The sequence below is a fragment of the Bradyrhizobium sp. 132 genome (assembly GCF_023074185.1).
Classification (GTDB): Bacteria; Pseudomonadota; Alphaproteobacteria; order Rhizobiales; family Xanthobacteraceae; genus Bradyrhizobium.
In genome coordinates this window covers 1-112,016 of record NZ_JADPKY010000071.1, presented here as the reverse complement: position 1 = coordinate 112,016, position 112,016 = coordinate 1, and the positions used below count along the sequence as shown (strand labels likewise).

General features: G+C 63.9%; 111 protein-coding genes and 3 pseudogenes (1 of these 114 running past the window's edge). 35 read left to right on the top strand and 79 right to left on the bottom strand.

The window, feature by feature from the left end; translation table 11 throughout:
* Together IVA74_RS11690 and IVA74_RS11685 are read right to left on the bottom strand one after the other, a co-directional pair.
* A protein-coding gene (locus tag IVA74_RS11690) for a CoA transferase subunit B (protein WP_247343187.1) crosses the window boundary here: on the bottom strand, nt 1-466 show its 5' portion. It extends 185 nt beyond the left edge of the window; 466 of the gene's 651 nt are visible here — the first part of the coding sequence; its start codon is at nt 464-466; the stop codon falls past the left edge of the window.
* Nucleotides 467-484: 18 nt separating this feature from the next.
* Nucleotides 485-1,192, bottom strand: a complete 708-nt coding sequence (locus tag IVA74_RS11685; RefSeq protein WP_247343184.1) for a CoA transferase subunit A — start codon at nt 1,190-1,192, stop codon at nt 485-487.
* A gap of 272 nt (nt 1,193-1,464) precedes the next feature.
* On the opposite strand from IVA74_RS11685, the gene IVA74_RS11680 reads away from it, so the two are divergent.
* The 4 genes from IVA74_RS11680 to IVA74_RS11665 all read left to right on the top strand — a co-directional run bounded on the left by IVA74_RS11680 (nt 1,465) and on the right by IVA74_RS11665 (nt 6,802).
* Nucleotides 1,465-3,393 carry an AsmA family protein gene (locus IVA74_RS11680; RefSeq protein WP_247343181.1) on the top strand — a complete coding sequence of 643 codons (1,929 nt, stop codon included), beginning with the start codon at nt 1,465-1,467 and terminating at the stop codon, nt 3,391-3,393.
* A 207-nt stretch (nt 3,394-3,600) separates the two neighbouring features.
* A complete protein-coding gene (locus IVA74_RS11675) occupies nt 3,601-4,986 on the top strand; it encodes an ABC transporter substrate-binding protein (protein WP_247343179.1) in 1,386 nt (461 codons plus the stop codon).
* Nucleotides 4,987-5,081: 95 nt separating this feature from the next.
* Nucleotides 5,082-5,954: a sugar ABC transporter permease gene (locus IVA74_RS11670; protein ID WP_247343177.1), complete on the top strand. Its 873-nt coding sequence runs from the start codon at nt 5,082-5,084 to the stop codon at nt 5,952-5,954.
* Complete coding sequence (locus tag IVA74_RS11665) at nt 5,951-6,802, top strand: carbohydrate ABC transporter permease (protein WP_247343175.1); 852 nt, start codon at nt 5,951-5,953, stop codon at nt 6,800-6,802. Before IVA74_RS11670 ends, IVA74_RS11665 begins: the two co-directional genes overlap by 4 nt.
* Nucleotides 6,803-6,850: 48 nt before the next feature.
* Here IVA74_RS11665 and IVA74_RS11660 read toward each other — a convergent pair whose 3' ends face one another.
* The 4 genes from IVA74_RS11660 to IVA74_RS11645 are packed head-to-tail and all read right to left on the bottom strand — an operon-like array spanning nt 6,851 to nt 10,012.
* Nucleotides 6,851-7,093 carry a hypothetical protein gene (locus tag IVA74_RS11660; RefSeq protein WP_247343172.1) on the bottom strand — a complete coding sequence of 81 codons (243 nt, stop codon included), beginning with the start codon at nt 7,091-7,093 and terminating at the stop codon, nt 6,851-6,853.
* An 18-nt stretch (nt 7,094-7,111) separates the two neighbouring features.
* Complete coding sequence (locus IVA74_RS11655) at nt 7,112-7,924, bottom strand: ABC transporter permease subunit (RefSeq protein ID WP_247343170.1); 813 nt, start codon at nt 7,922-7,924, stop codon at nt 7,112-7,114.
* A gap of 4 nt (nt 7,925-7,928) precedes the next feature.
* Nucleotides 7,929-8,843 (bottom strand): ABC transporter permease, encoded by a 915-nt coding sequence (locus tag IVA74_RS11650; RefSeq protein ID WP_247343167.1) that lies wholly within the window; start codon nt 8,841-8,843, stop codon nt 7,929-7,931.
* Nucleotides 8,840-10,012: an ABC transporter ATP-binding protein gene (locus IVA74_RS11645; RefSeq protein ID WP_247343165.1), complete on the bottom strand. Its 1,173-nt coding sequence runs from the start codon at nt 10,010-10,012 to the stop codon at nt 8,840-8,842. Before IVA74_RS11645 ends, IVA74_RS11650 begins: the two co-directional genes overlap by 4 nt.
* Nucleotides 10,013-10,135: 123 nt before the next feature.
* Between IVA74_RS11645 and IVA74_RS11640 the strand changes: the two genes are divergently transcribed.
* Both IVA74_RS11640 and IVA74_RS11635 read left to right on the top strand, forming a co-directional pair.
* Nucleotides 10,136-10,366, top strand: coding sequence for a hypothetical protein (locus tag IVA74_RS11640; RefSeq protein ID WP_247343162.1), 231 nt, complete (start codon nt 10,136-10,138; stop codon nt 10,364-10,366).
* Complete coding sequence (locus tag IVA74_RS11635; RefSeq protein ID WP_247343160.1) at nt 10,363-10,665, top strand: type II toxin-antitoxin system RelE/ParE family toxin; 303 nt, start codon at nt 10,363-10,365, stop codon at nt 10,663-10,665. The genes IVA74_RS11640 and IVA74_RS11635 overlap by 4 nt, the downstream gene beginning before the upstream one ends.
* Here the strand turns inward: IVA74_RS11635 and IVA74_RS11630 are convergent.
* A complete protein-coding gene (locus tag IVA74_RS11630; RefSeq protein WP_247343326.1) occupies nt 10,662-12,122 on the bottom strand; it encodes a glycerol-3-phosphate dehydrogenase in 1,461 nt (486 codons plus the stop codon). The genes IVA74_RS11635 and IVA74_RS11630 overlap by 4 nt on opposite strands.
* A 35-nt stretch (nt 12,123-12,157) precedes the next feature.
* Nucleotides 12,158-14,845: an EAL domain-containing protein gene (locus IVA74_RS11625; protein ID WP_247343157.1), complete on the bottom strand. Its 2,688-nt coding sequence runs from the start codon at nt 14,843-14,845 to the stop codon at nt 12,158-12,160.
* A 202-nt stretch (nt 14,846-15,047) separates the two neighbouring features.
* On the opposite strand from IVA74_RS11625, the gene IVA74_RS11620 reads away from it, so the two are divergent.
* Nucleotides 15,048-16,163 carry an NAD(P)/FAD-dependent oxidoreductase gene (locus IVA74_RS11620; RefSeq protein WP_247343154.1) on the top strand — a complete coding sequence of 372 codons (1,116 nt, stop codon included), beginning with the start codon at nt 15,048-15,050 and terminating at the stop codon, nt 16,161-16,163.
* A 92-nt stretch (nt 16,164-16,255) separates the two neighbouring features.
* On the opposite strand, the gene IVA74_RS11615 is transcribed toward IVA74_RS11620, so the two are convergent.
* On the bottom strand, nt 16,256-16,435 hold the full coding sequence (locus IVA74_RS11615; protein WP_247343151.1) for a DUF465 domain-containing protein: 180 nt from the start codon (nt 16,433-16,435) through the stop codon (nt 16,256-16,258).
* Nucleotides 16,436-16,769: 334 nt separating this feature from the next.
* Here IVA74_RS11615 and IVA74_RS11610 point away from each other — a divergent pair, with 334 nt between their 5' ends.
* From IVA74_RS11610 to IVA74_RS11600, 3 genes are all read left to right on the top strand, one after another.
* A complete protein-coding gene (locus IVA74_RS11610) occupies nt 16,770-16,976 on the top strand; it encodes a DUF465 domain-containing protein (RefSeq protein ID WP_247343148.1) in 207 nt (68 codons plus the stop codon).
* Nucleotides 16,977-17,092: 116 nt separating this feature from the next.
* Nucleotides 17,093-17,311 (top strand): hypothetical protein, encoded by a 219-nt coding sequence (locus tag IVA74_RS11605; protein ID WP_247343144.1) that lies wholly within the window; start codon nt 17,093-17,095, stop codon nt 17,309-17,311.
* Between the two features lie 23 nt (nt 17,312-17,334).
* The gene (locus IVA74_RS11600; protein WP_247343141.1) at nt 17,335-17,586 is read left to right on the top strand and encodes a hypothetical protein; all 252 of its coding nucleotides are present in this window, start codon (nt 17,335-17,337) and stop codon (nt 17,584-17,586) included.
* Nucleotides 17,587-17,588: 2 nt separating this feature from the next.
* Here the strand turns inward: IVA74_RS11600 and IVA74_RS11595 are convergent, their stop codons facing one another.
* The gene (locus IVA74_RS11595) at nt 17,589-18,326 is read right to left on the bottom strand and encodes a GGDEF domain-containing protein (protein ID WP_247343138.1); all 738 of its coding nucleotides are present in this window, start codon (nt 18,324-18,326) and stop codon (nt 17,589-17,591) included.
* A 141-nt stretch (nt 18,327-18,467) separates the two neighbouring features.
* Between IVA74_RS11595 and purE the strand changes: the two genes are divergently transcribed.
* Entirely contained in the window at nt 18,468-18,956 is a 489-nt protein-coding gene (purE, locus tag IVA74_RS11590; RefSeq protein ID WP_247343133.1) for a 5-(carboxyamino)imidazole ribonucleotide mutase, read from the top strand.
* Nucleotides 18,953-20,059 carry a 5-(carboxyamino)imidazole ribonucleotide synthase gene (locus IVA74_RS11585; protein ID WP_247343130.1) on the top strand — a complete coding sequence of 369 codons (1,107 nt, stop codon included), beginning with the start codon at nt 18,953-18,955 and terminating at the stop codon, nt 20,057-20,059. Before purE ends, IVA74_RS11585 begins: the two co-directional genes overlap by 4 nt.
* A 36-nt stretch (nt 20,060-20,095) precedes the next feature.
* Here the strand turns inward: IVA74_RS11585 and aqpZ are convergent, their stop codons facing one another.
* The gene (aqpZ, locus tag IVA74_RS11580; protein WP_247343127.1) at nt 20,096-20,818 is read right to left on the bottom strand and encodes an aquaporin Z; all 723 of its coding nucleotides are present in this window, start codon (nt 20,816-20,818) and stop codon (nt 20,096-20,098) included.
* A 259-nt stretch (nt 20,819-21,077) separates the two neighbouring features.
* On the opposite strand from aqpZ, the gene rpsU reads away from it, so the two are divergent.
* Together rpsU and IVA74_RS11570 are read left to right on the top strand one after the other, a co-directional pair.
* Nucleotides 21,078-21,392, top strand: coding sequence for a 30S ribosomal protein S21 (rpsU, locus tag IVA74_RS11575; protein ID WP_007614218.1), 315 nt, complete (start codon nt 21,078-21,080; stop codon nt 21,390-21,392).
* Nucleotides 21,393-21,517: 125 nt separating this feature from the next.
* A complete protein-coding gene (locus tag IVA74_RS11570; RefSeq protein ID WP_247343125.1) occupies nt 21,518-22,168 on the top strand; it encodes a tetratricopeptide repeat protein in 651 nt (216 codons plus the stop codon).
* A gap of 27 nt (nt 22,169-22,195) precedes the next feature.
* On the opposite strand, the gene IVA74_RS11565 is transcribed toward IVA74_RS11570, so the two are convergent.
* The 12 genes from IVA74_RS11565 to IVA74_RS11510 form a co-directional block, all read right to left on the bottom strand.
* Nucleotides 22,196-23,197 carry a hypothetical protein gene (locus tag IVA74_RS11565; protein ID WP_247343122.1) on the bottom strand — a complete coding sequence of 334 codons (1,002 nt, stop codon included), beginning with the start codon at nt 23,195-23,197 and terminating at the stop codon, nt 22,196-22,198.
* Between the two features lie 92 nt (nt 23,198-23,289).
* Nucleotides 23,290-23,574 carry a cupin domain-containing protein gene (locus IVA74_RS11560; protein ID WP_247343119.1) on the bottom strand — a complete coding sequence of 95 codons (285 nt, stop codon included), beginning with the start codon at nt 23,572-23,574 and terminating at the stop codon, nt 23,290-23,292.
* Between the two features lie 35 nt (nt 23,575-23,609).
* Nucleotides 23,610-24,707 (bottom strand): ionic transporter y4hA, encoded by a 1,098-nt coding sequence (locus tag IVA74_RS11555; protein ID WP_247343116.1) that lies wholly within the window; start codon nt 24,705-24,707, stop codon nt 23,610-23,612.
* A 139-nt stretch (nt 24,708-24,846) separates the two neighbouring features.
* A complete protein-coding gene (locus tag IVA74_RS11550) occupies nt 24,847-26,328 on the bottom strand; it encodes a sodium:proton antiporter (protein WP_247343112.1) in 1,482 nt (493 codons plus the stop codon).
* Nucleotides 26,282-27,079 (bottom strand): alpha/beta hydrolase, encoded by a 798-nt coding sequence (locus IVA74_RS11545; RefSeq protein WP_247343110.1) that lies wholly within the window; start codon nt 27,077-27,079, stop codon nt 26,282-26,284. The genes IVA74_RS11550 and IVA74_RS11545 overlap by 47 nt, the downstream gene beginning before the upstream one ends.
* Before the next feature lie 173 nt (nt 27,080-27,252).
* A complete protein-coding gene (locus tag IVA74_RS11540) occupies nt 27,253-28,653 on the bottom strand; it encodes an NAD(P)(+) transhydrogenase (Re/Si-specific) subunit beta (protein ID WP_247343107.1) in 1,401 nt (466 codons plus the stop codon).
* Between the two features lie 39 nt (nt 28,654-28,692).
* Nucleotides 28,693-29,010 (bottom strand): proton-translocating transhydrogenase family protein, encoded by a 318-nt coding sequence (locus IVA74_RS11535; protein ID WP_247343104.1) that lies wholly within the window; start codon nt 29,008-29,010, stop codon nt 28,693-28,695.
* Nucleotides 29,011-29,021: 11 nt separating this feature from the next.
* On the bottom strand, nt 29,022-30,149 hold the full coding sequence (locus IVA74_RS11530; RefSeq protein ID WP_247343101.1) for a Re/Si-specific NAD(P)(+) transhydrogenase subunit alpha: 1,128 nt from the start codon (nt 30,147-30,149) through the stop codon (nt 29,022-29,024).
* A 137-nt stretch (nt 30,150-30,286) separates the two neighbouring features.
* Nucleotides 30,287-30,439 (bottom strand): aa3-type cytochrome c oxidase subunit IV, encoded by a 153-nt coding sequence (locus IVA74_RS11525; RefSeq protein WP_247343096.1) that lies wholly within the window; start codon nt 30,437-30,439, stop codon nt 30,287-30,289.
* A 96-nt stretch (nt 30,440-30,535) separates the two neighbouring features.
* On the bottom strand, nt 30,536-30,931 hold the full coding sequence (locus tag IVA74_RS11520; protein WP_247343093.1) for a type II toxin-antitoxin system death-on-curing family toxin: 396 nt from the start codon (nt 30,929-30,931) through the stop codon (nt 30,536-30,538).
* Between the two features lie 8 nt (nt 30,932-30,939).
* Nucleotides 30,940-31,164 carry an AbrB family transcriptional regulator gene (locus IVA74_RS11515; protein ID WP_247343091.1) on the bottom strand — a complete coding sequence of 75 codons (225 nt, stop codon included), beginning with the start codon at nt 31,162-31,164 and terminating at the stop codon, nt 30,940-30,942.
* Between the two features lie 95 nt (nt 31,165-31,259).
* Entirely contained in the window at nt 31,260-33,197 is a 1,938-nt protein-coding gene (locus IVA74_RS11510) for a M3 family oligoendopeptidase (protein ID WP_247343088.1), read from the bottom strand.
* Between the two features lie 127 nt (nt 33,198-33,324).
* On the opposite strand from IVA74_RS11510, the gene IVA74_RS11505 reads away from it, so the two are divergent.
* The 3 genes from IVA74_RS11505 (at nt 33,325) to IVA74_RS11495 (ending at nt 39,271) form a co-directional block, all read left to right on the top strand.
* Complete coding sequence (locus IVA74_RS11505; protein ID WP_247343085.1) at nt 33,325-34,821, top strand: sigma-54 dependent transcriptional regulator; 1,497 nt, start codon at nt 33,325-33,327, stop codon at nt 34,819-34,821.
* Nucleotides 34,822-35,168: 347 nt separating this feature from the next.
* Nucleotides 35,169-37,361 carry a L,D-transpeptidase family protein gene (locus IVA74_RS11500; protein WP_247343082.1) on the top strand — a complete coding sequence of 731 codons (2,193 nt, stop codon included), beginning with the start codon at nt 35,169-35,171 and terminating at the stop codon, nt 37,359-37,361.
* Between the two features lie 287 nt (nt 37,362-37,648).
* Nucleotides 37,649-39,271, top strand: a complete 1,623-nt coding sequence (locus IVA74_RS11495; protein WP_247343079.1) for a DUF882 domain-containing protein — start codon at nt 37,649-37,651, stop codon at nt 39,269-39,271.
* A 470-nt stretch (nt 39,272-39,741) separates the two neighbouring features.
* Here the strand turns inward: IVA74_RS11495 and IVA74_RS11490 are convergent, their stop codons facing one another.
* From IVA74_RS11490 to IVA74_RS11475, 4 genes are all read right to left on the bottom strand, one after another.
* Entirely contained in the window at nt 39,742-40,167 is a 426-nt protein-coding gene (locus IVA74_RS11490) for a DUF1801 domain-containing protein (protein ID WP_247343076.1), read from the bottom strand.
* A 47-nt stretch (nt 40,168-40,214) separates the two neighbouring features.
* On the bottom strand, nt 40,215-41,978 hold the full coding sequence (locus IVA74_RS11485) for an adenylate/guanylate cyclase domain-containing protein (protein WP_247343074.1): 1,764 nt from the start codon (nt 41,976-41,978) through the stop codon (nt 40,215-40,217).
* 116 nt (nt 41,979-42,094) lie between these two features.
* The gene (locus IVA74_RS11480; RefSeq protein ID WP_247343070.1) at nt 42,095-42,367 is read right to left on the bottom strand and encodes a DUF2312 domain-containing protein; all 273 of its coding nucleotides are present in this window, start codon (nt 42,365-42,367) and stop codon (nt 42,095-42,097) included.
* Between the two features lie 211 nt (nt 42,368-42,578).
* Complete coding sequence (locus IVA74_RS11475; protein ID WP_247343067.1) at nt 42,579-42,881, bottom strand: DUF1244 domain-containing protein; 303 nt, start codon at nt 42,879-42,881, stop codon at nt 42,579-42,581.
* Between the two features lie 179 nt (nt 42,882-43,060).
* Between IVA74_RS11475 and IVA74_RS11470 the strand changes: the two genes are divergently transcribed.
* Complete coding sequence (locus tag IVA74_RS11470; RefSeq protein ID WP_247343064.1) at nt 43,061-43,654, top strand: DUF1036 domain-containing protein; 594 nt, start codon at nt 43,061-43,063, stop codon at nt 43,652-43,654.
* Entirely contained in the window at nt 43,651-45,087 is a 1,437-nt protein-coding gene (gene pyk, locus IVA74_RS11465) for a pyruvate kinase (protein ID WP_247343062.1), read from the top strand. The genes IVA74_RS11470 and pyk overlap by 4 nt, the downstream gene beginning before the upstream one ends.
* Before the next feature lie 151 nt (nt 45,088-45,238).
* Here pyk and IVA74_RS11460 read toward each other — a convergent pair whose 3' ends face one another.
* A complete protein-coding gene (locus tag IVA74_RS11460; protein WP_247343058.1) occupies nt 45,239-45,919 on the bottom strand; it encodes a TetR family transcriptional regulator in 681 nt (226 codons plus the stop codon).
* Here IVA74_RS11460 and IVA74_RS11455 point away from each other — a divergent pair.
* Both IVA74_RS11455 and IVA74_RS11450 read left to right on the top strand, forming a co-directional pair.
* Nucleotides 45,918-46,235 carry a hypothetical protein gene (locus tag IVA74_RS11455; RefSeq protein WP_247343055.1) on the top strand — a complete coding sequence of 106 codons (318 nt, stop codon included), beginning with the start codon at nt 45,918-45,920 and terminating at the stop codon, nt 46,233-46,235. The two genes, IVA74_RS11460 and IVA74_RS11455, sit on opposite strands and share 2 nt — an antisense overlap.
* The gene (locus tag IVA74_RS11450; RefSeq protein WP_247343052.1) at nt 46,190-47,173 is read left to right on the top strand and encodes a phosphatase PAP2 family protein; all 984 of its coding nucleotides are present in this window, start codon (nt 46,190-46,192) and stop codon (nt 47,171-47,173) included. The genes IVA74_RS11455 and IVA74_RS11450 overlap by 46 nt, the downstream gene beginning before the upstream one ends.
* Nucleotides 47,174-47,406: 233 nt before the next feature.
* Here the strand turns inward: IVA74_RS11450 and IVA74_RS11445 are convergent, their stop codons facing one another.
* The gene (locus IVA74_RS11445) at nt 47,407-47,571 is read right to left on the bottom strand and encodes a Flp family type IVb pilin (protein ID WP_247343049.1); all 165 of its coding nucleotides are present in this window, start codon (nt 47,569-47,571) and stop codon (nt 47,407-47,409) included.
* A 382-nt stretch (nt 47,572-47,953) separates the two neighbouring features.
* Between IVA74_RS11445 and IVA74_RS11440 the strand changes: the two genes are divergently transcribed.
* The gene (locus IVA74_RS11440; RefSeq protein ID WP_247343047.1) at nt 47,954-49,444 is read left to right on the top strand and encodes a hypothetical protein; all 1,491 of its coding nucleotides are present in this window, start codon (nt 47,954-47,956) and stop codon (nt 49,442-49,444) included.
* A 322-nt stretch (nt 49,445-49,766) separates the two neighbouring features.
* On the top strand, nt 49,767-50,873 hold the full coding sequence (locus IVA74_RS11435) for an acyltransferase (RefSeq protein WP_247343044.1): 1,107 nt from the start codon (nt 49,767-49,769) through the stop codon (nt 50,871-50,873).
* Nucleotides 50,874-51,207: 334 nt separating this feature from the next.
* On the opposite strand, the gene ftsH is transcribed toward IVA74_RS11435, so the two are convergent.
* The 10 genes from ftsH to tolQ form a co-directional block, all read right to left on the bottom strand.
* Nucleotides 51,208-53,130, bottom strand: a complete 1,923-nt coding sequence (ftsH, locus tag IVA74_RS11430; RefSeq protein WP_247343042.1) for an ATP-dependent zinc metalloprotease FtsH — start codon at nt 53,128-53,130, stop codon at nt 51,208-51,210.
* A 280-nt stretch (nt 53,131-53,410) separates the two neighbouring features.
* On the bottom strand, nt 53,411-54,496 hold the full coding sequence (tilS, locus tag IVA74_RS11425) for a tRNA lysidine(34) synthetase TilS (RefSeq protein ID WP_247343039.1): 1,086 nt from the start codon (nt 54,494-54,496) through the stop codon (nt 53,411-53,413).
* 76 nt (nt 54,497-54,572) lie between these two features.
* Nucleotides 54,573-55,619 carry a tol-pal system protein YbgF gene (ybgF, locus tag IVA74_RS11420; protein ID WP_247343035.1) on the bottom strand — a complete coding sequence of 349 codons (1,047 nt, stop codon included), beginning with the start codon at nt 55,617-55,619 and terminating at the stop codon, nt 54,573-54,575.
* A 187-nt stretch (nt 55,620-55,806) separates the two neighbouring features.
* A complete protein-coding gene (gene pal, locus IVA74_RS11415) occupies nt 55,807-56,295 on the bottom strand; it encodes a peptidoglycan-associated lipoprotein Pal (protein ID WP_247319754.1) in 489 nt (162 codons plus the stop codon).
* A 262-nt stretch (nt 56,296-56,557) separates the two neighbouring features.
* Nucleotides 56,558-57,322: a hypothetical protein gene (locus IVA74_RS11410; protein ID WP_247343032.1), complete on the bottom strand. Its 765-nt coding sequence runs from the start codon at nt 57,320-57,322 to the stop codon at nt 56,558-56,560.
* Nucleotides 57,323-57,482: 160 nt separating this feature from the next.
* Entirely contained in the window at nt 57,483-59,813 is a 2,331-nt protein-coding gene (locus IVA74_RS11405) for an EAL domain-containing protein (RefSeq protein ID WP_247343029.1), read from the bottom strand.
* Between the two features lie 254 nt (nt 59,814-60,067).
* Nucleotides 60,068-61,432 carry a Tol-Pal system beta propeller repeat protein TolB gene (tolB, locus tag IVA74_RS11400; protein WP_247343025.1) on the bottom strand — a complete coding sequence of 455 codons (1,365 nt, stop codon included), beginning with the start codon at nt 61,430-61,432 and terminating at the stop codon, nt 60,068-60,070.
* Between the two features lie 23 nt (nt 61,433-61,455).
* A complete protein-coding gene (locus tag IVA74_RS11395) occupies nt 61,456-62,415 on the bottom strand; it encodes a protein TolA (protein WP_247343022.1) in 960 nt (319 codons plus the stop codon).
* 3 nt (nt 62,416-62,418) lie between these two features.
* Nucleotides 62,419-62,868, bottom strand: a complete 450-nt coding sequence (gene tolR / locus IVA74_RS11390) for a protein TolR (RefSeq protein ID WP_247343018.1) — start codon at nt 62,866-62,868, stop codon at nt 62,419-62,421.
* Nucleotides 62,869-62,911: 43 nt separating this feature from the next.
* Entirely contained in the window at nt 62,912-63,628 is a 717-nt protein-coding gene (gene tolQ, locus IVA74_RS11385; protein ID WP_247343015.1) for a protein TolQ, read from the bottom strand.
* Between the two features lie 473 nt (nt 63,629-64,101).
* Between tolQ and IVA74_RS11380 the strand changes: the two genes are divergently transcribed.
* Nucleotides 64,102-64,620, top strand: coding sequence for a DUF2231 domain-containing protein (locus IVA74_RS11380; RefSeq protein ID WP_247343012.1), 519 nt, complete (start codon nt 64,102-64,104; stop codon nt 64,618-64,620).
* Between the two features lie 35 nt (nt 64,621-64,655).
* On the opposite strand, the gene IVA74_RS11375 is transcribed toward IVA74_RS11380, so the two are convergent.
* Nucleotides 64,656-65,423, bottom strand: a complete 768-nt coding sequence (locus IVA74_RS11375) for a serine acetyltransferase (protein WP_247343010.1) — start codon at nt 65,421-65,423, stop codon at nt 64,656-64,658.
* Between the two features lie 315 nt (nt 65,424-65,738).
* On the opposite strand from IVA74_RS11375, the gene IVA74_RS11370 reads away from it, so the two are divergent.
* Nucleotides 65,739-66,902 (top strand): acyl-CoA desaturase, encoded by a 1,164-nt coding sequence (locus IVA74_RS11370; RefSeq protein ID WP_247343006.1) that lies wholly within the window; start codon nt 65,739-65,741, stop codon nt 66,900-66,902.
* A 200-nt stretch (nt 66,903-67,102) separates the two neighbouring features.
* Here IVA74_RS11370 and IVA74_RS11365 read toward each other — a convergent pair whose 3' ends face one another.
* The 6 genes from IVA74_RS11365 to IVA74_RS11340 all read right to left on the bottom strand — a co-directional run bounded on the left by IVA74_RS11365 (nt 67,103) and on the right by IVA74_RS11340 (nt 70,293).
* Nucleotides 67,103-67,594 (bottom strand): DUF2852 domain-containing protein, encoded by a 492-nt coding sequence (locus IVA74_RS11365; RefSeq protein ID WP_247343004.1) that lies wholly within the window; start codon nt 67,592-67,594, stop codon nt 67,103-67,105.
* Between the two features lie 120 nt (nt 67,595-67,714).
* Nucleotides 67,715-68,455: a TetR/AcrR family transcriptional regulator gene (locus tag IVA74_RS11360; protein ID WP_247343000.1), complete on the bottom strand. Its 741-nt coding sequence runs from the start codon at nt 68,453-68,455 to the stop codon at nt 67,715-67,717.
* Between the two features lie 88 nt (nt 68,456-68,543).
* Nucleotides 68,544-68,909 (bottom strand): hypothetical protein, encoded by a 366-nt coding sequence (locus tag IVA74_RS11355; protein WP_247342997.1) that lies wholly within the window; start codon nt 68,907-68,909, stop codon nt 68,544-68,546.
* A 59-nt stretch (nt 68,910-68,968) separates the two neighbouring features.
* On the bottom strand, nt 68,969-69,376 hold the full coding sequence (locus IVA74_RS11350) for a YciI family protein (RefSeq protein WP_247342994.1): 408 nt from the start codon (nt 69,374-69,376) through the stop codon (nt 68,969-68,971).
* A 96-nt stretch (nt 69,377-69,472) separates the two neighbouring features.
* A complete protein-coding gene (locus IVA74_RS11345; protein WP_247342992.1) occupies nt 69,473-69,838 on the bottom strand; it encodes a nuclear transport factor 2 family protein in 366 nt (121 codons plus the stop codon).
* Between the two features lie 74 nt (nt 69,839-69,912).
* A complete protein-coding gene (locus IVA74_RS11340; protein WP_247342989.1) occupies nt 69,913-70,293 on the bottom strand; it encodes a cupin domain-containing protein in 381 nt (126 codons plus the stop codon).
* Between the two features lie 93 nt (nt 70,294-70,386).
* Here IVA74_RS11340 and IVA74_RS11335 point away from each other — a divergent pair, with 93 nt between their 5' ends.
* The 3 genes from IVA74_RS11335 (at nt 70,387) to IVA74_RS41165 (ending at nt 72,514) form a co-directional block, all read left to right on the top strand.
* The gene (locus IVA74_RS11335; RefSeq protein WP_247342987.1) at nt 70,387-71,175 is read left to right on the top strand and encodes an SDR family oxidoreductase; all 789 of its coding nucleotides are present in this window, start codon (nt 70,387-70,389) and stop codon (nt 71,173-71,175) included.
* A 25-nt stretch (nt 71,176-71,200) separates the two neighbouring features.
* A complete protein-coding gene (locus tag IVA74_RS11330) occupies nt 71,201-71,638 on the top strand; it encodes a hypothetical protein (protein ID WP_247342984.1) in 438 nt (145 codons plus the stop codon).
* A gap of 522 nt (nt 71,639-72,160) precedes the next feature.
* The gene (locus IVA74_RS41165) at nt 72,161-72,514 is read left to right on the top strand and encodes a hypothetical protein (RefSeq protein ID WP_345946962.1); all 354 of its coding nucleotides are present in this window, start codon (nt 72,161-72,163) and stop codon (nt 72,512-72,514) included.
* A 108-nt stretch (nt 72,515-72,622) separates the two neighbouring features.
* Here the strand turns inward: IVA74_RS41165 and IVA74_RS11325 are convergent, their stop codons facing one another.
* The 4 genes from IVA74_RS11325 to IVA74_RS11310 form a co-directional block, all read right to left on the bottom strand.
* Nucleotides 72,623-73,036 carry a VOC family protein gene (locus IVA74_RS11325; protein WP_247342981.1) on the bottom strand — a complete coding sequence of 138 codons (414 nt, stop codon included), beginning with the start codon at nt 73,034-73,036 and terminating at the stop codon, nt 72,623-72,625.
* Nucleotides 73,037-73,096: 60 nt separating this feature from the next.
* Nucleotides 73,097-73,633, bottom strand: coding sequence for an SRPBCC family protein (locus IVA74_RS11320; protein ID WP_247342979.1), 537 nt, complete (start codon nt 73,631-73,633; stop codon nt 73,097-73,099).
* A gap of 221 nt (nt 73,634-73,854) precedes the next feature.
* On the bottom strand, nt 73,855-75,156 hold the full coding sequence (locus IVA74_RS11315; RefSeq protein WP_247342977.1) for an RNA polymerase sigma factor: 1,302 nt from the start codon (nt 75,154-75,156) through the stop codon (nt 73,855-73,857).
* A complete protein-coding gene (locus tag IVA74_RS11310; RefSeq protein WP_211394665.1) occupies nt 75,153-75,521 on the bottom strand; it encodes a YciI family protein in 369 nt (122 codons plus the stop codon). The genes IVA74_RS11315 and IVA74_RS11310 overlap by 4 nt, the downstream gene beginning before the upstream one ends.
* Nucleotides 75,522-75,665: 144 nt before the next feature.
* On the opposite strand from IVA74_RS11310, the gene IVA74_RS11305 reads away from it, so the two are divergent.
* Both IVA74_RS11305 and IVA74_RS11300 read left to right on the top strand, forming a co-directional pair.
* A complete protein-coding gene (locus IVA74_RS11305) occupies nt 75,666-76,631 on the top strand; it encodes a glyoxylate/hydroxypyruvate reductase A (RefSeq protein ID WP_247342972.1) in 966 nt (321 codons plus the stop codon).
* A 117-nt stretch (nt 76,632-76,748) separates the two neighbouring features.
* Nucleotides 76,749-78,715 (top strand): annotated as a pseudogene (locus IVA74_RS11300) (cache domain-containing protein).
* 32 nt (nt 78,716-78,747) lie between these two features.
* Here IVA74_RS11300 and IVA74_RS11295 read toward each other — a convergent pair.
* Entirely contained in the window at nt 78,748-79,392 is a 645-nt protein-coding gene (locus tag IVA74_RS11295; RefSeq protein ID WP_247342966.1) for a TetR/AcrR family transcriptional regulator, read from the bottom strand.
* Nucleotides 79,393-79,497: 105 nt separating this feature from the next.
* Between IVA74_RS11295 and IVA74_RS11290 the strand changes: the two genes are divergently transcribed.
* Entirely contained in the window at nt 79,498-80,142 is a 645-nt protein-coding gene (locus tag IVA74_RS11290) for a glutathione binding-like protein (RefSeq protein WP_247342962.1), read from the top strand.
* 110 nt (nt 80,143-80,252) lie between these two features.
* Here IVA74_RS11290 and IVA74_RS11285 read toward each other — a convergent pair whose 3' ends face one another.
* The 11 genes from IVA74_RS11285 to IVA74_RS11235 all read right to left on the bottom strand — a co-directional run bounded on the left by IVA74_RS11285 (nt 80,253) and on the right by IVA74_RS11235 (nt 93,679).
* A complete protein-coding gene (locus IVA74_RS11285) occupies nt 80,253-81,020 on the bottom strand; it encodes a transporter substrate-binding domain-containing protein (protein ID WP_247342959.1) in 768 nt (255 codons plus the stop codon).
* A 37-nt stretch (nt 81,021-81,057) separates the two neighbouring features.
* Nucleotides 81,058-81,396, bottom strand: a complete 339-nt coding sequence (locus IVA74_RS11280; protein ID WP_247342956.1) for a cytochrome c — start codon at nt 81,394-81,396, stop codon at nt 81,058-81,060.
* 100 nt (nt 81,397-81,496) lie between these two features.
* Complete coding sequence (locus IVA74_RS11275; RefSeq protein WP_247342953.1) at nt 81,497-83,215, bottom strand: PQQ-binding-like beta-propeller repeat protein; 1,719 nt, start codon at nt 83,213-83,215, stop codon at nt 81,497-81,499.
* Nucleotides 83,216-83,639: 424 nt separating this feature from the next.
* Complete coding sequence (locus IVA74_RS11270) at nt 83,640-84,944, bottom strand: TRAP transporter large permease subunit (protein WP_247342950.1); 1,305 nt, start codon at nt 84,942-84,944, stop codon at nt 83,640-83,642.
* A 31-nt stretch (nt 84,945-84,975) separates the two neighbouring features.
* Nucleotides 84,976-85,569, bottom strand: a complete 594-nt coding sequence (locus IVA74_RS11265) for a TRAP transporter small permease (RefSeq protein ID WP_247342948.1) — start codon at nt 85,567-85,569, stop codon at nt 84,976-84,978.
* A 9-nt stretch (nt 85,570-85,578) separates the two neighbouring features.
* A complete protein-coding gene (locus tag IVA74_RS11260; protein ID WP_247342945.1) occupies nt 85,579-86,577 on the bottom strand; it encodes a TRAP transporter substrate-binding protein in 999 nt (332 codons plus the stop codon).
* A 39-nt stretch (nt 86,578-86,616) separates the two neighbouring features.
* Nucleotides 86,617-88,275, bottom strand: coding sequence for a hydantoinase B/oxoprolinase family protein (locus IVA74_RS11255; RefSeq protein WP_247342941.1), 1,659 nt, complete (start codon nt 88,273-88,275; stop codon nt 86,617-86,619).
* A gap of 2 nt (nt 88,276-88,277) precedes the next feature.
* Entirely contained in the window at nt 88,278-90,362 is a 2,085-nt protein-coding gene (locus IVA74_RS11250; protein WP_247342939.1) for a hydantoinase/oxoprolinase family protein, read from the bottom strand.
* Nucleotides 90,363-90,502: 140 nt separating this feature from the next.
* Nucleotides 90,503-91,309: an NAD-dependent protein deacetylase gene (locus tag IVA74_RS11245; protein ID WP_247342936.1), complete on the bottom strand. Its 807-nt coding sequence runs from the start codon at nt 91,307-91,309 to the stop codon at nt 90,503-90,505.
* A gap of 141 nt (nt 91,310-91,450) precedes the next feature.
* The gene (locus IVA74_RS11240) at nt 91,451-92,287 is read right to left on the bottom strand and encodes an SDR family oxidoreductase (RefSeq protein ID WP_247342933.1); all 837 of its coding nucleotides are present in this window, start codon (nt 92,285-92,287) and stop codon (nt 91,451-91,453) included.
* Nucleotides 92,288-92,359: 72 nt separating this feature from the next.
* On the bottom strand, nt 92,360-93,679 hold the full coding sequence (locus tag IVA74_RS11235; RefSeq protein ID WP_247342929.1) for a solute carrier family 23 protein: 1,320 nt from the start codon (nt 93,677-93,679) through the stop codon (nt 92,360-92,362).
* Between the two features lie 126 nt (nt 93,680-93,805).
* On the opposite strand from IVA74_RS11235, the gene IVA74_RS11230 reads away from it, so the two are divergent.
* Entirely contained in the window at nt 93,806-95,134 is a 1,329-nt protein-coding gene (locus IVA74_RS11230) for a dicarboxylate/amino acid:cation symporter (RefSeq protein WP_247342926.1), read from the top strand.
* A 169-nt stretch (nt 95,135-95,303) separates the two neighbouring features.
* On the opposite strand, the gene IVA74_RS11225 is transcribed toward IVA74_RS11230, so the two are convergent.
* From IVA74_RS11225 to IVA74_RS11180, 10 genes are all read right to left on the bottom strand, one after another.
* On the bottom strand, nt 95,304-96,887 hold the full coding sequence (locus tag IVA74_RS11225) for an ABC-F family ATP-binding cassette domain-containing protein (protein WP_247342923.1): 1,584 nt from the start codon (nt 96,885-96,887) through the stop codon (nt 95,304-95,306).
* Between the two features lie 170 nt (nt 96,888-97,057).
* Nucleotides 97,058-97,405 carry a RidA family protein gene (locus tag IVA74_RS11220; RefSeq protein ID WP_247342921.1) on the bottom strand — a complete coding sequence of 116 codons (348 nt, stop codon included), beginning with the start codon at nt 97,403-97,405 and terminating at the stop codon, nt 97,058-97,060.
* 15 nt (nt 97,406-97,420) lie between these two features.
* Entirely contained in the window at nt 97,421-98,542 is a 1,122-nt protein-coding gene (locus tag IVA74_RS11215; protein ID WP_247342918.1) for an FAD-dependent oxidoreductase, read from the bottom strand.
* On the bottom strand, nt 98,539-99,957 hold the full coding sequence (locus IVA74_RS11210; protein WP_247342915.1) for a (2Fe-2S)-binding protein: 1,419 nt from the start codon (nt 99,955-99,957) through the stop codon (nt 98,539-98,541). The genes IVA74_RS11215 and IVA74_RS11210 overlap by 4 nt, the downstream gene beginning before the upstream one ends.
* A complete protein-coding gene (locus tag IVA74_RS11205; RefSeq protein ID WP_247342913.1) occupies nt 99,954-100,250 on the bottom strand; it encodes a (2Fe-2S)-binding protein in 297 nt (98 codons plus the stop codon). Before IVA74_RS11205 ends, IVA74_RS11210 begins: the two co-directional genes overlap by 4 nt.
* A 19-nt stretch (nt 100,251-100,269) precedes the next feature.
* Nucleotides 100,270-101,406 (bottom strand): FAD-dependent oxidoreductase, encoded by a 1,137-nt coding sequence (locus IVA74_RS11200; protein WP_247342910.1) that lies wholly within the window; start codon nt 101,404-101,406, stop codon nt 100,270-100,272.
* A gap of 8 nt (nt 101,407-101,414) precedes the next feature.
* Nucleotides 101,415-102,221 (bottom strand): ABC transporter permease, encoded by an 807-nt coding sequence (locus IVA74_RS11195; RefSeq protein ID WP_247342907.1) that lies wholly within the window; start codon nt 102,219-102,221, stop codon nt 101,415-101,417.
* Nucleotides 102,218-103,093 (bottom strand): ABC transporter permease, encoded by an 876-nt coding sequence (locus IVA74_RS11190; RefSeq protein WP_247342904.1) that lies wholly within the window; start codon nt 103,091-103,093, stop codon nt 102,218-102,220. Before IVA74_RS11190 ends, IVA74_RS11195 begins: the two co-directional genes overlap by 4 nt.
* Nucleotides 103,090-104,130: an ABC transporter ATP-binding protein gene (locus IVA74_RS11185; protein ID WP_247342901.1), complete on the bottom strand. Its 1,041-nt coding sequence runs from the start codon at nt 104,128-104,130 to the stop codon at nt 103,090-103,092. The genes IVA74_RS11190 and IVA74_RS11185 overlap by 4 nt, the downstream gene beginning before the upstream one ends.
* Nucleotides 104,131-104,153: 23 nt before the next feature.
* Nucleotides 104,154-105,188: an ABC transporter substrate-binding protein gene (locus IVA74_RS11180; protein ID WP_247342899.1), complete on the bottom strand. Its 1,035-nt coding sequence runs from the start codon at nt 105,186-105,188 to the stop codon at nt 104,154-104,156.
* Between the two features lie 274 nt (nt 105,189-105,462).
* On the opposite strand from IVA74_RS11180, the gene IVA74_RS11175 reads away from it, so the two are divergent.
* Complete coding sequence (locus IVA74_RS11175) at nt 105,463-106,380, top strand: LysR substrate-binding domain-containing protein (RefSeq protein WP_247342896.1); 918 nt, start codon at nt 105,463-105,465, stop codon at nt 106,378-106,380.
* Here IVA74_RS11175 and IVA74_RS11170 read toward each other — a convergent pair.
* The 5 genes and pseudogenes from IVA74_RS11170 to IVA74_RS40865 all read right to left on the bottom strand — a co-directional run.
* A pseudogene (locus tag IVA74_RS11170) lies at nt 106,370-106,759 on the bottom strand (amidohydrolase family protein); the annotation flags it as partial. The gene IVA74_RS11175 and the pseudogene IVA74_RS11170 sit on opposite strands and share 11 nt — an antisense overlap.
* Before the next feature lie 145 nt (nt 106,760-106,904).
* Nucleotides 106,905-107,372: a nuclear transport factor 2 family protein gene (locus IVA74_RS11165; protein WP_247342894.1), complete on the bottom strand. Its 468-nt coding sequence runs from the start codon at nt 107,370-107,372 to the stop codon at nt 106,905-106,907.
* Nucleotides 107,373-107,449: 77 nt separating this feature from the next.
* A complete protein-coding gene (locus IVA74_RS11160; protein ID WP_346730944.1) occupies nt 107,450-107,782 on the bottom strand; it encodes a thioesterase family protein in 333 nt (110 codons plus the stop codon).
* A 262-nt stretch (nt 107,783-108,044) separates the two neighbouring features.
* A complete protein-coding gene (locus tag IVA74_RS40870; RefSeq protein ID WP_346730943.1) occupies nt 108,045-108,464 on the bottom strand; it encodes a LysR substrate-binding domain-containing protein in 420 nt (139 codons plus the stop codon).
* 65 nt (nt 108,465-108,529) lie between these two features.
* A pseudogene (locus IVA74_RS40865) lies at nt 108,530-108,904 on the bottom strand (LysR family transcriptional regulator); the annotation flags it as partial.
* A gap of 350 nt (nt 108,905-109,254) precedes the next feature.
* On the opposite strand from IVA74_RS40865, the gene IVA74_RS41160 reads away from it, so the two are divergent.
* Together IVA74_RS41160 and IVA74_RS11150 are read left to right on the top strand one after the other, a co-directional pair.
* Nucleotides 109,255-109,488 carry a DoxX family protein gene (locus IVA74_RS41160; RefSeq protein ID WP_346730942.1) on the top strand — a complete coding sequence of 78 codons (234 nt, stop codon included), beginning with the start codon at nt 109,255-109,257 and terminating at the stop codon, nt 109,486-109,488.
* A 45-nt stretch (nt 109,489-109,533) separates the two neighbouring features.
* Nucleotides 109,534-109,794, top strand: coding sequence for an NmrA family NAD(P)-binding protein (locus IVA74_RS11150; protein WP_247400933.1), 261 nt, complete (start codon nt 109,534-109,536; stop codon nt 109,792-109,794).
* 7 nt (nt 109,795-109,801) lie between these two features.
* Here IVA74_RS11150 and IVA74_RS11145 read toward each other — a convergent pair whose 3' ends face one another.
* A complete protein-coding gene (locus IVA74_RS11145) occupies nt 109,802-110,335 on the bottom strand; it encodes a sigma factor-like helix-turn-helix DNA-binding protein (RefSeq protein WP_247342844.1) in 534 nt (177 codons plus the stop codon).
* Between the two features lie 630 nt (nt 110,336-110,965).
* A partial coding sequence (locus IVA74_RS11140; protein ID WP_247342841.1) for a thioesterase domain-containing protein occupies nt 110,966-112,016 on the bottom strand: 1,051 nt, incomplete at its 5' end.

The following is a 112,016-nucleotide window of genomic DNA, read 5'->3' as shown; positions in this document are numbered from 1 at the left end:
GCTTCAGAAGCTTCGAGCCGTCCTTGGCCGAATGCTCCATCACCACGACGACGCGCTTGACGCCGGCGACGAGATCCATCGCGCCGCCCATGCCCTTGACCATCTTGCCGGGGATCATCCAGTTGGCGAGATCGCCGTTCTGGGCCACCTGCATTGCGCCGAGGATCGACAGGTCCATGTGGCCGCCGCGGATCATGCCGAAAGAGTCAGCGCTCGAGAAATACGAGGTCGAGGGCAGCTCGCTCACGGTCTGCTTGCCGGCGTTGATGAGATCGGCGTCCTCTTCGCCCTCGTACGGGAACGGTCCCATGCCGAGCATGCCGTTCTCGCTCTGCAGGCTGACATCGACGCCATCAGGGATGTAGTTCGAGACCAGCGTCGGGATGCCGATGCCGAGATTGACGTAATAGCCGTCACGCAATTCCTTCGCGGCGCGCGCAGCCATCTGTTCACGGGTCCAGGCCATGTGTATCTCCTGATACGCTTAAGCGGCGGTGCGCGGGCGGGTGTTGCGGAATTCGATGCGCTTCTTGGCCGTTCCGACCTCGACGATGCGCTTTACGAAAAGACCGGGCGTGTGGATGTGGTCGGGATTGAGTTCGCCGGCCGGAACCAGATGCTCGACCTCGGCCACCGTGACTTTGGCGGCGGTTGCCATCATCGGGTTAAAGTTGCGCGCGGTTTTGCGGTAGATGAGGTTGCCGGCGGTGTCGCCCTTCCAGGCGTGGACGATGGCGAGGTCGGCGAACAAGCCGCGCTCCATCAGGTACTTCTGTCCGTCGAATTCCTTCACTTCCTTGCCCTCGGCGATCAGCGTGCCGACGCCGGTTTTGGTGTAGAAGGCCGGAATGCCGGCGCCGCCCGCGCGGATGCGCTCGGCCAGCGTGCCCTGCGGGTTGAATTCGAGTTCCAGCTCACCAGCGAGGAATTGCTGGGCGAACAGCTTGTTCTCGCCGACATAGGACGAGATCATCTTCTTGATCTGCCTGGTTTCGAGCAGGCGGCTAAGCCCGATGCCGTCGACGCCAGCATTGTTGGAGACGACCGTCAGGTCCTTGACGCCGGACTCGCGGATCGCGTCCGACAGCGTCTCGGCAATGCCGCAGAGGCCGAAGCCGCCCGACATGATCATCATGCCGTCTTTCAGAACGCCCTCGAGAGCCGACCTGGCGTCGGGATAGACCTTGTTCATGCAAATAACCTTCGAGTGAACCTTCGGCTTGCAGGCGTCGCGCCTTATTGGCGGCGATTATTAGGCGAAATCGTCCGAAGCCGTCAATGATACGGGGTTCTCCGCCCGGTAGCCTGGTGGTAGAAGCTGCCCACGCCGTGGGCAAAACCGTCCGTGGCCTTGAAAGCGACAAGAAAACCCATCAAGTTGCGGGGGTCGGGTGTGGGCACGCAGGTTTACCGGCCCGCCCTTCTGGCTCCAACGACCAACCCGATCAGGACATGCCATTGACCATGGCCCAAGGAATAAAGCGCCTCGGGACGCCGATCGCGGCGCTGCTCGGCGGCGCGCTGATCGCCCTGATCGCGACTTCCTGGCTCATCAACCGCGACGCGCTGCGCAAGGCGGTGGAAGCGCAGATCCGCGTTGTCACCGGGCTCGAGCTCAGCGTCAACGGCGCGATCGACATTTCGGTGCTGCCGGCGAGCTACATCTCCTTCCATGACGTCGGCCTGAAGGGCGGCGGCACCAGCGATCCCGCGCTCCATGTCGACGTGCTCACCGCGAACCTGCGGCTGCTGCCGCTGCTGCTGCAACGGTTCGAGATCGCCGACCTGACGCTGCTGCGGCCGCGCATCCATGTCAGCCTGAAGCCGGACGGCGAAAGCAACTGGACGCCCTTCATCCAGACCATCGCGCGCACCATGAAGCCCGGCGCCGAGAATCAGGTGTCGTTCTCCGAAATCCGGATCCAGGACGGCGTGCTCAATTACGAGAACGCTGCCACGCACGGCACCGAGAAGTTCGAGGACATCGACCTGTCGCTGGCGTGGCCCTCGATCTCGCGCTCCTTCGCCGCGACCGGACAATTCGACTGGCGCGGCGAGCGCGTCGACGGCTCGATCAGCTTCGCCGATTTCGTCGCCGCCCTTTCCGGCGACCGTTCGGGGTTGAAGGCGCGGATCGCGAGCGCCCCGCTCAAGCTCGCCTTCGACGGCAGCGTCGCCAACCGCACCAGCCCGATGATGGAGGGCACGCTCACCATCGACAGCCCGTCCTTGCGCAACGCGCTGCGCTGGAGCGGCCAGCCGCAGCCTGCCAGCGGCGGCTTCGGCCGCTTCGCGCTGAAGGCGCGCGCCAATGTCGTCGGCGCCTCGATCGCGCTCACCAACGTCAATATCGAGCTCGACGGCAACAGCGCCGAGGGCGTAATGACCTACGCCAATAACGGCCGGCAGACGCTGCAGGCGACGCTCGCCGCCGACGCGCTCGACTTCACACCTTATATCTCGACCTTCCGCCTGCTCGCGAGCGGCGCGCGCGACTGGAACAGGCAGCTGTTCGATCTCAACGCCCTGTCGACCACCGACCTCGACATGCGCCTGTCGGCAGCCAAGCTGACGGTCGGCGCGTCGAAACTCGGCCGCACCGCGATCGGCGCGAATTTGCGCAATGGCACGCTGGCGCTCTCGGTCGGCGAGGCCCAGGTCTATGGCGGTATCGCCAAGGGCTCGTTCGGCATCGCGCGCTCCGACACCGTCGCCGACATCAAGGCGCAATTCCAGTTCACCGACGTCGACCTCCAGGCCTGCGCCTCCGAGCTGTTCGGTCTCAACAAGCTGTCCGGCCGCGGCAACATCAACGTCTCGCTCCTCGCTTCCGGCTCGAGCCCGTTCGGCCTCGTGCAGTCGCTCGACGGCAGCGCCACCGTGATCGGACATGACGGCGCGATCTCGGGCTTCAATGCCGAGCAGCTCCTGAAGCGGCTGGAGCGGCGGCCGCTGTCCGGCGGCGGCAATTTCCGCAACGGCACTACCCCTTACGACAATCTCACCATCGCGGTGAAGTTCTCCGACGGCGTCGCCACCGCCGAGGACATCCGCGTCGAAGGACCTGCGGCGAAGATCACGATGACCGGCACCGCCTCGGTGCCGACGCGTGAATATGACATGAAGGGCGTGGCCAGCCTCAACAGCGCGTCGGGCTTCGAATTGCCCTTCGTGGTGCAGGGCCCCTGGGACGATCCCCTGATCTTCCCCGATCCGGAAAGCCTGATCCGTCGCTCGCCGGCTTCAGCGCCGCTGCTCGACATGCTCAAGGACCGCAAGCCGGGCGACGCGGTGCGCTCCGCGATCGAGCGCATCACCGGCAGCGGAAAACGTCCCGCACCGGCCGAATCGCCGACGGCGGAGAACGCCAAGCAAGGCGCGAAGTCCAACTAGGAACAGCGATCAAGCGGCACCAGCCGATCGGCGCGAATTGATCAGGGCGAATTGATGCGGCGATTGGATTGATGCGCACATTAAGCATCTTCTCTCGCCCGACACCCACGACCTATGTCTGACAAGATGCCGCTAGATCGGCTGACGGCCATGGGCTAGTGTTTTATACGACCGGTTAAAAACACCGGCCGTTTGAGGGAGATAAACGTGAAATCCAAGGTTATTGGCGCAGTATCATTGGCGGTCGCTGCGGCCGGGCTGCTTGCAGCCGCTGCACCCGCATTTGCGCAGCAGAAGACGATTACGGTCTGGTGGGGCAAGGGCTTCTACCGTTCCGAAGACGACGCGCTGCTCGAAACGATCAAGAAGTTCGAAGCCAAGACTGGCATCAAGGTCGAATTGTCGCAGTACGCGATCCAGGACATGATTCCGAAGACGGTCGCCGCGCTCGATGCCGGCACCGTGCCCGATGTCGCCTATTCCGATTCCTATGACGTGCAGGCGCAGGGCAAGTGGGCCTATGAGGGCAAGCTCGAGGACCTCACGGACGTGATGGAGCCGATCAAGGGCCGGTTCGTGCAGAACACGCTGGATGCGTCGATCCTCTATAACGACGTCACCAAGAAGAAAGCCTATTACGGCTTCCCGCTGAAGCAGCAGAGCATGCATGTCGAGATCTGGAACGACATGCTGGAGAAGGCCGGCTTCAAGCTCGCCGACATCCCGACCGACTGGGCAGGTTACTGGACGTTCTGGTGCGACAAGGTGCAACCGGGGATCCGTAAAGCCACCGGCCAGCGCATCTATGGCGTCGGCCAGCCGATGGGCGTGGAATCCACCGATGCCTTTCAGTCGTTCTACACCTTCATGGACGCCTACCACGTCAAGCTGGTCGACGACGACGGCAAGCTCACGGTCGACGATCCCAAGGTTCGCGAGAACCTGATCAAGGCGCTTAAGGACTACACCGACACCTACATCAAAGGTTGCACGCCGCCGTCCTCCACGACCTGGAAGGATCCGGACAACAACGTCGCCTTCCACAACAAGACCATCGTGATGACCCACAACTTCACGATCTCGATCGCGGCGAAATGGTACGAAGATTCCCAGAACCAGGCTCTCACGCAGGACCAGCGCGACGCCGGCAAGAAGGCTTACGAGCAGGACATCGTGACGGCGTCCTTCCCCAAGGCACCGGATGGTTCAACCATTCGCTACCGCTCCGACGTCAAGACCGGGCTGGTCTTCACCGCGGCCAAGAACAAGGCCGAGGCCAAGCAGTTCATCAGCTTCCTGCTCCAGGAAGAGAACGTTCGCCCCTATATCGAGGGCGCGCTCGGCCGCTGGTTCCCGGTGACGAAGGAAAGCCAGGCCAGCCCGTTCTGGCAGGCCGACAAGCACCGCAAGGCGGTCTATGCCCAGTTCACGGGCGGCACCGCGCCGTTCGACTTCACCAAGAACTGGAAGTTCACGATTCTGAACAACGAGAACGTCTGGGCCAAGGCTATGAACCGGGTGGTCAGCGAGAAGGTGCCGGTCGACAAGGCCGTCGACGAGCTGATCGTCCGCATCAAGCAGGTCGCGGGTTAATTCATCCCACCCCTCTCCCCGCTCTGCGTGGGAAGGTATAAGAATAACACCGGCCGCGTTTCGCGGCCGGCAACTCTTTGAAGAGTCGGAAAAGAATGGCGATTACGCTCTCTGGCGATCAGTCGATCCCTGCACCGCCCTTGTCGTCGCGGCTGACCCCGCCGCAAATCTGGGGCATCGTGCTGCTCGCACCCTATTTGCTCGTTTTCCTCGCCTTCGTCGTCTACCCCGTCGGTTACGGGCTATGGCTGGCGCGGGCCCCGTCCAATTATGTCGCGCTCTACAACGACCCGATCTTCGCGCGCGCAGCCGTCAACACGCTGATCTTCCTGCTCATCGGCATCAACATCAAGATGCTGATCGCGCTGTTCCTGTCCGGCTTCTTCGCCCAGCAGCGCACCTGGATCAAATGGCTCTCGGTGATCTTCATCCTGCCCTGGGCAGTGCCGTCGATCCCGACCATTCTGTCGGTGCGCTTCATGTTCAACCCCGAATGGGGCATGGTGAACCACTTCATCTTCTCCTTGACTGGCGATGACGGCCCGAATTGGCTGAACGACCCGACCGTGGCGCTGACCATGGCGATCGGCGTCCACATCTGGAAGTCGCTGCCGTTCTGGACGCTGATTCTGATGACCGGACGCCTTGCGATCGCGCAAGATCTGTTCGAGGCCGCAGAGGTCGACGGCGCGAGCTGGTGGCAGAAATTCCGTTACATTACCTGGCCGTCGCTGCAGACGCTCTACATCACCTGCACACTGCTCTCGATGATCTGGACGCTCGGCGACTTCAACAGCGTCTATCTGCTCACCGGCGGCGGCCCGGCCGACCTCACGCACGTGTTGTCGACGCTCGGCATCCGCTATCTCCGGCTCGACCAGCTCTCGCTCGCGATGGCCTCAATCGTCTGCGCGGTACCGTTCGTCCTCCCGCTGATGTATTTCATGATGAAACGGTTGTCGCGATGAAGCTTCCCTCTCTACGCGATGTCGCGACCGAATCGCGGCTGCTCCTGATCGGCATTCCCGTCTTCCTGTGGACGATGATACCGATCTATCACATGTTCCTGTTCGCGATCTCGCCGAAGGAGGACGCGTTCTCGGGCAAACTGTGGCCGGATCATCCGACGCTGCACAACTTCGAAATCGTGTTCAAGCAGCAGCATTATTTCCTGCGCGACTTCTACGTGCAGTTCTGGAATTCGCTGGTGATCGCGGCGGCCGTCGGCGTGCTGACACTGGTCATCGCGACCGCGGCGGCGTTCTCGATCTCGCGCCTGCGCGTGCCCGGCGGGCGCATCGTGATGAACCTCGCGCTGTTCACCTACTTCATCCCGGCGGCCTTCCTCGCGGTGCCGATGTACCGCACCATGGGCAATTACGGCCTGCTCAACAATCATTGGTCGCTGATCCTGGCCATGGTGACGATCGCCAGCCCTTACGCGATCTGGGTGCTCAAGCAGGCCTCCGACAAGCTGCCGGTCGAGTTGGACGAGGCCGCCGTAATGGACGGCGCGACCACCCTCCAGATCTTCCGCCTGGTCTATTTGCCGTTGATGATGCCCTCGCTGGTCGCGATCGGCACCTATGCGGTGCTGCTCGCCTGGAACGAATACCTCTACGCGTTCCTGCTGCTCTCGAACGACCGCGAGATCACCCTCCCCGTCGCGCTCGGCAACTTCCTCGCCGCCGACGACTCGCCGTGGGAGCTGTTGATGACGACCGGCTTCATCTACGCGCTGCCACCGGCCGCGATCTACTACGCCTTCCGCCGCTACATGGTGGGCGGGCTCACGGCGGGCGCGGTGAAGTCGTAATCTCGATCTCGCGCGATCATCGACCCGAATACCTGTCGTGGGCAGCGGCTACGACAGGTCGATATTCATCGCTGCCGTCAATCGTTGAATTTCAAGTTGCTGGCCCGAAGAGGGCCGAAGATCATTTCCTATGATTGACGAGTGCAGCCATTCCAGCGCGACGCCAAATTCTCGATTCTCGATAAACTCAGTCAGTAGCTCACGGTCTCGGCGAGAGAGTTGAGATGATATCGACCCAACCAGATTTGTCAGAGCCTCCTCAAGTTGACGACATTTTTCCGCGCGGTTCATCGTCACTCTCCTATGAGACTACAATGGCGCCGCGCTCTCGCCCTGCGAGCTCGACAGTTTCGAGGCGAGCGAGGCGATGACGATGACCACCGCGATCAGGCCTATCACCAGCGTGCAGATGGCATTGATCTCGGGCTTCACCCCCAGCCTCACCTCCGAGTAGATCCGGATCGGCAGGGTCGCCGAACCGGGCCCTGTGGTGAAGCTCGCGATCACGAGATCGTCCAGCGATAGCGTAAAGGCCAGCATCCAGCCGGCGACGATCGCGGGGACGATCAGCGGCAACGTCACTGCCAGAAAGGCGCGGACGGGATCGCAGCCGAGATCCATGGCGGCCTCTTCCAGCGAGCGATCAAGTGAGCCGAGCCGGGACTGCACGACGACGGCGACGAAGCACATCGTCAGCGTGGTGTGCGCGATCGTCACGGTCCAGAAGCCGCGCTCGGCGTTCAGCGCCACGAACAGCAGCAGCAGCGACAACCCGGCGATCACCTCCGGCATCACCAGCGGCGCATAGAGCATGCCGGAAAACAGCGTGCGGCCGCGAAAACGCTCGCCGCGTGACAGCGCCACAGCCGCGAGCGTGCCGAGCAGGGTCGCAATGGTCGCCGAGGAGATCGCGACCCGCAGGCTCATCCAGGCCGCCTCGATCATGGCGCGGTCGCTGAAGAGCTCCTGATACCAGCGCAGCGACCAGCCGCCCCAGACCGTCACCAGCCGCGAGGCGTTGAAGGAATAGATGACGAGGATGAGAATCGGCAGATAAAGGAACGCCAGACCCAGTGTGAGCGAGGCGATGTTGAAACGGGATAGGCGGGAGATCTTGCGCATCGACTCACCTCCCCTGTTCCAGCTGCCGCTTCTGGAGCCGTTCGTACAGCAGCAGCGGCGCCAGCAGCACCACCAGCAGCACGATGGCTGCGGCGGAGGCGACCGGCCAGTCCTTGTTGGTAAAGAATTCGAGCCACAACGTCTGGCCGATCATCAGCGAATTGGAGCCGGCCAAGAGATCAGGGATGACGAACTCGCCGACGATGGGGATGAAGCACAGCAGCACGCCGGCACCGACGCCAGGGAGCGACAGCGGGAAGGTGACGAGCCAGAACACCTGCCAGGGCGGCGCGCCGAGATCGGAGGCGGCCTCCTCCAGCACCGGCTCCATCTTGGCGAGCGTGGCGTAGAGCGGCAGGATCATGAAGGGCAGGTAGGAATAGACGATGCCGATATACATCGCGCTGTCGGTGGAGAGCCATACCACCGGCTGGCTGACCAGATGCAGCGCCAGCAGGATCTGGTTGAGCAGGCCGTCATGCTGGAGGATGTTGATCCAGGCATAGATCCGGATCAGGAACGAGGTCCAGAACGGCACGATCACCAGCACCATCGCCACCGCCTGCCAGCGCGTCGGCAACCGCGCCATCCCGTAGGCGATGGGATAGCCGATCAGGAGCAACAGCGCGGTCGCGGTGACGGCGACGGTGAGGCTACGCACATAGGCGAACATGTAGATGTCGTCGGAGGCGAGCAGCCTGAAATTGTCGACAGACAGCGCGGCAAAGGCGGCCTTCAGCGCCTCCCATCCTTGCGTCAGGTCGAACACCGGCTCGTAAGGCGGCTGCGCGATCGCCGTCTGCGACAGGCTGATCTTCAGCACGAAGCCGAACGGCACCAGGAAGAACAGCACCATCCAGACATAGGGCATGATGGCGGCAAGGCGAGCCGGTCGCGCAAAAATGCGGCGCGCGCTCATGACGGCAGCACCACACAGTCGTCGGGCGTGAACCAGGCGACGACATGCTGGTTCAGGCTGTAGGCATCGATGTCCAGGCGCGCGCTGTTGGCGACTGCAGCCTGCATCATCCCACCGGCGTCCAGCTTCACCTTGTAAGTGGTGGTGCCGCCGAGATAGCAGATGTCGGCGATCACGCCGTCCAGACTGTTGATCGCCACCGCATGGCCGATCTCGCCCACCGGGCCGCGGCGGGACAGCTTCACCTTCTCGGGGCGAATAGCCACCGACAAATGGCTCTCGCCCACCCGTTCCCGCGGCTCGGCGACCACCAGCGTGCCCGCACCTTGCGTGGCGATCACCAGTTGATGACCGTCGCGCAGCTTGAACTCACCGTCGAACAGATTGACGTCGCCGACGAACTCCGCGATCCAGCGCGAATGCGGAGCCTCGTAGAGCTCGCGGGGACTCGCGACCTGCGCGAGCTTGCCGTCCCTCATCACGCCGATCCGGCTCGCCATCGTCATCGCCTCCTCCTGATCGTGGGTGACGATGATGAAGGTCATGCCGAGCCGACGCTGAAGCTCCATCAGCTCGCCTTGCGTGTTTTCGCGCAGCTTCTTGTCGAGCGCCGCGAGCGGCTCGTCGAGCAGGAGGAGCTGCGGGCGTCGCGCCAGTGCACGCGCCAACGCCACGCGCTGGCGCTGGCCGCCCGAGAGCTGATCGGGCTTGCGCTTCTCCAGCCCTTCGAGCTTCACCAGCGCGACCATTTCCGCCACACGCGTGGCGATCTCGCCGCGCGCCATGCCGGCGCGCTTCAGGCCGAAGGCGATGTTGTCGCGCACCGCGAGATGCGGAAACAGCGCGTAGTTCTGGAACATCATGTTGATCGGCCGCTCATGCGGCAGCGCCTGTGCGATGTCCTTGCCGCCGAGCAGGATGCGCCCTTCGTCCGGGGCCTCGAAGCCGGCGAGCATGCGCAGCAGCGTGGTCTTGCCGCAGCCGCTGGGTCCGAGCAGCGCGAAAAACTCGCCGGCCTTGATGTCGAGCGACACGCCGTCCACGGCGCGGAACGTCCCGAATGTCTTGGCAACGCCCTCGATGCGCAGCAGCGGCTCGCCGGCCGCCGGGTGCGCGTCCCCGCGGGCCGCCTTGGCCGTGGCATTCGTTCTGGGCAACTTGTCAGTCATGGTCCCCGCCAACCCCGATTCCGCCGCACGCTAGCGGCCGATCACCCCTACCTCAACCGGGTCGGGGCGGATCGGCCCGAATTGGTCTTCATGCTAGCCCCCAAATGGCGTAAGGTTACAGAGATGACAAAGCTGCTGGATCAAGCCCTGAAAATCGCACGCAGTCTGCCGGCGGACGCGCAGGATAACATCGCCCGAATTGTGATGCAGCTCGCCGGCGCGGAAGGGGCCGCCCCCGTCATCCTCTCGGATGACGAGCGGTCGGCGATTGCCGCGTCCAAGGAGGCTGCAAAGCGAGGCGAATTCGCAACCGAGGCTCAAGTCCGCGCGACCTGGGCCAAACACGGCCTGTGAATATCCGCTATACGCTTCCGGCGCTGGCCGATCTCGATTCGATTCTAACCTACATCTCAGCGACGTCACCGCGGGGAGCAGCACGTGTCCAAAAGCGCATTCAGGACGTGGTCGGCCTGCTGCTGGCGCATCCTGAGATCGGCCTGCGAACAGACGATCCGGATATCCGGAGGCTAACCACAACGCCCCACCCGTTTCTCGTTTTCTACGAGATTCGGAGCCAGGAGATCATCATCCACGCCATCCGCCATGGTGCTCGCGATCCCGGCAGGATGCCCGGCACGCGCGGCTCTGATTAGTTCAGGTTCGCCATGAACGCCGCCAGCGCATCGCGGTCCGCCGCGGGCATCGTCAGGCCGAGCTTGGAGCGGCGCCACAGGATGTCCTCGGGAAAGCGCGCCCATTCGTGGGTCATGAGATAGCGTACCTCGGCGCCGGTCAGCTCAGGGCCGAAAGCCGGGCCGAGATCGTCACGGCTGTTCGCTTCGCCGAGCACCGCTGATAGGCGCGAACCATAAGCCGCCACCAGGCGCTGGGTCTGCGGCTCCGAGAGAAAGCGCCAGCGGTCACGCGCGAGATCGACCTCGGTATCGAAACGATCCCAGGCGAAATCTCCGCCCGGCAGCGCCTCGCCTGCGGTCCAGGGCGGCGACATCGGATAGAACGGCGTCAACTTCGTCACTGCCCGCTCCGCGCGCAGGCGCGAGGTGGTGACGTCGCCGCCGAACATCGTGATCAGCGGCGCCTTGCGCCGCCGCGCGTGGAACAGCGTCGTGCCGTCACGCCGGCGCGCGGACGCCAGCGTCAGGTTGACGCCGGAGACCACGCGCACCACGTCGGTCGGGGCGACCTGCTCGCGGAAATAGCGACTGGCCGCTTCGCAGAGATAGCCGACGTCGGCCCCCGGCATCGCGACGATCGCGGGATCGCCGGTGAAATCGTGCGTGATCGTGCCGATCAGCGTGAAGTCGCGCTCGAAGGGGCTCGCGAAGATCAGCCGGTCATCGCTGTTCTGGAAAACGTAGACGTTATCGGAATCAAACAGCCGCGGGACGACGATCTGGCTCATCTGCATCGCCGCCATGGCGGGTTGCGGCTGCCGCAGCACGGTCTCCGCGACCATCGAGGTCCAGCCGCCGGTGGCGTTGGCCAGCGCCCGGGCCGTGATCGTGCGGCGATGGCCGCGATCGACCACCGCGAGCCGCCATGTGTCGGTTCGATCGGCGCGCACGCAGCGTGCCCCGGTCCGGATCGCAGCGCCACGCTCGGCCGCATCCAGGGCCGTGAGCACCACCAGGCGGGAATCGTCGACGACGCAGTCCGAATATTCGAAGGCCGTGCCGAACGGTCGTTTCAGCGCGTTGCCGACCGGATGATGCGTGATGTCGAGCGTGGTCGCCGCCGGCAGGCCGCTCCGGCTCGTGAGGCTGTCGTAGAGGAACAGGCCGGCGCGCAGCAGCCATGGCGGACGCTCATCGGAATGCGCCGGTATTACGAAGCGCATCGGCCGGACCAGATGCGGCGCGATCCGGAGCCAGGTCCGGCGCTCGGCGAGCGCCCGGCGCACCCGCCGGAAGCCGCGCCGTTCCAGGACCGACAGATCGCCGTGGATCAGCCGCGGCGTTGCCGACGATGCCGCGCCGCCCAGATCGCCCTGCTCCAACAGGATGACCCGCAGGCCGCGGCCGGCGGCATCGCGCGCGAGGCTGACACCGTTCAGGCCGCCACCGATGATCGCAAGGTCGTAATCCGCCATGAAGCCGTCGAGAAGGAGCGAAACGCTCGCCATCTCTAGCCGGTCTTGAGCGCAAGCTCCATGACTTCGGCGCGGCCGACGAGGCCGGCATATTTCCCGATCGGCAGGGGCTTGCCGAGCAGATAGCCCTGCACGCCGTCACATCCTTCCTCGGCGAGAAAGGCGAGCTGTTCGAGCGTCTCGACGCCCTCGGCGACGATCGACATTTCCAGGCCATGGCCGAGATCGATCACCGCGCGCACGATCGCCGCCGATTGCGGGTTGCGGCCGAGATTGATGATGAAGGCGCGATCGATCTTGATCTTGTCGAACGGGAACGCCTGGAGATAGCTCAGCGAGGAATAACCGCTGCCGAAATCGTCCATCGAGATGCGTACGCCAAGCGCTTTCAGCCGGCGCAGCAGCGCAAGTCCGCGATCAAAGTCCTCGATCAGCACGCCCTCGGTGATTTCGAGCTCGAGCCGGCCGGGTGCGAGACCCGTCTCGATCAGGATCGAATGGACCAGCCCGACCACGTCGCCGTGCATGAACTGCGCCGGAGACAGATTGACCGCGACCTGGAGCGGCTTCGGCCAGGACGCCGCCTCGCGGCAGGCCTCGCGCAGGATCCACTCGCCCATCTCGACGATGAGGCCGCTTTCCTCCGCGATCGGGATGAATTCGGCCGGGGAGACCTGGCCGCGCACCGGATGCTGCCAGCGCGCCAATGCCTCGAAGCCGATGATCTCGCTCTCGACGACGCTGTGGCCCGTGGCGCCCTGCGGCTGGAAGGCGAGCGAAAGCTCGCCGTTCTTGATCGCCATCGAGAGGTCCTGATGCAGCACGCGGCGATCGCGGATCTGCTGGTCCATCTCCGGCTGGAAGAGGCTGATCGTGCCGCGCGACTTCTGCTTGGCGCGGAACAGCGCCGCGCCGGCATTGGCGAGCAGCGAGGCGCCGTCGGCGCCGTTGTGCGGGAAGATCGACATGCCCGTGGTGACACCGGCGCGGACCGGGCGGCCGTCGATCTGGAATTCCTTGGCGACGGCATCACCGATCTGCTGCGCCAGCGCGAGACCTGCCTCAGGTTGTTTGCCATCGATGATCAGGCCGAACTCGTCGCCAGACAGGCGCGCCACCACGCCGCCGCGCGCGGAGTCCTGGAGCCGCTGGGCCACCTCGACCAGAAGCTTGTCGCCGTGCGCATGACCGAAGACGTCGTTGACCTCCTTGAGACCGTCGAGGTCGACGCACAGAACCGCGAACTCCTCGCCGGTGCCTTCGCAGGCCTCGATCATCTGGGTCAGCGCCTGCAAGAAAGCGGCACGGCTCGGCAAATCGGTGAGGCCGTCATGATAGGCCATGTGCGCCATGCGCGACTCGGTCTGCCGGCGATCGGTGACGTCCTCGTGAGTCTTGATCAGATATTGCGGCTCGCCGGCGTCGCTCAGCACGGTGGCGCGACGGGTGAGGAACAGTCGCAGGCCGTCCTTGGTCGAGATCGGATGCTCTTCGGTGATCATCCCGCGCTTCTTGATCGCGGCTTCGTCGCGCGCGATGATCAGCTTGGCTTCCTTGGGATTGAAGATGTCGGACGCGGTCAGGCCCGTGGCGTCCTCGCGTCTGCGGTTCAGGATCGTCTCCGCGCTGCGGTTGGCGAGCAGATAGCGGCCGTCCTTGACCTGCTCGACGATCAGCGCCACCGGGATGTTGTCGACCACGAGTTCCAAAAACTTCTTCGTGCTCTCCAGCTCCTGCGACAGCGAGCGGCGGTCGGTGATGTCCTCGAACACCACCAGCAGGAATTCAGGCTTGTTGCTCTCGTTGCGGACCACGATCCGGATCGAGGCCACCATGCGCTGGGTCGCGCCGCGCTCGACCTCGAATTCGTTGCGGTACTGGCCGGCGGGCGCGATGAGCGCCGCCCGATCGGTCGCCTCGATGCTGGCCGCCGAATTCGGCCCGAACAGCTCGCGCGCGTTCTTGCCGACAACCTGGTCCCGCGAAAATCCCCAGAAGCGCTCATAGGCGCTGTTGGCGAAGATGTAGCGGCCATCCTCGATGCTCTTCGCGGCCACGCAGGCCGGCACGTTGTCCAGCACCGTTTCCAGGAACTGCTTGGTGGAGGCGAGCTGCCGCGACAGCCTACGCTGCTCGCTAACGTCCAGATGCGTCGCCACCGAGCCGCCGTTGGGCAGCACGAAATATTTTACCAGGATGGCCCGCCCGTCCGGCAGTTCGGTGATCAAGCCGTTGGTGCTTGCCGCCTTTTCGTAGAATTCGTCGTCGGAGGCGACTCCGAGGACGCCACGCTTGCGCCGCAAGGCGAGGATGTCGGGTCCCGTCATGCCCGACCAGAGCTCTGAGCGGCCGAGGCCGTAAATCTCGAGATAGCGGTCGTTGCAGAAGATGACGCGCCGCTGCGCATCCGTCATCACCACGCCCTGGTTGAGATTGTTCATGGCGGAGGAGATGAAGGCATTGCGCCGCAGCTGCAGACGCCTGGTCCGGCGCAGCGAGGAATGGATCCACAGCACGATCGCGGCGAGGAACGAGCAGATGACGACACCCGCGATCAAGGCTTCCCAGATCACGTTGGGATTGAGCTCGCCGAGATAGCTCGGCGGGGCGAAGCTGTCGGAGAGGGCAAAGGCGCGCGCAGGCGCGACCGCTGCGGCCAGGCACACGACGGCCTGCACCGCAATCGGAAGCGTGCTGCCCACGTGCCAGTTCTTCTCAGCCATCAGCCACCCGCGATTTCAACGTCGGATTGTCTGGTCTCGCCGGTTTGGATCGGGTAAACGCCTGTACGTGCAACGGAAAAATGTGACGCCAAATACGGCAATTGCCCTGACATGATAAATGCCTCCTTAACGGAAAACGCCCCCGCGCCGTCCTCCCCAGGCCTGAGGCCTCCTTCGCTTCGAGCGGACGTCCTGCACAGCCATGGATAGGGTCGACTGCGTCGTCATCGGAGCCGGCGTGGTCGGGCTCGCGGTGGCTCGAAAGCTGGCGCAAGCCGGGCGCGAGGTGATCGTGCTCGAGGAAGCCGAGGCCATCGGCACCATCACCTCCTCGCGCAACAGCGAGGTGATCCATGCCGGCATCTACTACCGCGCCGGGAGCTGGATGGCGCGCATGTGCGTCGACGGCAAGCACGCGCTCTACCGCTACTGCTCCGAGCGCGGCATCCCGCACAGAAATTGCGGCAAGCTGATCGTCGCGACCAATCCGAAAGAGACCGAGAAGCTGCAATCGATCAAGGCGCATGCCGAAGCCAATGGCGTGCTCGACATGCAGCTGCTCACGGGCGAGGCGGCATGCGCGCTGGAGCCGGCGCTTGCCTGCGATGCCGCGCTGCTGTCCCCGTCGACCGGCATCATCGACAGCCACGCCTACATGCTCTCGCTACGCGGTGAAGCCGAGGACGCGGGTGCGGCCTTCGCGTTTCACACCCCGCTGATCCGCGCCAAGGCGACCGCCGGCGTCATCGAGATCGAAGCGGGCGGCGAAGCGCCGATGACGCTGCAATGCAGCCTCCTCGTCAACGCCGCGGGGCTCTCGGCGACCACGGTAGCGCGCAACATCGACGGCATGCCGCTGGACCGGATTCCGCGGGCCTATCTCGCCAAGGGAAACTACTTCAGCTGCAATGCGATGGCGCCGTTCTCGCGCCTGATCTATCCGGTGCCCGAGCCCGGCGGGCTAGGGGTGCACCTGACGCTGGACATGGCAGGGCAGGCACGCTTCGGCCCTGACGTCGAATGGATCGAGACGATCGACTACGAGGTCGACCCGTCACGCGCCGAGCGCTTCTACCCGGCGATCCGCAAATACTGGCCGACGCTGCCTGACGACGCGCTCATGCCGAGCTATTCGGGCATCCGCCCGAAGATCGTGCCGCCGGCGGTGGCCACGCAGGATTTCTTGATGCAGGGCCCGCGCGATCACGGCGTCGAAGGCCTGGTCAATCTGTTCGGCATCGAGTCGCCCGGATTGACGTCATCGCTCGCGATCGCGGATCACGTCGCCGAACTCGCAGGGCTCGGTCTCGCGCAATGATTGCGCGGCGCGCACCTTGCCGCAAGGATGAGCGCACAGGCTCTCACCCCTGCGTGAAAGGGTACGATCAATTTTACGCTATTACGGGGTTACTAGTGGAGCGTGTCGCCGTGCCTGAGACGCTCGATCTGGTCCTTGACCATCAACTTCCGGCGCTTCAACTCAACAATTTGCAGGTCGTCTGTTGAAAGGTGCACGAGAGCTTCGTGCAGTTCGTTTTCGAGAACTTTGTGCTTCCGCTCCAATTCAACGAGATGTGCCTGAATTGTCATTCGAAACCTCCTCGGTAGTTTGAACCTTTAGGATTCGATCCGGACAAGGAAGTCTACATCACCGATTCGTTCTGTCGATGGGTATCCGTCGTCGCACCGTCATTTTTGAAAATTCATATGTAACGAAGCGTGAGCAAGGGAACCACGCGGGAAAAATCCATGATATCAACGTGCTTGCGCAGCGCCGTCGCAAGCCGCAGAAATATGTCGCGGGAGATCGGCGAGCGACGGTCGCAGATCGCTTGCGATCACGCCGCGCAAGGACGATAATTTCCACAGGGCATCCACAGCCTTAATCTCTCTCACGCCTATCGGTTTTTCGGCCACCGCAAACATGACCAATGAAGACGAGCGCGAACTCGAATCCGAGCTCGCCCGGTTGCACCAGGAACACCGAGATCTCGATGCGGCGATCGATGCACTGCATCAATCGCCCGCCCCCGACCTGTTGCGGTTACAGCGGCTGAAGAAACGCAAGCTGTTGTTGCGCGACCGTATCGCGTTCATCGAAGATCAGATCACGCCGGACATCATCGCCTGATCCACAGGGAATGGCTTTGCGGCGGCCCGCCGCACGTGAATCCGCTTGACTCCAAAGGAACAAAATAAGAACATTTTGGCACCGAGCGCCCCAGGAAAATGCCAAGGAAAACGCAGATGACGGCAACCGCCCTTCTCGACAACAGCCATTATGAACAAGCCTGCGATCAGGCGATCGCCATGTGCGACGGCAATCTGCGCAGCACCATCAAGGCGCTGATCATGGCCAATGAATATCTGGAGGCCGAGCTCGAAGAATTGCGGGCGGCGATTTCCGCCGGCTGCATTCCGGAGTCCTCACGCAGCACGATGCGGAGCAAGAGCAGCGCCGCCTGAGCTGTCAGCTATCGGAGCCGACCATGTCCGATGTCACCTATTACGTAGCATTACCCTTCCTGACCGACGACGACGGATCGCCGGTCGCAGGTGCGGCCGAAGAATGCCAGACCTCGGCGGCCGCGTTACGGCGCGCCGAAATTATGTCGCACAGCGCCGGCCACATCGGCGCGGTCGCGTTCAGCCGCAGCGGCAATCCCATGACCGGCGAATTCGGTGACGCCAAACTGCTCCGCCGCTTCGGCAATGTACCGGAAGACCTCGGCACGCTCTGAAATCAGCTGCTGACGAGCCTGATGCCCGGTTCATGCCGCCGGTGCGCCTTGCGCACATACATGGCGGCATCGGCCTCCTCCAGCGCGCGCGCGGCGTCGGACTGCATGCCAAGCAGGGCGACGCCGGCAGAGGCGCCCGCGCTCACGTGCTGACCGTGGAACACAAAGGACAATTCGTCGATGGCCTCCTCGAAGGCCGCGGCCTTCGCCTTGGCGTCGGTCTCGCTGAGATTCCAGAGCAGCAGCGCGAACTCGTCGCCGCCGAGCCGGCCGACCACGTCCGAGGCGCGGATCTGCCGCGCCAGCGTTGTGGCAATCGCCTTCAGCACCTCGTCGCCGGCGGCATGGCCGAAGGAATCGTTGATCGGCTTCAACCGATCGACGTCGAGCACGATCAGCGCGCCGCTGGCGCGGTAACGCTTCATGTAGGCGACGGCGCGCGCGAGCTCGCGCTCGAAGCCGCGCCGGTTCGGAATCTCGAGCAGGAAGTCGGTGTCGGCGGCGGCTTCGAGTTCCGCGACCCGCCGCAGCGCCCCCTTGAGCTTGCTCCGGAGGTTGCGGATGGCCGTCTTGATGGCCGTCTTGGCACCGTCATCGGCCGACGCTTCGCGCCGCAACGGTTTGATCGAACGCCCGGCCGGGCGCTTGGCCGGGCTTTTGGAGGCAGCTTTGGAGCGGCTGGCGCTGGTCTTCAGGCCCTTTTTGGCCTTCGCAGCGCTCGCCGTTTTTGGTTTCTTCATGGGCATCCTGCTCAATGAAGGCTTGCGGGGATTCACCAAGACAGGATAGTGCATTCGCTTCTCCTTGCCACCGCCTTGCGAGCCGCCGGCCGGAACCGTTAATCTGGCCTATCTTTCTGTTTTTCGAGCACAATTGACGTCATGACCGCGCCGATCGCCGTTATCATGGGAAGCCAGTCGGACTGGGACACGATGCGGCATGCCGCCGACACGCTTGCAGCGCTCGGCGTTGCCGCCGATACCCGCATCGTTTCGGCCCACCGCACCCCCGACCGGCTGTTTGCGTTCGCCAAGGGCGCCAAGGTGGCCGGTTACAAGGTCATCATCGCCGGCGCGGGTGGCGCTGCGCACCTGCCCGGCATGGCGGCGGCGCTGACGGAACTGCCCGTGTTCGGCGTTCCCGTCGAATCCAGGACGCTCAGGGGCATTGATTCGCTCTATTCGATCGTCCAGATGCCTGCGGGCATCCCGGTCGGGACCCTCGCCATCGGCAAGGCCGGCGCCATCAATGCGGCGCTGCTGGCGGCTGCCGTGCTGGCCTTGTCCGACCCGGCCTTGGCCGATCGCTTGGCCGCCTGGCGCAAGGCGCAGACCGAGGCGGTTGCCGAGCGTCCGGAGGACAAGGCGTGACTGACGCAAAGCAGGTGAAGCTGAAGCCCGGCGACACCATCGGCATCCTCGGCGGCGGACAATTGGGGCGGATGCTGGCCATGGCGGCGGCCCGGCTCGGCCTGCGCTGCCAGGTGTTCTCGCCCGATCCGGACTCGCCGGCCTTCGACGTCGTCCTGAACGCGACCTGCGCCGAATATGCCGACGTCGAAGCGCTCGAGCTGTTCGCCAACGACGTCGATGTCATCACCTATGAATTCGAGAACGTGCCGTCCGCGGCCGCGATGGTGCTGGATGCGCGGCGCCCCGTGCTGCCCAACCGCAAGATCCTCGAGACCACCCAGGACCGGCTCGCCGAGAAGGATTTCGTGACGCGGCTCGGCATCGGCACCGCAGCCTATGCCGACGTCACCTCGGTCTCGTCGTTGCGCGAGGCGATCGTCAGGATCGGCCTTCCGGCGGTGCTGAAGACCCGCCGCTTCGGCTATGACGGCAAGGGCCAAGCCATCATCCGCGAGGGCGACGACATCGCGAAAGTGTGGACCAGTCTCGCCACCAAATCGGCGATCCTGGAAGCCTTCGTGCCGTACGAGCGCGAGATTTCCGTGATCACCGCCCGTTCGGCCACAGGTCAGGTCGAGTGTTTTGACGTCACTGAAAACGAGCACCGCGATCACATCCTGAAGATTTCCCGTGCGCCCGCCCGGATCCCGGACGCGCTCGCCGAGGAAGCGCGCAGCATCGCCGGCAAGATCGCGAGCGCGCTCGATTATGTCGGCGTGCTCGCCGTCGAGATGTTCGTGCTCGCCAACGGCACCGGACCGAAGGTGCTGGTCAACGAGATCGCTCCGCGCGTGCACAATTCCGGACACTGGACGCTCGACGGTGCGTCAATTTCGCAGTTCGAGCAGCATATCCGCGCCATTGCCGGCTGGCCCCTAGGCAAGCCCGTGCGCCACGGCGAGGTCGTCACCATGACCAATCTGATCGGCGACGAGATCAAAGACTACGACAAGTGGCTGAGCGTGCCAGGCGCGACCGTGCACATCTACGGCAAGGGCGCGCCGCGCGCCGGCCGCAAGATGGGCCACGTCACCGAAGTGCGACCCACGACCGGCAAGTAACGGGACCGCGGCGCATGCCGCGATCCCGCTTTGCAATTACGCCGTCTTCGCGCCCGCGACGACGCCGGTGGGCTCGTCGCTGAGCCAGCGATAGATCACCCCGCCCAGCGCGCCGCCGATCAGTGGCGCAACCCAGAACAACCAGAGCTGCGCGGTCGCCCAGCCGCCGACGAACAATGCGGGACCCGTGCTGCGCGCCGGGTTCACCGAGGTGTTGGTGACGGGGATGCTGACGAGATGGATCATCACCAGCGCGAGCCCGATCGCCAGCGGCGCAAAGCCCACGGGCGCACGGCCATGGGTGGCGCCCATGATGATGAACAGGAACATCATGGTCATCACCACTTCGGTGAGGAAGCACACGATCATGCTGTACTGGCCGGGCGAATGGGCGTCGTAACCGTTGGACGCGAATCCTTTGCTGACGTCGAAGCCGGGAGCTCCACTTGCGATGACGTAGAGGAGCCACGCGGCCACGATCGCGCCGGCCACCTGCGCGATCACATAGGGCAGGATCTGTCCGGCCGGAAAACGCCCGCCGGCAGCAAGACCGACCGTGACAGCCGGGTTGAGATGGCAGCCGGAGATGTGGCCGATCGCATAGGCCATGGTGACCACGCTCAGCCCGAATGCGAGGGAAACACCGACCAGACCGATACCAACCTGCGGAAAGCCGGCTGCGATCACCGCGCTCCCGCAACCTGCGAATGTGAGCCAAAAGGTGCCGATAGCCTCGGCCGCGTATTTTTTCATATCCATGTGTCGTCCCCTGCTTTCAAGGATTCCGGAACAAGCTCCGGAACGGCCCCGCCCTTGGCGTCAAATCTCCCAAATCAGGGCCGCACAGTGGTATTTTGCCTCATTTGATGGCTGAACTTGGCCCGAAAACGCGGTTGGTCGGTGGACATCCCCAGTTTTGTCTGATACATCCGCGCCCTCAAGGTTAAGGGCTTGCGCGTCTTCGCCATCCCCTTTGACTTACCAGAATTCAAATCCGATCCACTGAAGAGGATGCCGCGTGCAGGTTCTCGTCCGCGATAACAATGTCGATCAAGCCCTCAAGGCGCTGAAGAAGAAGATGCAGCGCGAGGGTATTTTCCGCGAGATGAAGCTCCGCGGTCACTACGAGAAGCCCTCCGAGAAGAAGGCCCGCGAAAAGGCCGAAGCCGTGCGCCGCGCGCGCAAGCTGGCCCGCAAGAAGCTGCAGCGCGAAGGCCTGCTGCCGATGAAGCCGAAGCCGGTGTTCGGCGCTGGCCCCGGCGGTGATCGTGGCGGTCGTGGCGGCCCGGGTGCTGGCGCTGGTGCAAGTGCTGGTCCGCGCGGACCGCGCTGATTTACCTGACCTGAAAAGACTACAGTTTTCGATGACGCGGGCCCCTGGTCCGCGTTATTGTTTTGTGAGCGGTGCCTTTCTGGGACGGGCACTACCGATGCGGCACCGGCGCGAGCGAACCGTAGATGGCCTCTCCTTTCCCCAAGCGCCGCTTGGCGCGGTTCCGCCAGATCTGGCAGCAGCCGCTCGCGCTGGCCTTGACGGGGATTGCACTCTGCGGCTGCTCCTTCGATCTGGGATCGCTGATGCCGGAGAAGGAGAAGCCGCAGGAGGCGCCCAAGACTGCCACGTCGGCTGAGAACGTGGTCAGCGCCAACAACGTCAGCGAAGCCCAGGCCCATACGGCAAAGGCTCAGGGCCTGGCAAAGTCCGGCGAGACGGCGGCCGCGCTCGATGAATTCAATCTCGCGGTCGGGCTCGACCCCTACAATGCGCAGGCGCTCTATGGCCGCGCCCTGATCTACCAAAGCAAAAACCAGCACGACTTCGCGATCGCCGATTTCAGCTCCGCGAGCGGACTCAACCCGCAGAAGGTCGAGCCGCTGCTCGGCCGCGCCATCAGCTATCTCGCCCTCGGCAAGGTCAAGGAAGCTGCGGCCGATCTGGACGAGGCCTCCGAGGCCGACCCGCACAATGCCCAGGTCTGGAGCACACGCGGACAAGCCTATGAACGGCTGGGCGACAGGACCAAGGCGGCGGCGTCCTACACCAAGGCGGTCTCGCTTCGTCCACGCGACGATGCCGCCCGCAGCGGCCTCGCCCGCGTCGGCGGCTGACGATTCTGGCGCAGCGCAGGCCCCGTCTTAATCCGGGGTGTCGCTCTTCGGTAGAACGGAATGGAACATGGACTTGACGCCCGACAGCATGTCGTCGGCGACATTGGTCTTCGGCCGCGGCATGGACGCGCCGGCATCGGCGCGCAGGTCGAGCGGGGGCGCGATCATCGGGACCGGAATATCAGCCGGCGGCGTCAACCGATTTGGGTTCTCGTTGCCGACCGAGGCCGTGTAGGGCGGGCTCGCCTGCGACGAGCCACCATTGCCATAGGCCTCGGGTGCGGGCGTCGTCGAGACCGTGATCGGGGGCGGCAACGGCCGTACCATCGACGGGTCCATGGGGATAATACGCGGGGCTTCCGGGGTGCGGGCGGCTTCCCGCACGGCAGGCTCCTGGGTCCTCTCGACCGACTTGGTTTCGGAAGACTTGGTCTCGGAAGACTTGGTCTCGGAAGATTTAGTTTCGGAAGGCTTGGTCTCGAAGGACTTGGCCTCAATCGCTTTGCCCTCAGGCGACTTGCGCAGGCGCTCGATCGCAGCGCGCACAAGATCGTTGGCATCGGCGGTTGCAGCCGGAGCGGCAGCAGCCGGCGCCGAATTGGCCTCCACCACCGGGGCGGAGGGAGCGGGTGCCGTGACAGCCGGGTTGGACTTGGCGACCGCCTTCTCGCGCGCGGACGTCTTACCGCGCGGGGCGGGCTCGGCCGGCGCTACGTCCGCAGTCGCCTTCTCAGTGGTCTTCTCAGTCGTCTTGGGCTCAGCGCCCGGCTGCTCGGCAGTCTTCTCGGCCGCCGGCTTGTCCGTCACGCCCTTCTCGGAGATGCCCTTGGCTTTGACGCCGTGCGCCGGGAGGTTGGCCACATCGGCGGGCTTGCCGTTCTTGCCGGCCTCGGCAGGCGCCATCACGGCCGCAGGGGCATCCGCCGCCGGCTTGGCGTTGATGTAGTGATTAACGATGTATGCCCCGATGATCGTTGCGAGCACCGAGGGGAAGATGTCCATCGAGATTTTAGCGACGTATTTCAGCATTCCGGCCACTCCCCGCGCGATCTGATGCGGGAACTTTGAGGCATAGTGAGGGATCAACTGCGACGGATCAATGGCAAAGAAGTACGCCGGACTTACGGCTTCAGCTCGATCTCAAGGAACACGATCTCGGTTGCAGTTTCGTTAAGCACGTCGTGTTGGACGCCCGCCTTGCGAAAGTAGGATTTTCCAGCCGCAAGCTGCGCCTTGGACCGCTCGTCATTTGGCGCCACGATGGTCATTTCCCCCGCGACGATGGGAACAATGACGTAGTCCATGCCGTGGGTGTGATGCCCGGTGGCGCTGTTTGGAGCGAGCCGCCACTCCGTCACCCGAACCTGCTCATTGTCGACCTGAACCTCGGACTTGGCGGCAAGCATCGGAACTCTCCTGGGGCATGATCCCGAAAACCGGTTCAGGGCACGAAAACCATGAACACGTAGACGGCAAATACCACCATATGGACCAGCCCGAACAGAACATTGGTCCTACCCGTACCGAAGGTCAGCATACTCAGGAAGAAGGTCAGGAGCAAAAGGACGCTGCCCTGGGCGCTGAGACCGAGCTTGAGTTCCTTGTCGAGCGCATAGGTAGCGACACCGACGGCCGGGAAGGTCAGCCCGATGGTGGCCAGCGACGAGCCCAGCGCGAGGTTGATGCTCTTCTGGAGGTCGTTCTTGCGGGCCGCCGAGACGGCCGCGACGCCTTCCGGCAGCAGGATCAAAAGCGCGACCAGAAGTCCGGCAAAGGCAGGCGGCGCACCGATCCTGGCCGCAACGGCGTCGACCACCAGCGAGAATTTCTTGGACAGCAGCACGACCGCCAGCAGCGCAATCAGCAGCAGCACGACGCTGAGCACCAAGGTCCGGACCGACAGATGCGCCTCGCCGATCCTGCCATCCTCCCGTTCGTGAACGAAGTAATCCTTGTGCAGCACGGTCTGGGTGTAGAGAAACACCCCATACAGCGCGAGCGTAACCACGTCGACGAAGCCGAGTTGAATCGCCGAATAGACCGGGCCCGGCGTGGTGGTCGTGTAGTTCGGCATGATCAGGGTGATGGTCGCGAGCGCGAACAGCACGCTGAGATAGACGTTGGCGCCGGAGAGCTGAAAGCCCTGCTCACGATAGCGCAGGCCGCCGATGAAGATGCAGAGCCCGACAAGGCCGTTGCAGACGATCATGACCACGGCGAACACGGTGTCGCGCGCCAGTTCGGGGGCAGGCTTGTCGCCCAGCATGATCGTGGTGATCAGCGCCACCTCGATGATGGTCACCGAGAGAGTCAGCACCAGCGTGCCATAGGGTTCGCCGACCCGTTCGGCGATCACTTCGGCATGATGAACCGCGGCAAAGACGGTGCCGAACAGGATGACGAGGAGCACGATGGCGAAGAAGAGCCCGCCAACCGACAGCGTGAACACATAGCCCGTCGCGCTGACGGCTGCATACAACAGCACGGCCAGGGCCGGAAAGATCCAGGCCGACCGGGGCATCGGACTATGCGCGCTCATCTATCGGCTCCAACTGCTTCGCGCACGATCCGGAAAAATGTATCGCGGCTTTCCGAAAGGATCATGCTCAAACGAAAAGCCCAGGGTGCGACGATATTCATCGCACCTTGGGCGAGCAGTGGCAAATCGGTCGGCAGATTCAAAGCAAGTGCAGGATCGGCGCGAGCGGCAGCAGCGTCAGCAGCAGGAACAGCGGGATCAGCACCGCGCTGGCACGCACGAAATAACCGAAGAAGCTCGGCATCGCGATGCCGTTCTCGCTGGCGATGCTGCTCACCATGAAGTTCGGCGCATTGCCGATATAGGTGAGCGCGCCCATGTAGACCGCGCCCATGGAGATGGACGCAAGCGTGCCCGACAGCTCATGCATCAGCACCTGCGGCTCGCCGCCGGCGAGTTCAAAGAACAACAGATAGGTCGGCGCATTATCGAGGAACGCCGACATCAGGCCGGTGAACCAGAAATAGGCAACCTCGCGCGGCGTGCCGTCCGGCGCCGTCACGGCCGACAACAGCCAGGCGAAGGCACCGTGATGGCCGGCATTGAGCATGGCGATGACCGGGATGATCGCGACAAAAATGCCGGCGAACAGTTTTGCGACTTCGCGAATCGGCTCCCAAGTGAAGCCGTTGGCTTGCCTGTGCTCGTCCGGCGTCAACCACACCGACAGGGCCGCTATCGCCAGCAGCGCCGCGTTGCGGGCGATGTCTTCCAGCTCCAGCCTGGTTCCGAGAATGTCGAAGGCAATGCCGGGCTTCCACATTGCCGAGGCCAGCAGGCTCGCGACGATGGCTGCGATCAGCACCAGGTTGACGAGACCGCGGATGCGGACCGGCTTCGCGGCGCCGGCGTCGCCGGGCAAGGGTTCGCTGCGGAAGCGCCAGACGTCGATGGCAACGAAGATCGCGAGCAGCAGTCCGGCAACGATCGCCGTCTGTAGCCAAATGGTCCGCGTGGTCCAGAAGAAGTCGACGCCATGCAGGAAGCCGACGAACAGCGGGGGATCGCCGAGCGGGCTCAGCGCGCCGCCGACATTGGCAACCAGGATGATGAAAAAGATGACGACATGGACGTTGTGGCGCCGCGGCCGGTTGGCGCGGATCAAAGGCCGGATCAGGATCATGGCTGCCCCCGTGGTGCCGACGACGCTCGCCATCAGCGTGCCGAGCGCGAGGATGCCGGCATTCGCCGCCGGCGTCGCCTTGATGTCGCCCCTGACGAGAACGCCCCCGGCCACGACATAGAGCGAGAACAGCAGCACGATGAAACCGAGATATTCGGCGAGCATGGCGTGGACGAGTGCCGCCAGCGCCGCCATGCTCCCGCCCAAGATGACGAGCGAGGCGAGTGCCAGCAGCGACCAGGCCGCGGCGATCTTGCCGTAATGATGGTGCCAAAACCGTGCAAACAGCAGCGGGCCGAGCGCGATCGACAGCAGGAGGCCGCAAAAGGGCAGCGCATAGGGCCAGCGCATCGCCGCGCCGTCGAGCCCGGTCGCCGCCCATGCGTGCTGCGGCAACAACACGACCAGGATCGCGGCGATGAACCCGCTCCCGCACCGAACAACAAGCCGTCTAGGAAGCAATGAAGCGCCTCGCCGTTTCGATCGCACCGAAAGCATCGAGATTATCGTGTCCGCCGCCCGCAAAGCGAACGAACTGCTTCGGTTCATGCGCGAGCGCGAACAGACGCTCTCCGAACACGATCGAAATGGCAAGGTCATTGGTGCCATGCATCACCAATAGCGGCACAGTGACGCGCGGGATGCGCTCATCGGAATGAAATGGATCTCGCATCAGCAGGCGCACCGGAACGAACCAGAATGATGAAGCAGCAATGTCGACCGTCGACGTATAGGGAGCTTCCAGGATGAGTTTTCCAACCCGATGCTGCGAGGCGATCGCGACCGCCACGCCGGTCCCGAGCGAAAAGCCCCAGCCGACGATTCGTTCCGCCGCATAGCGTGCAGTGGTGAAGGCGTAGGCGGCCGCTGCATCCTGCAGCAGGCCCTCCTCGCTCGGCGCACCGCTCGAGCCGGCATAGCCGCGATAGGACAGCGCGACGAGACCGGTGCCGTCCGCCGTCATGGCCTTGAAGCGGCTGACGCGACCGGCGAGATAATCGCCGTTGCCCGGGAAATACAGGATCACGGGGCGGCCGGGCCTCGCCGGCACGTGCCAGACGATGACCTTCTCGCCATCGGAGGTGGTCAGGACGTGCTCTTCAGCCTCGGGCAAGCCTGCGGCATCCGGCGCGGTGCGACCGACGGGCGGGATCGGAAACAGCATCTCGCGCTGCCTGACATACAGCACGAGGACACAGCCGAGATAAACGGCCGCGAACAGGATGGCGATCCACTTGACGATGGTCATGATGACGCGGCCCCGTCCCCGTTCAGGACTTTGCGACAGCTCCGCAGCAATTTCATGACATCGGGCTGGAGGCTCGCCGGAACGTCGCGGCAACCACAACGTCGCCTTGTGAGCGGCGTGCCAAGCGACGCGCTGCCCGCGCGTCGCTTGGCCACGGCCCGTTTCCTTCCGCGCTACATCGACTTGACGATGCTTTCGGTGACCTTCTTGGCGTCGCCGAGCAGCATCATGGTGTTGTCCCGGTAGAACAGCGGATTGTCGATGCCGGCATAGCCCGAAGCAAGCGAGCGCTTGATGAACATCACGGTGCCGGCCTTCCAGACCTGGAGCACCGGCATGCCGTAGATTGGCGAGGTCTTGTCGTCTTCGGCGGCCGGATTGGTAACGTCGTTGGCGCCGATCACGAAGGCGATGTCGGCCTGCGCGAACTCGGAGTTGATGTCCTCGAGCTCGAACACCTCGTCATAGGGCACGTTGGCTTCGGCAAGCAGCACGTTCATGTGGCCGGGCATGCGGCCGGCGACCGGGTGAATGGCGTATTTCACCTCGACGCCTTCCTTCTTCAGGATGTCGCCCATTTCGCGCAGCGCATGCTGGGCCTGCGCCACCGCCATGCCGTAGCCGGGCACGATGATGACCTTCTGAGCGTTCTTCATGATGAAGGCCGCGTCGTCGGCCGAGCCGAGCTTGACCGGCTTCTGCTCGCCGCCGCCGCCACCGCCGGCCGCAGCGGTCTCGCCGCCGAAGCCGCCGAGGATGACCGAGATGAAGGACCGGTTCATCGCGTGGCACATGATGTAGGACAGGATCGCGCCCGACGATCCGACCAGCGCGCCGGTGATGATCAGTGCGGAATTGCCGAGAGTGAAGCCGATGCCGGCAGCCGCCCAGCCGGAGTAGGAGTTCAGCATCGAGATCACGACCGGCATGTCGGCGCCGCCGATCGGGATGATCATGAGCACACCGAGCGCCAGCGCGATAATGACGATCAGCCAGAAGTCGAGCGCGCTGCCCGACATCACCAGGCCGACGACGAAGACGACGAGCGCGATCGCGAGCGCGATGTTGATGATGTGGCGGAACGGCAGGATGATCGGCGCACCGCTCATCCGCGCGGACAGCTTCAGGAACGCGATCACCGAACCGGTGAAGGTCAGCGCGCCGATGGCGACGCCGAGCGACATCTCGACCAGGCTCTGTGGATGGATGTTGCCGGGGGTGCCGATGTCGAAGGCTTCGGGCGCGTAGAATGCGCCGGCAGCGACGAGCACCGCGGCCATGCCGACCAGAGAGTGGAAGGCGGCGACCAGTTCCGGCATCGAGGTCATCGGCACGCGGCGGGCGATCACCGCGCCGATCGCGCCGCCAAGGGCGATACCTGATATCACGAGGATCCAGGCGACGCCGTCCGCCGGCGGATGGCTGGCGAGCGTGGTTGCGACCGCGATCCCCATGCCGATCATGCCGAACAGATTGCCCTGGCGCGACGACGCCGGGCTCGACAGCCCGCGCAGCGACAGGATGAACAGCACCCCCGCCACGAGATACAAGAATGCAGAGAGATTGGCGTTCATCTCAGGTCCCCATTGATCCCTTCAGCCCGAGGTGGCCGCTTACTTCGACTTCTTCTTGTACATCCCCAGCATGCGCTGGGTGACAAGGAAGCCGCCAAAGATGTTCACGCAGGCAAAGATGAGCGCGACGAAACCGAAGCCGCGCGCCCAGCCGGAGCCGATCGAGATCATGCCGACGCCGACCGCCAGCAGCGCGCCGACCACGATCACCGAGGAGATCGCGTTGGTCACGCTCATCAGCGGCGTATGCAGCGCCGGGGTCACCGACCACACCACGAAATAGCCGACGAAGACGGCGAGAACGAAAATCGACAGCCGGAAGACGAAGGGGTCAACGACCTGTGCAACATGCTCCATGGCGGCTCTCCTTACGCTTTCGGCTGGAAATTCGGATGAATCACGGCGCCGTCCCTGGTCAGCGCGGTCGCCTTCACGAGTTCGTCGTCCCAATTCACGGCCAGCGCCTTGTTGGTCTTGTCGAACATCGTTTCGATGAAATTGAACAAATTGCGCGCGTAGAGGCTGGAGGCCGACGCCGCGACGCGGCCGGCGACATTGGTGTAGCCGACGATCTTGATGCCATCGACGTCGGCGACTTCGCCCGGCCTTGCACCCTCGACATTGCCGCCGCGCTCGACGGCGAGATCGACCAGCACCGAACCCGGCTTCATCGACTTGACCATGTCGGCCGTGACCAGCTTCGGCGCCGGCCGGCCCGGAATCAGTGCCGTCGTGATCACGATGTCCTGCTTCTTGATGTGCTCGGCGGTCAGCGCGGCCTGCTTGGCCTGATACTCTTTCGACATTTCCTTGGCGTAGCCGCCGGCGGTCTGCGCGTTCTTGAATTCCTCGTCCTCGACGGCGAGGAATTTCGCGCCGAGCGATTCCACCTGCTCCTTGGTCGCCGGCCGCACGTCGGTCGCGGTGACGATGGCGCCGAGCCGGCGCGCGGTCGCGATCGCCTGGAGGCCGGCGACGCCGACGCCCATCACGAACACCTTGGCGGCAGGCACGGTGCCGGCCGCGGTCATCATCATCGGGAAGGCGCGGCCGAAGGCTTCGGCGCCCTCGATCACGGCACGGTAGCCGGCAAGATTAGCCTGCGAGGACAACACGTCCATTACCTGCGCGCGCGTGATGCGCGGCATCAATTCCATCGCGAAGGCAGAGACGCCGGCATCGGCGATCGTCTTCAGCGCGGCCTCATTGCCGTAGGGGTCCATGATGGCGATGACGAGCGCGCCGCGCTTGTACTGCGCCAACTCGGAGGCTTCAGGGCGCCTCACCTTAATGATGATGTCGGCGTCCTTCAGCGCGTCGGCGCTGACGATGGCCCCCACGGCGGTGAATTCGGAATCCGGCAGGCCCGACTTGAGGCCGGCGCCCGGCTCAACGGCGATCTCGGCACCCAACGCCTTGAACTTCTTCACCGTATCCGGCGAAGCGGCAACGCGCGGCTCCGACGGATCGATTTCCTTGGCAACGGCGATCTTCATAGGCCCTCCGGCGACGCGGGAAAAGCGCGCACGCGAACTTAGCGTTACTCCCGCAACGTTGGATACCGGTTTTGGAACCGGATTGTGTGCAAATTTTATGAGCAGCCGCCGGCGCTGGCGGATGCAGCCGGCGATAGTCAGGTCAGGAAGATCGCCATCAGGATCACGATGAGCGCGACCGAGATCGTGCCGTACTTCACCAGCTTGATGAAGCCCTCGTAGGTCTGCTCGTGGGCAACGTAGTCGTTGCCGTCGGCGGTGCTGTACGCCACTTCGCTATGATCAGCCATCAATTGTCCCCAGTCGAAAGTCGAATTCATCGTTGGGATACCGCAAACTTTCGGGCAGGGCAACGGCAGGCAGGCGCGGTTTTCCGGCAAATCAGGTCATTTGGAATCCAGATTATCGCGGATCCAGCGGACGAGGCTCTGCTGGCTGACTTCACCGGCGGCGAGCGCAAGGATGATGGTTGTCGCTTCCGCGGGATCGGGACTGAAGGTCACTCCGTTCTTGTGAAGAAAGACCATCATCGCCAGGAACGCGATGCGCTTGTTTCCGTCGACAAATGCGTGATTTTTCGCGAGACCGAATGCATAGGCCGCAGCGAGTTCATCGAGCGACGCCTGTTCGTAGCGCCACTTGTTGATCGGCCGATCGAGTGCCGATCGCAGCATACCTTCATCGCGCAATCCCGGCGCGCCGCCGAAGCGGCGGAGTTGCCGGCCGTGAATTGCGACAGCCTGCTCGTAGGTGATCCAGAGCGGCTCTTCGGGCTCGCTCATTTGCCCCCCTACTTTGCTAGTGCGGCAAGGGTGTCCCGGTACTTGTCCATGAGGTCGTCGGCGATTTCCATCGTCCGCCCGAAATCGGGATCATAGGGCAGCAGTTGGAAACCACCGCCCGGCAATTCCACGATGTGCAGTTGCTGTCCGCGCTTGAGGTCAAGTCGCTGCATCAGCTCGCGCGGAAGCAGCAGTCCATCTGAATTACCGATCTTCTTGATCTCGATCTTCATGGTCGTCCCACCGTACTGCGTTATACAATTGTATAACGCAGTACGGGTCGCGGTTCAACAAATGTTTTACATCGACCCTAGAGGCTCCTTACGCCTCAGCCCATTGCTTCCAGCTCGTCGATCATGCCGGCGATGACCGAGAGGCCGCTGTCCCAGAACTTCGGGTCCTTGGCATCGAGCCCGAACGGCCGCAGCAGCTCGGAATAATGCTTGGTGCCGCCGGCGGCGAGCATGTCGAGATAGCGCTCGGCAAAGCCCTCGGCCGCGTTCTCGTAGACGGCGTAGAGCGAGTTCACGAGGCAATCGCCGAACGCATAGGCGTAGACGTAGAACGGCGAATGGATGAAGTGCAGGATGTACATCCAGTAGTTCTCGTAGCCCGCCTTGATCTCGATTGCCGGCCCCAGGCTCTCGCCTTGCACCGACAGCCAGATCTCGCCGAGCCGCGTCGCGGTGAGCTCGCCGTTCTTGCGCTCGGTGTGGACCGCGCGCTCGAACGAATAGAACGCGATCTGCCGCACCACGGTGTTGATCATGTCCTCGACCTTGCCGGCGAGCAGCGCCTGGCGCTGCTTTGGGTTCCTGGTCTGCGCCAGCAGCCGCCGGAAGGTCAGCATCTCGCCGAACACGCTTGCGGTCTCCGCCAGCGTCAGCGGCGTCGGTGCCATCAGCGCGCCGTTCCTGGCCGCCAGCACCTGATGCACGCCGTGGCCGAGCTCATGGGCGAGCGTCATCACGTCGCGCGGCTTGCCCTGGTAGTTCATCAGTACGTAAGGGTGCGCCGACGGCGTGGTCGGATGCGAGAACGCGCCCGGTGCCTTGCCCGGGCGTACCGGCGCGTCGATCCAGCGATCGGTGAAGAAGCGCTCGGCGATATCAGCCATTTCAGGCGAGAAGCCACGATAGGCCGTCAGCACCATGTTCCGCGCGTCGGGCCAGCCGATGACGCCGGTCGCCGCGAAAGGCAGCGGCGCATTGCGGTCCCAGGAAGCCAGGCGCTTCTTGCCGAACCAGCGTGCCTTCAGCGCGTAATAGCGATGCGACAATTTTGGATAGGCCGCGCGCACCGAGGCGACCAGCGCATCCACCACCTCGCGTTCGACGCGGTTGTTCAAATGGCGGGAATCCGCGACGTCCTTGAAGCCGCGCCAGCTGTCTGAGATGTCCTTGTCCTTGGCCAGCGTGTTGGTGATCAGCGCAAAGATGCGCTCATTGGCCTTGAAGGTCTTTGCGAGCGCCTCGGCCGCGGCCTTGCGCTTGGCGCCGTCGCGGTCCTGCAGCAGATTGAGCGTCGGCTCGATTGCGAGCTCCTTGGTCCCGACCTTGAAACGCAGGCCCGAGATGGTCTGATCGAACAGCCGGTTGAAGGCGGAATAGCCGGTCTGCGACTTCTCCAGAAAGAGCTGCTCGAGCTTGTCGTCGAGCTGGTACGGCTTCTCCTTGCGCAGATCCTCGATCCAGGGACGGTAGTGCGCGAGCTCGGCGGCCTGCATCGCGCGGTTCAATATATCGTCATCGACACGATTGAGCTCGAGCGCGAAGAACAGCAAATGCGTCGATGCAGCCGTCAGCCGCTCGGAAACGTCGCCGTAAAACTTTGAAATCGCAGGGTCCACGCTGTCGCCGGCATGGACGAGACCGGCGTAGGAGCCGAGACGGCCGGCGAGGTCGTCGATCGCCTCATAGCGTCGCACGGCTTCAGTGAGCCATTTTCCGCCATCTTCCTTTGCTGTTCCTGTTGCGAGCTTGCCCTTGTAGTCCGTCTCGAACGCGACGCAATCGGCATCCATCTTTGCGAGATCGCGCGCCACTTCCGGCGCATCGATCCCGGTATAGAGATCGGCGAGGTTCCACTCCGGAAGCTTGCCGGTCTTGCTCGCAGGCTTGGCGGGTGAAGACTTGGCGAGCGAGGGCTTGGCAAGCGACGGTTTGGAGGACTTGACCTTGGCTGCGGATTTCCTGGTGTTCGGCTTGCGGAGAGCGGGCTTGCTAGCGGCGGATTTCTTAACTGCAAACTTGGAGCGCGAATTCATTGTGTGGGAAACCTGTGTTCAACAATCGCGACAGCGGGCGGGGGCATCAAGGTTTAAGAGTGCGTTAATCGGCTTCGGCCAGAGTGCCCCGATTCGAGACAGATAGTAGTAGCGTGCGGGGAACACCATGGCTGCCAGTATTTTGATCGCCGACGACGACGCTGTAGCCCGCCGGCTGGTCGAAAACATGGTGCAGAAATGCGGCTATGAGACGATCGTCGTGGATTCCGGCGACGCCGCGATCGCCGTCCTCACCGCCCCCGATGCGCCCGTTATCGACGGCGTCATCCTCGATCTCGTGATGCCCGGCCTCGACGGCATGGGCGTGCTGGCGAAAATCCGCGAAGCGGGCCTCAGCATCCCCGTCATCGTGCAGACCGCCCATGGCGGCATCGACAATGTGATCTCGGCAATGCGCGCGGGGGCGGCTGATTTCGTGGTCAAGCCGGTCGGCCTGGAGCGGCTCCAGGTCTCTCTTCGCAACGCGCTCAATTCGTCCGCGCTCAAGGGCGAATTGCAGCGCATCCGTCACAGCCGCGAGGGCCGGCTGACCTTCTCCGACATCATCACCCGCGCCGAGGCGATGGCGGACGTGATGCGCGCAGCGCAGAAAGCAACAAACTCCTCGATCCCCGTGCTGATCGAAGGCGAGTCCGGCGTCGGCAAGGAGATGTTCGCGCGCGCCATCCATGGCAGCGGCGAGCGCAAGGCAAAACCGTTCGTCGCAGTCAATTGCGGCGCGATCCCCGACAACCTCGTTGAGTCCATCCTGTTCGGTCACGAGAAGGGTGCCTTCACCGGCGCCACCGAGCGTCACACCGGCAAGTTCGTCGAAGCCCACGGCGGCACGCTGTTTCTGGACGAGGTCAGCGAGCTGCCGCTGACCGCGCAGGTCAAGCTGCTCCGCGCGCTGCAGGAAGGCGCGGTCGAGGCGGTCGGCGGCCGCAAACCCGTGAAGGTCGACGTCCGCATCATCTCGGCGACCAACCGCAGGCTGCTGGAGCGGGTCAAGCAGGGACACTTCCGGGAAGATTTGTTCTATCGCCTTCACGTCCTGCCGCTGACGATCCCCTCGCTGCGCTCCCGGCGCGAGGACATCCCGCATCTGCTCAGGCATTTCCTGGCGCGCTTTGCCGCCGAGGAAAACCGCTCCATCACCGGCATCAGCGGCGAGGCCGTTGCGCACCTCGCCCAGCTCGATTGGCCCGGCAACATCCGCCAGCTCGAAAACGCGGTTTACCGCGCCGTGGTGATGAGCGAGGGCGACCAGCTTGGCCTTGACGACTTCCCCCTGCTCGGCTCGCAGCCGCATCCGGGAACCGACATTCCGACCGCGCCGCTGATGCTGGAGCCGATGGCGGTCCCCTCCGTCGTGTCGGGTAATGAAATACCGATCGCGCCGCTGCCCCTGGCGGGTGCCCTCTCTATGCTGACCGCGACCGGCGAGGTCCGACCGCTGGAGGACATCGAGAACGAGATCATCCGCTTCGCGATCTCCCATTACCGCGGGCAGATGTCCGAGGTCGCCCGCCGCCTCAAAATCGGCCGGTCCACCCTCTACCGCAAACTCGACGAAGCCGGGGTTCCCGGCCATGGCGGCAAAAGCGGTGAGGAGACGCACTGAGCCTGACGCGAAGGGGGGTTCGTGCGGGCGGCGCGAGACTACTGTAAGCCGTTCGCATGACGATGGAATTCGACTGCGCGGTGAACCGTGACTTGGAAGTGACAGACACAGGGAAAAGCGCGTGGCCGAAGCGCACAATACGTTGCCAAAGGGCTTCCTTGAAGTCAGTTTGTCGTGAGTTGTCCCGGGTAGCGCTGGCTGCGAAATCGGGGCCTGTATATCGTCTGCGTAAGAATCGTTGCGTGCAGGCGTGCAACTTTCGAGAGGCCGGCGCGGTTTAGCCGAAGCTCATTAGGCGATAACAAAGCTGTTCCACGAGGGACAGTTCACCCGAGGGGTGCGACACAATGCGTGACTGTTTGAACCACCGTGCAGGCTTTGACCGTGTCTTGATGACGGTCGCTGCGACCTTCCTCACGGTATCGGCCAGCTCAGCCTTGGCGCAGGATCAGGCGCGCAGCAGCGCTGCCGAGCTTGCGATCGAAGCTGCGATCCCGCGCCCCGAACCCGCAAACGTCCCGCCCCCGACCGCATCCGACATCAAGCTCGACACCACCGCCGCTATTCAGGAACCGGCCAAGGAGGCCGTGAAGGCCGAAGCTGCACCGGCCCCCGATAAGGTTGAGAGCAAGCCTTCCGATGTCGCCACCACGCCCCCGACAGAGGCGCCGAAGAGCGAGGCGGCCAAGTCTGAACCCGCGACGTCTGAACCCGCGAAGACTGAACCCGCCAAGGCCGACACCGCAACCACAACGCCGACCGCTCCCTCTGCACCTGCCGTCGCAGCAACCCCGGCCTCAGAGCCGGTGAAGGCCGCGAGCAACGTTCCCGCCGCCGATCAGCCGGTCGCCGACAAGCTCAAAGACATCATCGGCGCCAAGACCTCGCGCCATTTCGACCGCAAGAACGAGCGCGCGGCGATCGAGAAGTTTTACGGTGCACGCGACTTCGCGCCGGTCTGGACCCAGGGCGGCAGCCTGACCCCTGCAGCCAAGGGCGTGATCGCACGGCTGAAGGATGCGGCGTCCGACGGTCTCAATCCCGCCGATTACCAGCTGCCGGATTTTGCCGCCGCCACGACGCCCGATGCACTCGCCGATGCCGAGCTCAAGCTCACCGCCAGCATGTTCGACTATGCGCGCCAGGCCCAGAGCGGCCGCATGCACTGGTCGCAGGTCAGCGGCGACATCCTCTATCCGGAACACCCGACCGATCCGAGCGACGTGCTCGCCAAGGTCACGACCGCGACCGATGCCTCCGCGGCCCTCGACAGCTATAACCCGCCGCAGAAGCTCTACAAGGAGCTGAAGGCGAAGCTCGCGGAGCTCCGCGACCAGGGCAACGGCCCGGTGATCGAGATCGCCGACGGTCCGGCGCTGAAGTACACCCCGGCCGGCAAGAAGCGGGCTGAAATCGTCGTTGAAGATCCGCGCGTGCCGCAGCTGCGCGCCAAGCTCGGCCTCGCCGAGAACGCCAGCGACACGCGCTATGACGCTGCGGTCGCCGAAGCCGTGCGCAAATTCCAGAACGGCGCCGAGATCAAGGCGACCGGCATCCTCGATGACAAGACGGTCAAGGCGATCAACACACCGAAGCGCGACAAGCAGATCGACGTGGTGCTGGTGAATATGGAGCGCTGGCGCTGGCTGCCGCGCGACCTCGGCGTTCCCGCGCTGGGCGACGCCTATGTCATCCTTAACATCCCCGACTACACGCTGAAGGTGATGCAGCGCGGGCAGCAGGTCTGGACCACCCGCGTCGTCACCGGCAAGCCGGGCACGCATGCGACCCCGCTGCTCACCGAGACGATGAAGTACATCACGGTCAATCCGACCTGGAACGTGCCGCCGTCGATCGTCTACAACGAATATTTGCCGGCGCTTCAGCAGGACCCGACCGTGCTCCAGCGCATGGGCCTCAAGCTCGAACAGAACCGCGACGGCTCGGTGCACATCTCGCAGCCGCCGGGTGAAGCCAACGCGCTCGGCCGCATCCGCTTCAACTTCCCGAACAAGTTCTTGGTCTATCAGCACGACACGCCAGACAAGAACCTGTTCGCCAGGGACGAGCGCGCCTTCAGCCATGGCTGCATGCGCGTGCAGAACCCGGATCAGTACGCCTCCATCCTGCTCAACATCGCGCTGCCGAACGAGAAGTACACGCCGGAGCGCGTGCGCAGCATGTACGGTAAGAGCGAAATCGACCTGAAATTCCCGACCCCGATCCCGGTCAACATCACCTACCAGACCGCATTCGTGGACGATGGCGGCAAGCTGCAATTCCGCAAGGACGTCTATGGCCGCGACGCGACCATGATCAACATCCTGAAGAACGGCCGCGGCAAGGATCTCGAGAACGTCGTCGCGCATTCCCAGCCGAGCTATTCACGCCCGGCAACGACGCTGCCGAACGGCGTGTTGGCAGCCAACAATGGCGGCTCGTCCGGCCTGAATTTCTTCGAGCGGCTGTTCGGAGCCCCGACCCCGCCGCCGGCTCCGGTCGGTCGCCGACCGCAGCAGCAGCGGGTATTCACCCGCTGAGACCGGCGCCGAGCGGGCCTGATTCCTGAAATTCTGCAACAACATCAGCGGCCTCATCCTCTGGATGGGGTCGCTTAACGTTAACCATTCTCCACCCGACCTCAGGCAGCGGGCGTTTTTTTGCCACACTCACCCGGTTAGGATTGTAGTCTGACTTGGTTTGGGGGCAGGAAGGTCAACCTCAAGTTAACCTTCTCGCTTTAAGAAAGCGTTCACCCTCTTTCGCGCGCTAACGGGGTTAGCGGGAGAGTCCATTTTGAACGCTGGTCGACTGGGTGGGCTCTAACGTGCTGACTGGTATCGCACGCCAATTCGCTGCGCTGTCGTTGTCCCATGCGGGAGTGAAGGCCGGCTCTCGGATCGGCCTCGCTGCCGTATTGCTGCTTGCTGCCGCAGGTTCAGTTCACAATGCGGCCGCGCTGAACGAGACCAAGACGCTCTCCTTCCACCACACCCATTCCGGCGAAGACCTTACCGTCACCTTCAAGCGCGACGGGCGTTACGACGAAGCGGCGCTGAAGCAGCTCAACCACTTCCTGCGCGACTGGCGCACCCAGGACGAGACGGTCATGGACCGTCACCTCTTCGACATCCTCTGGGAAGTGTATCGCGACGTCGATGCCAAGCAGCCGATCCAGATCATCTCCTCCTACCGCTCGCCCGCCACCAACGCCATGCTCCGCCGCCGCTCCTCCGGGGTGGCGCGCTTCAGCCAGCACATGCTGGGACATGCGATGGACTTCCACATTCCGGGCGTGCCGCTGGAGCAAATCCGCTTTGCCGGCCTGCGCCTTCAGCGCGGCGGCGTCGGCTTCTATCCGACCTCCGGTTCGCCCTTCGTGCATCTGGACACCGGCAGCATCCGGCACTGGCCGCGCATGACGCATGACCAGCTCGCCCGCGTCTTCCCGGACGGCCGCACCGTCCATGTCCCGACCGATGGCACGCCGCTGAAGGGTTATGAGCTTGCCAAGGCCGACATCGAGCGCCGCGGAAGCGGCGACGACGCCGGCAGCAAGCCGAATTTCTTTGTCGCATTGTTCAAGGGCAAGCCGGCCCCGGCCGCCACGAGCAGCGACGAGGATGACGAGGGCGCGCCCGCCCCGGCCGCGAAGCCCGCCGCGCCGACCGTGGTCGCCTCCGCAGTCAAGCCGGCCGATCCGGTGCCGACGCCGCGCGCCAAGCCGTCGATCGCAGCGACGTTCCAGCTCGCTTCGGCCGATGCGCAGCTCCTGGCGCCGCCCAAGCCGAAGCCCGCGCCCGTGGTTGAAAAGCCGGCCACCGGCAAATCTGCCGACGCAAAGCTCGAGACCCCGGCCGACATCATCAACGCCCGCGGCTTCTGGGACGCCCCGGCCACGCCGCAACAGGCCACGCCGGCCCAAGTGGCTGCGCTGAAAGCCCGCCAGGCACTTGCAGCTGCCACCGATCCGCAGCCGACCGCGAGCGTCTCCAACGCCGCCTATCAGGCGCTGGCCTATGCGCCGGCGTCCGCGGCGCCGGTCGACCGCGCCAACGTCGTCGCCGCCTCCGCACCGATCCCGCGCTCCGCCCGTCCCGCCTCCGCGGCGCGCAACCTAGCGCCCGCGACCGAGATCAACACGGTTGTCGGCAAGCGCATCGATGGCATGGTCGCGACCGCGACCCGGCTCTCCGCCGCCAAGGGCGAAAGCATCTGGCTCAAGATCGTGATGCTGTCGCCGAGCGCCAGCCGTGCGATGTCGGTCACGCTGATGGGCGAGCTCGACATGGCCGCAATGCGCGCCTACTTCGTCAAGCCGCAGGCCGTGATCGCCATGGGTTTTGCCGACGATCCGATGCAAGGCCTGTCCTGCGACAGCTTTACGGGCAGTGCGACCGCGAAACTCGAGACGACATCATTCGTGGTCCGCACCGCCGCGCTGCGCTGAGCTCTTTCCCCTCACACAGTTCTGATTTTCCAAATCTTGGTGCGCATCTGCTAAGGAGGATTCCTCCACTTCCAGCGGGTAATCACCCGGTATCGCTGCGCATTCCAACCGCGCATTGTGGCCTTCGCGCTTGCCTTGTGCGACCGCAGACAACTCCAACTTCGCATGACGGCATGCGGTCCATCCCAAGCCGTCACCGGATCAAGAAACTTCCACCGGAAACAATCGGAAGAGTCTCGCAGGCCAACAAGCGGGCGCAGGCCCGACGACACTCCCAACGCAGGCGCGGCAATTGAGACGGAGACCGACAATCCTGCGGATTGAGGCTGCGTGCCAGCAGCAACCGCGTTGCCCCAGCGCAATCCGGGAATGCAACGCTCGCTGCGAGATCCCGGATTTCGCGGAGCTTGTCATCGGGCGCCGCGTCGCGCCGACCCGTTGGGTCCATCCGGACTACAAGTCCGCGGTTTCTATCTGGCTTTCCTGGCCCGGCGATCCAGATGATACGTCAACGCCAGCGACAGGCAGACGGATAGCGGCTGCTTCGGCAGCGCGCCCGATGCCGGCAACAGCAAAGCCCTGGTTTGCCGATACTCGAACTGATCGGCAAAGCGCTCGCGGAACGTATCGATCAGCGTCGTCTTGCAGTTGAACAAGATGGCGGCGTGCTCGGACTCTTTAATGCGCCCGAGCCGGATCGTGCTGCCGCTGCCGGTCTCGTCGGTCAGATAAGCAGGCTCCCCCCATTTGAGGGTTTCGCTGAGCCGACCGACCTCCTCTTGCGCCGCGGCGGTCGCGAAGATCAGCGCACGCACCTGGAGCAGCCGCTTGCTGATCGGCGCCGGGAAGGCGTCGAAGGCACGGCTCACCTCGCGCGGCAGCGTCGGAGCAGTCACAGTTTCACCCTCGATGGATCACCAATCGGTCTCCGCTGTGCCCCAGATCAAGCCGGCAGGCCTGCCCGGAGAAGGCCCGCCTGATAGCGCTGACGATCAACGTCTCGCTTATAATGCTGGGTAGAGAGATGATTGGCCACCGAAAATGCCGGTTCACGCTTGAGAACTTCGACCGCGTGCGCGCCAGCAGCAATCGCGTTGCCCATTTGCGCGAAGATCCCCGCAAGGAACGCGTGATGGGTGTGATCGGGGCGTGTGATCCGTGAGAAGGCCTCGGCGGCTTCGGCGTATTTCTCGGCACAATAATAGGCGCGCCCGAGATGGCTCCAGAAGCGTTCCGGGTGATACGGGTTGAGCCGCATCGCTTTCTTGATCCAGTCGATGCCCTCTTCAGGCCGGCCCAGCCAGGTCAGCAGTTCGCCCTGTTGCACCACCACAAGATCGTAGTTCGGGTTGAGCGCGAGCGCCCGCTCCTGATGGTAGGTGGCCCTGTCATGGTCGTCGCGGTTCAGATTGAGCGCCGCGAGGATGCGGTGGACGTCGCTGTCATTGTCGTCGAGGCCCAGCGCGGTCTCCAGCTCTGAAGCCACCTGTTGGAAGGTGGCGTCGCGATCCGCGCACCAGCTATAGACCCAAGTCTGGCCCAGGACGCACGCCTTCCACGCGTGTGCGTGAGCATAGTTTGCATCGAGTTCGAGCGCCCGGTCGAGCAGAAGTTGCGCCCGCGCATTGTCTTCGCGATTGGAGCGATGGTGTAAGACCTTGGCGGCCAGCACGCATTCATAAGCCGCCATGTTGTCCGTGGGCTTGCGATTCGCCCGATCGTGCGTCGCCGCCTCGACGCGGCCGGGCAACGTGGCGGCGATCGCCCGGGTCATCTCGTCCTGGATGGCGAAGATGTCCATGAGCTCGCCGTCGTAGCGTTCGGCCCAAATGTGCCGGTCGGTTTCCGCATCGATCAGCTGCACGGTGACGCGGACGCGACCTCCGGCCTTTCGCACACTGCCCTCGATGACATAATCGACGCCGAATTCGCGGCCGACGTCCTGCACCTTGACCGCCTTGCCCTTGTACACGAAGGTCGAGTTGCGGGAGATCACCAACAGGTCGTGGAAGCGTGAAAGCTCGGTGATGATGTCTTCGGTCAGACCATCCGCAAAGAACTCCTGCTCCGGGTCGCCACTCATGTTGGCGAAGGGCAGCACGGCAATGGACGGCTTCTTCGACTTGTCCGTCGCCTTTGCAGTGCCCTTCGTGCCGTCTGATGCGCTTGCCGGACTCTCCAGTCGAATCCGGTAGACGCGGATTGGACGGACGATGTTCTTGACGTTCTGCTCGCCGATATCCTCGAATGCAACACCATCAAGGCGCAGGCCGAGCTGGTCGCGCACCGCGCTCGAGATGCAGATACCTCCGGGCTCGGCCAGTGCCTCCAACCGTGCCGCGACGTTGACGCCGTCGCCGAAAATGTCGTTCTGGTCGACGATCACGTCGCCCAGATTGATACCGATGCGGAATTGCATCCATCGCGGCGGCGGGACGTCGGCATTGCGTCGCCCCATCCGGCTCTGAATCTCAGCAGCGCACAGCACGGCGTCGACGACGCTATGGAATTCGACGAGCATGCCGTCGCCCGTCGTTTTGATGATGCGGCCGTGATTTTTGGCAATGGCCGGATCGATGAGCTCGATCCGGTGGGTCTTGAGGCGTGCGAGCGTACCAGCCTCGTCCACCTCCATGAGCCGACTAAAGCCGACCATGTCAGCCGCGAGGACCGCTGCGAGTCTGCGCTCAGGTCCAGGCACATCCATTGCTCGGTCCCTTCGCCGAGCACTCTAGCAGACGAGCGGATTTTGCCCAAGCTGGGTGCGCTGCAAATTGGGGCGGGACGAGGTACCCCGACTGGTGGCGCCGCGGCCTCATCGGCTCAGATCATCCCCAGCGCCTGCATGTAGGTCTCAAGGATCGTCTCGGCCTCGGCGCGCTCGTTCGGGTCCTGCTTGCGCATCCGCACGATGGCGCGCAGTGCCTTGACGTCGTAGCCATTGCCCTTGCTCTCGGCATAGACGTCGCGGATGTCGTCGGAGATCGCCTTCTTCTCTTCCTCCAGCCGCTCGATGCGCTCGATGATGGATTTGAGCTGGTCCTTGGCAAATTTCGTCGCGGGTTCGTCGTCGCGGACGGCGGCGGTGGTGGCCATCTTGGTACTCCAAATGGAACTGGCAAAACGAGGTGACGCCGGCATCCTCACCGCGCGTGCTGGTTAGACCCTTAGGGTCCGTACCTCTCGCGTTCAAGGCAGCATCGCGCTCGTCCACAGCGCGCCCACACCTTCCTGCGGCGTATCGAAGAAAGCTGTTGTGTGATGCGACTCAGGCGCGACGTGTCGGCCCGGCCGAGGACGCGGCCGTTCAGTGCCCGGGATGAACCTTCTTCATGGCCTCGAGTTGCTCGGGCGTGGCCCCGCCCTGGTATTTCGACTTCCAGGTCTCGTAGGGCATGCCGTAGACGGCTTCCCGGCTCTCGTCCTTGCTCAAGGCGACGCCTTGGGCGTCGGCGGCGTCCTTGAGCCAGTTGGACAGGCAGTTGCGGCAGAAGCCCGCGAGGTTCATCAAGTCGATGTTCTGGACGTCCGTCCGCGTCTTCAAATGATCGACCAGGCGCCGGAAAGCGGCGGCCTCGAGCTCCGTTCTGGTTTTGTCGTCGATTGCCATGGCTGGATCCCCTCGGCTTGCGAATTGGCTCTGACCCGGATGGGGTCACCCTTACGAGATCAGATGGGCCCTGTCACAGATTTTGCCATATCGCGGCGCAAACGGGCGCCAAGCTGGCTTCGGGCCGTTCCCGGGGCCCTACGCCAAATCGTCAATGATCTGATATAGCTTCCGCGACAATGATCGCCGAATCTCCCCGCTCCCCCCTTCACCTGCTCGCCCGGTTGGTCCCGGTGCTGGTGGTTGCCCTGCTGTGCCTCTGCGCCAGCCCGGCTTCCGCCGATTTCCGGCTCTGCAACAACACGTCGAGCCGGGTCGGCATCGCGCTGGGCTACAAGGATGCCGAGGGCTGGACCACCGAAGGCTGGTGGAACATCTCGTCCCGCTCCTGCGAGACCCTGCTGCGGGGAACGCTGGTCGCCCGTTTCTATTACATCTACGCCATCGACTATGACCGCGGCGGCGAATGGTCGGGCCAAGCCTTCATGTGCTCGCGCGACAAGGAATTCACCATCCGCGGCACCGACGATTGCCTCGCGCGCGGCTATGACCGGACCGGCTATTTCGAGGTCGATACCGGCGAGCAGCGCGCCTGGACGGTGCAGCTCACCGACACCAACGAGCAGCCGTCAAAACAGCAGCGTGTGCCCGGCCTGCCCGGGCCGGTCGGCCCGGGGGTTCCGGGTTTGCCCAATGGGCCGCCCGGTGGTACGCCCCCCGCCGCGCCTGGCCTCCCGCCAGCTCTCTCGCCCCCGTCTGGAAATAAGCCATGAGGCGTCTTCGCCGTATCAAGATACTCGCGACCCTGGGACCCGCGTCTTCGGACCTCGCGATGATCCGCCGCCTGTTCGAGGCCGGCGCCGACCTTTTCCGCATCAACATGAGCCACACCCCGCATGACAAGATGCGGGAGCTGGTGGCGACGATCCGCAACGTCGAGAGCAGCTATGGCCGGCCGATCGGCATCCTGGTCGACCTCCAGGGGCCGAAGCTTCGGCTCGGCGCCTTCGCCGAAGGCGCGGTCCAGCTCCAGAACGGCCAGGCCTTCACGCTGGATTCCGACAAGACACCGGGCGACGCCACCCGGGTCCAGCTTCCGCATCCGGAGATTCTGGCCGCGCTGCGGCCGGGCCATTCGCTGCTGCTTGACGACGGCAAGGTGCGGCTGATCGCCGAGGAGACCTCGAAGGAGCACGCGGTGACCCGCGTCGTGGTCGGCGGCCGGATGTCCGACCGCAAGGGCGTCAGCCTGCCCGACACCGACCTGCCGGTCTCGGCGATGACGCCGAAGGACCGCGCCGACCTCGAGGCGGCGCTGGTCACCGGCGTCGACTGGATCGCGCTGTCCTTCGTGCAGCGCGCCGACGACGTGATCGAGGCCAAGAAAATGATCCGCGGCCGCGCCGCGGTGATGGCCAAGATCGAGAAGCCGCAGGCGATCGATCGCCTCGCCGACATCATCGACGCCTCCGACGCGCTGATGGTGGCGCGCGGCGACCTCGGTGTCGAGCTGCCGCTGGAGCGCGTGCCGGGCCTGCAGAAGCAGATGACGCGCATGGCGCGGCGCGCCGGCAAGCCGGTGGTGATCGCGACCCAGATGCTGGAATCAATGATCCAGTCGCCGGTGCCGACCCGCGCTGAAGTCTCCGACGTCGCCACTGCCGTCTACGAAGGCGCGGACGCCATCATGCTGTCGGCGGAGTCGGCGGCCGGCAAATTCCCGGTCGAGGCCGTCTCGACCATGAACCGCATCGGCGAGGAGGTCGAGCGCGACCCGATCTATCGCTCCGTCATCACCGCACAGCGCCCCGCTCCGGAATCCACCGCCGGCGATGCCATCGCGGACGCCGCGCGGCAGATCGCCGAGACGCTCGACCTGCCGGCGCTGATCTGCTGGACCAGCTCAGGCTCGACTGCTTCGCGCGTGGCGCGAGAGCGGCCGAAGCCGCCGATCGTGGCGATCACGCCCAACATTTCCGCCGGACGCCGGCTCGCCGTGGTCTGGGGCGTGCATTGCGTGGTGGCGGAAGACGCGCGCGACCAGGACGACATGGTGAACCGCGCCGGCCAGATCGCGTTTCGGGACGGCTTCGTCCGCGCCGGCCAGCGCGTGCTCATCGTCGCCGGCGTGCCGCTCGGCATCCCCGGCACCACCAACATGGTGCGCATCGCCTCGGTCGGCCCCGAGGGCGAAGCGGATATCTAGGTCCGCCAGCACAGGGCCAACAAAAAAGTCGAAAACAACCCCATGCACAGTAAGCCGGCCGGTCCGGCGGATATGCTGGGGATCCGCGAAAAAACGTGCCGGGACAAAGGCTTGAGCGCGATCAGGTCCCCACGGCGATCAGGCGGACGTTTTACGCCCCAACCAGCGCTTTCGCCGTCGGTAGCAGCGTCTGCTGCACCACGAGACCCCTGGCGCGGGCGTCCATGACGCCGACCGCGCGCAGCGCCAGCAGCGTCACCGTCTGCACGGCATCGCGCATCCTGGCGGGATCTTCGAGATTATCCGGCGCGAGCGGTCCGACCAGAGCCTCGTGCAGCGCGCCGAGCAGCGCAGTAGCGGCGAGGCCTGTATCCTGCGCCGGCAGGTGGCCCGCACGCACGGCGGCGTCGATCCGCGAGGCCATCTCGCCCGCAATCTCCCGCCGGCTGGCGAGGCGCGAGGCGCTGACATCGACATCCACCGGTTCGGCCAGGATGCCCCAGGCCAGCCTGCGCTGCGACAGGGTATGGACCGCCACGGTGGTCACCGCCGCGGCCAGCGCCGAGGACGGCCCCGGCGCGGCATCGGCCGCCCGGCGGATCGCCGCGAGCTCGTCGCGCGAGACCTCGGCGATCAATTCGGAGATCAGCTCGGCCTTGGAGGGGAAGTAGCGGTAGACCGTACCCGCAGCGACGCTGGCGCGAATCGCGACCGGCGCAATCTGCACCGCCGCCATCCCGCCTTCCGCCGCCGCCTCCCGCGCCGCCGCCAGTATCGCACTGCGCCTTGCCGCAAGGCGCTTCACTACTTGATGCGTCCGCCGATAAACCATGGCGCGCTTCCTGTCCCACACGCCAGCCGCACGCCCTGCGGCCGAACGCTTCGTCACTGATGCCGCAAATCGCCCCGCAAGGACTGAACAACTATTCAAACTGCATGACAAGGTGCAAATGCATGAAGCATCGCGCGAAAAAAGCGAAAACCTCAAAACAGCTAAAAACGTCGCCAACTGGTTTGGCGAAGGGGTAACCACGAAAGTTACCGCCATCTTAAACCTGCTCCGCGACTGTGCTGCGGTACTGCGATCCCACCTCGGTGCAGCATGGTCGACACGGACGCCCGGACCGCCTGGCAGCTCTTCCACCTGAACTGGCTTCCCATCGTAGCCATGGGCAGCCTGCTGGCATTCGGCCTCCCCTTGACTGGCCTGAGCCTCGAGCCTGTCGCCTACGGCGTGACGCTGGCGGTCGCTGCGGTCCTGCTCGCGCTGGCCTATGGCCACCGCATCGTCAAAGGCGAGCTTGCCGACCCGAAGCTGCTGTTTTCGCTCGGCACGATCGGACAGATCATTCTCACCTGCGCCATCGTCGGACCGCTCAGCTACGTCGCGGGCAAGCTGAACTGGCCGCTGCAGGACCAGGCGCTGCTTGCGATCGACCGTGCGCTCGGCCTCGATCCCGAACCGATCGCGCGATACGTCAACGACCATCCCTGGCTCGCGGACGTGCTCGCTCGCGGATACGGGCTGATCAAACTGCCGCTGCTCGGCGTCCCCGTCGTGCTGGCGCTGACGGCGCGCTATGTGCGGCTGCAGTTGTTCATGCTGGCGATGAGCCTCGCGCTCGCGGTCACCATCGCGATCTCCGCCATCGTGCCCGCGATCGGTACCTATTGGGGACTGCAACTGTCCGCTGCGCATTTCCCCGAGATCAGCACGGTGGTCTATGCCGGACAGTTGCGCGACATCCTCGCACTTCGCGACGACAGCCTGCACGAACTCCGGCTGTTCTTCCTCTCCGGCATCGTCTCGTTTCCGAGCTTCCACGCCGCGTCGGCCGTGCTCTACATGTGGGCGCTGTGGCCGGTGCGTGGCCTCGGCGGCATCGCGGCCGCGCTCAATCTCCTGATGATCGCAGCGACGCCGGTGATCGGCGCGCATTACATCATCGACGTCGCCGGCGGCATCGCGGTCGCCGCAGCGTCGATCTGGGCGGCGAAGTTCTATCTGCAATGGCACGGCCGGGCGTCGCGAACGTCTGTCGCGCCTGCTCCGTCGCCGGTCTGGCAGACCAGCCTCGCGGAATGACAGGCGGCAAATTGCGGCAGGATTTCGCAAAGGCGCGTAGCGCCGTGCCACCAGCAACCCTCAGTATCCGATATTCTCGACGGCGGACACGCTTCCGTCTTTGCATTCTTCGAACTGCGGCAGATGCCTTGCCAGCCTATAACTGCACGGACTGCAAGAGACGAAAATCATCGTCCAAATGAAAAGAGCCCCGTCGAGGACGGGGCTCTCTAAGATTCCCGGTACGTCCGGCCTTACTTGAGGCTGGTCGAGATCGAGGTGAATTTGGTGTTCAGCGTGCTGCCGAGGTTGTTGACGACGGTGATGATCGCAAGCGCGATGCCGGCGGCGATCAGGCCGTATTCAATAGCGGTGGCGCCGGATTCATCGTTCAGGAAACGCGCAACGAGGTTCTTCATGACTGCTCCAAAAAAGGTACACGAGGCTACAACTGATCTGGTCTTTTCGGCTTCCCAGCGCCGCCCGACCATGGAACCGAACGTAGTGGCAAAAAATTGCGCCGCAGTTAATTCGACTGCGGAAACACCGAGCGGTTTGCGTGGATTCGCCGATGGTAAACCGAAATCCAAAAAAATCCGTTAAATTATCGAGACATGAAACCGGCTTGGCACCGCCGGTTTACCCGAAGTTATGACCACCGTGGTCCAATGCCTGCCCGGGCATGATCCGGAAAAGTGCGAAGCGGTTTTCCGGATCATGCTGAAACAACAACCTTAAGCGCGACGGTTCATCCTCATTTCCTCGCGCAACTCGACAAGAACAACAGGACGACGAGGCGGCATGTCGCTTTCCTTTGCCAACAGCATCGCGACGCAGAGTCGTGCGCGGGCCCTGGTGCCGCTGTGCGTCGGCGCGGGCACCTATCTGTTCTTCGTATATTTCGGCGACACGCTGCTTCAGGATTCCGACTCGTTCTGGCAGATCAAGATCGGGCAATGGATCCTCGATCACCACGCGCTTCCCTACACGGATTTCTATTCCTTCACCCGGCCGGGGACGCCCTGGGTTTCGACCTCATGGCTGTCGCAGGTGCTGTTCGCCCTCTCCTATGCGCAATGGGGCTGGGCCGGCCCGGTGATCCTCACCGCGCTTGCGGTCGCATTGTCGGCGGCAATCCTGGTCGATCTGCTCGAGGCCCATCTGGAAATTCCGCGCGCGGTCCTGTTCGCGATGTTCGCGGTCGTGGTGTCGCTACATCACATCCTGGCGCGGCCGCACATGCTGGCGCTGCCCGTAATGATCGCGTGGGTCGGCATATTGATGACCGCGGCCGACCGCAAGGACGTGCCGTCATGGTACTGGCTGCCGCTGATGTCGCTGTGGTCGAACCTGCATGGCGGCTTCGTGCTGGGCCTGGCGCTGATCGGCCCGATGTCCTTCGTGGCGCTCTGGGGCATGGACTCCGGCAAGCAGGTCAGGCTGCTGTCGCGCTGGTTCCTGTTCGGCGTTGCGGCACTCGCTGCAAGCTGCGTCACCCCCTACGGCTGGCGTACATTGCTCGGCGCGACCAACATCCTCAATCTCGGCGAGCTGCTGACGCTCATCTCGGAATGGTCGCCCGCGAGCTTCGCATCCTTCAACGCATTCGAAGGCGCGCTGTTCGGCCTGATCGCGATCGGGCTGTATCGCGGCCTGACGCTCTCGCCGCCGCGCATTGTTCTGATCCTGCTCCTGACCTGGATGGCGCTCACCCATGCCAGGAGCATCGAGGCCTTTGCCTTCCTGGTGCCGCTGGTGCTGGCCAAGCCGCTCGGCGAACGATCCGCGCTGCCGCGGCCTGGCACGCAAGGCAGCGAGAGCTGGGCCTCCCGCTATGTCACCGCAACGGCCGCGCTGATGATCGTGGCCGCCGGCTGGACCTCGACGTCGCTCTACATGTCGCATCACCGCTTCACCTTCACGATGGACCAGACACCGGTTGCCGCCGTTGACCTGCTCGAGCAACGAAAAGCCCAGCGCATCTTCAACGCCAACCAGTTCGGCGGCTATCTGATCTCCCGCGACATCCCGGTCTTCATCGACGGCCGCGCCGAGCTCTACGGCGAAACCTTCGTCATGGATGTCCTCAAGGCCGTGGAGCTCAAGAAGCTCGACAATCTGACGCGGCTGCTCGAGGACCACCGGATCGACGCCATCCTGCTGACCGCGGACTCGCCCGCAGCGCAAGTGCTCGATCACATCAAGGGCTGGAAGCGGCTCTATGCGGACAATATCGCGGTGATTCACGTGCGGGATGATGCGAAAGATGCAATGGCGACGCCGTCGAGGTGAGGACGGGACGGTAGGCCATGTACGTATTACAATGAGATGTCAGCTTCCAAGCGTGAAGCGGCCTTGCGAGCCAATTGACACCGCTGCGCTTCGATTCATGCGCCCGTCGCCTCGTGGAGTTGACCGTCTGGCAAAATTCGACGAATTGTTTGATCAAACAAATAACCTTAACCGGCGCTTCCGATGATGGCTGGAATGTACCGCGCGAAATGCGCGATGCCCCGCGTTGGGCGCGCCGAAATTGCAACGTCCGCCGTTTACACGGCCTTAGTTCACTATTCGATAGTTTCGGGAGACGTAGGTGTCTCTGGGAAACGCAATCATGTTCAGCCTCGCTGATCAGCTGGCTCTTTCGCGCAATCGGCCCGCAGGTTTCGACTACATGCGGATTGCGCTGGCGGCGGCCGTTATCTGCCTGCACAGCGCGAACGTCACTCTTGGGCTCGGTCGGGCGATGGAGATAGTGGGCCATTTTCGCACGGTAAACGCAATGATCCTTGCGCTCTTCTTCACCTTGAGCGGGTTTTTGGTGACGGCCAGCTTGTTGAGGTGCAAGAGCCTGCTTTCGTTTATCGGCCTGCGCGTGCTTCGCATTGCGCCCGCACTCGTGGTCGAGACGACGCTCTCGGCCGTCATCATCGGCCCGATATTCACCGCGATACCCTTGGCCCAATACTTTGCGGACTCGAGATTCCATGTCTATTTTCTCAACGTCGTCGGCGACATGCACTTTGAACTCCCGGGCGTATTTCTTCACAATCCAGCCCCCGATCTGGTGAATGCTCAGCTTTGGACGGTGCCGTATGAGCTGTGGTGCTACGCCATCCTAGCGCTTCTTGCCGCGACCACGATTTGCTTCAATAGGGTGCTATACCTCGGGTTCCTGGTGTTCGCCCAGATCGGGCTCGTCTGCTACGATATCTACCATTCGGACGAACTGTTCATTCACCTTCGCCCGCACCTTCTTGTGTTCTCTTTCCTTTTAGGTGTTGGCTTCTACCTCTGGCGCGACAAGGTACCGTTCAACCGGGCGGCGTGCCTGTTTGCGCTTGTGCTTTGCGCCGCCGGAATGGCCGGCGGACGCGGCGACGCGATTTTTGTCGTGCCCGCTGCCTATGTCGCGTGTTATCTGGGACTCATGAATCCGCGGCGAAGCTGGATCGTGTCGTCCGGCGATTACTCTTACGGAATGTATCTCTACGGATTTGTCATCCAGCAGTGCGTTGCAACGGTTGGCCCATCGGTTCAGTACTGGTATCTGAACGTCCTGATCAGCCTGCCGATTGCCTTTGGCGTCGCAGTCGCTTCCTGGCACCTCGTCGAGAAACATGCACTTCGGCTCAGAGACCAGCTCGAACGATTTGAGGCGGCGGTTCTTTCGCGGATTTCAATTGTTGGGTTTTGGCGCAGGTTACCCCGGCCGGTCTAATTGGCCGCCACGCCCGGCGGTAGCGCATCAGGTTGACAGCGCTGCCTAGTCTAGAACTCGAATTGTTTCGCTCATGGCCGGGCATACATGCATTGCCCGCTGCTGATCGAGGACAAGGCAGTCTGACAATGTTTGGCGCCCTCGCTCGCAATGACGGAGTGTGGTGACGATACGCGTCCCTCTCGTGTCCGGACGCGCTGCGGCAGGCACACGAGAGCTGAGTTTCAAGCGCAGCTGGACAACATCGCCATTGCGAGCGCCCGCAAGCGTGCCGTCGCAGAACAAAAAACGCGGCGTCGCCGCCGCGTTTTTCAATTCATTCTGCCGTTCGCGCTTATGCCTGCGGCTGCGGCTCCAGGCCGGGATCCGGATCGGGCCGCGGGCGGGGCTTGCCGGCAGGCGGCACGGCGGAGGCGCGCGGCGTGGTCGGCTCGAGCACGGATTCGCGGTTCGGCTTTTTGCCCTTGAGCAGGTCGATGATCTCATCGCCGGAGAGCGTCTCGAACTCGAGCAGGCCCTTGGCGAGAGCTTCGAGATCGGCGCGCTTCTCGGTGAGAATACGCGTCGCTTCGTTGTAGCCCTCTTCGACGAAACGCCGGATCTCGTTATCGATCTTCTGAACCGTCGCTTCCGATGCGTTCTGGGTGCGCGACACCGACATGCCCAGGAAAACCTCGTCCTGGTTCTCGCCATAGGACACGGTGCCGAGCGCCTCGGACAGGCCCCAGCGCGTCACCATCATGCGCGCCAGACGCGTCGCCTGCTCGATGTCGGACGACGCACCCGAAGTCACCTTCTCGCGGCCGAAGATCAGCTCTTCGGCGACGCGGCCACCCATCATGATGGCAAGGCGCGAGGTCATCTGCTCCAGCGACATCGACAGCTTGTCGCGCTCGGGCAGCTGCATGACCATGCCCAGCGCACGACCGCGCGGAATGATGGTCGCCTTGTGGATCGGGTCGGTCGCGACGACGTTGAGGCCGACGATGGCGTGGCCGCCTTCGTGATAGGCCGTCAGCAGCTTCTCTTCCTCGGTCATGACGAGCGACTTGCGCTCGGCGCCCATCATCACCTTGTCCTTGGCTTCCTCGAACTCGGACTGCGTCACCATCCGCTTGTTGCGGCGGGCTGCGGTGAGCGCGGCTTCGTTGACGAGGTTCATCAGGTCGGCGCCGGAGAAACCCGGGGTGCCGCGCGCGATGGTCTTGAGGTTGATATCCGGCGCCAGGGGCACCTTGCGGACGTGAACCTTGAGGATCTGCTCGCGGCCGACGACGTCGGGATTGGGCACCACGACCTGACGGTCGAAGCGGCCGGGACGCAGCAGCGCGGGATCGAGCACGTCGGGACGGTTGGTTGCGGCGATCAGGATCACGCCCTCGTTCGCCTCGAAACCGTCCATCTCGACCAGCAATTGGTTCAGCGTCTGCTCGCGCTCGTCATTGCCGCCGCCGAGGCCGGCGCCACGGTGACGACCGACGGCGTCGATTTCGTCGATGAAGATGATGCAGGGCGCGTTCTTCTTCGCCTGCTCGAACATATCGCGGACGCGGCTTGCGCCGACGCCGACGAACATCTCGACGAAGTCAGAACCCGAAATGGTGAAGAACGGCACGTTGGCTTCGCCCGCGACCGCACGTGCGATCAGGGTCTTGCCGGTGCCGGGAGGGCCGACCAGCAGCACGCCGCGCGGAATGCGGCCGCCGAGGCGCTGGAATTTGCCGGGGTCGCGCAGGAATTCGACGATCTCCTGCAGGTCCTGCTTGGCTTCGTCGACGCCGGCGACGTCCTCGAAGGTGACGCGGCCATGCGCTTCAGTCAGCATTTTTGCGCGCGACTTGCCGAAGCCCATCGCCTTGCCGGCGCCGCCCTGCATCTGCCGCGACAGGAAGATCCACACGCCGATCAGCGCAATGAAGGGCAACCAGGAGACCAGCAACGAGACGAACCACGGCACGTTGTCACCGGGCGGCTTCGCGGTGATCTGCACCTTGCTGTCATAGAGGCGCTTCACCAGCGTCGGATCGCTCGGCGCATAGGTCTGGAAGCTCGAGCCGTTGGTGAAGGTGCCGTGAATGTCCGGCCCCTGGATCACGACGTCGCGCACATTGCCGCGGTCAACCTCGCTCAAGAGCTGGGAGAAGGCGATGTCCTGCGAGGAGGCGCGCTGACCCGGATTTTGGAAGAGCGTGAACAACGCCAACAGCAGCAAGACAATGATGACCCAGAGGGCGAAATTGCGCAGATTGGCGTTCATCGATCTTCCTTCGTGGTCGCGCGGATCGCGGCCTGATCCTTGGGCGGTATCTTGGGGTAGCTATTTGGGCAGTGCGAGGAAATCCCCAAGGAATCCTCTTCGTTTGATGCATACAATTTAGGTGCCGCCCCGGTCGCTGCCAAGGGAACGAGATGGGACTATTTATCCCATCTTAGAGCGATTCCCGCTGAAATAATGGCGGCCGGACAGGGGTTTTTCCCGCCTGGTTAAGGTGACCTGACGCCGCGCTGCCGAAACGCCCGGTGTCATGGGCCGCGGCTTAACTCCCTTTGCGCCGCCGGGCCGGCGCCGGCGCGATGTGGATACGCCCCCCGGCAAGGCTGATCAAGGCTCCCGCAAGGGTCTGCTTCAGCACCGGCCGGCCATTTGCAGCCGCGCGCCCTGCCGCCATACGCCCTGCAGCCACACCCCCTGCAGCGATGGCCTGATCGAGCGCGGCCATCAGGGTTTCGACCTTGCCGAGTTCCGCCGGCCCTTCATGACCGAAGGCATTGACCGCCCGCAGCAGTAGTCGCAGCCGGACCTCCTCCGGCAGGAGGGCAAAGCGCGATGCTTCGAAGCTTCGACCGACCGCCTGCGGCGCATCGCCGCGCGCCCGGAGTTGAAGGAAGCGCTCGGCACCGTCGACCATCACCTCGACCGCCGCATTGGCCCGCGCCAGCCTGCCTGCAAGCCGAACCAGAGTGCGGGCATCGCCGCCCTCGACGGCAAGCTGCGGCAGCAGCGCGCGCAGCCGCGGCCGGGTGAAGTCGGTGTCGCGGTTGGTGGGATCGTCGGCAAAGCCGATCTTTGCCCGCTTCAAGGTCGCGATCAGCTGCGACTTCGGGACATCGAGCAGCGGGCGCGCAAGGACGACGCCATCGCGTACCGTGAGGCGGGCCATCGCCGACAGCCCCGCAAGTCCGCTGCCGCGGACAAGACGCATCAACAGCGTCTCGGCCTGGTCGTCGCGGGTGTGGGCGGTCAGCACATGGCTCGCACCGACGGCACGCGCGGCCTGCGCAAGCAGGCGGTAGCGGGCTTCGCGCGCAGCGGCCGGCAGTCCCGTTTTCGGCTTTGCGCCGCGCCAGCGCAGGGTGCGGTGCGACAAGCCAAGCCCGGCGGCCAGCCGCTTGACGTCACGCGCCTCGCGCGCCGCTTCGGGACGCAAGCCGTGGTCGATGGTGACGGCGGTGAGACGTGGGCCGCGCGCAAGGCTGCGCTGCCAGCGCGCCGCAAGCCACATCAGCGCGACCGAGTCGGGCCCGCCGGAGACCGCGAGCACCAGCGCGGGCGCGCTTTTCAGGTCGGCGAAGAACCGCTTCGCCTCGGGCGCCGAGATCGGAGAATTGTCGTCGTCTGACATGGCGCTGCAACCGTCCGCGGATGGACCGACTGTTTAGCGCAGCACCATCCGTCTTGTCAGGATCGATCGCCGCGCCTCAGCACTTCACCCGCTTCTGCTCGCGGTCCACCGTGGCTTTGACGCCGGCGGAGGCGCGCGGATATTTGCGGCCGATCTCGCCGAAGGCGGCGCAGGCAGCCTCCTTCTCCTTCAGCGCGGCCAGCGACTGGCCGAGCCGCAGCAGCGCATCCGGCGCCTTGGCGGACTTGTCGTATTTGGTGGTGACGGCGAGAAAGGCTTCCGCGGAGTCGCGATATTGCTGGCGCTGGAAATAGCTCTCGCCGAGCCAATATTGCGCGTCGCCGAGCAGCGGGTCGCTCGGATATTTCTGCGAGAAGTTCTTCATGGTCTGCTCGGCAAGCGCATAGTCCTTGCGCTGCATGTAGCCGATGCCGAGGTCGAACTCGTCGCGCGGCGTTGCCGAAGGCGGCAGGGTCGTGAGTCCAACGCCGCCTGATGGCGCGGCATTCCCTTGCTGGGCCGGCGGATAGCCGGGCTGCGCCGCCGGGGGCGCGGCTTGCTGCTGATAACGAGGGCCGGTGTTGGCAAGATCGAGCGGTTCGCCTGCACCACGACCGCCAGGCGCGCCTGCCGGCATCGGCTGCTGCCCGCCGCCGAGCGCGCGCGGCGCACCCGGCGCATTCGGGCTCTGGTTGGGGTCGAAGGCATCGCCGCGGCGGCGCGTGCCCGGCGCGCCGGGCGCAGGCTGCTCCTGAACGATCGGCGCGGGAGAGGCAATCTGCGGCTGCTCGTAATTCGGCTGGGCCGGCTGCTGTTGCGGCTGCTGCTGGCGATAGGCCGGCGCGGCCTGCGCGGGCGGCATGGCCGCGACATTGGGCTGGACCGGTGCATGGCCGGGCGCACCTTGCGCGGCGCCCTCGAGCGCCCGCAGCCGGTCCTCAAGCTGGCGGTTGCGATATTGCAACTCTTCGTTCTGGCCGGTGAGCTGGCGCAGCTGGTTCTCCAGCCGCTCGATCCGCATCTCGGGATCTGCATCGTCCGACTGCGCGAGGGCGGGCGAGCACAAAGAGAGCAGCGCGGCGATCGCCACGGTGCCGGTAAAGACCTTAAATCTGGATGACATCTTGCCCTGACGACGAAAGCGAAATGGCCTGCGACCGAACACTCGACGCGCCACACATTGAAGGGGAGTACGCCAAAACTGTGGCTGGAACAAACGGGTTTCGGTCACAGATCGCTGAAACGAAGCCGGCGCCCGAGAGGGCGCCGGCATAATCGGTTTCTGAAGATGAACGGCGCCTGACTGATAGTCAGGAGCTCGCGTTCAGCACGGTGACGGCGCGGCGGTTCTGCGACCAGCACGAGATGTCGTTACAGACGGCGACCGGCCGCTCCTTGCCGTAGGAGATCGTGCGCATGCGGTTCGGATCGATGCCGCGCGAGGCGAGGAACGAGCGCACCGACTGGGCGCGGCGGGCACCGAGCGCGATGTTGTATTCGCGGGTGCCGCGTTCGTCGGCATGACCTTCGACGGTGAAGCTGTAGCGCGGATAGCTCTGCAGCCACTGCGCCTGCTTCTCCAGGGTCACGATCGCCTGCGGGGTCAGATCGGTCTGGTCGCTTTCGAAGAACACGCGGTCGCCGACGTTGACGACGAAGTCTTGCTGGCTGCCCGGCGTCGCCGCGTTGGCCATCGCATCAGTTGCAGAGTTCTTGTTGGCGCAGGCGCCCATCGACAACGCGACGGCGAGCACCGCGACCAGCTTCAATCCCTGGAGGATACGCATAGGATGTTTCATTCCGGAGCCTCCACGCTCACGTTTCGTCCACTGCTGTCCGGTCTACAGGGGGTTGGTTAAGCGAACGTTCCGTCAACCTTGATGGAACCTTGCCACAGCCGGTCAAATGCCCCCAACCAGCGAAAAGCAAACGTCATGGTTAATGGGTTGTAAATGTGGCGCGAGGGTGAAGGCAAGCCGTGCCGAGAAGCAAACGGCGGCCTTTTGCCGGAATTTTTGACCTGCCAGGCGGACAAGCGAGGGATCGAGAGGACAAACGCCGCTAACGGGGCGTCCCGACCGTCGAGGCCACCGCATCCAGATTCCGCGGAGTGGCCAGCAACACCGGCCGCGGGGCAGCCTGGCGCGGGCTGCTGCGTTCGAACAACATGCGCCGCTCAAAGGCGCTGGAGCGCATGATCGGAAAGCGGGTCAGAACCTTGTCGCGCTGGTTCCGGAAGTCGGATGCCATCAACACCGCCTTCTTGGTGGGCCAGCCCGGAAATCCACGCGGTTCCGGTGAAATGGTCTCGTGCAGAAATACGCGGCGATAAAATGCCTGATGGTCAGTCCGGATCATGGCAAGCCCGGTGTCGGCATTGAAATGGTCGCAAGCCAGAAAAGCGAGCCGCACCGTCAGATAGGGCAGCTCCGGAAAACGCTGATGCTTTTCGGGATCAGCAACAAACCGACATGGATCGACAAGGACCTCGCCACGATCGAGGCGCGGATGCAGGACATCGCCAAACACTTCGGTCGTATAGGACATTCGCCAGTCCGACGTCAGGACGTGAATACGGACGGAGCTGCACAGATCTCCATCGACATAGATCCCGAAATTCCAGGTGTTGGGCGCATCATCGAAGCGATCGGTCACGCGCATCGACTCTGACGGCACGATCAGTCCGGCTTGCAGATAAGCCCGGTACCGCATCAAGTAGAGGTTGTCTCTATCCTCTGGAGTTTCAATGAGGCGGTAATCGATTCGGTCAAACAGCGCGGCTCCGCGCGGAAGGAGCACCGTGTGCGGCTCGGCTCCGGACTTCATCTAGTACCCCTAAACTCCAAGCAACTTCTGCGAGTGGGGCGAGATTAATGGTTCATTAACGGAATTGCAAAGCCTTAGAATCGTTAGGGTTAACCATTGGGCCCGAGAAAATACGGGCAAAAACCGAGCTTAGCTTGCTGAAAGAGAAGGCGAAGAAGGATCAAGCGATGGATCGCGACGACACCATGACGATCTGATCCTCCGTCCCGCGACGGCCGTGCGAAGCATTGAGCAACTGGCGAATTCGGATGGCCGGAACCGGCCGGCTGAACAGGTAGCCCTGCCCTTCGGTCACGGTGCCGTCGGCGCTGATCAGCTCGAGCTGATCATTGGTCTCGATGCCCTCGACCACGACCGCCATGCCGAGATCGGCGGACAGCCGGGCCACGCCGCGCAGCAGCGTCAGCGGCCGGTCGGTGTCGATGCCTTCGAGGAAGGAGCGATCGATCTTCACCTTCTGCATCGGGAAATTGTGCAGATAGCTGAGGCTCGAATAGCCGGTGCCGAAATCGTCGAGCGAGATGCGCACACCGAGCGCATGCAATTGCGACAGAATGTCGTGCGTGAGCTGGGTGTTCCGCAGCAGCGATGATTCCGTGATCTCGATCTCGAGCCGGTGGGCCGGGAGCCCTGAGACCTCCAGCGCGTAGCGGATTTCGCTCAAGACGTCGCGCTGGTGGAATTGCTGCGGCGAGAAGTTGACGGCGACGCTGACGCCGTCCGGCCACTTCATGCATTCCATGCAGGCGCGGCGCAGGATCCAGCGGCCGAGATCGACGATCAGCCCCATATCCTCGGCGACCGGGATGATGTCGATCGGCGAGACCGTGCCGCGCACCGGATGATTCCAGCGCAGCAGCGCCTCGCAGGTGCTGATCTTGCCGGACTTCAGATTGACCAGCGGCTGGTAGAACAGCTCGAACTCCTCGTTGGCGAGCGCCTTACGCAGATCGAGCTCGAGGATGCGGCGCGCGTCGACGGTCGCCGCCATTTCGTCGCGGAAGAAGCAGAAGGTGCCGCGACCGTCGGCCTTGGCGCGGTACAGCGCCATGTCGGCGTTCTTGAGCAGCGTATCGGCGCTGACACCATCCGGCGAGGTCAGCGCGATGCCGACGCTGGCGCCGATCTCGACCAGATGACTGTCGATGCGGTAACGCTCGCTCAGCCGCTCGACGATGCGGCGCGCAAGCGCAGCGGCGTCCTCGGGCGAAGAGATGTTCTGCTGGAACACGACGAATTCGTCACCGCCGAAGCGGGCGACGAAATCCTCGGGACGCAGCATCTCGCGCATGCGGTTGGCGACCGCGCACAGGAGCTGGTCGCCACAGGGATGGCCGAGCGTGTCGTTGACCTGCTTGAACTGGTCGAGATCGACGAACAGCAGCGCCGAAAGGCGCTCCGCATGATGCGAGGTCGCCAGCAGGTGTTCGATCTCGTCCCGGAAATGTACGCGGTTGGGTAGCGCCGTGAGATCGTCGTAGCGCGCCAGATGCGCGATCTTCGCCTCGGCGCTGCGTCGCTCGGTGATGTCCTCGAGCAGCACCACCGCGCCACCGTCCGCCATCGGCTGGACGGTCCAGGACAGCGAGCGGTTTCGCTGCGCGTCGGGATCGGCGGTGATGATCTCTTTTGCCTGCGAACTTTCGATGTCCGCGACGATCCATTCGCCGCTCGCGGTCGAGATGGATCCGGCGCGGACGCACGCCGCGACAATGTCGCGCGCGGTGGTGCCGCTCTGCGCGATATCCGCAGGCAGGTTCATCATCGCGCCGAAGCGGTGGTTCATGACCGCCAGCTGTCCGTCGACGCGGAACATGCAAAGCCCGTGCGGCATGTTGTTGAGTGCCGTATCGAACTGGCCCGCGAGCGCGGCCTCGCGCTCCCGGGCCACGACCGCCCCCATGAAGATTCGGTGCAGGTTCACCGAGAGCTGCATGATAGCCATCAGGAACGCCCCGCTGACCACCGCCATCGCGATGTAGTAGGGCGTCCCACGCAGCGCCAACGCGAGCACGGCCGGGCCGAAAATCAGCACGGCCTGGAGGTGGAAGATCGCTGGCCGGCCATACGCCCTGCCGGCGCCGCCCGCCGCGATTCCGGTGGTGACCGACAAGGCTATCATGTGAGCCACGGCGTCGTCCGTGGCCAACAGCGCGGTGGCGCACCAGATGCCGATCGCAGCCGCCTGGATCTTTGCTCCGATCTGATAACGCTTCTGCCAGCGTTCGGCCGCCTTGACGGTCATGACCGCCTTACGTGCCTGATAGAGGCGCAGGTCGATCGCCCGCGCGGTGCCGGCCAGGATAAGAAGCGCCACGCACGCCCAGATCAGCGGCTCGCCCGTCCTCAGCGCGGTGAGGGCAGCGCCGATCGACACGAAAATGAGACCGGCCAGCAGCGGACCGGGCGCTTCGAACAGCGAATCGATTTGCGCCGCCGACGTTTTCGGCGGCCGCTGTTCCGACTCTCCGCTCTGGCTTGGGAACTGCATCGGGTTGTACGCGGGTCCTGTTTGACGCGCAGTTTTACCCAACCCAGGTGAAGCCTTTCTGAGCGAACATCCTTAAAGTTGAGTTGTTTTTCGGCAATAGCGAACCTGTTTTCGCTGAAATATCAAGCAACTAGGCAAGCGTTGCCGAGCACAAGGTGAAGGAAACCTTGCCTTCCCCACCGAACACGAAAAAAATCGGCGCGTTTTTTCTGAAACATCGCGCGCCTCAACACGCGATGTTAGCCGCACGATCTTTAGCCGCCCGATGTCGAGGACAATAGCGGCGACCATGCCGGGTCGGAGGCGAAACCCGGCGTCGGCACCTTCAGCTCGTTGCGGCCCGAGATGTCGACGGAGAACAGCGACGGCCCGCCGCTGCCGCCGGGATCGCGGAAGAACATCAACACGCGGCCGTTCGGCGAGAAGGTCGGGCCTTCGTTGTGATAGCCGGAGGTGAGCAGCCGCTCGCCGGAGCCGTCCGGCTTCATGACGCCGATCGAGAACTGCCCGCCGCCTTGCCTGGTGAAGGCGATGTAGTCGCCGCGCGGCGACCACACCGGCGTCGAATAGGTGGCGTTGGTGTCGTCCTTGGAGAAGGAGATGCGTTGCGCCGCTCCGCCGCCCGCCGCCATGACATAGATCTGCGACCTGCCGCCGCGATCGGACTCGAAGCAGATGCGGGTGCCATCCGGCGAGTAAGAAGGAGACGTGTCGATCGCCGGCGTGTCGGTGAGGCGCGTGGTCGAGCGCGAGCGCAGATCCATCACGAACAGGTTGGAATTGCCGCCCTGCTGCAAGCTCATGATGACGCGCTGGCCGTCCGGCGAGAACCTGGGCGCAAAAGTCATGCCGGGGAAGTTGCCGACGGTCTCGCGCTGCCCGGTCTCGATGTTGAAGAGATAGACCTTCGGGTCGCCCTGCCCGAACTCCATATAGGTGATCTCTTGCGAGTTCGGCGAGAAGCGCGGCGTTAGGACGAGGTCGGAGCCGCGGGTCAGATAGCGCACATTGGCACCGTCCTGGTCCATCATCGCGAGCCGCTTGACGCGGCGCTCCTTCGGCCCGGACTCGTCGACGAACACCACGCGGCTGTCGAAATAGCCTTTCTCGCCGGTCATCCGCTCGTAGATCTGGTCGGAGATGATGTGGGCGATGCGGCGCCAATATTCCGGCGAGGTGAAATATTGCTGGCCCGCGAGCTGCTGGCCGGAGACCACGTCCCAGAGACGGAATTCGGCCTTGAGCCTTCCGTCCGGCTGCCGCGTCATGCGGCCGGTGACCACCGCCTGTGCGTTGATGGTCTTCCAGTTCTGGAATTGCGGCGCGACGTCGATATTGTTGATGCGCTCGATGAAGGCGGCCTGGTCGATCGGGGCGAACAGGCCCGAGCGCTTCAGATTGTTGGTGATGACCTGCGTGACGCCGTTGCCGACGTCGGCGTCGGCCGGCGAGCCTGGCAGGAAATTGGTGATCGCGATCGGGACCGGCTGGAATTCGGTCGGATCGATGCGGATGCGCGGTTGGCCCTGGGCGAAAGCGTGTCCGCCTCCGAGCATCGCCACCGCCGAGCCGGTGACGGTCATGAAGCGGCGGCGGGTGATCGAGCGAGCGTCATTCATCGGAAAATTCTTTTGTTCGGATGTCACAACATATCTTTCAGACCGAAAGTCATCGGAATGAGCTTCCAGCTCTCGTACTGCGGCTTCGGCATGAACGAATAGACCTGACACTGCACGATGGCGCGCTTGGCGCTTTCGGCAATTGCCTGAGCAATCGACCGGGACGGTCCCCTCACCCCAACGATGACCGGCTCAGACGCCAGCGATCCATCGATTTTCATGGAGATGTCGATGTCGGCTTCGTACTGGTCGGCGTCCTGCCCGTTATAGGTCGGCGTGAAGCAGCGCTTGACTGCGCCCTGGAACGCACCTCGCCAGGTCGCGACGTTGTTGGCGGCAGTTCCAGTCGTCGAACCCAGCGAGGCCGACGCATTCAGCGCCGCGCCGGCGAGCTCGTGCCGGGTCGCAGCGCGCTTGTCGAGATCGCGCTGGATCTGCGCGGGATCGAAGCTGCGCTCCTTGGGCTTCGGCTGCTGTTGCGGCTGTACCGCCGCGACCTTGGGCTCGGGAGGCTTGGGCGGCGGCTTCTTGGTCTCGAGCTTTTTCTGGAGTTCGGCGATCGGATCTTCCTTGGCCGGATCAGGTTTCTTTTCCTGCGGCTTCGGTTCCTCTTTGGGCTTGGCCTCGGCCACGGGCTTGGGCGGCTCGGGCTTCTTCTCGACCGGCTTCTCGACGGGTTTCGGCGGCGGCTCGGGCGTCGAGTTGGTCTTGATCAGCTCTTTTTTCTCGGTGACCTTGCCGACGGCGTCTTCATCTGGCTTGGCCTCGGCGATCTTCTCGACCTTGGGCTTCGGCTCTTTTTTGTCGCCGGTCTTCTGCCCGTTGGTCATCTGCGCGAGCTGGTCGGTGGAGATGATGTCGATCGGCAGCGACTCTTCCGGCACGACGAAGGCCCTGCTGCTAAAGGTGACCAGCCCCCATCCAAGCACGAGGACATGGAGGGCAATCGACGCAACGAGTGTCTTGTCGACCTTCACCTTCACGGCTTACCCCTGATCCGCTTCCGTGACGAGGGCCAGCTTCTTGAAGCCTGCACCGGACAACTGGCCCATGACCCTGGCCACCGTGCCGTAATCAGCCTTCTTGTCGGCGCGCAGATAGATGCGCTCCTCGAGCCCGCCGCGCGCGTCCGTGATCGCCTTCAGCTTCGGCACCAGTTCGTTGATCGCGATCTCGGCGTCGTTGATGAATACCTTGCCGTTGATGTCGACCGACATCTGGATCGGCTTCTGGTCGCTGGTCTCGAGGCTCTTGGCCTGGGTCTGCGGCAGGTCGAGCGGCACGCCAACGGTCAGCAGCGGCGCCGATACCATGAAGATGATGAGCAGCACCAGCATCACGTCGACCATCGGCGTGACGTTGATCTCGGCCATGACCGGCTTGCGCCGGCTGCGACGGCCGCCGCCTCCGGACGAACTGGCTGCGTTCATGCCCATGATCTGGTGCCCAAATTGCCCTTCACACTATACATGCCGTCCGTCAGCCCCGCTCGTCGATCTGGCGCGACAGGATGGCTGAAAACTCGTCGGCGAAGCCCTCGAGCCGCTGGGCCTGCCGGTTCACCTCGGAAGTGAACTTATTGTAGAAAATAGTGGCAGGAATGGCGGCGATAAGGCCGACGGCGGTCGCAAACAGCGCCTCCGCGATACCGGGAGCCACCACCGCCAGGGAGGTATTTTTCGACGCCGCGATCGACTGGAAGCTCGACATGATGCCCCAGACCGTGCCGAACAGGCCGACGAAGGGGCCGGCCGAGCCGACGGTCGCGAGCACCAGCAACCGGCGCTCCAGCCGCTCGATCTCGCGCGAGATCGAGACGTTCATGACCTTGTCGATGCGCATCTGAAGCCCCGCGACCGAGCGCGCCTGGCTCTCGAACGAACGCTTCCACTCGCGCATCGCCGCGACGAAGCAGGCCGCCATGGAATGGGTCGGCTTGGCCGAGAGCGTGCGATAGAGGTCCTCGATCGACTCGCCGGACCAGAAGGCCTGCTCGAAACGGTCCATCGAGCGGCGCGTGCGGGCAAACAGGAAGATCTTGTCGATGGCGATTGCCCAGACCCAGACCGAGCAGGACAGAAGTCCCAGCATGACCCCTTTCACGATCCAGTGAGCCTGCCAGAACAGCGCGATCAGCGACACGTCCGCGGAAGCGGCAACCGGAAGGGCTGACTGAGCCACGTCGGCCGGATTCATAAGCAGTATCCTCTCAAGGCGATCATTACCTAATGTCCCGGCCAGCAAATGGCCGCCGGTTCCCCAATAGCCGCGCTAGATCGGCGCGGCCGGCAAGCCCGCTCAAAGCCATATCTTTCTGGGGTGCAGGGCTCGTCCAAAGCCGGCCGCCTGCATTCCCTGCCAAGATGTCAAAACTATGGGCCTTGGCCCAAGGTCCTGACCAAGGTCCTGACGCCGGGCCTCGGGCGCGATTGTCCGCAATTACCAGAGCCCGGCGTTGGTTAATGCGAGGTTACCGCAGGCGAATTTGGCTGCGGGAAAGGGAGGTAGCGCAGAAGGTTGGGCGGCGCCGGGAAAGTTCCGTGTCGCTACGCACCGCAACGCCCATACGGCGTCGAGATGCCCGTGAAGAGCGGAGCCTGCTCTGCGTCGGAGGAACCAGCCCTCGCCCGCAAAATTGTCCCGAGCATCACTTCTCGCGAGGTTTTGCCATGAGCATCAACCCAAAGACGACCGCCGCCATCGGCGATCATCCGCTCCACCCTATGATCATCCCGTTCCCCGTCGCCTTCCTGGTCGGCGCGCCTATCGCCGATCTCGCCTTCATCGGAACCGGTGACGGCTTCTGGGCCAGGGCCGCGATCTGGCTACTCGGCGCCGGCATCGTCATGGCGCTCGTTGCCGCCGTGGCGGGCTTTATCGACTTCCTCAGCGAGCCTCGTATCCGCCGCCTCAACGATGCCTGGTATCACATGGCCGGCAATCCCGCGGCGGTCGTGCTGGCCGTGATCAATTTCTGCCTCCGCTACGCGCAAGGCGCGGAGGCCGCGATCAAGCCGTGGGGCGTGGCGCTCTCTCTGATCGTGGTCGGCATCCTCCTGTTCACGGGATGGAAGGGCTGGGAAATGGTCTACCGGCATCATGTCGCGGTGCTGGACGCGCCGGGCCAGATCAGTTCGGAGCCGGTCACCCCGCATCATGGCGGCGAGAGCCACCGCCGTGCGGCCTGAACGACGGGCACGTCGCCTGATGACGTGAGGGCGAGTCAGGCCGCCGACGCTGGTTCGGGACAATTGGTCAACCGCGCGGGATTGCCGATTGCGGTGCAGCCGCCGGGCACGTCCGATGTCACGACCGTGCCGGCACCGATCTTTGCAAAATCGCCGATCCTGACGTCGCCGAGAATTGTCGCGCCGGAGCCGATGAACACGCCGCGACCAATGCGCGGCGAGCGCGTCGGCAGTTCACCGTTGCGGCCGATGCTGACGTTCTGAAGGATGGTGGTCCCGTCGCCGATCACCACGTTGGCACCGATCACGATGCCGGTGGCGTGGTCGAGATACACCGACGGTCCGACGCTCGCTGTCGGATGAATGCTGACCTGCAGGACGTTCGAGGCCTCGTTCTGAAACAGCAGCGCCGCGTCTCGATGGTCATGATGCCAGAGCCAGTTCGAGACGCGCCAGGCTTGCAGCGCGACGTAGCCCTTGAAATGCAGCAGCGGCGGCAGCAAGCCGGCGATGGCGGGATCGCTGCGCACGATGGCCTGCAAGTCGCGGCCAGCCGCCTCGATCAGATCCGGGTGCCTGCGAAAGGCGTCGCGGGAAAATGTCGCGAAGCGCTCACGTTCGATAGCGCGACCGCCAAGCCGGCGCCCGATCAGGTCGGCCAAGGCGGCGGTAAAATCGTCATGTGCGAGGATGAGGCCGACAAGAGCCCTGCCGAACACGGGGTCCGCGGCTGCTGCGCGCTGCGCCTCGCCGCGGATCTCCTGCCAAAGGTTCTCGCTCGTCATGATCGCCGCTTCCGCCATCGTTACCGCCTGCGGTGTTTTGACGCGTCTTGCTTGCTGCCGGATATAGGCCATCCGCAGCCCGCGCACCACGCTCCCCCGTGCGGCTACGAGCTTGCATGCCAGACAACCGCACTCATATAGTCGGTTGAGTTCGCGGCCGAAGTCTTGGCCTCAGGTGGGCCTTGCCGCGTACTGCCGCCTTGGGCAGGGTTGCCCGAGCATCTCGTTCAAGACCCCGCGGTGGTCCGCCATCCCCGGGTTTGTGGTACGCGGCGGCTTTCAGTGCTGCCGAAGCGAATCCCGAAATCCCGTTATCCAAGGTCACGCTAATACATGTCGCCCAACGCCCCCGCCGACGACCATCACGACGACATCATGTATCCGTCCGCCCTGCCGTTCCTGCTGGTCCATCTCGGCTGCTTTGCGGCCATCTGGTCAGGCGTCACCTGGCAGGCCCTCGCGATCTGCGCGTCACTGTATGTCGTGCGCATGTTTGCCATCGGAGCAGGCTATCACCGCTATTTCTCCCATCGGGCTTTTGCGACCGGCCGGGTGTTTCAGTTCGTCCTGGCCTGGCTCGCCCAAAGCACCGCGCAGAAAAGCGTTTTGTGGTGGGCGGCCAAGCATCGACACCATCATCTCCATTCCGACACCGAAGACGACGTGCATTCGCCGCGTCACCGGGGCTTCCTCTACAGTCATCTCGGCTGGATTTTTTACCGGGAGCACGACGGGACCGACCTCGTGAAGGTCGGCGATTTCGCCGCCTATCCGGAGCTGATGTGGCTGCATCGGCTGGAACTCCTGCCGGCCGTTACGCTGGCGGGGCTCTGCTTCCTGGTTGGCGGATGGTCCGGCCTCGTCGTCGGCTTCCTGTGGAGCACCGTGCTGGTCTATCACGCGACGTTCTGCATCAACTCCCTCGCCCATGTGCATGGACGCAAGCGGTACGTGACCGGCGATGATTCCCGCAACAACTGGCTGCTGGCGCTGTTCACCCTCGGTGAGGGCTGGCACAACAATCACCACGCCTACCAGAGCAGCGTGCGACAAGGTTTTCGCTGGTGGGAAATCGACGTGACCTATTACATCCTGAAGGTGCTGTCCTGGTTCGGCGTCGTCTGGAACATGAAGACGCCGCCCGAACAGGTGCTGCGCAACGAGCAGCCGCTCGGCGCGCGGGTCATCCATCGGGCGGCCCGCGAGCTTGCCGGACGGTTCGATGCGCAGACTCTGGCGCACGCGATCTCGTCGGCGCTACGCCGGCCCGATTTTGCCCAGTTGCAGCTGCCAACGCTGCACGACATCCTGAATCGCGCCCATGAAGGCGTCGATGCGCTGACGCATCTGCATTTGCCGAAGATTCCGACCCGCGACGAGTTTCTCGCCGAGGCGAGGGCGATGTTCGCGCGAACGCGATCACTCAACGAGATCGTGGACTCCGCCTACGAACACTTCCTGGAGTCGCTGCGCGCGCAACTCGCCACGGCGCGCTGAACCCTCCGGACCAAGGCTCTTCAGACCAAGGCTCTCCACGTCGCGGCTGCCAGCCGCGCATTCCCAAAAACCAAACCGCCCGCCTGCGGGTTGCGCAAGCGGGCGGCTCGGGGCCATCAGGACTTTGGGGGCATGCGCCTGAAGGCTTTGAGAGGCGTCAGTCCAAGATCAACCCTGCCCGAGATCAACCTTGCCCGAGATCAGCCTTGCTGCTGGTCGGTCGGCGGCGGGGTCGGGCGCGTCTTGTGCTGGGACATGAACTGGTCGAACTCTTCCTTGTCCTTGGCGTGACGCAGACGGTCGAGGAAGTTCTTGAACTCGACCTGCTCCTCCTCGAGCCGCTGCAGTGTCTCGGTGCGGTACTCGTCGAAGGCGCGGTTGCCGCTCGAGGGCGGGCCGAAGCCGAAGCCGAAACCGCGGCGCTCCATGCGGCCGCGCATGCGGTCCATCTTGTACTGCATCCGCTCCATCTTGTTCTGCCAGCGGTCCTGATTGCTCCAGCACGACATTCTTCTGCTCCCGAGTGTGAAAAAGAGAAGGGCAAGTCCGATCGGCCACCAGATGATGAAGCCGAGGATCGTCACGGCGATCCAGCCGGGATGCCAGGGCGTCTCAAGCATGCGAGGACGCTCGTATTGTTGCTGTTGGTCCGACGGGCCGCGCCATCGATTGACATCAGCTGTGTAGGCCATTTCCATCTCCGTCACGGCATCAGCGCCGTTGTGAATGTAAATAACATTTACATAGCTAAATCATCCCGCGATTTTGTCAAGCCGACCGCCAGACAGGGCGGCCAAATTATTTGCGCAACTTTATTTCGGCTTGCCCCAGGGACCGCCGGGCGGCACTCCGGAACCGGAGGATGCCTCCGGCGGCACCGGCGGCGGCTCGGCGCTTTTCGCCGGGGATCGGCGGTCGGTCGGGAAGCCGAGACCGCGCAGATAGATCAACACCTCGGCTTCGAGCAGCTCATCCGGCGACATCGGCAGTTTGCGCCGCGCAGCGTCGCCGCGGGAGAACAGCGAGGCCACGCCGTGCGCCATCGACCAGATGTGCAGCGCCATCATCATCGCCGGCGGACGGGGCGTGCCAGGCGGTGCGAGCGCGGCAAGCCGCTCGGCCGCGGCACGAATGACGTTGAAAGCGCGCTCGCTGGCGGCCTGCAGCGCCGGATTGACATCCACCGGCACGCCGGATTCGAACATCGCGTTGTAGAACGCGGGCTCCTCGCGGGCGAAGGCGAGATAGGCCCTGCCGACGCGCTCGAACGCCGTGACCGTATCGGGCCGTCCGTCGTCCCAGGCCGCGGTCAGGCGCGCCTCGAACTGCTCGAAGCCGCGCTGCGCGATCGAGGACAGTAGTTCCTCGCGGTCGCGGAAATGCCGGTAGGGCGCCGCCGCGCTGACGCCGGCCATGCGTGCTGCATCGGCGAAAGTGAAGCCGGCCGCGCCCTTCTCGGCGATCAACCCGAGGGCGGCCTGTAACAGGGCTTCCTTCAGATTGCCGTGGTGATAGCCGCGCTCGGCGCGGCGCGTCTCCTTGCGCCAGCTCATGTGAACGAGCTTTACATGAGCCCGGCGTGAAGGTCACTAGCAGGAAGCCGGTCGTGATTAACCCCGTACTCTCACGGTCGTCCGTGACCTAGCGGCCGGGGATCGGCAGCACCGGCATGACCTCGATGGCCTCGCCCGGGAAGATCGCAAAGTGCGGGTGGTTCTCGAACAGTTTTGCCGCGTCCTCTTGCGAGGCGGCGCGCACCACCGTGAAGCCGGTCAGCGCATTGCTCACCTCGGTGATTCCGTTGGCATCGATCTTCCGGGTCTTGCCGAGCGGGCCACCCATCTCGACGATGACGGCCTTGTGCTTCTCGACCCAGCCGTGCCAGGCGGCCATGCCCTCCTGCTCCTTCGCCTTCCGTTCGGCCTCGGGTAGCGCTTGCCAGGCCGTCATTTTTGGGCTGGTCTTGCTGCCGAGATAGACGGCGAGGAATTTATGTTCGGTGCTCATGGGTATCTCCTCAGGTTGATGGGTTAGAAAGTTCAGTGCATTGCCCGCGGGCGAGGCCCCTATCGCTTCTTCAGATCGCTGAAACCGGCGGCGGCCTCCTGCACGTCGGGCGGAAAGTCGCTCATCTCCTGCACCTGCCGGATCTCGATGATTTCGTCGGCCGAGGCCGGGCACTTCTTGGCCCAGGCGATCGCCTCGGCACGCGAGGCGACTTCGATCATCCAGTAGCCGCCCAGAACTTCCTTGGCCTCGGTGAAAGGCCCGTCGGTCACAACAGGCTCACCGGTCGCAAAGGAGACGCGCGCGCCCATCGACGGCGGATGCAGGCCGTCGAGCGTGATCAGTACGCCGGCGTCCTTTAGCGCCTCGTTGTAGCGCATCATCGCGGTAACGCGTTCGGGATCGAGTTGGACATCGGGCGGAGCAGTCTCGTAGCCGAGCGGGATCATCAGCATCATGAATCGCATGGAGGTTCCTTGCTTTGCGCTCACTTCCAAGACGAACGAGCTTTTATCGAACCGACAGGGTGACGAAAATTATTCCGGAGGTAATTGCGCTGGCCGCTAGCGCGGCTGCGGCAGGAAACGACCATCCTGCCGGGCGGCGCCGAAATAGACTTCGATGCGGCGGACCTTGCCACCGGCGAAGGTGAAGAACTCCGTGTTCCGAAAGCTCCTGCCATCTGTCGCCAGGCAGAGATAGGTGACGAAGGCCTCGTCGCCCCGGACGAAAATCCGCTCGATGTCGTGCCGCGCGATCCAGCCGGTGTCCTTCCAGCAGCGATCGAAATAGGCAGCCTTGTCGAGGTCGTCGTCGAACGGGCTGGTGAAGCGGAACTCGTCGGCTAGCACGGCGCTGACTTGTTGCCGGTCGTTGGCGAGATAGGCGGCGAACAGGCTTCGAATCAGGTGCTCGTGATGGCCGGGCATGGTCGCTCCTCCTTCAAATCATTTGAAGCTCCGATGGAAGACGAACCGCGCGCAGGCCTGCCGACATCGCACGCCTAGTCCGCGGTCCATCGCCGCGTCGCCTCGCTCGCTCCCTCCGGCAGCGCCTCGAAGACCGGCGAGGCCAGCACGGCATGGACGTGCAGCGCGGTCGTGCCCGAATTACGAAAACCGTGCTTGCGGCCGGCGGGAACCAGCAGCGATTGGCCGGCCGTCACCGTGACGCGCTCGGCCTCGATCCACATATCGGCCTCGCCCGCGCGCACGGCCAGCACCTCCTCGACCGGATGACTGTGCGTCGGCGCCCCGGCGCCGGGCGCGACCCATTGCTCGAAGATGCAGAGCGCAGTGGCGCCGTTGCGCGCGGATGTCAGCATCCGAGTCGTCACACCTGGCCGCCATTCCTCGAGCGGGATCGCACTGGGATCGATGGGCATGAACAGAGGCCCTTTCTTGCCGGGACGAAAGCGAAGTAAAAGGAGCGGGCGCTCGCGCGCGACCGAACTTTCGGACACAGGACAGATTGGCAAATGCCGCAAACTCCGCAAAAACTCGCCCTCGTCACCGGAGCCGCGCGCGGCATCGGGCTTGCGACCGCGAAGAAGTTCCTGGCTGAGGGCTGGCGCGTGGCGCTGCTCGACATCGAGGGCGAGTTGCTCGGCCGCGCGGTCGCCGAGATCGGCCAGGACGAGGCCACGCTGGCGCTGACCTGCGATGTCTCTGACGCAGTCTCGGTTGCCGCAGCGATGACGACGATCGAACGGCGGTTCGGCCGGCTCGACGCGCTCGTCAACAATGCCGGCATTGCCGTGTTCGCACCGCTGATGGAGACGTCGGAGACCGATTGGCGGCGGGTGCTCGAGGTCAACCTCACCGGTCCGTTTCTCTGCACCAAGGCGGCGGTACCACTGATGCGCGATGGTAATGGCGGGACCATCGTCAACATCACCTCGATCTCGGCGGTGCGCGCCTCGACGCTGCGCTCGGCCTACGGCACCAGCAAGGCGGGCCTCGCGCATCTCACCAAGCAGCTCGCGGTCGAACTCGCCTCGCTCGGCATCCGCGTCAACGCGGTCGCGCCGGGGCCGGTCGACACCGCGATGGCGAAGCAGGTGCACACCAGGGAGATCCGCGCCGACTATCACGACGCCATCCCGCTCAACCGCTACGGCCTGGAAGAGGAACTCGCCGAAGCGGTCTACTTTCTGTGCTCGGAACGATCGAGCTACATCACCGGCCAAATTTTGGCCGTCGATGGCGGCTTCGATGCGGCGGGTATCGGCCTGCCGACGCTGCGCGGCGAGCGGAGGAACGGGTAGGCACGGGAAGAGTTCGGAGAGTGCCATGCGACACGTCATCTCCCTCAAGGCCTTGATGCTCGCATCCGCGCTGCTCGCGTCCGCGCCCGCCGTGGCTGAAATCCGCATCATTCAGTCGCCAGGCGGACAGGTCGGGCCGTTCCTCGATTTGTTCGAGAAGGTGCGCGAGAGCGGCGAGCGCGTGGTGATCGACGGTCCCTGCCTGTCTGCATGCACGCTGGTGCTGAGCATCGTTCCGGGCGAGCGCATTTGCGTCACCCGACGCGCCGTGCTCGGCTTCCATGCGGCGCGCTCGGCCGACCGGCGCGGGCGCTTCTATGCCGAGCCGGAAGCATCCGACGTGGTGCTTGCCGCCTATCCCGGCCCGGTGCGCGACTGGATCAGCCGCCGCGGCGGTCTCTCGTCCAGATTGCTTTTGTTGAAGGGCCGCGACCTCGCCGCGATCTATCCGCGCTGCCGGTGAGGATGCGGCCGCGAAGGGTGTGACCAGGTTAAATCCGCCGCTGTCCTGCTGATCGCGGGCGTCAGCTTCACGCTCATCGCCTTGCTCGTGAACTGGCGGACAACCGCGTCGGCAAAATTCCGCCGGTCAGGCGCTTCGTGAGGTCTAGTAAAACCTCTGGATCATCTGCGTCAGTTCCATGGTCGCGCAGATGAGCATACCCCAGAGTGCAAAGTTGATCTGTAGCGCCGTCGCCATCGGTCGCTCCCCTTCCAAGTCCGCCCGCCCCAATTTGTAGCTTTTTATGAAGCAATAATTAGCGATTCTGTCACGGAGTTACAGCCTAATATTGCGCCAGTTGTTGTGCGATGCAGTCCGCGTCATTTCACGAAGTGGCCTCACTGCCCTCGCAATGTGGTGCGAGAGCAAAAATCCATATTCGGCCATGCGGGCTACACGTTTCCCTTAGGTTCCATTTTAGCGGCGTGACGCGAGTTTCCGCATGCGGGGCTAGCGTGTCGCGTATGACACCGAGGGTCCGGCATGATGCGACACGGCTTTGTCTTGCTCACTTTTTGCGTAACGCTCATGGGATGCGCTGTCGCGCCTGCGCAGGAACGCCGCCCGATCGCATGGGACGGCCTCGGTCAGGATCCGAACCGCCCCTCTGCTACAAGGCGTCGTGTGGCGAACCAAGCTCCCGCACAGAGCGATCCGAATCAGGAGCGGGAAAGAGTGCTCGGTACCTTGCACCCGTACTCCGCGGCGTGGTGGGCCGTCCGTGACGAAATCGAAGCGGAGAATGACAGGCAGCTCGGCACCAAGCTCGTGATCTGCCCTCGCTGCGTTCCGTCGTCCTCACCACCGGGCAACGACGTGACCGGATCGATCCGCTGAGAGAGACGCGGCCGATCGGCATATGACATAACGTCCTTGTGCGTGTCCCCTCTCCCGCATCGGCAGGAAGAGGGGATCGCCGCTTGGCGCATCAGGCTGTCGCGCCTGTCACATTCCATCGGCCGGGCAGTTCACCATCCAGGGAATGCCGAACTTGTCGACGCACATGCCAAAGCCCTTGGCCCAGAACGTCTTGCCGTAGGACATGGTAACGCTGCCGCCATCGGCGAGCGCGTTGAACTTGCGCTCACCGTCCGCAGGGTCCGCGACCGTGAGCGAGATCGAAAAGCCCTGCGGCTTGTGAAATTGCTCGCCCGGTGCATCGGAGGCCATCAACACGCTGCCGTCGGGCAGCGACATCCGCGCATGCATGATCGTCTTCTCCCGGCCGGGCGCGGCGGCCATGTCCGCCGGCGCATCCGATGCACGCATCATGGCGTCGACCTTGCCGCCGAGGACCTCGGCGTAATAGTTGAACGCCGCTTCGCAGGTGTCCTGATAGAACAGATACGCATTGAGCATGCTTCTCTCCTCTTCGTTTGCTTGAGCCGTTGCTTGACCGTTCCTTCGACGAGGACGGCGTTATTTCTCCGTGAGCTTCTTGAGGCTGGCAAGGCCGGCCTCGAAATCCTTGCCGATCATGCTGTCCATGTTCATGAACACCTGCATCAGCTTGGACATGAAGGGGGCCGGACCAGACATCGCCCATGTGACCATTGTGGCATCGCCTTGCGGCACAAACGTGAACTCGGCGGCGTTGTGGCCTTCGAAGGGGCGCTCGAAATCCAGCTTGATGCGAAGTTTTGACGACGCATCCGCCTCGAGGATCTCCATATGGCCGGCGCCGACATTATTGTCGCCGTCCCAGGCATAGGTCGCGCCCTTGCCTTGGGCGGTGCCGCCAAACGTCCGCTTCATGGCAGGATCGCGGTTCTCGTAGGGTGACCAGGCCGTCCAGCGATGGAAATCGGCGACCTGCGGATAGATCGCATTGGCCGGCGCTTTCACGGCGAGGCTGCGCTCGACGCGGAACGTGTCGGGCTTCGTCAGGGCGAAGACGAGAACGCCAACGATTCCGGCCGCGAGCAGGACGGCGATGACGGCAATGGCTTTCAGCATAAAGAACTCCTTGGATGCTCGCTAAGGACGAAGGGGGATGGCCGGGGCCGACAATTCGGAATCAATAATTTGGACGACCGTCATGGCCGGGCATAGCAGTCCAAAGGACGGCGTCGCTTCCGCTTGCCTATGTCTCGACCATCCACGTTCTCGGCGCCGATCAGAAGGACGTGGATGCCTGGGACAAGCCCGGCATGACGGCGAGAGATGGGGGGTGCTCCCTACGTGACCTTCGCACCCTGCCTGGCGCCGCCATTGGCGCCCTTCGGCTGGCTGTCCCGGATCAGGCGATCGAGATGCATGCGGATGTGGGCGGCTTCTGCGGACGTGTTGGCGAGGGCGATGGCGCGGTCGAAGGCGATGCGGGCTTCGTCATTGCGGCCGAGCTGCATCAGGAAGGCGCCGCGCACGCCGAAGAAATGGAAATAATTGGCGAGCTTTGGCGCCAGCGGCTCCATCAGGTCGAGCGCGGCTTGCGGTCCGCGCACCTTGGAAACCGCGACCGCGCGATTGAGTGTCACCACCGGTGAGGGTTGCACCACCTCCAGCGCACCATAGAGCAGGTCGATCTGGGCCCAGTCAGTCTCCTCCGGCGCTGATGCGCGGGCATGCAGCGCGGCGATCGCGGCCTGGATCTGGTAGGGCCCGCTGCGACGATGGCGCATCGCCTTATCGATCAGCGCGAGGCCTTCCGCGATCAAGGTGCGGTTCCACAGCGAACGGTCCTGGTCGTCCAGCAGGATCAGCGAGCCGTCCGCGGCAAAGCGCGAAGCACTGCGCGCATGCTGCAACAGGATAAGTGCCGTGAGCCCCATGATCTCCGGCTCGCTCTGGAACAGCCGCAGCAGCAGCCGCGCCAGCCGGATCGCCTCCTCGCACAGCGGCTTTCTGATTTCGGCGGTGTCGCCGCTCGCCGAATAGCCCTCGTTGAAGATCAAATAGATCATCGCAGCGACACCGGCGAGCCGCTCGGAGCGCTCGACCGCGCCCGGCGTTTCGAACGGCGTCCCGGCCTCGGCGACCTTCGCCTTGGCGCGCGTGATGCGCTGCTCCATCGCCGCGTCTGACACCAGGAAGGCGCGTGCGATCTGCTTCACCGTGAGACCGGAGACGATACGGAGCGCCAGCGCGATCTGCTGCGTCGCCGGCAGCCCTGGATGGCAGCAGATGAACATCAGCCGCAAAATGTCGTCGCGATAGTGCGAGCCGTCGAGCCGCTCGGCGAGCGCGCCCTCGGCGTCGTCGAGATCGGAGATCGCCTGGTCGTCCTCCGGCAGCGGCTGCTGCTTCCGGGTGCGGCGCACCTCGTCGATGGCAACGTTGCGGCCAACCATGATCAGCCAGGCCGAGGGATCGCGCGGCGGTCCGTTCTGCGGCCAGGTCTTGAGCGCGCGCAGGCAGGCGTTCTGGAAGGCCTCCTCGGCGGTGTCGAGATCGCGGAAATAGCGCAGCAGCGCGCCGACCGCCTGGGGGCGCGCCGAGGTCAGCGCGGTCTCGATCCAGGCGGTATCGGCCTCGCTCACGTCAGATTCCCTCCGGGCCTGAACACGCCGACCGGACGCACCTCATAAGCGCCGCCGGGATTGGCCGATCCGAGGTCGCGCGCAACGTCGAGAGCCTCGTCGAGGTTCTTGCAATCGACGATGTAGAAGCCGAGCAACTGCTCCTTGGTCTCCGCATAGGGGCCGTCGAGCACCAACGGCGGATCTTCCTTGCGCAATGTCGCTGCCGCAGTGGTCGGCAGCAGCCGCGCCACGGGGCCGAGCCTGCCCTGCTTCGCGAGATCTTCCTGCACCACGGCGAGCTTCTTCATCACGGCCTCGTCCTGGTCCTTGCTCCAGGAGCCGACGAAGTCCTCGTCGTGATAGCAAAGGATCGCATAAAGCATGGGCAGCACCTTCTCTGAACGCTTGTTTTGAAGACGATCCACTATGCCCCGCTCCGACATGGCTGCGGAAAAAAACTGCAAGAAAAATCCGGCAGATCGTGCCAAGGAGAGGCACCAAAAGCGGAACCTTGTGAGGCACTTCGAATGACCGTGGGCATACTGGCCGTCCTGATCAAGAGCACGCAGCAGAACTGGCTGCCGGAGCGCTGGAAGGCCCGGTTCGACGCGGTCTGCGGCGGGCGCCGCGTGGTGCTGCTGCCCGATGCCGGGCTCGATCCGGCCGAGGTGCACTATGCCGCGGTGTGGAAGCCGGTGCCGGGCGATCTCGGCTCATTCCCCAATCTGCGGGCGATCTTCAATCTCGGCGCCGGCGTCGATGCATTGATGGCGGACAAGAGCCTGCCGAACGTGCCGCTGGTGCGCGTTGCCGTGCCTGATCTGACCGGCCGCATGACCGAATACGTCGTGCAGCACGTGCTGATGCACCACCGCCAGGAGCTTTATCTGCGCGAGTCGCAGCGCGAAAAGCGCTGGGAGCCGACATATCAATGGCCGGCCAGCGCCGTCACAGTCGGTGTCATGGGACTGGGCACGCTCGGCACTGACGCGGCCGACGTGCTGCGGCGGCTTGGCTTCCGCGTCGCCGGCTGGAGCCGCAGCCCGCGCAGGATCGAGGGCGTTGAATGCTTCCATGGCGCCGAGCAGATCGAACCGTTCCTGCGTACGACCGATATCCTCGTCAGCCTGTTGCCGCTAACGCCTGAAACAAACGGCATCCTCAACCGCGACGTCTTCACCAAGCTCAACCGCAAAAGTCCGCTCGGCGCGCCCGTGCTGATCAATGCCGGCCGCGGCGGCCTGCAGAACGAGGCCGATATCCTGGCCTGCCTCGATGACGGCACACTGGGCGCCGCCTCGCTCGACGTCTTCGTGCAGGAGCCGCAGCCAAAGGACAGCAGGTTCTGGACCCATCCCAAGGTGCTGCTGACGCCGCACAACGCCGCCGACACCGACGCAGACGCGATCTCGGCCTATGTCGCCGAGCAGATCGCGCGGTTCGAGGCGGGTGGTGTGCTGGAGAACGTGGTGGACCGGGCGCGGGGGTATTAAGACCTCACGTGCCACCCGCGCCGTAAGATCCCTGATCGTCCGCCGATATCCCGTTCACCCTCTCTTAGCGGGAAGTTGATAGGCGTTGTTAATCAGCGCTCAACGAACGAGTCGGACATGCGGGCGAGTCTCGGCCTCAGGATGCGGATCACGGTTGCGCTGCGGTGACCGCGGCGGCGACCGCCCTGTTCGCCGTGCTCGGAGCGATGTGGATCATTTCCGGCATCATCGACCGGGCCGACCAGCGCGAGCTTCGCAGTCACTACGACGCGCTCCAGTCGCGAATTGCCGAGGAATCCCAGCGCGCCGCCGCCATGAGCGCCGTCGTGGCCGCGATGCCAGCGACGCAGGACGCCATGGCCAGACAGGATCGCAACGCTTTAATCGGCCTGTTCGGGCCGGTGTTTGCCGCGACCAAGTCGGAGTACGGCGTCGAGCAGTTCCAGTTCCACGTGGCGCCCGCGACCTCGTTCCTGCGCGTGCACCAGCCCGCCAAATTCGGCGACGACCTCTCGGGCTTCCGCAAAACCGTCGTCGTCGCCAACCAGGAGCGCAAGGTCGTGGTCGGCCTCGAGGGTGGCGTGGCCGGGCTCAGCATCCGCGGCGTCGTGCCGATCGCGCAAGGCGACAAGCATCTCGGTTCCGTGGAGTTCGGCCTGACCTTCGGCCAGTCCTTCCTGGACGACTTCAAGAGCAACCGCCATGTCGACATCGCCTTCCATCTCGCGGACGGCGGCGGCTTCAAGTTGTTCGGCGGCACGCTGAAGGGCAAGAGCTTCTTCGACGCGGCGGATTACGGCCGCGCTGCGGGCGGCGACTTCACGGTACGGCAGGCGAAGCCCGACACCATGCCGGTAGCGGCGCTGCTCGGACCGATCAGGGATTTTTCCGGCAAGCCGCTCGGCGCGGTCGAGCTGGTGATGGACAATGCCGACTATGTGGCCTCCGCCGACCGTGCCCGGCTGCTGGCATTCGGCATCGCCGCGCTCGGGCTCGTGCTCGCCGCGATCGTCGGCTATCTCATCGCCCGTAGCATCTCGCGTCCGATCATCTCCATCACGAGCGTGATGCGCGAGCTGGCAGACGGACACCTGGACGTCGCCGTCCCCGTCAGCAAAGCGAATGACGAGGTCGGCGCGATGGTGAAGGCGGTCGCAGTGTTCCGCGACAATGCGATGAGCTTCAACAAGCTCCAGACGGATCAGATCGAGGCCAAGGCGCAATCCGAAGCGGAGAAACGGCGCACCTTCGCCGCGCTCGCCGACAATTTCGAAGCCAGCATTCGCGACGTCGTCACCACGGTCTCCTCGTCCGCGGTCGAGATGGAGCACACGGCGCGCTCGATGTCGGCCATCGTCGACCAATCGCGGCAGCAGACCGGCACGGTGTCGTCGGCCTCGGCGCTCGCCTCCGAGAATGTGCAGACAGTTGCTGCCGCCGCGGAAGAGCTGTCGTCGTCGATGACCGAGATCAGCCGACGCCTTGCGCACGCGACCGAAGTCGTCGGCAAGGCCGCCAGCGATGGACAGAGGTCCAACGCACGCGTGCAGAGCCTGGCAGACGCCGCTCAAAAAATCGGCGACGTCGTCTCCTTCATCAGCGACATTGCCGAGCAAACCAATCTGCTGGCGCTGAACGCCACGATCGAGGCGGCACGCGCGGGCGAAGCCGGCCGCGGCTTTGCGGTGGTCGCCTCCGAGGTGAAGGCGCTGGCAACCCAGACCGCCAAGGCGACCGAGGAGATCGGCGCGCAGGTGACGGCGGTACAAGGAGAGACCACCGGCGCAGTGGACGGCATCCAGTCGATCTGCGCGACGATCCAGGAGGTCGACGAGATCTCCGCGGCGATTGCCGCGGCCGTCGGCCAGCAGGGCACGGCGACGCAGGAGATCGCGCAGAACGTCCAGCAGGCAGCGGCCCGCACCGGCGAGGTGTCGCAAAACATCGCAGGCGTCACCGCCGGCATCGCCGCGACGGGAACTGCGGCGGAGGAAGTGCTGGGCTCGGCGATCGAGCTGTCAAAACAATCGCAGCGGCTGCGGGACGAAGTGGATCGTTTTCTCGCGCATATTCGCGCGGCGTAGACGCAATATCTCACTGTCGTCCCGGCGGCGGCTTAACTTTTAGCTCCGATCATCACGTCGATCGCCCCGTTCACGATCGCCTCCAGCTCTTTCCGCGATACCCGCGCGCGGGAGCGGATCGCGATTGAGTGTACGGTTGCGGATGCGATCTGTGCCAGCACGACGGGATTGGCGCTCTCGGGCAGTTCGCCCTTCTCCTTGGCGCGGCGAAAGCAACTCGCAAATGCCTTGTCGAGCTCGTTAAGCCCGTCGAGCACCATGGCGCGGATATCAGGGTCGCCGACCGCTTCGGAGGCCGCCGTGACCACGGTGAAGCAGCCACGCGGGCCGGTTTCGCCGGAAAGATAGATGTTCAGCGCGGAGGCGAAGATGCGCTCCAGCCGCAGGCGCACGGGCATCTCCTGGCGAAAGATCTCCACCATCGATGCGCGCGCCTCCTCGCGGTAACGCTGGTAGCTCTTGATGTAGAGCTCGCGCTTGTCGCCGAAGGCACCGTAGAGGCTCGGGCGATTCATGCCGGTGGCTTCGCTGAGATCGTCGAGCGAGGTGGCGGCGAAACCCTGCGTGCGGAACAGGTCGAGCGCTTTGCCAAGCGCGACGTCGGGTTCATAGGCGCGCGGACGACCCCGGCGTTTGGGTTCACTGGCGGCAGCTGGCGGTTTCGATTTTTGTACCATTTCGCAAATTAATCCTTGACCGCGAATATAATATGCAAGATGGTACAAAAATCAATCTGGCCAGGTTGAGCAAACACCACAGGGAATTGCCCAAGGAGGCTCAAGATGGATCTTTATTTCTCGCCGCTCGCCTGTTCGATGGCGAGCCGCGTCGCGCTGTATGAAGCCGGCGCCGAGGCGAATTATCTCGAAGTCGATCCGCCGACCAAGAAAGTGCTGAGCGACGGCACTGACTTCCGTACCGTGAACCCGATCGGCCTGGTGCCGACGCTGCGTACCGACGAGGGTGTGGTGCTGACCGAGAACGCGGCGATCCTGCAATATATCGCCGACCGCTTCCCGCAATCGGGCCTCGGCGCCGCAGCGGGCATCGATCGCACGCGGCTGCATCAATGGCTCTGCTTCATCGGCACCGAACTGCACAAGGGCCTGTTCATCCCGGTGCTCGACCGCAAGGCGCCGCAGGAGATGAAAGCCTATGCGCTGGAGAAGAACCTATCGCGGCTGGACTATCTCGACAATTACCTGAAGGGGCGCGACTTCCTGCTCGACCATTTCAGCGTCGCCGACGCCTATCTGGTCACGGTCATCAACTGGACCATGGCGACGCCGCCGATCGAGCTCGCCAAATGGCCGAACGTGAAGGCCTATTACGAGCGCCTGCGCCAGCGGCCGTCGGTCGCACGCGCGATCGCGGAGGAGTTCGAGCTGTACAAGGCCGAGCAGGCGCGGAAGAAGGCGGCGGCGTAGTAGCACTCGGAATGAACCAGTGAGAGATCGCCCCGGCTACCTCGGCCGGGGCGGCACCCGCCGCGATGCTTGCGAATATATCGCGTCTGCTCCCGACCTGGCACCCGTAGCTATCTCGGCGCTTGCAGTACGACCCCGTAGCGGCCGTATATCCGATCGATCGTTCCGTCGTTTCGCAACCGTTCAAGCGCTCCATCGATGGCTTCGCGCAACGCATCATCCGGACGGACCATACCGACGGCAACGTTCCAGTTGAGATCGGCCACGCTCTCGTCGCGATCCAGAATGCGGAGTGCCTTGCCTGGATGCGTCAGATTGAAATAGCTCGCCGCTGTGGGTGTAACCGCAGCGGCATCGATCTCATGGTTCAACAGAGCGTCGAGGCTGTCGCTCTCGAAGCCGAAGGTCGACGTAGGCACGTGCCGTTGACCGATGATCATGGCTGCGACGGATCCGACCTGTACCCCCACCTTGGTATGCTCATTGAGGCCCTGGAACGAAGCGAGCGCGCTGGATGACGGCACGGCGAGTGCGACTCCCGTGCGATAATACGGTTTTGAGATCCTCAAGCGGGTTTCGCCTTGCGCCGAGTGGTCGGCGATCACATCCAGAAGAATGTCGCAGCCGGCGCTCCGCAGCTGGTACTGGGTGATGATCCAGTCGAGCCGGAGCGAGACGCCGAGTTCGCGTGCCAGCGCCTGGCCCAATTCAACCTGAAAGCCGGGAGGATCGACGGCCTTGCTCGCGAAGGGAAGCGAGTTGGGATGGGCGCATAACCCGAGCGCGCCGGACGAGCGGATCGCGTCCAGGGTTCGCGCCTGCGCCGGACCCAACAGTCCGATGATGGCGCCGACCATAAGCGGGAGAATTGACTTCATTCCGCGTTCTCGTATCGATGGATCGGGCCTCGGCGATTCAACCCTCGCGCGGCTTCAGGGCGCGGATATATTTGACGATCTGGTCGATCTGCGCATCGGTGAAAGCCCCGCCGAATGCCGGCATCGCGCCAGACTTGCCGCTCTTGATGCGGCTGTGCAGAAAATCGTCATCGCGTGGCGAATTCATCAACTGCGGTCCCTTGCCGGCGGCCCGGCCGCCGTCGGAGTGACAAAAGCCACAAGTCCCCGCGAACAACTGCTCGACGTCGAACGTCCCGTTGTCCGGTGCAGGGGTGGCAGACTGCGCGTGAACCGGTGCGGCACAGAGCGACGAGGCGCCCAGCACCGCCGATAGCAGCGCGGTGATCTTCTTCAAATGCAATTTCAAGGTAACCAGCTCCATGTCCTGAAGCGCGCCCGCAACTTCAATGCACGGGAAGCAAGCTTGCGCCTGCTCCCCGGCAATTTGCGATGACCTATTTCAGGCTGAAGACGACGAGCGCCCCGTCGTCACGCGGCATGCTCTTGTAGACGCCGCCGAAGTTTGGCGCGTACTCGTCTGCCAGCATGCCGCCAAAGCCTGCGGCCACGGCAATGTATTGCTTGCCGTTGACGGAATAGCTGACGATGCCGCCCTGATGGCCGGTGCCGTTGTTGTGATTCCACAGCTCGGTCCCGGTTTCAGCATCGTAGGCATGAATGATGCCGCGGGAGTCGGGCACGAACACGAGATTGCCCGCGGTCGACAGCACGCTCCCAAGCGGCGGCTCGGGATAACGAACCTCCCACTTCTTGGCCCCGGTGATGGGATCGCGCGCGTCGAGATGTCCATAAATCTCGCCGCCCGGAGGAGGTGCCATCTTGAAATCGGCGCCGATGTTGAGCTGGACCTGTGGCGCCGTGACCGGCGTCGTCTTCTGGACGTCGAGCGTCATGCACCATTCCTGGCCGATTTTGTAGTAGAGCCCCGTCTTGGGGTTGTATGAGCCGGCGTTCCAGCTGATCCCGCCACCAATGAATGGGCACAGCGGCGGTTCGGTGACTTTCCCCGCGGAGAAGTCGCGACGGCCGATCAGAGCACCCGTCTTCGGATCGATATCCTTGACGAAATTGATGTTCTCAACGAGCCGCCAGACATTCTTCACGGCGAGATTGCGGTCGTAGACGAAGACGAAACCGCCTTTGTTCGGATGCACCACGTACTTCTGGCCATCGCGTTCGAGCATCACAAACTCGCCGACTGCGCTGTCGAAGTCCCAAGCGTCGTGCGGCAATTCCTGATGATAGAATTTCAGCTTACCGGTATCGATGTCGAGACCGATCACTGAACTCGTATGGAGATTGTCGCCGGGCCGCGCACCTTGCGTCTTGTAATCGGCGCCCGACCAATCGTAGAGCGGCGCCGGGTTTGCGGTGCCCCACAGGATGGTGTTGGTCTCGGAGTCGTAAGTGCCCGGCATCCAGCCGCCGCCCCCGCCCGTTCGCCAGGACTCGTTGCCCCACGTCTTCATGGCCTCGTCGGTGCCGGCGACCGTCAGGAACTCCCACTTCTTCTTCCCGGTGGTGGCATCCAGGGCGAAGATCGGGCCGCGGCCCGGCCATTCACCGCCTTGCGCTCCGATGATCACCGTACCCTTCGCGTACAGCGGAGCACCGGTGAAACCGACTGTGAGCTTCTGCGAGTCGATCAGCCGAGTTTCCCAGAGGACTTTCCCCGACTTCATATCCAGGCCAAGCGCCCTGCCATCCATGGTACCGACGAAGACCTTGCCCTCGCCGAGCGCGACGCCGCGATTGTAGGGAGAATGGGTCTGGCGGGCGATCAGCGTCTCGTCCAGTTCCGGAAAATGCGACCAGATCACCTCGCCCGTCGCGCCGTTAAGCGCGAAAACCCGGCTGTAAGAACCTGTGTAGTAGAGTATGCCATCAGCCACGAGCGGCATTGATTGCAGGCCACGGGTCGAGCGTCCGGGAATATGGAGCCAGGCAACGCTCAAATTGCCGACGTTGCTTGCATTGATCTGCGCCAGAGGGCTGTAGTGATAAGATTTGTACGAACCGTGATAGGTCAGCCAATCGTTCTGACCGGCGCTCTCGATCCGCCCAGTATCCACGCTTTGGGCCAACGCCGACGACACGATCAGCGTCGCGCCGGCAACAAGAGGTAGAGCAGACTTACACCAACGCTTCTTCATCCGTTCCTCCCGCTTTTGTGTTTGTTGAACTTGCGTCTTACAGACGGCGCCGCGAGGGATGTTTGCAGCTCGCTATGTGTCGGTTCTCTCCATCGCATATGAGTTGCCAACAGCTCTTGCTCTCTCGGCGGACATCGCCAAAAGAGCTACGTTCACTGGACTGGTTGCTGTTGCACTCCTGCTCGCTCTCATAGAGTACGCCGGATGATAGGGAGCGCAAAGATGGAATGCGCGCGCGGCGCGAATTTGACGCGCAGCGCGCGCGCTTGAAGCGTCAGCTGCGCTGACCGTTTCGTCCCCCAACTCTCAGACTGAAGCGGTTATCCGGACAGCGCGAAGCTGTCGCCGGAGGGCGTCGTCGCGGACAAGCACGACCGGGATGACGCAGACCGCTGCGCGCCGGCGCCAGGGCCCGAGGATGGACTTATCCGTACAGCACCCTCGGCAGGATCGTGACGATGCCGGGCCAGAGCGTCAGCAGCAGCACGAAGCCCACCATGATGAGGAGATAGGGCATCGTGACGCGCGCGATGTAGCCGAGGCCGTCCTCGGTCAAGCCCTGGATGACGAAGAGGTTGAAGCCCACCGGCGGGGTGATTTGCGCCATCTCGACCGCGAGCACGAGGAAGATGCCGAACCAGATCTCGTCGAAGCCGGCGCCCTTCACGATCGGCAGCACGATCGGCAGCGTCATCACGATCATCGAGAAGCCGTCGAGGAAGCAGCCGAGGATCAGGTAGAAGACGATCAGTGCGACGATCAGCATGAAGGGCGACAGCCCGAGCCCCTTCACGAAGGCGGCGACCGCCTGCGGAATGCCGAGGAAGGCGGCCGCATTGCCGAGGATCGAGGCGCCGAGCACGATCAGCGCGATCATCGAGCAGGTCACGACCGAGCCGATCAGCACGTCGCGGATCACCTGCTGCGACATCGAGCCCTGCGCCCATGCGACCAGCGCGGCGCCAAGCACGCCGACCGCAGCGGCCTCCGACGGCGTCGCGAGTCCGCCGTACATCGAGCCGAGCACGCAGGCGATCAGGAACAGCGCCGGCGCGAGATCCTTCAGCGCAGCAAAACGCTCGCGCCACGACACCTGCGAGAGTTTGGTTTCCGTTTCCGGCACCATGCCGGGGTTGAGGGTCGTGTGCAGCATGACCCACCCCATGAAGGTGGCTGCCAGCAGCAGGCCGGGCAGCACGCCCGCCGTGAACAGTTTCAGGATCGAAACGTCGCCGAGCACGCCATAGATGATCATGATGTTGGACGGCGGAATCAAAAAGCCAAGCGTGCCGGCGCCGGCGAGCGAGCCGATCGCGATGTCGCGCGAATAGCCGCGGCGCAGCAGCTCGTTGAGCGACATGCGACCGATCACCTGAGTCGTCGCCGCCGACGAGCCGGAGATCGCAGCGAAAATGGTGCAGCCGATCACATTCACATGCAGCAGCCGGCCGGGCAGAAGCCCCGCCCACGGCGCCAGCCCCTGGAACAGCGAACGTGACAAGCGGGTGCGAAACAGCAGCTCGCCCATCAGAATGAACAGCGGCAGCGCCAGCAGTTCCTGCGTCGTCAAAATGTTCCAGGCGTATTGCGGCAGCAGCTTGTCGAGCGGAATCGAGCGGAACATCGCAAGCAGCAGCGTCGCGGTGAGCGCAAGCGTCAGGCCGATCCATACGCCGCACGCCAGAAGCGCAAACAGGATCACGAACAGGCTGACAACTTCGATAGTCATGCGAACTTGAATCCGAGTGCGAGCAAGGCGATCATTCGACGGGCGAGGCCTTCATGCGGTGATCCTCCAGCGGCAGGCCGAGCACGGCCTGGATCGCGCGCGCCAGGAACTGGAGCGTTAGCAGCAGCATGCCGAAGGTGACGACGGCCTGCGGAAACCACAGCGGGGTGTCGCTCGAGGTCGAAACCTGGCCGCGCACATAGGCGCCGAAGGCGAACTTCGCCATCGACGATGTCAGGAAGGCCATGAAGCCGAAGCCGGCGGCGGCCGACAAGATTTCGATCGCGCGCTGAAAGAGGGCCGGGACGTTCTTCAGGAGCAGCACGACACGGATATGGCCGCCGACGCGCAGGGTCATGGCGGCGCCGAAGGTGAAGGACGCCGCCATCAGATAGGAGGAATACTCCCACGCGATCGAGATCGTGGGCGGAAAGAACGGCAGGAAGTTCGAGAGGAAGCGCGTTGCGACCTCGCACAGCATCAGCAGCGTCAGCATCAAGAGGCAGCCGCCACCGATCCAGCCGTCCAGCCGGCCGAGACGGTCGATGCCGTCGAGCAGGATGCGCAGCGGCGCCGGCGCCGCTGCATTGAGACTATGCGGAGCCGCGGGCGAAACGCCGACCATGACCTGGCCTCAGCGCTTCATTTCAGCGAGATAGGCCCGCACCGGCTTGTCGGCTGTCGGCACGCGCTTGAGGAAAGCGTCAAGCTGCGGCGCGGTCTTGGCGCGAATGTCCGTGATCATGGCCCCCGAGACCGGCACCACCTCCATGCCGCCTTCCTTGAGCCGGTTGAGGCTGTCAACGTCCGCCTTGAGCGAGTTCGCCCAGAAGCCCGGCTCCATCTTCTCGGCAATTGCGGTGACCTGTTGCTGCTGGTCGCTCGATAGCGCCTTCCAGGAATCGAGATTGACGGTGAGCATCTGCGACGACCAGACGTGGTTGGTCGGATAGATGTACTTCAAGAATTCCCAGAATTTTCCGTCGACGCCCGATACGGCCGAAGTGGAGACGCCCGAGACCGCGCCGGAAGCCAGCGCGGGGATCGTCTCGCCCCAGGGGATCATCACCGGCGCCATACCGACAACAGCCAGCATATCGACGGCGTTCTTGTCGGGCACGCGGATCTTGATGTTCTTCAACCCGTAGACATCGGTGACCTTGACCTTGAGGTGCAGATACTGCGTCGGCCACGGCACGATGTAGAGGATCTTCTGGTTGTTGCGCGCGGCGACCTTCACGTATTCGGGCCGCACATATTTGTGCAGCACCTTCAATTCGTCCATGGAGCCGCAGAGGAAGGGAATGCTCTCGACGCCCATGAACGGCTCATCGCCGACTTGCTGGATGTTGAGGACGTCGGCGAGCGGCACCAGACCGTCACGCACGGCGCGCAGATGCTCGGGGCCCTTGAAGCCGAGCTGGCCACCGGCCTTCACGGTGATCGCGACCGAACCGCCGGTCTGCTTCTTCACTTCTTCCGCGAAGGCAGACGCGTTCTGGGTGTGGAAATTGCCGTCGGGCCATACCGTCGACATGTCCCAGCTCACCGTCGCCGCCCGCGCGCGGGTCGAGATGTGGCCGGCTGCGACCAGAGTCGCCGCGCCCGCAGTAAAATTCCGTCGCGTGATCATTGAGCCCCTCCGTTCGCTACGCGCACGACGCCCGAGGCGTCATCGCGTATACCCATAAACTGCAACCGCGTTGTCGGCAGACACGAGGCCGCTTTCGATGTCGTCGCTGACGGCTGTCGGCGCGCGCTCCCGGGGATCGCCGATGCCGGCGCCGCCCGGCGTCAGCACCACCAGCCGGTCGTCCGGCGGCACCTGCTGAAAACCTTTTCCACGCAGCTTCTTGCCGGACTTCAGGCCGACATAGCCGGCCTCGCCGTTCTTGCCGCCATCGCGGCCGCGCGGCGGATGATCGATGCGGTCGAACGCCGCCAGGATGTCGAACGGCGCGTCGACGCCGCTGCCGACCTCGATGATCTGGCCGAGCCCGCCGCGGGTGCGCCCTGCCCCGCCGGAATCCGGGCGCAGCTCCTTGCGCCAGAAGATCAGCGGCGTCTGTGTCTCGGCGATCTCGACCGGCGTGCCGCGCACGCCGCTGGGATAGGCGGTCGCCGACAGTCCGTCCTTCGCGAAGCGCGCGCCGGTGCCGCCATTGGAGGTGACGGCCATCGAGAATCCGTAATTGCCGCCGGCGCCCGAGCGGGTCTGTCCGCGCACGTTGAGATTCCACAGGCACGAGGTGCCTTCCGCAGGCACGCGCTCGGGAATGATCTGGCGCAGGCAGCCGAACACGACGTCGGGCAGCATCTGGCCGATGATGTGGCGCGAGGCGACCGGCGCCGGCTTCGGCGCATTGAGGATCGCGCCTGGGGGAGCCGACACCGTCAGCGGCGAGAGCGAGCCGGCATTGTTCGGGATCTGCGAGGCGACGACGCAGCCGAGACCGAACACGGTGTAGGCGATGGTGTAGGACAAGGGCACGTTGATGCCGAACCTGGACGCGGCCGAGGTGCCGTCGAAATCGACGTGGATGCCTTCGTCCGAGATCGTCAGCGTGGCGGCCAGCGTGACCGGCGCGTCATAGCCGTCGACCACCATGGTGTTGCGCCAGGTGCCCTTCGGCAGTTTGGCGATCTCGGCCAGCACGGCCTCGCGCGAGCGGTCGCAAATGTAGTCGCCGAGCTCGTCGAGCGTGTCGATGTCGAACTCGGTCATCATCTCGACCAGGCGCTCGCAGCCGACGTCGTTGCAGCCGGCGAGCGAATAGGTGTCGCCCTCGGTGTCGATCGGCAGCCGCGTGTTGGTGCGGATCATCGCCATCAGCGTCTCGTTGACGACGCCCTGGTCGATCAGCTTCAGCATGGGAATGTAGAGCCCCTCCATGAACACGTCGGTGGCATCAGGGCCAAAGCCGATGCCGCCGATGTCCATGAGATGGCTGGTGCAGGAGAACAGCGCCACCGGCTTGCCGTCCTTGAAGCAGGGCGTGGTGACGACAAAATCGTTGAGATGGCCGGTGCCCATCCAGGGATCGTTGGTGATGTAGGCATCACCCTCCTTCATCGTCTCGATCGGGAACTGGGCGATGAAGTGCTTGACCGATTCCGCCATCGAATTGACGTGGCCGGGTGTGCCGGTCACCGCCTGCGCCAGCATTCGCCCCTTGAGGTCGAACACGCCGGCCGAGAGGTCGCCGCATTCGCGCACGATCGGGCTGAAGGCGGTGCGGAGCAGCACCTGCGCCTGCTCCTCGACCACGGCGATCAGCCGGTGCCACATGATCTGAAGGTCGATCAGGCTCGCGCCGCTTGCCTTGCTCATGATCAGGCTGCCTTCCGTTCCATGACAATGCTGCCGGCACCGTCGATATGGGCGTCGAAACTGGTGGAGACGAAGGTGGACGTTTCGTCCTCGGCGATCACGGCGGGTCCCGCAATGGTCGCGCCGGGCGCCATGTCTTCGCGGCGATAGAGCGGAATCTCGATCAGCTCCCCGGCCCGGCCGTCGAAGAATTTGCGCATGCCCGACGCCTTGCCGGCGGGCATGCGCGCCACATCGGCGACGCGCGGCGGATTGCGCGCCTCGGTGGTTGCAAGCACCGACCAGCTCAAGACCTCGATCGCAGCGCCCGGGATCGGCCGTTCGAACATCGCCGCATAATCCGCCTCGAACTTCTGGCGCAGGCCGGCCAGATCGGTCGTCGCCAACCGCCGGTTCGGCAACTCGATCGAGATCTCATGGCCCTGGCCGACGTAGCGCATGAAGGCGGCGCGGCGCTCGCGGACCGGCGCGCCTGCTGCACCCGTCTCGACCAGCGCACGCGCTTCGGTCACCATCTCCTGGAGCAGGTCGGAAACACCATCGGTGTCGAAATCATCGAGCCGGACATGACGGCTGCGCACCAGCTCATAGGCGATCGGAGCCGCAAGGAAGCCAACGGCCGAGCCGACACCGGCATTGGAAGGGACGATCACGCGGGAGACGCCGATCTTCTCGGCGACGCGCGCTGCATGCAGCGGTGCCGCGCCACCGAAGGCGATCAGCGTGTGCTGACCGACAATCTCGCCGCGCTCGACCGCATGCACGCGCGCCGCACTCGCCATGTTCTCGCACACGACCTCGTGCACGGCATAGGCCGCAGTCTCCGCGGACAGACCCAGCGGCTCGCCCACGGCGCGCAGCAGCGCCTGTTTCGACAGCTCCGGATCGAGCTTGATCGTTCCACCCGCGAAGTCGTCGGGATCGATCATGCCGAGTGCGACGTCGGCATCCGTCACGGCCGGGCGCAGGCCGCCGCGACCGTAGCAGGCGGGCCCCGGCTCCGACGAGGCGCTCTCGGGGCCGACGGTGACGCGCTTCATCGCGTCGACATGGGCGATCGAGCCGCCGCCGGCGCCGATCTCCACCATCTCGATCACGGGAATCCGCACCGGCAGCCCCGAACCTTTCAGGAAGCGCGCGGCGCGATCGACCTCGAACACGCGCGAGGTCTCGGGCTGGTATTTTTCGATCAGGCAGATCTTTGCCGTGGTGCCGCCCATGTCGAAGGACAGCACCTTGCTCTCGCCGAGACGCGCCGCGATCTGCGCCGCGAAAATGGCGCCGCCGGCAGGACCGGATTCGACGAGACGCACCGGAAAGCGCCGCGCCGTCTCGATCGAGGTGACACCGCCGCCGGAGGTGACAAGATAGATCGCGCCGCGGTACTGCTCGACCTGCAAGGCGTCGGACATGCGGGCAAGATAGCCGTCGATCAGCGGTTGCACATAGGCATTGGCCACCGCAGTCGATGTGCGCTCATATTCGCGGATCTCCGGACACACCGCGGACGATACGGTCACGGAAATACCGGGCATCTCCTCGCTGATGATCGCAGCCGTGCGGCGCTCGTGCTCGGGGTTGGCGTAGGAGTGCAGGAACGCGATCGCGACACTCTCGACCTTCAGCGCGCGCAATCTTGGCGCGAGCGCGCGCACTGCAGCTTCGTCCAGCGGGAGGCGGACGGCGCCATGGGCGTCGATACGCTCGGGCACGGTGAAGCGCAGGGATCGCGGCGCGAGCGGCTTCGGCTTGTCGATGGAGAGGTCATACTGGTCGTAGCGGCTCTCGGTGCCGATATCGAGTACGTCGCGAAAGCCGTCGGTCGCGATCAGTGCCGTCTTGGCGCCGCGGCGCTCGATGATGGCGTTGGTCGCGAGCGTCGTGCCGTGAATGAAGACGTCGATGTCGCTGATATGCGCGCGCGCATCAGCGAGAATGAGCCGCATGCCATCGAGCACCGCCTGTTCGGGCCGCTGCGGCGTCGTCAGCAGCTTGCGCGTCTTGCGATCCTGCCCCACGTCCAGCACGATGTCGGTGAACGTGCCACCGATATCGACGGCAAGCCGCACCTCGGCTCCCTCAAGCATTCCAAATTCTCCGTGCTGATCGTCAAGACTGAGGACAAAAGCGCAGCAATTTCCATGCCATCGATGGCGCGGACATGCGGCGTTCGGCTATTCTGCTTGGCACCTATGCAATAGGCAAGGCGTGTTCGCAGCCTGCGCGATCAGAGCAGGAATGCAAGCGCCGCTTCGCAGCGCTCCTCGACCTTCAGCGTCAGGAGATCATCGGCGCGGGTGCGTCCGAGATTGACCGCAGCGATTGGGATTTGCCGATGCGCGGCAGCCTGCACGAAGCGGAAGCCGGAATAGACCATCAGCGAGGAGCCGACGATCAGCATGGCGTCGGCCTGCGCCAGATGATCCTGCGCGGATGCGACGACGTCGCGCGGGACGTTCTCGCCGAAGAACACGACGTCGGGCTTGAGAATTCCGCCGCAGGCCTCGCAGGCCGGGACCTTGAACGACGAAAAATCCGCATGCTCCAGGTCGGCGTCGCCATCGGGTGCATCGGCGGCATCGAGCGTCAGCCATTCCGCATTGGCGCGGCCGAGCGTCTCCTGAAATTCGCTCCGCGGCGCCTTTTGGCCGCAGCCCATGCAGCGGACCAGATCGAGCCTTCCGTGCAGGTCGATCACCTGGCGCTGGCCGGCGGATTGATGCAGCCGGTCGACGTTCTGGGTCAGCAGCATCCCGCAACGCCCGCTGGCCTCGAGCCGGGCGAGTGCGTGATGCGCATCGTTCGGCCTCGCCTGGCCGAACCTGCGCCAGCCGATCAGGCTGCGCGCCCAATAGCGCCGGCGCGTATGCTCTTCCGACATGAAGGCCTGGAAGTTCACCGGCTGGGTCCGCTTCCAGTTGCCGTGGCTGTCGCGGTAGTCGGGAATGCCGGAGTTCGTGCTGCACCCGGCGCCGGTCAGCACGAACAGTTTTTCGTGCCGGCCGACGAAATCCTGGAGCGGAGGGTTTGCCATGGCGCAGATGTAGGGCGCTCCGCCGGCTTTTGCCAGATCACCGCCGATCGGACAGGTCGAATCGCGATCAGCTCCACGTGCTCGACCTGATCGACCAGCCCGCCTCCGGTTGATCCGCACCCGAAACTTGGAGGCGCACGCCTAGCTCGCCCAGTTCTCGCGAAACTCGGGAAACAGGGTCAGGCCTCCACAAGCATAGATGGTCTGGCCGGTGATGTAACTGGCATCATCCGACGCGAGGAACGCAAACACGGCGGCGATCTCTTCCGGCGTGCCCACGCGACCGAGCGGAATGTGGCTGGAGACGAGGCCGCGCTTTTCTGCGTCGCCGGTCCATGCCGCATTGATCGGCGTATCGATCGCGCCGGGCCCGACCGCATTGACGCGAATGCCACGGCCGGCAAATTCGAGCGCCAGCGTACGCGTCAGATTGGCCATGCCGCCCTTGCTGATCGAATAAGCGAGATAGCCGGGTTTCGGGATGATCTGGTGCACGCTGGAGCAGTTGATGATGCTGCCGCCTGCGCCGCGCGCGACGAAATGGGCGAGCGCCTTCTGCGCGCAAAGCACGGCGCCGTTGAGATTGACTTCGATGATGCGGCGATAGGTTTCGACGTCGAGCGCCTCGCTCGGGGATTCCCGCTGGAAGCCGGCATTGTTGACGAGGCAATCGAGCCGTTTCCAGCGCGCCAAAATCGTCTCGAACATCGCGGCGATGTCCGGCTCATTGCCGACATCTGCCTTGACGATGACGTGGTCGAGCTTGCCATGGCCGCGGTCACCCGATGCCGTCCGCGCGAGCGCAAGCGTCTCCTCGGCCCCCTCAGGGTGACCGAAATAGTTGATGGCGACGGTCGCGCCTTCCTGGGCGAGCCGGATGGCGACCGCGCGGCCGATGCCTTGCGAGGCGCCTGTTATCAGCGCGTATTGGCCGACGAGGCGCGAGTGAAACGAGGTCGAACGATCGGTTTGTGGCATGGGTTCTCTCCGGGACGCCTGATCATCGACGGAACCGGCTTTTTGTTCCATCCCTCAGCGCATCGCTGCGATTCATTTAGCGCGCTGGGCCAGTGGCGAGCTTAGGATCTGGTAGAGGATGATGGCACCGAAGGTTGCGGTGCCGATCCCGCCGATCGTGAACGCGCCGAATTTGAGCGTCAGATCGCCCGCGCCTGCGGTGAGCGCGACCGCGACGGTGATCAGGTTTGCCGGACTTGAGAAGTCGACCTTGTTCTCGACCCAGATCCGGCCCGCCATCGCGGCGATCAATCCGAACAGCACGATCGAGAGCCCACCGATGACGGGACCGGGGATCGAGAGGATCAGCGCGCCGAATTTCGGCGAGAAGCCGAGCACGATCGACACAATGGCCGCGAAGGCAAACAGCAAGGTCGAATAGACCTTCGTCGCCGCCATGACGCCGATGTTTTCGGCATAGGTGGTGACGCCGGTGCCGCCGCCACAGGCCGCCACGATGGTCGCGAGGCTGTCGGCGAGCAAGGCGCGGCCGAGATAGTCATCGAGGCTCCGGCCTGTCATGGCGCCGACGGCCTTGATGTGACCGAGGTTCTCGGCGACTAGGATGATCGCAACCGGCGCGATCAGGGCGATCGCATCGACCTGGAAGGTCGGCGTGGTGAAGCTCGGCAGGCCGATCCACGGCGCAGCCGCAAGCTGGGTGAAGTCAATCGGCTTGCCGAAACCGAGGCCGTTCGCGAACAGCAAGTACAAAAGATATCCACCGATCGCGCCGAGGATGACCGGCAGGCGGCGCCACAGGCCCGAAGCGGCAACGGCAACCACGCCGATCATCAGAACGGTCGCGAGCCCGATCCAGGTGTCGAACGCGCCCGCGCTCACCGCCTTGACCGCCACGGGCGCGAGGTTGAGGCCGATCGCGGCGACCACAGCACCGGTGACGGCCGGCGGCAGCAACCTCTCGACCCAGCCAACCCCCGACCACATCACAATCAGCGCAATCGCGCCGTAGAGGACGCCGGCCCCGACGATGCCGCCAAGCGCAATCGACAGGTTCGGGTTCGGCCCGTGCCCGGCATAGCCGGTGGCAGCGATGACGACCGCGATGAAGGCGAAGCTCGATCCGAGATAGCTCGGCACGCGCCCCGCGACAATGACGAAGAAGATCAGCGTGCCGACGCCGGAGAACAGGACCGCAACATTGGGGTCGAACCCCATCAGCAGCGGCGCGATGATCGTCGAGCCCGACATTGCGACGCAATGCTGGAGACCGGAGACGACGGTCTGGCCGAGCGGCAATCGCTCCTCGGGCATGATCACGCCGGAGGACTTCAGCGTCCATCGCGGAAAATAGCCTTGCGCTCGCTCTTCGGAGCCCGTTGCAGTCGACATGTTCCCCCCGAGTTGCGGTGCAGCCATCAATCTTCGTGCGAACAGACAAAAATGTGATTGTCGCTTCTGCGGCGGCCATCACATGATGCAAATCAAACAAGATCAATACGTTCCGGGGCCTACTCTATGACACAAGTCGCGATCCAGCCAGCCATCCACCGCCGGCACCAGCCCTGGTACAAGGTCCTCTACGTCCAGGTTCTGATCGCGATCGTGCTCGGGGTGCTCATCGGCTATTTCTACCCCGATCTCGGCAAGGCCCTGAAGCCGCTCGGCGACGGCTTCATATCACTGATCAAGATGATGATCGCGCCTGTGATCTTCTGCACCGTGGTGCACGGCATCTCCTCGATGGGCGACCTCAAGCGCGTCGGCCGGGTCGGACTGAAGTCACTGATCTATTTCGAGACGGTCTCGACTGTCGCGCTCGCGATAGGCCTACTTGTCGGCGAGGTGCTGCAGCCCGGCAGCGGCTTTAACATCGATCCCGCCACGATCGATCCGAAGTCGGTGGCGACCTACGTCACCAAGGCCAAGGAGGAAGGCATAGTCGCCCATTTGATGGCGATCATCCCCGACAGCTATCTTGGCGCCATCGCACGCGGCGATCTCTTGCAGGTGCTGCTGATCTCGATCCTGTCGGGCTTCGCCATTGCCTTTCTCGGCAAAGCCGGCGAGCCCATTGCGGAAGCGATCGACAAGGCCGCGAAGATGTTCTTCGGCATCATCCGCATCATCGTGCGTGTCGCCCCTATCGGTGCATTCGGCGCGATGGCGTTCACCGTCGGCGCCTACGGCCTCGGCTCACTACTCAATCTCGCCGCCCTGATCGGCACGTTCTATCTCACCAGCATCCTGTTCGTGTTGATCGTGCTCGGCGCAATCGCACGGCTTGCCGGCTTCTCGATCCTGCGCTTCATCGCCTACATCAAGGACGAACTGCTGATCGTGCTCGGTACCTCGTCGTCGGAGACGGTGCTGCCGCAGATGATCCAGAAGATGGAGCATCTCGGCGCGTCGCGCTCGGTGGTCGGCCTCGTGATTCCGACCGGCTACAGCTTCAACCTCGACGGCACCAACATTTACATGACGCTGGCGACGCTGTTTTTGGCGCAGGCGACCAACACCCATCTGACCATCTGGCAGGAACTCGGCATTCTCGGCATCGCCATGATCACCTCGAAGGGGGCCTCGGGCGTGACCGGGGCGGGCTTCATCACGCTCGCGGCGACGCTCTCGATCGTGCCTGACATTCCGATCCAGTCGATCGCGATCCTGGTCGGCATCGACAAGTTCATGAGCGAGTGCCGCGCGCTGACCAATCTGATCGGCAATGGCGTTGCCTGCGTCGTCATCAGCCTCTCGGAAGGCGAACTCGACCGCGACGCCTTGCACGAGACCATGGCCCATCCGCTGGAGATGGGCGAAGCGCTGGAGCCCGGTGGAGGTGCGTAAGACCGCGCCCGGTTCCGACGCGGTAGTTTCCCGGAGTGGAAAATTGATGCGGCACGCCTCACAATACCGGTGTTGGGATCACGGATTGATACTCATTTTTTCCACCCGACGCGCTGGGGGCAGAGCGTCGGGTTTTTGTTGTTAGGACGACAGGCCTTGGCGAGCCGAATTATCCGGCCAGCTCGACCCTGCGCGTGATCCCTATCGCCTGCAAGAACGCCTCGTCATGGCTGACGACGAGAAGCGCGCCGTCATAGGCCCTCAAACCTGCCTCGACGGCTTCGATGGAATCGATGTCCAGATGATTGGTCGGCTCGTCGAGGATCAGCAGGGACGGCGGCGTCGCTCCGCCCAGCACACAGGCGAGGCCCGCGCGAAACATTTGCCCGCCGCTCAGGTGTCCGACGATTTGCAAGGCCGCATCGGCGCGAAACATGAAACGCGCCAGCGCGGCATGGCACTCATTCGGACCCGCCTTCGGATTGAGACGCCCAAAATTGTCCAGGATGGAGATCGCGGGATCGAGCAGGCTGACCTTCTGGTCGAACAGCGCAAAGTCCGGCCTGACCCGCACTATGCCGGAGAGCGGATGCAGCTCGCCGGCGATGAGTTTCAGCAGCGTCGTCTTGCCGGAACCGTTGGGCCCGACAATGGCCACGCGCTCCGGTCCGGCGATCGTGAGCGATAGATCGTGCAGGATTATCCGGTCCGGCTGATAGCCAGCACTTGCCCGATCCAGCCAAACCACCTCCCTCCCCGCCGGCAGGTGGGTCGAAGTTAGTTTCACCGACATTGGCTGAAGAATCTCGATGCGCCGGCGTGCGGTATCGACGGCCTCAAGCGCTTCCGCGCGACGCCGCTCAGCGATCTGCACGTTCTTGCCGCCGCTGTCCTCGCTACGATCCTTGCGCGCGCCGGCGAGGATGCGCGGCATGTCGCCTTTGGCGCGCTTCTTCTTACCCCCGCTGTCCTTGCGCGCTTTCTTCTCCGCAGCTTCCTGCGCCTTCCCGTCAATCCCGGACAGGCGCCTCTCGGCATGTGCGAGATCGTGCCTGACAGCCGCAAGCGCGACGGCCTTCTGCTCGCGGTAACTGCTCCAATTACCGCCGTATCGCGTGGCTCCGAGCGACGTCAGCTCGACAATCGCATCCATCGTTTCGAGCAGGCTCCGATCATGGCTGACGACAATCGCCCCACCGCGCCAGGACGCAAGGAAATTGATCACGGACGCGCGCCCCTTCCGATCGAGATTGTTGGTGGGCTCGTCGAGCAGCAGGAAGTCCGGCTCCGCGAAAATCAGCGCGGCGAGACAAACCCGCGTGATTTGCCCGCCCGACAAGCGCCCGAGCTCGATCTCCGGAGCGACGCCGAACCCGACAAGCGCAAGGGCAGATGCAAGCCGTGTCTCAAGGGTCCAATCGACCTCGATGACCTCCTCGGCCGAGGCTTCCCCGCGTTCAGCGCGACGAAGCAACTCCAGCCCTGGTCGCGCACCGAACAGGTCGATCACCTTCGCGCCCGCAAGGAGCTGGACGTCCTGGCGCAGCAGTCCGACGGTGCCGTTGACGACAACGCGCCCCGATTGGGGGACGTGCTCGCGAGAGATCGACGCAAGCAGCGTCGTCTTCCCGACGCCGTTGCGGCCGACAAGGCCGGTCCGCTCGGCGCCGAACGTCAGATCGATATTGGAAAAAAGAGGGCGGCCGTCAGGCGTGGACAGCGACAGATTCGACAGGATGATTGAAGCAGGCATGGAATTCCCCGTGAGCAAGGCAGGTCGGCTTTGCGGTCGGGGTAAAATCCATGGCTGCGAATATCCTGATTGGAGACTGTCTAAGTAGTCCCATTGAAGGGCGAGATCAAGGCGAGGCTCGCAGGGGCGACAGCGCGGGGAACGCTGACGTTCCCCGCCGGCCTGCGCGATCAGCCCTTGAGCGCGGTCACCACGACTTCGATCAGCGCGCTGCCGCCGAGATCGGCGACGCCGACGGTGGCCCGGGTCGGCAGATTGTCGCCGAAGAACTCGGTCCAGGCCGCGTCCATCTCCTTCTTCTTGGAAAGGTCCGTGACGAAGATCGAGGTGCTCACGACGCGCGACTTGTCGGTGCCCGCTTCCTTCAGATAGGCGGCGATCTTGCCGAGGATGTTACGGGTCTGCTCGCCCATCGAGAGCGAGGTGTCGTCGGCGATGGTGCCGCCAAGGAAGACGAAGCCGTTGGCCTCGACGGCGCGGTGCATGATCGGCGTGCGGATGCTGCGGGTAATGCTCATGATGTCCTCTTGTTGCTAGAGCGTGGGGGAATAGAAACGGTCGATGCCGAGATCGCCGATGCGGGTCTGGGTGCCGCCATTGACAATCAGCTCCGCCATCACGGCGCCGGCGCCGGGGCCGAGCTGGAAGCCGTGCAGCGAAAATCCGAACTGGTGATAGAGGCCCTTGTGGCGGCTGCTCGGTCCGAACACTGGGATGTCGTCCTTCATCTTCGCCTCGATGCCGGCCCAGGCCCGGACGATCGTCGCGTCGCGCATCACCGGAAACAACTCGAACACGGTGCGGGCGCTGGTCGCAAGGCTCTTCCAGTCCAGCACCGTCTCGTTGCGATCCTGATAGGGCGTGGCTAGATGGCCGCCGCCGATCAGCACGGTGCCGTTCTTGAATTGCTTGAAGGAGAGCTTTCGGCCGCGCAGGATCACGACGGGATCGATGAAGTGAGGCACGCGTGAGGTGATCATCAGCATCGGCGCCACAGTCTCGACCGGAACGGGCTCACCGAGCGTGGCTGCGATGGTCCCGGCCCAGGCGCCGGCGGCATTGACCAGCACCGGCGCGGCAAAGCTCTCGGCGCCGACATCGACATGCCAGAGGCCCTCGCTCTGCCGGATGTTGCTGGCGGCGACGCCCTCGCGCACTATCGCGCCGAGCTGCTCCGCCTTGCGCCGGAACGCCGTCGTGGTCTGCGCCGGATTGGCGGCGCCGTCGCGGCGCGAGACCACGCCGCCGGGACAGGTCTCGGCCACCGCCGGCACGAGGCGGCGCAATTCAGTCGCGTCGATCAGCTCCTCGTGGGTGAAACCGAGCGTGTTCAGTTCGGCGACGCGCGCGCGGCACACCGCGAGCTCTTCCTCGTTCTCGGCGACCAGCACCTGGCCGTAGTTTTCAAAACTGCAATCGTCGTCGACGAGGTCCGAAATCTTCTCCCAGATTCCCATCGAGCGGATCGAGAGGGGGATTTCCGGGATGTGCCGCGCGAGCTGGCGCACACCGCCGGCATTGACGCCGGAGGCGTGGCGGCCCGCATAGTCCTTCTCGATCAGCACCGGCTTCAGGCCGGCGAGGCACAGATGCAGCGCGGTCGAGCATCCGTGGATGCCGCCGCCGACGACGATCGCATCCACGTTTTTGGTCATCCGCGCACCACCGCCTTGATGTCGTCTTCGCTCTTCGGAACCGCGGCAAGCTCGGCGAGCGTGATCGGCTTGACCGGCGCGCGCAGCCGGTAATAGCCGATCTCCTGCGGGGTTTTGGCCCGCGCCTGCGCCATCAGCTCGGTGACGGTGAGGCCGCAGAGCCGGCCCTGGCACGGACCCATGCCGGTGCGGCGATAGGCCTTGAGTTGATTGGGCCCGGTCGCGCCGATCGCGACGGCATCGAGAATGTCCTTCGCGGTCACCTCCTCGCAGCGACAGACGATGGTGTCGCCTGCGGGAATGCGAAACTGCGGCGCTGGGCGGAACAGCGTGTCGAGGAAGGTGCGACCACGCTCGGCCTTGGCGAGATCGGAACGGAGCGTCGCCAACGCGGGAAGCTTCGCGGCAGCCGCAGGCGCCAATGCTTCCGCCGCTGCCCGCGCCGCGATGCGGCCACGTACCACGGCTGCACTCGCACCGCCGATGCCGGCACCGTCGCCGGCGATCGCAATGCCGGCGACCGACGAATTGCCGCTCGCGTCGAGCACCGGCGACCAGCACAATTGCAGATCGTCCCAGCGATGATCGACGCCGGCCGCCATCGCCAGATTGACATTGGGCACGACGCCCTGATGCAGCAGCAGCAAATCCGCCGGAATGGTCTCGCGCTTGCCACCGGCCACATAGCTCACGCCCGCGAGCTGGCCGTCGCCGGATGCCGCAAGCTCGGTGACGCCGGAGACGACCTGAACCTTCGCCTTCACTTCGCGCATCATCGACAGGCCCTTGCGGAAATAGGGCGAGGCCAGAAAGGCGAAAGCGTGAGGCAGAGCGGCGAAGTAGTTGCCACGCTCGGTGGTGTCGAGAATGCGATCGATGCGGCCACCGAGCCGCAAAATCTGCGCGGCGAGCAGCCAGAGCAGAGGCCCCTGCCCCGCGATCACCGTGCGTCTGTCCGGCACCAACGCTGACGACTTCAACATCGTCTGCGCCGCGCCCGCGGTCATCACACCCGGCAGCGTCCAGCCGGGAATCGGAAACGGCCGCTCCAGCGCACCGGTCGCAAGGATCACGCGTTTCGCCTTGACAAAGGCGGAGGCGCCCCCGACCGAGACGGCGATCTCCAGGTTGCGGTCGAGGCTCCAGACCGTGGCGCGATGGATGACTTCGGCGTTGCTCGCGCGCAATGCTTGCACGAGATCGGCACCCACCCAATAGTCCGCGCCGAGCTGATTGCGCTCGGTCACCGGCGTCGAGGCGATGGCGCGAAACACCTGGCCGCCGGGACCGATGTTCTCGTCGAGTAGTAGGGTCGACAGACCGGCTTCGGCCGAGGTCGCAGCGGCCGCGAGGCCCGCAGGCCCGGCGCCGATCACCACGACATCATAGTCTTCGCGCTTGGGAGCCACAGTCATTTTCCGATCTCCCGCTTGCCCTTCTGGATCTCGATCTGCATGCCCTCAGTGACCGGCACGAGGCAGCCCTGGCGGTTGCCGACGCCGTCGATGGTGACGAGGCAATCGAAGCACACGCCCATCATGCAATAGGGAAGACGCAGTGCACCGCTCACCGCGGTCGACCGGCGCACGTCGCAGCTCGAGGCCAGCAGCGCGGCCGAGACGGTGTCGCCCTGCCGCGCCGCGACGGCAATGCCGTCGACGAAGATCTGCACCGGCGGCCGTTTGTCCTGTTCGAATCGTTTGAACATCTTGGCTCCTTCAATATCTCTAATAGCCGCTGTTGTTCGCAGCGCCAGCGGCGCCAAAACGGCTGGCCGAGAACGCGCCGACCAGCTCCGGCTCGAGCGAACCCTGCGCGACCATCCGCGCGATCTCGAAAGCGTGGTTGGAGGCGAGCGTGACGCCGGAATGGCAGCAGGCGACGAAGGCGCCGGGATGGGTCTCCGACTGGTCGTAAATCGGAAAGCCGTCCTGCGGCATGACGCGGATGCCGGCCCAGCTCCTGACCACGTTGAGCCGCGACAGATGCGGAAACGTCCGCTGCGCGCGATCGGTCATCACAGCGCTGATCGAGTGCTTCAGCGCGCGATCGTCGAGCTCGTCTTCCTTGCTGTCGCCGATCATCACCGTACCCTCGTCGGTCTGGCGGATCGTAGTCAGCGGATGCGGCAGGAACGGCATGGTCCGCTCGGTCACCACGATCTGGCCGCGGGTCGGGCCCATCGGGGCGTAAAGACCGACCATCGGCGCGAGCGTCTGGTTGGCGTTGCCGGCGGCCAGCACGATCTTGGGGGCGCGAAGCTCGCCCTTCGGCGTGGCCAACTTGAATTCACCACCGCTTTTGCTGATAGCCGAAACCGGGCGCTCCGGGAAATAGTCGATGCCGTACGCCTTGAAGCCGGTGTGGAACGCTCGGAACGTGCGCAGCGAATTGACGTGGCCGTCGAGCGGGCAATAGCTGCCGCCGGACACCTCGGGGCCGATCAGCGGCAGCGACTTCTTCACGTCGGATGCGGAGAGCATCTCCATCTTGTAGTCGGCAGCACCGGTCTGGTTGTGCATGCGCGTGACCAGTTCGGCGCGCTGGCCGAACTCGTCTTCGCCGAGCGTCAGATGGAAGCCGCCATTTTGCTGAAGCGAAACATCGAGACCGGTCTGCTGCTTCAACTCCGAAGCAAGCCTTCCCCATGCTTGTGACGCCTGCACAGTCCACACCGTATACGCCGGCATGCCCAAGCCCTTGCTCTGAACCCAGACCAGGGCAAAGTTGGAGCGCGAGGCGCGCTTGGTGATGTCGCCCTCGTCAAGCACGGCGACGCTCTTGCCGAGCCTGCCGAGACCCCAGGCAATGGCGGAGCCGAGCAATCCGCCGCCGACAACGGCGACGTCGTAATCCCCTGACATGAGTTCTCCTATCGTCCCGTATCGCCCTTGCCGGCGAGCACACGATCGAGCCCGTAGAAGCGGTCGAGCAGAATGAGGGCGGTCATGGTGATCGCGATCACGCAGGCCGAGACCGACGTCACCAGCGGATCGATGTTGTCCTGGATGTACAGAAACATGCGCACCGGCAGCGTCTCGGTGCCGGGTGCCGCAAGGAAGACGGTCATGGTGAGATCGTCGAAGGACTGGATGAAGGCGAGCGCCCAGCCGCTGATGACACCTGGCAGGATCAGCGGCAAGGTGACTCGGCGGAACAGCGTCCAGCCGCCGGCGCCGAGCGAGACCGCGGCCATCTCGACCGAGAGATCCATGCCGGTTGCAGCCGCAAGCGTCAGCCGCAGCGCGAACGGAAACACGATGATGACATGCGCGATGATCAGCGCCGCGAAGCTGCCGCCGAGGCCCGCCGAGGTGAAGAAGCGCAGGAAGGCGATGCCGAGCACGACATGCGGGATCATCAGCGGCGACAGGAACAGCGCGGCCAGCGCATCGCGACCGCGGAAGCGATAGCGCGCGATCGCCAGCGCCGCCGGCACCGCGAACAACATCGCCACAAAAGAAGACAGCGCGCCGAGGCCAAGACTGATCCAGAAGGCGTGAATGAATTCGGGATAGTTGGCGATCGCCCTGAACCAGCGCAGCGAAAAACCGTTGGTCGGCAACGACAGGAAGCCTTCGGGCGTGAACGCGACGAGGCAGACCACGAGGATCGGCGACACCATGACGATGACGAAGATGGTGTGGAAGATCAGCGCGAGCGGGCCGTTCCGGCTCATCGGAATACCTCCGCGTAACGGCGCTCGATCAGCGCGTTGCTGCCAACGACGATCAAGACCAGCGCGGCGAGCAGTAGCGTGGCAACCGCTGCGCCCAGCGGCCAGTTCAGCGTGTTGAGGAACTCGTCATAGGCGAGCGTCGCCGCGACCTTGAGCCGGCGCCCCCCGATGATCGCGGGAGTCGCAAACGCGCTGGCTGAGAGCGAGAACACAATGATTGCGCCCGACAGCACGCCCGGCATGATTTGCGGCATAATGATGCGGCGGATGATCGTTACAGGGCCGGCGCCGAGCGACAGCGCGGCATTCTCGATCTGCGGATCGAGCCGCTGCAGCGCGGCCCACACCGAGAGCACCATGAACGGCATCATCACATGCGCGAGCGCAACCACCATGCCGGTTTCGGTGAACATGAAGGGAATGGGTGCGCGGATCAACCCGGCCGACATCAGCAGCTTGTTGACGAGGCCGTTGTTACCGCCGAACAGCAGCGCCCAGCCGAGCGTTCGCGCCACCACGGAAATCAACAGCGGCCCGAGGATCACGAGGAGGAAGACACTCTTCCAGCGTCCGCTCATGCGGTTGAGGATGTAGGCTTCGGGCGCGCCGAGCACGGCGGTGAGCAGCGTGGTCAGGATCGCGATGCGAAACGTCCGCCAGAACATCTCGGCGTAATAGGGGTCGGTTACGATCTCGTGCCAGTTCTTGAGGATGAAGACCGGCTCAATGCCCTTGTACTGACCCCAGTCGTGGAACGACAGCATCACGGTCATTGCCAGCGGGATCAGCAACACGCCGACGAACAGCATCAGGGCTGGCGCGCTCAGCGCCCAGGGCGCGCGTGCGTTCCGCTCCTCAGCAGCCACGCTCATGCGGAGGCTCCTCCGCGCACACCCATATCCTCCGGACGCCAGACGAGACGAACGGCCTCACCCTCGACCGGCTGCCTCTCGCCGTCATTCTGGCGGATCACGGTCGCCGGGCCGCATTCGCTGTCGCACTGGAACAGCCAGTGATTGCCCTGGAAGATGCGGGTAATGATTTTAGCGCCGAGTCCCGTATCGCCAAAGCCAATCCGCTCAGGACGGATGCTGACGGTCACGGGTCCGCTGAGCCCGGCAGGCGCGGGCGCGCTCCACGAGCCGGCGATCAATCGCGCAGGCGCACTCGTCCGATCAATCGTCGCGGCAAAGTCGTTGGTCTTGCCTAAAAACTGCGAGACGAAGGCCGAGGCCGGCTTCTCATAGGTCTCCTGCGGCGTGCCGATCTGCTCGATGCGACCCTGGCTCATCACCACGATGCGGTCGGACAGCGACATCGCCTCGTTCTGGTCGTGGGTGACCAGGATCGTGGTAGTGTCGATGGTGCGCTGGATCTGGCGCAGCTCGATCTGCATCTCCTCGCGCAGCTTGGCGTCGAGATTGGACAGCGGCTCGTCGAGCAGCAGCACGCTCGGCTTGATCACCAGCGCGCGGGCCAGCGCCACGCGCTGCTGCTGGCCGCCGGACATGCGGCGCGGATGGCGGTCCTCGTAGCCGGCGAGACCGACCATCGCGAGCGCGGCGCGGACGCGCTCGGCCCGCTCTGAGCGCGCCACCTTACGCATCTCGAGGCCGAAGGCGACATTCTCCGCCGCGGTCATGTGCGGAAACAGCGCGTAGCTCTGGAACACGATGCCGAGCCCGCGTTTGGCCGGATGGATCGCGGTCAGGTCCTTGCCCTCCAGCCGGATCGCGCCGCGGGTGGGATCGAGGAAGCCGGCGATCATTTGCAGGGTCGTTGTCTTGCCGCAGCCGGAGGGGCCGAGGAAGGAGATGAACTCCCCCTTCCCCACCGCGAGACTGAAGTCGTCGACGACAGTCTGCGCTCCGAATTGCTTGGCGATCCCTTCGAGTTCGAGATAGGCCATGGCACTGTCTCCGGTATGACCGATCAGCGCTCGACTTCGCGATTCCAGCGCTTGGTCCACTCCTCGCGCTTGTCGTTGATGACCGTCCAGTCCGGATTGTAGAGCTTTGCCGCGCGCTCGCCGATCGGCGCCATCTTGCCGAGCTCCGGCGGGACCACCAGCGATTTCAGCACCGGGCCGTAGCCGTAGTCCTTCAGCAACACGAGCTGGATTTTTGGGTCGAGCAGCTTCTTGATGAAGCTCGAGGCGAGCGGCGAGACGTTCGGCTTGGTGATTGGACATGCCGTCGTCAGCAGCGTCGCAGCGCCCTCCTTCGGGTAGACGAAGTCGACGGGGAAGCCGGTATTGGCAAAGCTCTGCACGCGTCCCGTGCCCCATACCGCGATCACGGCCTGACCGGACTGAAACAGCTCGGTCATTTTGCCCGGCGACGGCTCATAGGCGAGCACGTTCGGATTGATCTGCTCCTTGAAGATCTTGAAGCCGGAATCGACATTGGACTCGCCGCCGCCGTTCATCTTCGACAGCATCACCAGCGCTTCGAGGCCATAGGTGTTGTTGATCGGCGGGATCACGAGCTGTTTTGCGTATTTCGTGTCCTTCAAATCGTTCCAGGAAGTCGGCGGCGCCCAGCCCTTCTCCGCAAACACCTTGGTGTTGTACATCAGGCCGGTGGCAACGATGCCGATCGCGACAGCGCGGTCGTCCTTGAAGCGGGCGGTGTCGTAGAGATCGGCCGGCAGGCCATCAAGCTTGCCGCAGAAGCCGAGCTGGATCGCCTGGTACATCGGGCCGTCGTCGACGATGGCGACGTCGATCTGCTGGTTGCCCTTCTGCGCCTGAAGCTTTGCCAGCGTGTCGGTGGAGTTGCCAGCGACGTATTCGACCTTGACGCCGTTCTCCTTCTCGAAGGTCGGGATCACCTCGTCACGGATGGTTTTCTCGAACGAGCCGCCATAGCCGGCGACATAGAGCGTCTTTTGCTGGGCCGAGGCGACCGAGGGGGCGGCCATGAGAGCCGCGATGCCGACCGCTGTCAGAAGGCGAAAAGTCTTCATGTGGTCCGATCTCCATACCGGGGTGAGGTGACGTGCCGACGAGTCTCATGAGCCGAAGCGCCTTCCGCATTCCCTTCCGCGCCGGCCCGACACCAATCAGGACTCCGGCCCCTGCTCGGCGGATTTTGGCGCGATCCGGAGGTTTGAACCCCTCCAATCTGCCGAAAAAGCGGGCTCTCTCCAGCTCTGATGAAAAAGATCGCAAACCTAGCCTTCCATCGTCCAATGAATAATGGCACCCCTTGCATGCCGAAATGTTATGAATGGAATCGGGATGGCGCGGATCAATTCGCGGCAGGTGGAGGCCTTCCGGGCGACGATGCTGACGGGCAGCGTGACAGAGGCGGCGGCGCTGATGACCGTGACGCAGCCGGCGGTCAGCCGGTTGCTGCGCGACCTTCAGGCGCTGCTCAAGATGGAGCTGTTCGAGCGGCGCGGCACCGGCCTCGTGCCGACCGCCGCAGCGATGGCGCTTTATACCGAGGTCGAGCGCTCGTTCGTCGGCCTCGAACGCATCACGGCGGCAGCCGAGGAAATCCGTGGCCGCCGCACCGGCTCGCTGCGGATCGCTGCACTTCCAGCGCTGTCGAATGGCTATCTGCCGCGGCTTGCCGGACATTTTCTGAAAGAGCGGCCGAACCTCAACCTCGCCTTCTTCGGTGTGATCTCGCCGATCGTGGTCGACTGGGTGCTGAACAATCAATGCGACATCGGCTTTGCCGAGGTGCCGATCGCGCATTCCGGCCTGCCGAGCCAGCGGCTACCGTCACTGGCGCGTGTCGCGGTGCTGCCGACCGGACACCGGCTTGCAGAAAAGGAAGTGCTGGAGCCGGGCGATTTCGAGGGCGAGACGTTCATCTCGCTATCGGCGGGATCGTCGAGCCGGCACCTCGTCGATCAGGTCTTCCACCGCAGCGACGTCCGCCGCGTGCTCAGGGTCGAGACCACACTGTCGGAGATCATGTGCGGCATGGTGTCATCAGGCCTCGGGGTCGCGATCTGCGATCCCTTCACCGCGCAGGAATTTTCAACCCGCGGCGTCATCGCGCGCCGCTTCCTGCCGCGCATCGACTTCGAGTTCTCAGCCGTTTTCCCCGCACAGCGCAGCCCGTCGCCGGTGGCACTGGATCTCGTCGAGACCATGCGCAAGTCGCTCGCCGAATTCGAGGACGAAACGATGCTCAGCCGTTGAATGCGGCCTGCGCCTCCGGCAGGTCCCAGATCTTGCCGATCGCAGCGGTGCCGGCGGCCATGATCGCCGCCTCGTCGGCGCCGAGATAACGGCCGGCATCGATCAGCATGCGGCCGTCGACCATGACCTGATCGATATTGGCGCGGTTGGCGAGCGCGATCAGCGCGCGGCGCGGATCGAACAGCGGCTGAAGATCCGGATGGATCAGATCGACGACGGTGAGATCGGCGGTCGCCCCCGGCTCGATGCGGCCGAGGTCAGGCCGCTTGATGACGTCAGCGGCGACCGCCGTGTTCGCCTCGATCAGTTCGGGCGAGTTCGCGACGGCGCGCGCTGAGGTGATCTTGGAGATCAGCGAAGCTGCATTGAGTTCGCCGAGCGGTTTCTGGTGCGCAAGTCCAACCCCTCATCCTGAGGAGCGCGCCCGTTGCGCGCGTCTCGAAGGATAGAGGCCGAGGTGCAGCAACAGGGCCTGCATGGTTCGAGACGCCGCTTCGCGGCTCCTCACCATGGGGGTTGAAATCTCAGAACGGATCGGTCCCTAACCCCGGCACATCCGCCGGCCTCGGCCCCGGCGCCGGCCAGTGAAACCGCCGGTCGTTCTCCGCAATGGCGATGTCGTTGATCGAGGCCTCGCGCCGCCTCATCAACCCGTGCTCGTCGAACTCCCACTGTTCGTTGCCGTAGGAGCGATACCATTGGCGGCTCGCGTCGTGCCATTCGTACTGGAAGCGCACCGCGATACGGTTGCCGTCGAAGCCCCAGAGGTCCTTGATCAGACGGTACTCCTGCTCCTTCTCCCATTTGCGGGTGAGGAATGCGACGATGGCCTCGCGGCCCTGAAACACGTCCGAACGATTGCGCCAGCGACTGTCCTCGGTATAGGCGAGCGAGACGCGCACCGGGTCGCGCGAATTCCAGGCGTCCTCGGCCATGCGGGCCTTCTGCGCGGCGGTCTCACGGGTGAAGGGCGGAAGCGGCGGGCGCGACATGATGGCCTCATCGGTTGACGGGAGCGCAATCTACGCCTGCATGCCGCGGAGTCGAGAGGCCGTCCGCTATCGCCCGATCACGAAATCAGATCAGCCTTCATCATGGCGCGGATCGACTTCGGGATCGGCTGGGCGCGGCCGCCGCTGATGAAGGCGACGCGCACCTCGGCTTTCACCAGCACGTCCTCCCCGCGCCGCACCTCCTGCGCCAGCATGATCGAGGCGCCCTTCACCGCGACCGGCCAGGTCACGACGTCGAGCACGTCGTCCATCCGCGCGGGCTTGAGGAAATCCAGATGCATCGAGCGAACGACGAAGGCGAAGCCAGCATCCTCTGTCGCGGGCTGCTCGAACAATGCCTGTTGCTCGGCGCCCATCAGCCGTAGATGATTGGTCCGTCCGCGCTCCATGAAGCGCAAATAATTGGCGTGATAGACGATGCCGGAAAACACTGGTTTGACGATGTCGCAACAGAAGCCCAGCGGGTTGGTTTCAATGGGTCGCTGGACGCTAAGGCGTGAATGAGCAGCAGATTATTTATCTATGCCCTTCCATCGCAAGCCGCAGCGCCTTCGGGATGCGCTGCGCTTTCTGTTGGACCGCCGGGCCGCCGACCGGCAGACATAATTTCAGAATGTTGATCTCGAGGGCCGGACGAAGATGTCCGTCTCGCTATTCCAGATACGGCGTCAGCACATCTTCGATCCATTTCATGAATGCGCGGACTCGACGCGACAGATCGCTCCGATGTGCTACGACGAGGGACACGGCGAGCGCCCGGCGACGAAAATCGGGTATGATCTCCACAAGCGCTCCACTCTCTAAGTATCGGCCAATCCCCAAGAGTGGCGCCTGAATCAGGCCAAGGCCGGCGAGGGCAGCGGCTTCGTAGGTCTGCGCGCTGTTGACGTGTAGCGCACCTGGCAACTGAAGCGTCGCGTAGCTGTCGCCGTCCGGATATTCCCATCCATAGGGTCTTGCGCCCAGCATCGTCGAAAAATGAATAGTCCGATGTTCCTGATGCCGGAGATCATCCAGCGATCGAGGGACGCCGTAGCGCGCCAGATAGGGGGGACTGGCAGCGTTGACCACCGCAACAGGCCCAGTGGACGGGCAATCAGCGTCTCGTCCCCTATTGGTCCAAGCCGCAATACACAGTCGAACCCTTCTTGAACAAGATCGACTTGCCGATCCGTACTCGACACCTCCAGCTCCAACTCGGGGTGAGCCGCCATGAAATCCGGCAAGGCCGGCACGATCGTTGTGCGCGCCACCTCGGTCGGAAGATCGACCCGCAAACGCCCGCGAAGTGCCACGCGATCGCCTGCGAACATGGAGTGCAGGTCATCGACTTCAGCAAGCAGATCGCGGGCACGCGCATGAAATGCGCGTCCGTCTTCCGTCAACTGAACGCTGCGCGTCGTCCGGTGCAGGAGCCTCACACCAACATCTTCTTCCAGCTTCCGGACCGCCGTTGAAGCCCTTCCCTTCTGAATGCCCAGGCTATCGGCTGCGCGGGTGAAGCTCCCCATTTCCGCTACCGTTATGAAAATGAGGATCGGTTCGAGATTCTGCATTTTCATGCCTCGGTATTGTTCACCGCAGGGAGAACAGTGAGTTCATTTCCTGGGTGTTTATCATACCTAAGAGACACAGTAAGTGAGCTCCGAATATGGGATCCCCCCATCGGAGAACGACAAGTGTCCCAAACTATGAACCTGCATCACGTGCCTGAAGCTATGATCTTGCATCGCAGCCTATGGGCCGGCCGGATAGTGAGCGCGTTTTATCGCTCTGGTGGCAGACGGCACTATTCAGCTTTTCGCGCCGTCACAGATCGCGAGCATGTTGCACGAAACCGGGTTCGCGATGGACCTGACCTGTGTCGTGGGTCCGATCATACTCGCCTGCGCCATCCTACGCCATCCCGGCCACCGCCGTCCTCGGCGCGATCCTAGTGACGGGCTTTTTGGGAGGTGCCATCTGCGCCCATGTCCGCATTGGTGAGTTGGGATCGCCGCCGGAAATCATTTCCCTGCTTCTGGGCGCGATGACATGGGGCGGCCTCTACGCGCGCGATCCCCGAATCCGGGCCATTCTGCCGCTCATCCGTTGAACCAACAGGGGCAGTGCTCTGTCCCTCAAGATCAGGAGAAAACGCATGTTCTTAGTAATGGGAATCACGGGAAAAGTGGGCGGCGCAACGGCAGAACATCTCTTGGCGCACGGCAAGGAGGTACGCGCGCTAGTCCGCAATCGCGAGAAGGGGTCAAGCTGGGCGAACCAGGGCGTGGAACTGGTTGACGGTGATTGGAATGATTCGGCAGCCATCGAGCGGGCGCTCAAAGGCGTCGAAGGCGCGTTTGTCATGTTGCCGGCTGTCTGGGCCCCTCGCCCGATTACAAAGAAGCCAAGGGCGTGATTGCGAACTATGTCGAGGCGCTCACCCGCTTGCCGCGGAGAAATATCTCGACGGTCTTTTGGGTGATGCGGGCCTCACCCGTGAGCCCGTCAACCACCTCCATCGTGTGGCCAGAATAGTCGACGAACAGCTTCTCGCCGGCGACATGGACCTGGCGCAGGGTCGGCTTGAGGCGGCCGGCCCACTCCTTGTAGCGTTCGCAGAACCATGAGTAGCTGAAGCTGTCGGAGCTTGCGTCGCAATACTCCTCCCACAACAGCATCAGCGTGACGTTCGGGCGCCGCAGCTCGCGATGCACGAGCGCCCAATCCGGCTGCGGACGTTCCTCGCTGGGCCGATCAGAGGGTGGCGGATACAGGCGGTTCTCGAGCCGGACATCGTCATCCAGCTCTGGCCGCAACGGCCAGGTCAGGCCGGCGCGGCGGGCGCGGTTGAGGTACTTGCTGACCGTGCCTTGGGCCAAGCCGAGGCTGCGGGCAACGGCGCGTTGCGACATGCCGACGCTGTAGTGCAGGCGTAGAGCTTCACGAATGTGGCGCATGGACAGTCTCTCTGGTCTCTCTGTCGGCATCTCGATCCTCTGCGGTTGGGCAAAAGACCAAGGTAGCCGGGTTGCAGACTGTCAGCGGTGCGCGCCTCCCCGTTGCCCCCGATCATGATCGCTGGAAATAGCGATCACGATCGGCTGGAAACGACGATCACGATGCTCTGGAATGGGTGATCACGATGGCCTGGAATCGGTGATCACGATCGGCTGGAACACGCAGTCAGGGGGCCGTTTTGATGATCCCCCCGGAAAAGGCGGTGCGATTCGAGATCATTCGGACGGCCGCCTAAGTCCACTTAAATCCCGTCGCGCGTCATCTTTGGCCGTCCGCCGCTAGCTTGCGCAGGTTTCCTCCATCGGACGCTCAGACCTGTCCCGGCCGGCCCTACCCGGCCGCTCCCCCCGTCAAAGTACGGGCGCAGATCGAGTTAGACGTGGAAAACGGCGCCGGGAGCATGCCCGGTCGGCGGCGGCGCGTGCAACATCGAGCGGAATCAGCAGCTCAGGTCGGTTACAGGCGAAATTCGTGCGAAGAGTGATCTTGCCCGCGACCTCGAAAGCCGGATCTCCTCCGGCACAGGGCCCAGGACCCGATCCGGCTCGTGACTGAGTCCGCCACGGCTTTTATTCAATGGCGGACGAATGGAGAACAGCGTCGGCGAACAGGCGATTTGAGAGGTCGTCCGCGAGGACAACTACGTTTGGATGCTTCAGAAGCGAGCGATGGTCGCCAGGAAGAGGCGGCGCTTCAATGACGCTATCGAAGACAGCGCGCCATGAAGTTGCTGTGTTGGCGGAGTTCTGATTGTAAGAGACGCCGAGCGCCGAAACCTTCTTGGGTACGTAGAGTCTGCCCGCGCGAATATGGCGAACGAACACTTGGAAGATTTCCTCAAGCGCGGGTGCACCAATTTTCCATGCACCCGAGAGGGCGAGAGCAAGCGCTGCGAAGTCAGCTGGCCGAATTTCGGTCGTTGCACCGTGTTGAGGCGACAATCCACCCTCCTCCGCAAGGAATATAAGGAATTCAGACCATTCCTGGTCCATGGAGAGACTGAGAGGCGCTTCTAGGACCGACGGATAGGCACTATCGATCATAGCCACAAAATCGACCCTCACGTGTGCGGAAATAAGTACCCCAGCGATGGCGTGGGCGAGCACACCACCAAAAGACCATCCGGCGAGCGTACAAGCCATGTCCGGTAGCACTGGAAGAATGGCCCGAGCATAGACTCCAGCTATCTCGTCAATCGAACGCACCCTCGCGAGTTCGTGACCGAAGTTTAGGGCATGAATACCATAGATGTTTTGCGTAGGTGGCAACGCCCGCACGAGGTCATCATAGATGCTCAGGCCTCCGCCACGCGCGTGACAGAGGATAAGCGGCCGACTCTTGGCGACTCGAAGAGAAATGAGTTGGCCCGCAGATTTTCGACCGTCCTTTGATCGCGAGCGCACTTTCTCGGCGCACTGGTCGAGGCGGGGACTCGCGATATGCGCGGAAAGTTCGAGGGTAAGACCCCGCCGCCGGAGTTGCTCAAGCACTTGCAGTGCCAGCAGTGAGTGCCCGCCCAGCTCGAAGAAGTTGTCGTGCCGGCCGACACGTTCCAGGCCCAGAAGCTCGGCCCAGATCTGCGCCAGCGCGATCTCGATCTCGCCCCGCGGCGCCTCATAG

Bases quoted from the DNA above. Each gene is read 5' to 3' on its own strand.
- IVA74_RS11685 (WP_247343184.1), bottom strand. From the start codon at position 1,192: ATGAACAAGGTCTATCCCGACGCCAGGTCGGCTCTCGAGGGCGTTCTG.
- IVA74_RS11680 (WP_247343181.1), top strand. From the start codon at position 1,465: ATGGCCCAAGGAATAAAGCGCCTCGGGACGCCGATCGCGGCGCTGCTC.
- IVA74_RS11670 (WP_247343177.1), top strand. From the start codon at position 5,082: ATGGCGATTACGCTCTCTGGCGATCAGTCGATCCCTGCACCGCCCTTG.
- IVA74_RS11665 (WP_247343175.1), top strand. From the start codon at position 5,951: ATGAAGCTTCCCTCTCTACGCGATGTCGCGACCGAATCGCGGCTGCTC.
- IVA74_RS11660 (WP_247343172.1), bottom strand. From the start codon at position 7,093: ATGAACCGCGCGGAAAAATGTCGTCAACTTGAGGAGGCTCTGACAAAT.
- IVA74_RS11655 (WP_247343170.1), bottom strand. From the start codon at position 7,924: ATGCGCAAGATCTCCCGCCTATCCCGTTTCAACATCGCCTCGCTCACA.
- IVA74_RS11650 (WP_247343167.1), bottom strand. From the start codon at position 8,843: ATGAGCGCGCGCCGCATTTTTGCGCGACCGGCTCGCCTTGCCGCCATC.
- IVA74_RS11645 (WP_247343165.1), bottom strand. From the start codon at position 10,012: ATGACTGACAAGTTGCCCAGAACGAATGCCACGGCCAAGGCGGCCCGC.
- IVA74_RS11640 (WP_247343162.1), top strand. From the start codon at position 10,136: ATGACAAAGCTGCTGGATCAAGCCCTGAAAATCGCACGCAGTCTGCCG.
- IVA74_RS11630 (WP_247343326.1), bottom strand. From the start codon at position 12,122: ATGGCGGATTACGACCTTGCGATCATCGGTGGCGGCCTGAACGGTGTC.
- IVA74_RS11625 (WP_247343157.1), bottom strand. From the start codon at position 14,845: ATGGCTGAGAAGAACTGGCACGTGGGCAGCACGCTTCCGATTGCGGTG.
- IVA74_RS11620 (WP_247343154.1), top strand. From the start codon at position 15,048: ATGGATAGGGTCGACTGCGTCGTCATCGGAGCCGGCGTGGTCGGGCTC.
- IVA74_RS11615 (WP_247343151.1), bottom strand. From the start codon at position 16,435: ATGACAATTCAGGCACATCTCGTTGAATTGGAGCGGAAGCACAAAGTT.
- IVA74_RS11610 (WP_247343148.1), top strand. From the start codon at position 16,770: ATGACCAATGAAGACGAGCGCGAACTCGAATCCGAGCTCGCCCGGTTG.
- IVA74_RS11605 (WP_247343144.1), top strand. From the start codon at position 17,093: ATGACGGCAACCGCCCTTCTCGACAACAGCCATTATGAACAAGCCTGC.
- IVA74_RS11600 (WP_247343141.1), top strand. From the start codon at position 17,335: ATGTCCGATGTCACCTATTACGTAGCATTACCCTTCCTGACCGACGAC.
- IVA74_RS11595 (WP_247343138.1), bottom strand. From the start codon at position 18,326: ATGAAGAAACCAAAAACGGCGAGCGCTGCGAAGGCCAAAAAGGGCCTG.
- purE (WP_247343133.1), top strand. From the start codon at position 18,468: ATGACCGCGCCGATCGCCGTTATCATGGGAAGCCAGTCGGACTGGGAC.
- aqpZ (WP_247343127.1), bottom strand. From the start codon at position 20,818: ATGGATATGAAAAAATACGCGGCCGAGGCTATCGGCACCTTTTGGCTC.
- IVA74_RS11570 (WP_247343125.1), top strand. From the start codon at position 21,518: ATGGCCTCTCCTTTCCCCAAGCGCCGCTTGGCGCGGTTCCGCCAGATC.
- IVA74_RS11565 (WP_247343122.1), bottom strand. From the start codon at position 23,197: ATGCTGAAATACGTCGCTAAAATCTCGATGGACATCTTCCCCTCGGTG.
- IVA74_RS11560 (WP_247343119.1), bottom strand. From the start codon at position 23,574: ATGCTTGCCGCCAAGTCCGAGGTTCAGGTCGACAATGAGCAGGTTCGG.
- IVA74_RS11555 (WP_247343116.1), bottom strand. From the start codon at position 24,707: ATGAGCGCGCATAGTCCGATGCCCCGGTCGGCCTGGATCTTTCCGGCC.
- IVA74_RS11550 (WP_247343112.1), bottom strand. From the start codon at position 26,328: ATGCTTTCGGTGCGATCGAAACGGCGAGGCGCTTCATTGCTTCCTAGA.
- IVA74_RS11545 (WP_247343110.1), bottom strand. From the start codon at position 27,079: ATGACCATCGTCAAGTGGATCGCCATCCTGTTCGCGGCCGTTTATCTC.
- IVA74_RS11540 (WP_247343107.1), bottom strand. From the start codon at position 28,653: ATGAACGCCAATCTCTCTGCATTCTTGTATCTCGTGGCGGGGGTGCTG.
- IVA74_RS11535 (WP_247343104.1), bottom strand. From the start codon at position 29,010: ATGGAGCATGTTGCACAGGTCGTTGACCCCTTCGTCTTCCGGCTGTCG.
- IVA74_RS11530 (WP_247343101.1), bottom strand. From the start codon at position 30,149: ATGAAGATCGCCGTTGCCAAGGAAATCGATCCGTCGGAGCCGCGCGTT.
- IVA74_RS11525 (WP_247343096.1), bottom strand. From the start codon at position 30,439: ATGGCTGATCATAGCGAAGTGGCGTACAGCACCGCCGACGGCAACGAC.
- IVA74_RS11520 (WP_247343093.1), bottom strand. From the start codon at position 30,931: ATGAGCGAGCCCGAAGAGCCGCTCTGGATCACCTACGAGCAGGCTGTC.
- IVA74_RS11515 (WP_247343091.1), bottom strand. From the start codon at position 31,164: ATGAAGATCGAGATCAAGAAGATCGGTAATTCAGATGGACTGCTGCTT.
- IVA74_RS11510 (WP_247343088.1), bottom strand. From the start codon at position 33,197: ATGAATTCGCGCTCCAAGTTTGCAGTTAAGAAATCCGCCGCTAGCAAG.
- IVA74_RS11505 (WP_247343085.1), top strand. From the start codon at position 33,325: ATGGCTGCCAGTATTTTGATCGCCGACGACGACGCTGTAGCCCGCCGG.
- IVA74_RS11500 (WP_247343082.1), top strand. From the start codon at position 35,169: ATGCGTGACTGTTTGAACCACCGTGCAGGCTTTGACCGTGTCTTGATG.
- IVA74_RS11485 (WP_247343074.1), bottom strand. From the start codon at position 41,978: ATGGATGTGCCTGGACCTGAGCGCAGACTCGCAGCGGTCCTCGCGGCT.
- IVA74_RS11480 (WP_247343070.1), bottom strand. From the start codon at position 42,367: ATGGCCACCACCGCCGCCGTCCGCGACGACGAACCCGCGACGAAATTT.
- IVA74_RS11475 (WP_247343067.1), bottom strand. From the start codon at position 42,881: ATGGCAATCGACGACAAAACCAGAACGGAGCTCGAGGCCGCCGCTTTC.
- IVA74_RS11470 (WP_247343064.1), top strand. From the start codon at position 43,061: ATGATCGCCGAATCTCCCCGCTCCCCCCTTCACCTGCTCGCCCGGTTG.
- pyk (WP_247343062.1), top strand. From the start codon at position 43,651: ATGAGGCGTCTTCGCCGTATCAAGATACTCGCGACCCTGGGACCCGCG.
- IVA74_RS11455 (WP_247343055.1), top strand. From the start codon at position 45,918: ATGGCGCGCTTCCTGTCCCACACGCCAGCCGCACGCCCTGCGGCCGAA.
- IVA74_RS11460 (WP_247343058.1), bottom strand. From the start codon at position 45,919: ATGGTTTATCGGCGGACGCATCAAGTAGTGAAGCGCCTTGCGGCAAGG.
- IVA74_RS11450 (WP_247343052.1), top strand. From the start codon at position 46,190: ATGGTCGACACGGACGCCCGGACCGCCTGGCAGCTCTTCCACCTGAAC.
- IVA74_RS11445 (WP_247343049.1), bottom strand. From the start codon at position 47,571: ATGAAGAACCTCGTTGCGCGTTTCCTGAACGATGAATCCGGCGCCACC.
- IVA74_RS11440 (WP_247343047.1), top strand. From the start codon at position 47,954: ATGTCGCTTTCCTTTGCCAACAGCATCGCGACGCAGAGTCGTGCGCGG.
- IVA74_RS11435 (WP_247343044.1), top strand. From the start codon at position 49,767: ATGTTCAGCCTCGCTGATCAGCTGGCTCTTTCGCGCAATCGGCCCGCA.
- ftsH (WP_247343042.1), bottom strand. From the start codon at position 53,130: ATGAACGCCAATCTGCGCAATTTCGCCCTCTGGGTCATCATTGTCTTG.
- tilS (WP_247343039.1), bottom strand. From the start codon at position 54,496: ATGTCAGACGACGACAATTCTCCGATCTCGGCGCCCGAGGCGAAGCGG.
- ybgF (WP_247343035.1), bottom strand. From the start codon at position 55,619: ATGTCATCCAGATTTAAGGTCTTTACCGGCACCGTGGCGATCGCCGCG.
- pal (WP_247319754.1), bottom strand. From the start codon at position 56,295: ATGAAACATCCTATGCGTATCCTCCAGGGATTGAAGCTGGTCGCGGTG.
- IVA74_RS11410 (WP_247343032.1), bottom strand. From the start codon at position 57,322: ATGAAGTCCGGAGCCGAGCCGCACACGGTGCTCCTTCCGCGCGGAGCC.
- IVA74_RS11405 (WP_247343029.1), bottom strand. From the start codon at position 59,813: ATGCAGTTCCCAAGCCAGAGCGGAGAGTCGGAACAGCGGCCGCCGAAA.
- tolB (WP_247343025.1), bottom strand. From the start codon at position 61,432: ATGAATGACGCTCGCTCGATCACCCGCCGCCGCTTCATGACCGTCACC.
- tolR (WP_247343018.1), bottom strand. From the start codon at position 62,868: ATGGGCATGAACGCAGCCAGTTCGTCCGGAGGCGGCGGCCGTCGCAGC.
- tolQ (WP_247343015.1), bottom strand. From the start codon at position 63,628: ATGAATCCGGCCGACGTGGCTCAGTCAGCCCTTCCGGTTGCCGCTTCC.
- IVA74_RS11380 (WP_247343012.1), top strand. From the start codon at position 64,102: ATGAGCATCAACCCAAAGACGACCGCCGCCATCGGCGATCATCCGCTC.
- IVA74_RS11375 (WP_247343010.1), bottom strand. From the start codon at position 65,423: ATGGCGGAAGCGGCGATCATGACGAGCGAGAACCTTTGGCAGGAGATC.
- IVA74_RS11370 (WP_247343006.1), top strand. From the start codon at position 65,739: ATGTCGCCCAACGCCCCCGCCGACGACCATCACGACGACATCATGTAT.
- IVA74_RS11365 (WP_247343004.1), bottom strand. From the start codon at position 67,594: ATGGCCTACACAGCTGATGTCAATCGATGGCGCGGCCCGTCGGACCAA.
- IVA74_RS11360 (WP_247343000.1), bottom strand. From the start codon at position 68,455: ATGAGCTGGCGCAAGGAGACGCGCCGCGCCGAGCGCGGCTATCACCAC.
- IVA74_RS11355 (WP_247342997.1), bottom strand. From the start codon at position 68,909: ATGAGCACCGAACATAAATTCCTCGCCGTCTATCTCGGCAGCAAGACC.
- IVA74_RS11350 (WP_247342994.1), bottom strand. From the start codon at position 69,376: ATGCGATTCATGATGCTGATGATCCCGCTCGGCTACGAGACTGCTCCG.
- IVA74_RS11345 (WP_247342992.1), bottom strand. From the start codon at position 69,838: ATGCCCGGCCATCACGAGCACCTGATTCGAAGCCTGTTCGCCGCCTAT.
- IVA74_RS11340 (WP_247342989.1), bottom strand. From the start codon at position 70,293: ATGCCCATCGATCCCAGTGCGATCCCGCTCGAGGAATGGCGGCCAGGT.
- IVA74_RS11335 (WP_247342987.1), top strand. From the start codon at position 70,387: ATGCCGCAAACTCCGCAAAAACTCGCCCTCGTCACCGGAGCCGCGCGC.
- IVA74_RS11330 (WP_247342984.1), top strand. From the start codon at position 71,201: ATGCGACACGTCATCTCCCTCAAGGCCTTGATGCTCGCATCCGCGCTG.
- IVA74_RS41165 (WP_345946962.1), top strand. From the start codon at position 72,161: ATGATGCGACACGGCTTTGTCTTGCTCACTTTTTGCGTAACGCTCATG.
- IVA74_RS11325 (WP_247342981.1), bottom strand. From the start codon at position 73,036: ATGCTCAATGCGTATCTGTTCTATCAGGACACCTGCGAAGCGGCGTTC.
- IVA74_RS11320 (WP_247342979.1), bottom strand. From the start codon at position 73,633: ATGCTGAAAGCCATTGCCGTCATCGCCGTCCTGCTCGCGGCCGGAATC.
- IVA74_RS11310 (WP_211394665.1), bottom strand. From the start codon at position 75,521: ATGCTTTATGCGATCCTTTGCTATCACGACGAGGACTTCGTCGGCTCC.
- IVA74_RS11305 (WP_247342972.1), top strand. From the start codon at position 75,666: ATGACCGTGGGCATACTGGCCGTCCTGATCAAGAGCACGCAGCAGAAC.
- IVA74_RS11295 (WP_247342966.1), bottom strand. From the start codon at position 79,392: ATGGTACAAAAATCGAAACCGCCAGCTGCCGCCAGTGAACCCAAACGC.
- IVA74_RS11290 (WP_247342962.1), top strand. From the start codon at position 79,498: ATGGATCTTTATTTCTCGCCGCTCGCCTGTTCGATGGCGAGCCGCGTC.
- IVA74_RS11285 (WP_247342959.1), bottom strand. From the start codon at position 81,020: ATGAAGTCAATTCTCCCGCTTATGGTCGGCGCCATCATCGGACTGTTG.
- IVA74_RS11275 (WP_247342953.1), bottom strand. From the start codon at position 83,215: ATGAAGAAGCGTTGGTGTAAGTCTGCTCTACCTCTTGTTGCCGGCGCG.
- IVA74_RS11270 (WP_247342950.1), bottom strand. From the start codon at position 84,944: ATGACTATCGAAGTTGTCAGCCTGTTCGTGATCCTGTTTGCGCTTCTG.
- IVA74_RS11265 (WP_247342948.1), bottom strand. From the start codon at position 85,569: ATGGTCGGCGTTTCGCCCGCGGCTCCGCATAGTCTCAATGCAGCGGCG.
- IVA74_RS11260 (WP_247342945.1), bottom strand. From the start codon at position 86,577: ATGATCACGCGACGGAATTTTACTGCGGGCGCGGCGACTCTGGTCGCA.
- IVA74_RS11255 (WP_247342941.1), bottom strand. From the start codon at position 88,275: ATGAGCAAGGCAAGCGGCGCGAGCCTGATCGACCTTCAGATCATGTGG.
- IVA74_RS11250 (WP_247342939.1), bottom strand. From the start codon at position 90,362: ATGCTTGAGGGAGCCGAGGTGCGGCTTGCCGTCGATATCGGTGGCACG.
- IVA74_RS11245 (WP_247342936.1), bottom strand. From the start codon at position 91,309: ATGGCAAACCCTCCGCTCCAGGATTTCGTCGGCCGGCACGAAAAACTG.
- IVA74_RS11240 (WP_247342933.1), bottom strand. From the start codon at position 92,287: ATGCCACAAACCGATCGTTCGACCTCGTTTCACTCGCGCCTCGTCGGC.
- IVA74_RS11235 (WP_247342929.1), bottom strand. From the start codon at position 93,679: ATGTCGACTGCAACGGGCTCCGAAGAGCGAGCGCAAGGCTATTTTCCG.
- IVA74_RS11230 (WP_247342926.1), top strand. From the start codon at position 93,806: ATGACACAAGTCGCGATCCAGCCAGCCATCCACCGCCGGCACCAGCCC.
- IVA74_RS11225 (WP_247342923.1), bottom strand. From the start codon at position 96,887: ATGCCTGCTTCAATCATCCTGTCGAATCTGTCGCTGTCCACGCCTGAC.
- IVA74_RS11220 (WP_247342921.1), bottom strand. From the start codon at position 97,405: ATGAGCATTACCCGCAGCATCCGCACGCCGATCATGCACCGCGCCGTC.
- IVA74_RS11215 (WP_247342918.1), bottom strand. From the start codon at position 98,542: ATGACCAAAAACGTGGATGCGATCGTCGTCGGCGGCGGCATCCACGGA.
- IVA74_RS11210 (WP_247342915.1), bottom strand. From the start codon at position 99,957: ATGACTGTGGCTCCCAAGCGCGAAGACTATGATGTCGTGGTGATCGGC.
- IVA74_RS11205 (WP_247342913.1), bottom strand. From the start codon at position 100,250: ATGTTCAAACGATTCGAACAGGACAAACGGCCGCCGGTGCAGATCTTC.
- IVA74_RS11200 (WP_247342910.1), bottom strand. From the start codon at position 101,406: ATGTCAGGGGATTACGACGTCGCCGTTGTCGGCGGCGGATTGCTCGGC.
- IVA74_RS11195 (WP_247342907.1), bottom strand. From the start codon at position 102,221: ATGAGCCGGAACGGCCCGCTCGCGCTGATCTTCCACACCATCTTCGTC.
- IVA74_RS11190 (WP_247342904.1), bottom strand. From the start codon at position 103,093: ATGAGCGTGGCTGCTGAGGAGCGGAACGCACGCGCGCCCTGGGCGCTG.
- IVA74_RS11185 (WP_247342901.1), bottom strand. From the start codon at position 104,130: ATGGCCTATCTCGAACTCGAAGGGATCGCCAAGCAATTCGGAGCGCAG.
- IVA74_RS11180 (WP_247342899.1), bottom strand. From the start codon at position 105,188: ATGAAGACTTTTCGCCTTCTGACAGCGGTCGGCATCGCGGCTCTCATG.
- IVA74_RS11175 (WP_247342896.1), top strand. From the start codon at position 105,463: ATGGCGCGGATCAATTCGCGGCAGGTGGAGGCCTTCCGGGCGACGATG.
- IVA74_RS11165 (WP_247342894.1), bottom strand. From the start codon at position 107,372: ATGTCGCGCCCGCCGCTTCCGCCCTTCACCCGTGAGACCGCCGCGCAG.
- IVA74_RS11160 (WP_346730944.1), bottom strand. From the start codon at position 107,782: ATGGAGCGCGGACGGACCAATCATCTACGGCTGATGGGCGCCGAGCAA.
- IVA74_RS11150 (WP_247400933.1), top strand. From the start codon at position 109,534: ATGTTCTTAGTAATGGGAATCACGGGAAAAGTGGGCGGCGCAACGGCA.
- IVA74_RS11145 (WP_247342844.1), bottom strand. From the start codon at position 110,335: ATGCGCCACATTCGTGAAGCTCTACGCCTGCACTACAGCGTCGGCATG.